Annotated in this window: 92 protein-coding genes and 14 pseudogenes (1 of these 106 cut by a window edge); 40 read left to right on the forward strand and 66 right to left on the reverse strand. The window is 61.2% G+C overall.

Annotated features, from left to right (window positions below):
* The first annotated feature begins 110 nt into the window (after positions 1 to 110).
* The 4 genes from KTC28_RS18920 (at position 111) to KTC28_RS18935 (ending at position 2,918) form a co-directional block, all read left to right on the forward strand.
* Positions 111 to 1,475 carry a GGDEF domain-containing protein gene (locus KTC28_RS18920; protein ID WP_216711067.1) on the forward strand — a complete coding sequence of 455 codons (1,365 nt, stop codon included), beginning with the start codon at positions 111 to 113 and terminating at the stop codon, positions 1,473 to 1,475.
* Positions 1,476 to 1,772: 297 nt separating this feature from the next.
* Positions 1,773 to 1,982 carry an OsmC family protein gene (locus KTC28_RS18925; protein WP_216711066.1) on the forward strand — a complete coding sequence of 70 codons (210 nt, stop codon included), beginning with the start codon at positions 1,773 to 1,775 and terminating at the stop codon, positions 1,980 to 1,982.
* A 190-nt stretch (positions 1,983 to 2,172) separates the two neighbouring features.
* Complete coding sequence (locus tag KTC28_RS18930; protein WP_216711065.1) at positions 2,173 to 2,436, forward strand: type II toxin-antitoxin system VapB family antitoxin; 264 nt, start codon at positions 2,173 to 2,175, stop codon at positions 2,434 to 2,436.
* On the forward strand, positions 2,436 to 2,918 hold the full coding sequence (locus KTC28_RS18935; RefSeq protein ID WP_216711064.1) for a type II toxin-antitoxin system VapC family toxin: 483 nt from the start codon (positions 2,436 to 2,438) through the stop codon (positions 2,916 to 2,918). Before KTC28_RS18930 ends, KTC28_RS18935 begins: the two co-directional genes overlap by 1 nt.
* On the opposite strand, the gene KTC28_RS18940 is transcribed toward KTC28_RS18935, so the two are convergent.
* Positions 2,913 to 3,425 carry a hypothetical protein gene (locus KTC28_RS18940; protein ID WP_216711063.1) on the reverse strand — a complete coding sequence of 171 codons (513 nt, stop codon included), beginning with the start codon at positions 3,423 to 3,425 and terminating at the stop codon, positions 2,913 to 2,915. The two genes, KTC28_RS18935 and KTC28_RS18940, sit on opposite strands and share 6 nt — an antisense overlap.
* 1,049 nt (positions 3,426 to 4,474) lie before the next feature.
* Between KTC28_RS18940 and KTC28_RS23500 the strand changes: the two are divergent.
* Positions 4,475 to 4,582 (forward strand): annotated as a pseudogene (locus tag KTC28_RS23500) (PEPxxWA-CTERM sorting domain-containing protein); the annotation flags it as partial.
* Positions 4,583 to 5,115: 533 nt separating this feature from the next.
* A pseudogene (locus KTC28_RS18950) lies at positions 5,116 to 6,063 on the forward strand (IS630 family transposase).
* A gap of 18 nt (positions 6,064 to 6,081) precedes the next feature.
* Here the strand turns inward: KTC28_RS18950 and KTC28_RS18955 are convergent.
* The 4 genes and pseudogenes from KTC28_RS18955 to KTC28_RS18970 all read right to left on the reverse strand — a co-directional run.
* Positions 6,082 to 6,570 (reverse strand): annotated as a pseudogene (locus tag KTC28_RS18955) (transposase); the annotation flags it as partial.
* Between the two features lie 254 nt (positions 6,571 to 6,824).
* Entirely contained in the window at positions 6,825 to 7,430 is a 606-nt protein-coding gene (locus KTC28_RS18960; protein WP_255602573.1) for an RNA polymerase sigma factor, read from the reverse strand.
* 200 nt (positions 7,431 to 7,630) lie between these two features.
* Entirely contained in the window at positions 7,631 to 8,008 is a 378-nt protein-coding gene (locus tag KTC28_RS18965) for a hypothetical protein (protein ID WP_216711061.1), read from the reverse strand.
* Between the two features lie 152 nt (positions 8,009 to 8,160).
* Complete coding sequence (locus KTC28_RS18970; protein ID WP_216711060.1) at positions 8,161 to 8,889, reverse strand: hypothetical protein; 729 nt, start codon at positions 8,887 to 8,889, stop codon at positions 8,161 to 8,163.
* Positions 8,890 to 9,090: 201 nt separating this feature from the next.
* Between KTC28_RS18970 and KTC28_RS18975 the strand changes: the two are divergent.
* A pseudogene (locus tag KTC28_RS18975) lies at positions 9,091 to 10,340 on the forward strand (IS256 family transposase).
* A gap of 80 nt (positions 10,341 to 10,420) precedes the next feature.
* Here KTC28_RS18975 and KTC28_RS18980 read toward each other — a convergent pair.
* Entirely contained in the window at positions 10,421 to 11,911 is a 1,491-nt protein-coding gene (locus KTC28_RS18980; protein ID WP_216711059.1) for a tetratricopeptide repeat protein, read from the reverse strand.
* Positions 11,912 to 12,194: 283 nt separating this feature from the next.
* On the opposite strand from KTC28_RS18980, the gene KTC28_RS18985 reads away from it, so the two are divergent.
* Positions 12,195 to 12,929: an alpha/beta hydrolase gene (locus KTC28_RS18985; protein WP_216711058.1), complete on the forward strand. Its 735-nt coding sequence runs from the start codon at positions 12,195 to 12,197 to the stop codon at positions 12,927 to 12,929.
* Between the two features lie 244 nt (positions 12,930 to 13,173).
* Positions 13,174 to 13,695: a TspO/MBR family protein gene (locus KTC28_RS18990; RefSeq protein WP_216711057.1), complete on the forward strand. Its 522-nt coding sequence runs from the start codon at positions 13,174 to 13,176 to the stop codon at positions 13,693 to 13,695.
* Between the two features lie 162 nt (positions 13,696 to 13,857).
* Here the strand turns inward: KTC28_RS18990 and KTC28_RS18995 are convergent, their stop codons facing one another.
* Positions 13,858 to 14,121, reverse strand: a complete 264-nt coding sequence (locus KTC28_RS18995) for a hypothetical protein (RefSeq protein WP_216711056.1) — start codon at positions 14,119 to 14,121, stop codon at positions 13,858 to 13,860.
* A 350-nt stretch (positions 14,122 to 14,471) separates the two neighbouring features.
* On the opposite strand from KTC28_RS18995, the gene KTC28_RS19000 reads away from it, so the two are divergent.
* Together KTC28_RS19000 and KTC28_RS19005 are read left to right on the forward strand one after the other, a co-directional pair.
* On the forward strand, positions 14,472 to 14,624 hold the full coding sequence (locus KTC28_RS19000; RefSeq protein WP_216711055.1) for a Tn3 family transposase: 153 nt from the start codon (positions 14,472 to 14,474) through the stop codon (positions 14,622 to 14,624).
* Between the two features lie 325 nt (positions 14,625 to 14,949).
* Positions 14,950 to 15,552 carry an Npun_F0296 family exosortase-dependent surface protein gene (locus KTC28_RS19005; protein WP_219774060.1) on the forward strand — a complete coding sequence of 201 codons (603 nt, stop codon included), beginning with the start codon at positions 14,950 to 14,952 and terminating at the stop codon, positions 15,550 to 15,552.
* A 173-nt stretch (positions 15,553 to 15,725) separates the two neighbouring features.
* Here the strand turns inward: KTC28_RS19005 and KTC28_RS19010 are convergent, their stop codons facing one another.
* The 5 genes from KTC28_RS19010 to KTC28_RS19030 form a co-directional block, all read right to left on the reverse strand.
* Complete coding sequence (locus KTC28_RS19010; RefSeq protein ID WP_223132350.1) at positions 15,726 to 17,060, reverse strand: hypothetical protein; 1,335 nt, start codon at positions 17,058 to 17,060, stop codon at positions 15,726 to 15,728.
* A gap of 1 nt (position 17,061) precedes the next feature.
* A complete protein-coding gene (locus KTC28_RS19015; RefSeq protein WP_216711054.1) occupies positions 17,062 to 17,745 on the reverse strand; it encodes a hypothetical protein in 684 nt (227 codons plus the stop codon).
* Positions 17,742 to 18,410, reverse strand: a complete 669-nt coding sequence (locus tag KTC28_RS19020; protein WP_226895869.1) for a C39 family peptidase — start codon at positions 18,408 to 18,410, stop codon at positions 17,742 to 17,744. Before KTC28_RS19020 ends, KTC28_RS19015 begins: the two co-directional genes overlap by 4 nt.
* 16 nt (positions 18,411 to 18,426) lie before the next feature.
* A complete protein-coding gene (locus KTC28_RS19025) occupies positions 18,427 to 18,666 on the reverse strand; it encodes a hypothetical protein (RefSeq protein WP_223132351.1) in 240 nt (79 codons plus the stop codon).
* 144 nt (positions 18,667 to 18,810) lie between these two features.
* Positions 18,811 to 20,097 (reverse strand): beta strand repeat-containing protein, encoded by a 1,287-nt coding sequence (locus KTC28_RS19030; protein ID WP_216711052.1) that lies wholly within the window; start codon positions 20,095 to 20,097, stop codon positions 18,811 to 18,813.
* Positions 20,098 to 20,455: 358 nt separating this feature from the next.
* On the opposite strand from KTC28_RS19030, the pseudogene KTC28_RS23340 reads away from it, so the two are divergent.
* The 3 genes and pseudogenes from KTC28_RS23340 to KTC28_RS19040 form a co-directional block, all read left to right on the forward strand.
* Positions 20,456 to 20,560, forward strand: a pseudogene (locus tag KTC28_RS23340) (IS5/IS1182 family transposase); the annotation flags it as partial.
* Between the two features lie 56 nt (positions 20,561 to 20,616).
* Positions 20,617 to 21,750 (forward strand): annotated as a pseudogene (locus KTC28_RS19035) (Tn3 family transposase); the annotation flags it as partial.
* Between the two features lie 584 nt (positions 21,751 to 22,334).
* Positions 22,335 to 23,099, forward strand: a complete 765-nt coding sequence (locus KTC28_RS19040) for a cobalamin B12-binding domain-containing protein (RefSeq protein ID WP_216711051.1) — start codon at positions 22,335 to 22,337, stop codon at positions 23,097 to 23,099.
* 335 nt (positions 23,100 to 23,434) lie between these two features.
* Here KTC28_RS19040 and KTC28_RS19045 read toward each other — a convergent pair whose 3' ends face one another.
* The 7 genes from KTC28_RS19045 to KTC28_RS19075 all read right to left on the reverse strand — a co-directional run bounded on the left by KTC28_RS19045 (position 23,435) and on the right by KTC28_RS19075 (position 37,456).
* Positions 23,435 to 24,451 carry a hypothetical protein gene (locus KTC28_RS19045; protein WP_216711050.1) on the reverse strand — a complete coding sequence of 339 codons (1,017 nt, stop codon included), beginning with the start codon at positions 24,449 to 24,451 and terminating at the stop codon, positions 23,435 to 23,437.
* A 95-nt stretch (positions 24,452 to 24,546) separates the two neighbouring features.
* The gene (locus KTC28_RS19050; protein ID WP_216711049.1) at positions 24,547 to 27,960 is read right to left on the reverse strand and encodes a UvrD-helicase domain-containing protein; all 3,414 of its coding nucleotides are present in this window, start codon (positions 27,958 to 27,960) and stop codon (positions 24,547 to 24,549) included.
* Entirely contained in the window at positions 27,960 to 30,608 is a 2,649-nt protein-coding gene (locus KTC28_RS19055; protein ID WP_216711048.1) for a PD-(D/E)XK nuclease family protein, read from the reverse strand. Before KTC28_RS19055 ends, KTC28_RS19050 begins: the two co-directional genes overlap by 1 nt.
* Positions 30,609 to 30,817: 209 nt before the next feature.
* Positions 30,818 to 31,219: a DUF4268 domain-containing protein gene (locus tag KTC28_RS19060; protein ID WP_216711047.1), complete on the reverse strand. Its 402-nt coding sequence runs from the start codon at positions 31,217 to 31,219 to the stop codon at positions 30,818 to 30,820.
* 390 nt (positions 31,220 to 31,609) lie between these two features.
* On the reverse strand, positions 31,610 to 33,817 hold the full coding sequence (locus KTC28_RS19065) for a DEAD/DEAH box helicase (protein WP_216711046.1): 2,208 nt from the start codon (positions 33,815 to 33,817) through the stop codon (positions 31,610 to 31,612).
* Positions 33,801 to 35,087, reverse strand: coding sequence for an ATP-binding protein (locus tag KTC28_RS19070; RefSeq protein ID WP_216711045.1), 1,287 nt, complete (start codon positions 35,085 to 35,087; stop codon positions 33,801 to 33,803). Before KTC28_RS19070 ends, KTC28_RS19065 begins: the two co-directional genes overlap by 17 nt.
* Complete coding sequence (locus tag KTC28_RS19075) at positions 35,084 to 37,456, reverse strand: tellurite resistance TerB family protein (RefSeq protein WP_216711044.1); 2,373 nt, start codon at positions 37,454 to 37,456, stop codon at positions 35,084 to 35,086. Before KTC28_RS19075 ends, KTC28_RS19070 begins: the two co-directional genes overlap by 4 nt.
* A 125-nt stretch (positions 37,457 to 37,581) precedes the next feature.
* Between KTC28_RS19075 and zorA the strand changes: the two genes are divergently transcribed.
* From zorA to KTC28_RS19095, 4 genes are read left to right on the forward strand one after another with little or no spacing between them, the layout of a single operon-like run.
* Positions 37,582 to 39,546, forward strand: coding sequence for an anti-phage ZorAB system protein ZorA (gene zorA / locus KTC28_RS19080; protein WP_216711043.1), 1,965 nt, complete (start codon positions 37,582 to 37,584; stop codon positions 39,544 to 39,546).
* Positions 39,547 to 39,560: 14 nt separating this feature from the next.
* Positions 39,561 to 40,277 carry an OmpA/MotB family protein gene (locus KTC28_RS19085; RefSeq protein WP_216711042.1) on the forward strand — a complete coding sequence of 239 codons (717 nt, stop codon included), beginning with the start codon at positions 39,561 to 39,563 and terminating at the stop codon, positions 40,275 to 40,277.
* Positions 40,265 to 41,956, forward strand: a complete 1,692-nt coding sequence (locus tag KTC28_RS19090) for an EH signature domain-containing protein (RefSeq protein WP_216711041.1) — start codon at positions 40,265 to 40,267, stop codon at positions 41,954 to 41,956. Before KTC28_RS19085 ends, KTC28_RS19090 begins: the two co-directional genes overlap by 13 nt.
* A complete protein-coding gene (locus KTC28_RS19095; RefSeq protein ID WP_216711040.1) occupies positions 41,917 to 45,174 on the forward strand; it encodes a DEAD/DEAH box helicase in 3,258 nt (1,085 codons plus the stop codon). The genes KTC28_RS19090 and KTC28_RS19095 overlap by 40 nt, the downstream gene beginning before the upstream one ends.
* 119 nt (positions 45,175 to 45,293) lie before the next feature.
* On the opposite strand, the pseudogene KTC28_RS19100 reads toward KTC28_RS19095, so the two are convergent.
* Together KTC28_RS19100 and KTC28_RS19105 are read right to left on the reverse strand one after the other, a co-directional pair.
* Positions 45,294 to 48,298: pseudogene (locus KTC28_RS19100) on the reverse strand (Tn3 family transposase).
* A 7-nt stretch (positions 48,299 to 48,305) separates the two neighbouring features.
* Positions 48,306 to 48,920 (reverse strand): recombinase family protein, encoded by a 615-nt coding sequence (locus KTC28_RS19105; RefSeq protein ID WP_216711039.1) that lies wholly within the window; start codon positions 48,918 to 48,920, stop codon positions 48,306 to 48,308.
* A 226-nt stretch (positions 48,921 to 49,146) separates the two neighbouring features.
* On the opposite strand from KTC28_RS19105, the gene KTC28_RS19110 reads away from it, so the two are divergent.
* Positions 49,147 to 49,695: a hypothetical protein gene (locus KTC28_RS19110; RefSeq protein WP_216711038.1), complete on the forward strand. Its 549-nt coding sequence runs from the start codon at positions 49,147 to 49,149 to the stop codon at positions 49,693 to 49,695.
* 154 nt (positions 49,696 to 49,849) lie between these two features.
* On the opposite strand, the pseudogene KTC28_RS19115 reads toward KTC28_RS19110, so the two are convergent.
* The 7 genes and pseudogenes from KTC28_RS19115 to KTC28_RS19140 form a co-directional block, all read right to left on the reverse strand.
* Positions 49,850 to 50,970, reverse strand: a pseudogene (locus tag KTC28_RS19115) (IS3 family transposase); the annotation flags it as partial.
* 75 nt (positions 50,971 to 51,045) lie between these two features.
* On the reverse strand, positions 51,046 to 51,906 hold the full coding sequence (gene istB / locus KTC28_RS19120; RefSeq protein WP_216711673.1) for an IS21-like element helper ATPase IstB: 861 nt from the start codon (positions 51,904 to 51,906) through the stop codon (positions 51,046 to 51,048).
* Positions 51,903 to 53,165 carry an IS21 family transposase gene (gene istA / locus KTC28_RS19125; protein WP_216711672.1) on the reverse strand — a complete coding sequence of 421 codons (1,263 nt, stop codon included), beginning with the start codon at positions 53,163 to 53,165 and terminating at the stop codon, positions 51,903 to 51,905. Before istA (KTC28_RS19125) ends, istB begins: the two co-directional genes overlap by 4 nt.
* Before the next feature lie 62 nt (positions 53,166 to 53,227).
* On the reverse strand, positions 53,228 to 53,365 hold the full coding sequence (locus tag KTC28_RS19130; RefSeq protein ID WP_223132353.1) for a hypothetical protein: 138 nt from the start codon (positions 53,363 to 53,365) through the stop codon (positions 53,228 to 53,230).
* A gap of 435 nt (positions 53,366 to 53,800) precedes the next feature.
* Positions 53,801 to 53,926 carry a hypothetical protein gene (locus KTC28_RS22970; RefSeq protein WP_255602660.1) on the reverse strand — a complete coding sequence of 42 codons (126 nt, stop codon included), beginning with the start codon at positions 53,924 to 53,926 and terminating at the stop codon, positions 53,801 to 53,803.
* Entirely contained in the window at positions 53,923 to 54,921 is a 999-nt protein-coding gene (gene cydB / locus KTC28_RS19135; RefSeq protein WP_223132354.1) for a cytochrome d ubiquinol oxidase subunit II, read from the reverse strand. The genes KTC28_RS22970 and cydB overlap by 4 nt, the downstream gene beginning before the upstream one ends.
* Before the next feature lie 3 nt (positions 54,922 to 54,924).
* Positions 54,925 to 56,355, reverse strand: coding sequence for a cytochrome ubiquinol oxidase subunit I (locus KTC28_RS19140; RefSeq protein ID WP_223132355.1), 1,431 nt, complete (start codon positions 56,353 to 56,355; stop codon positions 54,925 to 54,927).
* Positions 56,356 to 56,627: 272 nt separating this feature from the next.
* Between KTC28_RS19140 and KTC28_RS19145 the strand changes: the two genes are divergently transcribed.
* Positions 56,628 to 57,278, forward strand: coding sequence for a BON domain-containing protein (locus tag KTC28_RS19145; protein WP_216711680.1), 651 nt, complete (start codon positions 56,628 to 56,630; stop codon positions 57,276 to 57,278).
* 584 nt (positions 57,279 to 57,862) lie between these two features.
* Here the strand turns inward: KTC28_RS19145 and KTC28_RS19150 are convergent.
* The 4 genes from KTC28_RS19150 to KTC28_RS19165 form a co-directional block, all read right to left on the reverse strand.
* Complete coding sequence (locus KTC28_RS19150) at positions 57,863 to 59,674, reverse strand: retropepsin-like aspartic protease (protein WP_223132356.1); 1,812 nt, start codon at positions 59,672 to 59,674, stop codon at positions 57,863 to 57,865.
* Between the two features lie 132 nt (positions 59,675 to 59,806).
* Positions 59,807 to 60,331: a GNAT family N-acetyltransferase gene (locus tag KTC28_RS19155; protein WP_255602575.1), complete on the reverse strand. Its 525-nt coding sequence runs from the start codon at positions 60,329 to 60,331 to the stop codon at positions 59,807 to 59,809.
* Between the two features lie 142 nt (positions 60,332 to 60,473).
* A complete protein-coding gene (locus KTC28_RS19160) occupies positions 60,474 to 61,265 on the reverse strand; it encodes an AraC family transcriptional regulator (RefSeq protein ID WP_223132357.1) in 792 nt (263 codons plus the stop codon).
* A gap of 449 nt (positions 61,266 to 61,714) precedes the next feature.
* Entirely contained in the window at positions 61,715 to 62,257 is a 543-nt protein-coding gene (locus KTC28_RS19165; RefSeq protein WP_216711648.1) for a TetR/AcrR family transcriptional regulator, read from the reverse strand.
* A gap of 88 nt (positions 62,258 to 62,345) precedes the next feature.
* On the opposite strand from KTC28_RS19165, the gene KTC28_RS19170 reads away from it, so the two are divergent.
* Both KTC28_RS19170 and KTC28_RS19175 read left to right on the forward strand, forming a co-directional pair.
* Positions 62,346 to 62,633 carry a DUF1330 domain-containing protein gene (locus KTC28_RS19170; protein ID WP_216711649.1) on the forward strand — a complete coding sequence of 96 codons (288 nt, stop codon included), beginning with the start codon at positions 62,346 to 62,348 and terminating at the stop codon, positions 62,631 to 62,633.
* 30 nt (positions 62,634 to 62,663) lie between these two features.
* A complete protein-coding gene (locus KTC28_RS19175; RefSeq protein WP_216711650.1) occupies positions 62,664 to 63,158 on the forward strand; it encodes a DUF2867 domain-containing protein in 495 nt (164 codons plus the stop codon).
* A gap of 346 nt (positions 63,159 to 63,504) precedes the next feature.
* Here KTC28_RS19175 and KTC28_RS19180 read toward each other — a convergent pair whose 3' ends face one another.
* Positions 63,505 to 64,491, reverse strand: a complete 987-nt coding sequence (locus KTC28_RS19180; RefSeq protein WP_216711651.1) for a serine hydrolase domain-containing protein — start codon at positions 64,489 to 64,491, stop codon at positions 63,505 to 63,507.
* Between the two features lie 286 nt (positions 64,492 to 64,777).
* On the opposite strand from KTC28_RS19180, the gene KTC28_RS19185 reads away from it, so the two are divergent.
* Positions 64,778 to 65,086 (forward strand): DUF3601 domain-containing protein, encoded by a 309-nt coding sequence (locus tag KTC28_RS19185; RefSeq protein ID WP_216711652.1) that lies wholly within the window; start codon positions 64,778 to 64,780, stop codon positions 65,084 to 65,086.
* Positions 65,087 to 65,375: 289 nt separating this feature from the next.
* Here KTC28_RS19185 and KTC28_RS19190 read toward each other — a convergent pair whose 3' ends face one another.
* On the reverse strand, positions 65,376 to 66,032 hold the full coding sequence (locus tag KTC28_RS19190) for an alpha/beta hydrolase (protein ID WP_255602577.1): 657 nt from the start codon (positions 66,030 to 66,032) through the stop codon (positions 65,376 to 65,378).
* A 416-nt stretch (positions 66,033 to 66,448) separates the two neighbouring features.
* Here KTC28_RS19190 and KTC28_RS19195 point away from each other — a divergent pair, with 416 nt between their 5' ends.
* Positions 66,449 to 67,270 carry a transglutaminase-like domain-containing protein gene (locus KTC28_RS19195; RefSeq protein WP_216711653.1) on the forward strand — a complete coding sequence of 274 codons (822 nt, stop codon included), beginning with the start codon at positions 66,449 to 66,451 and terminating at the stop codon, positions 67,268 to 67,270.
* A gap of 372 nt (positions 67,271 to 67,642) precedes the next feature.
* Here KTC28_RS19195 and KTC28_RS22975 read toward each other — a convergent pair whose 3' ends face one another.
* The gene (locus KTC28_RS22975) at positions 67,643 to 67,891 is read right to left on the reverse strand and encodes an FxDxF family PEP-CTERM protein (protein ID WP_255602578.1); all 249 of its coding nucleotides are present in this window, start codon (positions 67,889 to 67,891) and stop codon (positions 67,643 to 67,645) included.
* Between the two features lie 7 nt (positions 67,892 to 67,898).
* Here KTC28_RS22975 and KTC28_RS19205 point away from each other — a divergent pair, with 7 nt between their 5' ends.
* Positions 67,899 to 68,723: an IS5 family transposase gene (locus KTC28_RS19205; RefSeq protein WP_223132315.1), complete on the forward strand. Its 825-nt coding sequence runs from the start codon at positions 67,899 to 67,901 to the stop codon at positions 68,721 to 68,723.
* Between the two features lie 17 nt (positions 68,724 to 68,740).
* On the opposite strand, the gene KTC28_RS19210 is transcribed toward KTC28_RS19205, so the two are convergent.
* Entirely contained in the window at positions 68,741 to 69,094 is a 354-nt protein-coding gene (locus KTC28_RS19210; RefSeq protein ID WP_216711702.1) for a hypothetical protein, read from the reverse strand.
* Positions 69,095 to 69,449: 355 nt separating this feature from the next.
* Positions 69,450 to 69,726, reverse strand: a pseudogene (locus KTC28_RS22980) (SDR family NAD(P)-dependent oxidoreductase); the annotation flags it as partial.
* 274 nt (positions 69,727 to 70,000) lie between these two features.
* On the opposite strand from KTC28_RS22980, the gene KTC28_RS19215 reads away from it, so the two are divergent.
* Both KTC28_RS19215 and KTC28_RS19220 read left to right on the forward strand, forming a co-directional pair.
* Positions 70,001 to 70,834 (forward strand): IS5 family transposase, encoded by an 834-nt coding sequence (locus KTC28_RS19215; RefSeq protein WP_216711713.1) that lies wholly within the window; start codon positions 70,001 to 70,003, stop codon positions 70,832 to 70,834.
* Between the two features lie 20 nt (positions 70,835 to 70,854).
* Positions 70,855 to 71,085 (forward strand): annotated as a pseudogene (locus tag KTC28_RS19220) (integrase core domain-containing protein); the annotation flags it as partial.
* A 49-nt stretch (positions 71,086 to 71,134) separates the two neighbouring features.
* On the opposite strand, the gene KTC28_RS19225 reads toward KTC28_RS19220, so the two are convergent.
* The 5 genes from KTC28_RS19225 to KTC28_RS19245 form a co-directional block, all read right to left on the reverse strand.
* The gene (locus tag KTC28_RS19225; protein WP_255602579.1) at positions 71,135 to 71,956 is read right to left on the reverse strand and encodes a glycosyltransferase family 2 protein; all 822 of its coding nucleotides are present in this window, start codon (positions 71,954 to 71,956) and stop codon (positions 71,135 to 71,137) included.
* Between the two features lie 92 nt (positions 71,957 to 72,048).
* Positions 72,049 to 73,392: an MATE family efflux transporter gene (locus tag KTC28_RS19230; RefSeq protein ID WP_216711471.1), complete on the reverse strand. Its 1,344-nt coding sequence runs from the start codon at positions 73,390 to 73,392 to the stop codon at positions 72,049 to 72,051.
* A 182-nt stretch (positions 73,393 to 73,574) separates the two neighbouring features.
* Entirely contained in the window at positions 73,575 to 74,876 is a 1,302-nt protein-coding gene (locus tag KTC28_RS19235) for a UDP-glucose dehydrogenase family protein (RefSeq protein ID WP_216711470.1), read from the reverse strand.
* Positions 74,877 to 75,583: 707 nt separating this feature from the next.
* Positions 75,584 to 76,006 carry a Ros/MucR family transcriptional regulator gene (locus KTC28_RS19240; protein WP_216711469.1) on the reverse strand — a complete coding sequence of 141 codons (423 nt, stop codon included), beginning with the start codon at positions 76,004 to 76,006 and terminating at the stop codon, positions 75,584 to 75,586.
* 163 nt (positions 76,007 to 76,169) lie between these two features.
* Complete coding sequence (locus KTC28_RS19245; RefSeq protein WP_216711468.1) at positions 76,170 to 76,439, reverse strand: IS66 family transposase; 270 nt, start codon at positions 76,437 to 76,439, stop codon at positions 76,170 to 76,172.
* 611 nt (positions 76,440 to 77,050) lie between these two features.
* On the opposite strand from KTC28_RS19245, the gene KTC28_RS19250 reads away from it, so the two are divergent.
* A complete protein-coding gene (locus tag KTC28_RS19250; RefSeq protein WP_216711467.1) occupies positions 77,051 to 78,529 on the forward strand; it encodes an O-antigen ligase family protein in 1,479 nt (492 codons plus the stop codon).
* Positions 78,530 to 78,959: 430 nt separating this feature from the next.
* The gene (locus KTC28_RS19255; protein ID WP_255602630.1) at positions 78,960 to 79,211 is read left to right on the forward strand and encodes an IS66 family transposase; all 252 of its coding nucleotides are present in this window, start codon (positions 78,960 to 78,962) and stop codon (positions 79,209 to 79,211) included.
* A 239-nt stretch (positions 79,212 to 79,450) separates the two neighbouring features.
* Here KTC28_RS19255 and KTC28_RS23505 read toward each other — a convergent pair whose 3' ends face one another.
* Complete coding sequence (locus KTC28_RS23505) at positions 79,451 to 79,660, reverse strand: transposase (RefSeq protein WP_216711466.1); 210 nt, start codon at positions 79,658 to 79,660, stop codon at positions 79,451 to 79,453.
* Positions 79,661 to 80,310: 650 nt separating this feature from the next.
* Between KTC28_RS23505 and KTC28_RS19265 the strand changes: the two genes are divergently transcribed.
* From KTC28_RS19265 to KTC28_RS19280, 4 genes are all read left to right on the forward strand, one after another.
* Positions 80,311 to 81,456, forward strand: coding sequence for a right-handed parallel beta-helix repeat-containing protein (locus KTC28_RS19265; RefSeq protein ID WP_216711465.1), 1,146 nt, complete (start codon positions 80,311 to 80,313; stop codon positions 81,454 to 81,456).
* Between the two features lie 50 nt (positions 81,457 to 81,506).
* Positions 81,507 to 82,130 (forward strand): CatB-related O-acetyltransferase, encoded by a 624-nt coding sequence (locus KTC28_RS19270; RefSeq protein ID WP_216711464.1) that lies wholly within the window; start codon positions 81,507 to 81,509, stop codon positions 82,128 to 82,130.
* A gap of 66 nt (positions 82,131 to 82,196) precedes the next feature.
* Positions 82,197 to 83,237: an acyltransferase family protein gene (locus KTC28_RS19275; protein ID WP_255602580.1), complete on the forward strand. Its 1,041-nt coding sequence runs from the start codon at positions 82,197 to 82,199 to the stop codon at positions 83,235 to 83,237.
* Between the two features lie 1,217 nt (positions 83,238 to 84,454).
* A complete protein-coding gene (locus KTC28_RS19280; RefSeq protein ID WP_216711462.1) occupies positions 84,455 to 85,591 on the forward strand; it encodes an acyltransferase family protein in 1,137 nt (378 codons plus the stop codon).
* Here the strand turns inward: KTC28_RS19280 and KTC28_RS19285 are convergent.
* The gene (locus tag KTC28_RS19285) at positions 85,569 to 86,894 is read right to left on the reverse strand and encodes a hypothetical protein (protein ID WP_216711461.1); all 1,326 of its coding nucleotides are present in this window, start codon (positions 86,892 to 86,894) and stop codon (positions 85,569 to 85,571) included. The two genes, KTC28_RS19280 and KTC28_RS19285, sit on opposite strands and share 23 nt — an antisense overlap.
* Before the next feature lie 542 nt (positions 86,895 to 87,436).
* On the opposite strand from KTC28_RS19285, the gene KTC28_RS19290 reads away from it, so the two are divergent.
* Entirely contained in the window at positions 87,437 to 88,270 is an 834-nt protein-coding gene (locus KTC28_RS19290; RefSeq protein WP_216711713.1) for an IS5 family transposase, read from the forward strand.
* A gap of 268 nt (positions 88,271 to 88,538) precedes the next feature.
* On the opposite strand, the gene KTC28_RS19295 is transcribed toward KTC28_RS19290, so the two are convergent.
* The 4 genes from KTC28_RS19295 to KTC28_RS19310 form a co-directional block, all read right to left on the reverse strand.
* Positions 88,539 to 88,715 carry a hypothetical protein gene (locus KTC28_RS19295; RefSeq protein WP_216710528.1) on the reverse strand — a complete coding sequence of 59 codons (177 nt, stop codon included), beginning with the start codon at positions 88,713 to 88,715 and terminating at the stop codon, positions 88,539 to 88,541.
* Between the two features lie 462 nt (positions 88,716 to 89,177).
* The gene (locus KTC28_RS19300; protein ID WP_216710527.1) at positions 89,178 to 89,357 is read right to left on the reverse strand and encodes a hypothetical protein; all 180 of its coding nucleotides are present in this window, start codon (positions 89,355 to 89,357) and stop codon (positions 89,178 to 89,180) included.
* Positions 89,358 to 90,269: 912 nt separating this feature from the next.
* A complete protein-coding gene (locus KTC28_RS19305; RefSeq protein ID WP_216710526.1) occupies positions 90,270 to 91,040 on the reverse strand; it encodes a PEP-CTERM sorting domain-containing protein in 771 nt (256 codons plus the stop codon).
* A gap of 582 nt (positions 91,041 to 91,622) precedes the next feature.
* The gene (locus KTC28_RS19310) at positions 91,623 to 92,138 is read right to left on the reverse strand and encodes a diguanylate cyclase (protein ID WP_255602581.1); all 516 of its coding nucleotides are present in this window, start codon (positions 92,136 to 92,138) and stop codon (positions 91,623 to 91,625) included.
* 43 nt (positions 92,139 to 92,181) lie between these two features.
* On the opposite strand from KTC28_RS19310, the pseudogene KTC28_RS19315 reads away from it, so the two are divergent.
* Positions 92,182 to 92,879: pseudogene (locus KTC28_RS19315) on the forward strand (Tn3 family transposase); the annotation flags it as partial.
* A gap of 33 nt (positions 92,880 to 92,912) precedes the next feature.
* Here KTC28_RS19315 and istA (KTC28_RS19320) read toward each other — a convergent pair.
* A pseudogene (gene istA, locus KTC28_RS19320) lies at positions 92,913 to 94,061 on the reverse strand (IS21 family transposase); the annotation flags it as partial.
* 389 nt (positions 94,062 to 94,450) lie between these two features.
* Here istA (KTC28_RS19320) and KTC28_RS19325 point away from each other — a divergent pair.
* Positions 94,451 to 94,834, forward strand: a complete 384-nt coding sequence (locus KTC28_RS19325) for a GtrA family protein (RefSeq protein ID WP_216710524.1) — start codon at positions 94,451 to 94,453, stop codon at positions 94,832 to 94,834.
* On the opposite strand, the gene KTC28_RS19330 is transcribed toward KTC28_RS19325, so the two are convergent.
* From KTC28_RS19330 to KTC28_RS19375, 10 genes and pseudogenes are all read right to left on the reverse strand, one after another.
* Positions 94,797 to 96,314: an ArnT family glycosyltransferase gene (locus tag KTC28_RS19330; RefSeq protein WP_216710523.1), complete on the reverse strand. Its 1,518-nt coding sequence runs from the start codon at positions 96,312 to 96,314 to the stop codon at positions 94,797 to 94,799. The two genes, KTC28_RS19325 and KTC28_RS19330, sit on opposite strands and share 38 nt — an antisense overlap.
* A gap of 51 nt (positions 96,315 to 96,365) precedes the next feature.
* Positions 96,366 to 97,010, reverse strand: coding sequence for a methyltransferase domain-containing protein (locus KTC28_RS19335; protein WP_216710522.1), 645 nt, complete (start codon positions 97,008 to 97,010; stop codon positions 96,366 to 96,368).
* Positions 97,007 to 97,930 carry a glycosyltransferase gene (locus KTC28_RS19340; protein ID WP_255602583.1) on the reverse strand — a complete coding sequence of 308 codons (924 nt, stop codon included), beginning with the start codon at positions 97,928 to 97,930 and terminating at the stop codon, positions 97,007 to 97,009. The genes KTC28_RS19335 and KTC28_RS19340 overlap by 4 nt, the downstream gene beginning before the upstream one ends.
* A 279-nt stretch (positions 97,931 to 98,209) precedes the next feature.
* A pseudogene (locus tag KTC28_RS22995) lies at positions 98,210 to 98,428 on the reverse strand (hypothetical protein); the annotation flags it as partial.
* Positions 98,429 to 98,553: 125 nt separating this feature from the next.
* Positions 98,554 to 99,379 (reverse strand): annotated as a pseudogene (locus KTC28_RS23000) (transposase); the annotation flags it as partial.
* Positions 99,380 to 100,453: 1,074 nt separating this feature from the next.
* Positions 100,454 to 100,720, reverse strand: a complete 267-nt coding sequence (locus KTC28_RS19355) for a hypothetical protein (protein WP_216710518.1) — start codon at positions 100,718 to 100,720, stop codon at positions 100,454 to 100,456.
* A gap of 259 nt (positions 100,721 to 100,979) precedes the next feature.
* Entirely contained in the window at positions 100,980 to 101,207 is a 228-nt protein-coding gene (locus KTC28_RS19360) for an IS66 family transposase (RefSeq protein WP_216710517.1), read from the reverse strand.
* 230 nt (positions 101,208 to 101,437) lie between these two features.
* The gene (locus tag KTC28_RS19365; protein ID WP_255602584.1) at positions 101,438 to 101,782 is read right to left on the reverse strand and encodes an IS66 family transposase; all 345 of its coding nucleotides are present in this window, start codon (positions 101,780 to 101,782) and stop codon (positions 101,438 to 101,440) included.
* Between the two features lie 503 nt (positions 101,783 to 102,285).
* Entirely contained in the window at positions 102,286 to 102,465 is a 180-nt protein-coding gene (locus tag KTC28_RS19370; RefSeq protein ID WP_216710515.1) for a hypothetical protein, read from the reverse strand.
* 174 nt (positions 102,466 to 102,639) lie between these two features.
* A complete protein-coding gene (locus KTC28_RS19375) occupies positions 102,640 to 102,864 on the reverse strand; it encodes a hypothetical protein (protein WP_216710514.1) in 225 nt (74 codons plus the stop codon).
* Between the two features lie 1,910 nt (positions 102,865 to 104,774).
* Here KTC28_RS19375 and KTC28_RS19380 point away from each other — a divergent pair.
* Together KTC28_RS19380 and KTC28_RS19385 are read left to right on the forward strand one after the other, a co-directional pair.
* Entirely contained in the window at positions 104,775 to 104,945 is a 171-nt protein-coding gene (locus tag KTC28_RS19380) for a hypothetical protein (RefSeq protein WP_216710513.1), read from the forward strand.
* Positions 104,946 to 105,569: 624 nt separating this feature from the next.
* The gene (locus KTC28_RS19385) at positions 105,570 to 105,857 is read left to right on the forward strand and encodes a hypothetical protein (RefSeq protein ID WP_216710512.1); all 288 of its coding nucleotides are present in this window, start codon (positions 105,570 to 105,572) and stop codon (positions 105,855 to 105,857) included.
* Between the two features lie 346 nt (positions 105,858 to 106,203).
* Here the strand turns inward: KTC28_RS19385 and KTC28_RS19390 are convergent, their stop codons facing one another.
* From KTC28_RS19390 to KTC28_RS19410, 5 genes are all read right to left on the reverse strand, one after another.
* The gene (locus KTC28_RS19390) at positions 106,204 to 106,839 is read right to left on the reverse strand and encodes a PEPxxWA-CTERM sorting domain-containing protein (protein ID WP_216710511.1); all 636 of its coding nucleotides are present in this window, start codon (positions 106,837 to 106,839) and stop codon (positions 106,204 to 106,206) included.
* 317 nt (positions 106,840 to 107,156) lie between these two features.
* On the reverse strand, positions 107,157 to 107,432 hold the full coding sequence (locus KTC28_RS19395) for a hypothetical protein (RefSeq protein WP_216710510.1): 276 nt from the start codon (positions 107,430 to 107,432) through the stop codon (positions 107,157 to 107,159).
* A 3-nt stretch (positions 107,433 to 107,435) separates the two neighbouring features.
* On the reverse strand, positions 107,436 to 110,726 hold the full coding sequence (locus tag KTC28_RS19400; protein ID WP_216710509.1) for an error-prone DNA polymerase: 3,291 nt from the start codon (positions 110,724 to 110,726) through the stop codon (positions 107,436 to 107,438).
* Positions 110,723 to 112,390: a Y-family DNA polymerase gene (locus KTC28_RS19405; protein WP_216710508.1), complete on the reverse strand. Its 1,668-nt coding sequence runs from the start codon at positions 112,388 to 112,390 to the stop codon at positions 110,723 to 110,725. The genes KTC28_RS19400 and KTC28_RS19405 overlap by 4 nt, the downstream gene beginning before the upstream one ends.
* Positions 112,311 to 113,072 (reverse strand): ImuA family protein, encoded by a 762-nt coding sequence (locus tag KTC28_RS19410; RefSeq protein WP_216710507.1) that lies wholly within the window; start codon positions 113,070 to 113,072, stop codon positions 112,311 to 112,313. Before KTC28_RS19410 ends, KTC28_RS19405 begins: the two co-directional genes overlap by 80 nt.
* 304 nt (positions 113,073 to 113,376) lie before the next feature.
* Here KTC28_RS19410 and KTC28_RS19415 point away from each other — a divergent pair, with 304 nt between their 5' ends.
* Positions 113,377 to 113,928: a hypothetical protein gene (locus KTC28_RS19415; RefSeq protein WP_216710506.1), complete on the forward strand. Its 552-nt coding sequence runs from the start codon at positions 113,377 to 113,379 to the stop codon at positions 113,926 to 113,928.
* Here KTC28_RS19415 and ku read toward each other — a convergent pair whose 3' ends face one another.
* Positions 113,929 to 114,801 (reverse strand): non-homologous end joining protein Ku, encoded by an 873-nt coding sequence (gene ku / locus KTC28_RS19420; protein WP_216710505.1) that lies wholly within the window; start codon positions 114,799 to 114,801, stop codon positions 113,929 to 113,931. It lies immediately after the preceding gene.
* 79 nt (positions 114,802 to 114,880) lie between these two features.
* Positions 114,881 to 115,117, reverse strand: a complete 237-nt coding sequence (locus KTC28_RS19425) for a DUF5961 family protein (protein WP_216710504.1) — start codon at positions 115,115 to 115,117, stop codon at positions 114,881 to 114,883.
* A 108-nt stretch (positions 115,118 to 115,225) separates the two neighbouring features.
* Here KTC28_RS19425 and ligD point away from each other — a divergent pair, with 108 nt between their 5' ends.
* On the forward strand, positions 115,226 to 115,343 hold the beginning of the coding sequence (ligD, locus tag KTC28_RS19430; protein WP_216710503.1) for a DNA ligase D. Its footprint extends 2,540 nt past the window's final position; the window shows 118 of its 2,658 coding nt (coding positions 1-118); it begins with the start codon at positions 115,226 to 115,228; its stop codon lies beyond the right edge, outside the window.

Here is a 115,343-nt window from a genome sequence, read left to right on the forward strand (position 1 = left end):
GCCGGTGCTCGCCTCTTGGGCCGAGCGGCGACGCGTCTGGGCAGCGGCGTATCACTTCCTTAAGGTGATTCAGCCTATCGCTCCTTTTGGGAGGCCTGGAGGCCACGCCTGTGCGCTCGATCGTCGGTTCTCTCGCTGCTTTACGGCCGATCGCGCCGTTTGCCGCGCTGTTCGTACTCCTCGTTATCTTTGCGGGCGGCGGCATGGTCGTCATTGCGCACGAGGCCGACGTCAGCGACGCATCGCGGGCGCGAGAGGCGGTAACCCGTGGCTTCTCGGCAGCGTTGGCGAACCTGGATGCCGGGGTCGAGATGAACGTCGCGACCGCGCCGGTTGCCGAGACCCTGTCAGACCCGCGGGGGACGCCGGCGTCGACCTACAGCTTCTTTCCCTTCACCAGCCCCGCCTCGCTCGGTTATCACGGCACGGTAGTTCTTAACCCCGACGGCACCGCCTTTGCCGGCACGCGGTTCGGCCGGCCGTGGACAGGTCCGTCGCTGGCGGCGGCGGCCCGGATGATCGCTCCGGTCGCCGCACGGCTGCCGACCCAGCGACCGGCGAGCCTCACCACACTCCGGCGCGACGAGCGCGGCGAAGTTCTGGCAATCGCCGTGGCGAATGCCGCGCCCACCGGCGGCGACGTTGCGCCCGCCTCCGTGCCGTTGCGCCGCCTCGCGATCCTCGCTCCCGTCGTGCGGCAGATCGTGCCCCGGATCCTGCCGAGCCTCGGCGTCGAAGAATTCCGCGTTTTGCGCCCCGGCATAGCTAAGGATGCCCGGGCAAGCGATGTCGCCAATGCCGTCACCATCGCGGTAGACAACGGGTCGCCGATCGTCTTCTTCTGGCGTCCGCGCGAGCCGGGGCGCGCCGCTATAGCGCGGTGGGGCCCTGTCCACGCGACGCTGCTCCTCGCCGCGCTGGTCATGCTGGCGGTCGCCGCGCGGGGGAGCCTCGCTGCCACCCGCGCGCTAAAACTGCTTGCGAACAGTGATTCGCTAACGGGCCTCGCCAATCGCTTCGCGTTCCGCACCGAACTCGACCGCCGGCTCGCGCGCGGCGAGCTGCCCGTCATCGGGATGATCGATCTCAACGGCTTCAAAGCGGTCAACGACGAGTACGGACATCTCGTCGGCGACGACTTGCTCGTTGCCGTGGGGGCCGAACTGACAGATGCCGCCGGCCCTGGTGACTTTGTCGCGCGGCTTGGCGGCGACGAATTCGCGCTAATCAGCCCATCGGGCACCGCTGCCAATCTCCTGGCAGCTGCATTTACCGAACGGCTCGCGCGGCCGCTTGTCGTGGGTCCGCGTCGGCTGCAGATCGGGGCAGCGATCGGTCTCTCCACGGCACAGCCGGGAATGGCGGCAAGCGCGCTGATGGGCCTTGCCGATGCGGAACTCTACGAGAATAAGCACGCCCTACGCCCTTGGCGGCGCAACAGCGACCACAACGGCTGCCGCCAAGCCGGGCCGTAGCCATACTTCAGTCTTTGAAGGCGCTCTTTCAAACCCAACTAGGACAGGCTTACAGTCGTCAGACGGGGTAATTTGGCACCGTAAAATGCCGACGGCGTCGTCATCTTTTTCGGCGAAGCGGCGCCTTCATGTAATGTAACATTCCGAGATTGATCCAGACTCGGACATTGAAAGCCCATTTGGCGCCCCTGAACCGGCCATTCACCTTGTTCCATCACTGGCTTCGGGCGATTTGTCGGCAGCTGAGGCGGAAGAGTTGAGCGGACGGTTGGTATTATGGGAATCGCGGCTCGTTCTATGAACACCGATATCAGCGGTGCAACTGCTTCGGTCACGAAGGAGATGGCAAATTCTCCGCGCCGAATTTCTCGCATCGCGGTGACTATAAGCGTCCCAGGAAAATTCGACGACCGGCAGCGCACCGAGTTGGAAGCTGCCGCTCACGCATGTCCTATCCATAACGCGCTTGGGATCGACGCGCCGATCGCGATCTTATGGACTGGCTGAACCTTGCGGAGGGCGTTTTTCGGTAGCCTTGGTTCGCATGGGTTAATTCTGGGTCAGCCGTCCGCCACCGTAACCAGGCGAAGACCTCATATCGAATCCCTAGCGCTTCACGGCCGCTTTCGTGGACCAAGCTAGCAATTGCGGAATCTTGCTAGCCCGTTTGCCGGTCGTCTGCTAGAACGTCGACATCATGTCTCGTCCAGATACTCCTCAGCTTAATATTCGATCGAGTTTCGCTCGCGAGCGTGCCGGCGAACTGGCCCGCAGCACGGGCCTGACGACGACGCAGATCGTCGAAGATGCGCTGCGGGCCTATCTGCCGCCGTCTTGGGGCCCGCCGCACATCAAGCTTATCCGCAAGGGGGCCCTTCTGGTGCGTCCGCGACGTGGTCGCGAAGTCAGTCTCGACGACGCGAACGCTGCACTGGACGAAACTCGAAGTGAACAGCGGTAGTGACGAGGGTCGCAGCGCTGCTCGACAGCAATGTGGTGATCGCGATGGTCGCCGAGGAACACGAACATCACGCCGCTTCGGCTGCGTTGCTCGCCGACGGACCCGACCGGCGCTTGGCGGTGGCGGCACATAGTTATGCGGAGGCGTATGCGACGCTGACGCGTCGGCATGCAAACGCGCTGTTTCGCTGGTCTGCAGAGGAGGCATGGGCGACCCTCGAGAGCGTTGCCGCGGCGACCACACTCGTCGGCCTTTCCCCAGCGCAGACATTTGACACGATCCGCAGTTATGCCGCTGCCGGTGGCATCGGTCCGCGGCTCTATGACCGCTTGATCGGCCAGGTTGCCGTGCAGAATGGATTGAGCAGCATCGTGACGTGGAATGTCGGTCACCTGCGCGACTTATTCCCGGGACTTCGTGTGGATAATCCAAAGGCCGCGGTGGCTTGGGAACATGCTCGTGACGCAGGTGACCGCTCATAGGAGCATCGAGCGCCGACGCAACGCTGCGAATGCGTCTGCCTCAACGGTGTAGACAGCCGAGCGCTGGCCGCCGCGATGCTGATGATTGGTTCGCCAGCCAGCATAATGGCGCCGCACGAGGCCTGCACGGAGGAGATCACCGACGGCGCGGCTGACGTTGGTCTTGCTCGACGCGCGGACCCGCTCATCGACGGCCGCCTTCACAATGGCTTCGGCGAGGTCCGGGTCGGCGGGCAGTTCGCCTGCGAGGCTGGCGGCGACGCGCTGCTTTAGCGACTCCCGTCGCTCGCCGAGCGCGAGCGGCGACAGCGCGTCGCTGATCCGATCTCGGAGCAAAAACGTCCGGTTTCCGTCAACGACCATCGGGCCAGCATGACCGGCCGAATCTGCGGCTTCGGAAATGAGGTTGAGCACCAGGAAAGCGTATCGCGGACGCGCCGACACGTGAGCGAGCCGGCGAAGGATGGTGCCGAGGTCGAGCGGTTGTGAAATGCCGATGTCATTCATGGTCGATGCTCGCCTTGCTACCGATCAGCAGCGAAGACGACACGGGCCAGGATGTGAATCCCGATTGAGTCGGAGCGAGTCGTATCTACGTCCAACCGAGTCCAATCTGTCGCCAGTGACACTTTACCCGAGCCCTTTGGTAAAGTGTCACTGGCGACACGCAGGTTCGCGACATACTTGTCGTGCAGTCTCCAAGATCCGTCAGATACGGAGCTTCTCGACGCCGATCAGTAAGTCGGGCTGACGACGATTGTTGAGTTCGGCATCACGACATTGAAAAACCGTTGGCGCAGCGACGGATAGAGCGGCGCGAACTTCATCGTGAAGTCGATGGCCATGATCACCGCCGCAGTGCCGAAAGCGACATCGCAGCGAAACCGCATCCATTGCCAGAGCCGTGTGGTGTAAGGCGGCGGGTCACTCAGACTTAAATTTCAATAACAAAAGTGACGGAATCCTTTACAATCCAATCACTCAATTATGAAGTCAGATCATAATTATCAAGCTGTTAGGCACTTGGCACGTTTCGTGCATAGTAAGTTACAGACATTGCTGGTTTTGGGGATTTATCCATGAAGATTTTGCTTTACCGAGCTGCTGCTGTCGTCGCGCTTGCCGTGTCGGCTGCCGCCGGTGCCGTGGTCGTCGACATCAACGCACTGACGAATACGACCCCGGCTACGAGCGGCGTACCAGAGATGTTCGCAGCTGGAACTTACCGAGTAAACCCGATTATTGGCACTTACACTGCGTTCTCGCGGTTCGCTTCGACATCGGGCTGCGATGAGGGTGGCTTCAATTGTTCGCAAGGCTATGAGCATAGCTACGTCATCACCATCGATGGCGTCTCAACCGGCTATGGCGACGGGAATGCCAACGGGGGCATTGGGCCGATCAGCCCGGGCAATGGGTATTACGATACCGCAGCCAAAGCCTTTGCTTACGGCGCAACAAAGTCGTCCTTCACTTTGTCGAAAGCATCGGCCGTGAATTTCTCAATTTTCGACGACTATCTTCCCGACAACCGCGGCGGAATATCGCTCGATGTTACCGCCGTTCCGGAGCCGGCGACGTGGGCGATGCTAATTTTCGGCTTTTCGCTGACCGGCTTTGCCGCGCGTCGCCGTCGCACTGCTGGGACGATCGTAGCAGCCTGAATCGTTTACAGCCGCGCTCGCGTGGCACCGCCGACCGAAGCCGCCTCAGTAATCTCGGGGCGGCTTCGCTGCATTTTGATCCGAATTGCTTCTTTTAGACTAGCGCGAAACACTTCAGATCCGCGCATTTCAAAAGCGGGTGACAATCGCCGTCTTGATCGACGCGTCTTTTTGACGAACTTACAAAAGAAGACAGTGTATGGCGGCTTCGCCAGTGTCAGCCTGAGCGTTGGCGAGCCGCCGTTGTAGAGCCATCGCGCCTAGCGGGCGATACTTGCACCTATCGGCGAACGGAGCAAACGACGTGACGGGGAGATTTGTCGTTAAAGCCAGTGGGTAGCGAGCACGGCCTAACCGTGTTGCTGTTCGCAGACCGACACGGCTTTGCGCTCGAGGTCGATGGCAGCGACCGCTGGCAAGTCATCGCCGACCGCGGCGGTTAGAGCGGTTTCCAGCCGACGTGAATCGGGAGGGATTTCCAAGGGCTCGGTTTTCTGATTCAGGCTTCATGCTGATGAAGGAGGTCGGCATGGATGGGTCGAGGACTTTCACAGGATCTTCGTGATCGGGTTGTTGCCGCCATTGACGGCGGGATGTCGTGCCGGGGTGCGGCGGTCCGGTTCGGCGTGAGCGCAGCGAGCGCGATCCGGTGGCGCCAGTTGTCGCGCTGCCATGGTACGCCGGCGGCCAAGGTGCAGGGTGGCGATCGGCGGTCGGCGAGGATCGAGGCGCATGCCGACTTCATCCTGGGCGCGATCGAGACGAAGGACGACATCACGCTGGTCGAGTTGCAGGCGCACCTGGCCGAGCGCGGCACGCCGGTTGGCATCGGCACGCTGTGGCGGTTCTTCGATCGTCACAGGATCACGCGTAAAAAAAGACCGCGCACGCCACCGAACAGGAACGTCCCGACGTCCTGAAGCGTCGCGAGGAGTGGTTCGAGGGGCAGCTCGACCTCGATCCTGAGCGACTGGTCTTTATCGACGAGAGTTGGGCGTCGACCAACATGGCGCGTCGCCATGGGCGCTGCCAACGGGGTCAGCGCCTGCGCTCGAGCGTGCCGCACGGGCATTGGAAAACCACGACGTTCATTGCTGGCCTGCGCCGCTCCGGCATGGTTGCGCCCATGGTGCTCGACGGCCCGATCAATCGCGATGCCTTCGTCGCCTATGTCCGCCAGGTACTCGTGCCCAACCTCTTGCCGGGCGACATCGTCATCATGGACAATCTATCGAGCCACAAAGTGCCGGCCGCCCGCGAGGCGATCGAAGCCGCCGGCGCGACAATGCTGTTCCTCCCGCCGTATAGCCCCGACTTCAACCCGATCGAGCAGGCGTTCTCGAAGCTCAAGGCCCACCTGCGCAAAGCCGCTGAACGAACCATCCACGGACTCTGGGACGCCATCGGTCGAATCCTCGACCTCTACCCGCCACAGGAATGCGCCAATTTACTTCACAAACGCCGGCTACGATGCAAACTGATCGGAAACCGCTCTAGCCGCCGTGGACGACATCGACCGTCTCGTCGATGTCGAGCGTCACCGTCGCCGGCGGAGCGGGATAGCTGGCACAGTAGATATCGACGACGTCCATCATCCGCACCAGCTCGCGGGTTGTCGGGGCGTTCTCCCAGCGGCTCATCGTCGGCTGGCTGGCCAGGCCGATGGCGCCGCGGGGCAACTTGCCCGCCGCCAGCTTGAAGCCGGGATCGTGGCGCAGATCATCGAGATCGTCGGCATCCTCATAGCCACAGGCGATCGCCAGTATCCGCGCCCGCAGGATGTCGACAGGGCTATGGACAACACGGCTTTGGTCGCGGGGGTCGGCGATGCAGCCGGCCAGGCGCCCGGCGATGCCCATCGCGCGCTCCGTCCGCGCCAGCAGCAGGACGCCGCCATCCGATGTCAGCCGCCCGCCATCGAACGCCACCGTCACTTTCTTGCGACAAATGGCTGGGAATCCAAAACCGGCAACGCTATCCTCAGCCATGGCGGGCGTGGCACTTTCTGTCCGGGGTCAGAGGGTCGTCTAGACAACCATTCTCTACACCAAATCAGCAGGTTAAACCACGCTCGCCAACCCAAAGCCGCTCGCCTGATGTTTAGTCCGGGCTAGTGACGACCGTCGTGGAGGCCTGCTTCCCGACTCAGCGGGATGGTGCCCTGATCTTGAAAGATCGGGGAAGGACACTGCTAAATGAAGCACCGGAATCAGCACATCGGGATCGATGGAGATTCTCGGTATCAGCCGATTATCACGCCCTTCCAGTTCCGTTGCTGGCGGGGTGGCTTCTCTCGCTTTCGTTCGGCAAGGGAGTGAGGCGTAACTTCTTCCTCAGTAAGCTGTCGCAACCGAAGCCGTCCGCGCCACACCCGGCTTTTGAACGTGCCTGAAGTAATAGCCAATTGCGCGGCTGCGTCTTCGATTTTCACGCCTTGGCTCGCCAGCAATACCGCCTCTCGCTGCCCGATGGTCAGCTTGTTCAAGGCCCACTCTGCATCGCGCAACGCCACCACATTACTTTGATTCTCCGCGACGCTCAGCAGGCGGTCAAATGCCTCCTCGGGAAGTTCGACCTGAAAGCGCGCGCGCCGCCGACCGGACAAAAAACTGTTGCGCATCACTGTCCGCGCCCATGCGCCAAGATTGCTGTCCGGGCGAAAACTGTGCCGCGCGGACCAGCAACGCAGCATCGTATCCTGTAACAGGTCATCGGCGTCCGCGCCGCCCCCCGTCAGCCGCCGGCCATAGTTGCTGAGCGACGACACCTGTTTCGCAAGCGCCACGCCGAAATCGTCATCGAACGATACTTGGCAAAGATCGTTCATCGAGGCGAGTATATGTCGCATTGGTTCCGCTCCTGAACGTCCCTGGCGTGTTGCACGGCGTACTCTCCTCTCGTTACGTTCTGGCACGGTCTGACCGTGCAAGGGCTCGCCTGAACCGCTACTCCGGGTCAGGGAATCGACCGAGCGATCTTCTTGATGTCGCCGAAGGGTTGTCGCAGGCTAGGAACACCGGACCTGTTGCTGCCCGGCGTCCCATCGCATCAATAATTCCAGTGGTGATGGTGATGGTAGACCGGGCGTGGCACCCAGCCGTATCCGTTCCAGACATAACCGTTGTCATAAAACCAACGCGCTGAGTGATGGTGATGATGGTGGTGGTGGTGGTGGTGGTGGTGATAGCGACCGGGATCGCCGTAGCCGTCCCAGTATTGCACCGGGATCAGGTACGCCTGCCGGCTCTGGACAGCGGCGTCGGCGGCATCGAGCCGGGCGACCGCATTCGGCACGGGTTCGAACAGATCGGCGTAGGTCAATGCCGGCGGGATCGGGTCGGCGGCAGCCGGGGACGCGATCAGCGCGCCGCCGACGATCAGGGCGACGAGCGCTGCGTCGGTGAGCAGGGCGGTCTTGCGAGACATGATTTCCTCCGCATCAGGAATGGGTCGACGTCGTGCCCGCCCGACGGAACTGGCCGTCGCACGGGCGTATGACAGTTACGATAGTCTGGATGCCTCCAAGCTGAACACGCCCGATAGCCCGCATTCAGCTTCATGCGGGCTTCGAGCGGTTGCTAGTCCGGGTCGGAGCTCCGCGCCCGTGCCGCGCGAGCCATGTTGCGGTAGGTTCCGTCGAAGACCGTATTGGTCGACGACAGCCATTTCGTCCCGTCGGCGAGGCGGTCGCGGCTGACCGCGAGGCGTCGTGCCCGCATCTCGCGCTGGGCGGCTTCGTCCGCGGTCATCGGTTGCAGGTCGAGTTCCGGATCGGCGGGAACAACGATCAGGCTCATGAACGGCTCGCCCTTGCGGAAGACGTGCGTCACGCCGACCGGCGGCGCCTTGAAGATACAAAAGAAGGTCATCGGCCACCAGTCGCTGCGGATCAACGCCGGGACCGCAAGCGGTGTGGTGTTGGTCGGATCGGTATAATAGCGCGGGTGTGGTTCGGTCCTGATCGCCCACCCGGTCGGTACCTCGAGGTCGAGCGACAACTGGTAGGAATACAAATCCTCGCCAAACGCCCGGAAGGGGGGCCAGGTCAATCCATCGCCGGGCGGGGACTTCCAGTCGGCGTCGAGCCGGACGTGGCCGTCGATGCTGCTGACCGTCAGGTCGTCGTCGAACGGGTAGACAAGCTCGAGCCCGTATCGTGCGCTTTCGGAGAAGGGGATGCAGTGCCATGGCTGTTCGTGGCTGCCGTCGACTCGCGGGTCCTTGCCGCCCGCCCAACCCGGGACCGTGATCCTGATTGCCTGTGGCGGCAGTCGATTGCCGTGACTGCGAAACTTGACGGTCGGCATTCCGTACCTTTCAGTAAAGATCCTCAGTCAACGGCACAATAATCCGGCCGACAACGTATCTTCCTGCGATGTCACGCCAACTCTGTGGCGAGTTTAAGTCCCAGCTGGGGTCGTGTCCCGGGTGGTGGTGTAGCTCGCGGTTGGCCATCGGCGATCTTCGGATAGGTTTGGGTTGCGACACTCAACCGACGGAGATTACCGATGACCGACGATACGATGAACCTGCAGGCGCTGGTGGGGAAGAGCGCCGACTCTGATTTTCTGCGTGAGATGATCGGCTTTGCCGCGCAGCGACTGATGGCCCTTGAGGTCGGCGGGCTCACGGGCGCGGCTTATGGCGAGAAGAGCGATGACCGGCTCACCCAGCGCAACGGCTATCGTGAGCGCGACTGGGAGACCCGGGCCGGCACGGTCGAGCTGCGCATCCCCAAGCTCAGGAAGGGCAGCTCCTTCCCCGGCTTCCTCGAGCCCCGACGCCTTGCCGAGAAGGCGCTGACCGCGGTCGTGCAGGAGGCCTACATCCAGGGCATCTCGACGCGATCGGTCGATGACCTCGTAAAAGCGATGGGCGAAGCCGCCCAAGGTTCCAGGCGCGAAGCGCAAGGAATGGCGGCGGAGGGATGAGCGGCATTTCCAAGAGCCAGGTCAGCCGGTTGTGCGAAGATATCGACGTTCGCGTGAAGGCGTTCCTCGAGCGTCCCATCGAAGGCGACTGGCCCTACGTCTGGATCGACGCCACCTATCTTAAAGTCCGCCAGAACGGCCGCATCGTCTCGGTCGCGGTCACCATCGCGGTCGGCGTTAACAGCGACGGTCGCCGCGAGGTGCTCGGCATGGCGATTGGCGCGTCGGAGGCCGAGACCTTCTGGACCGACTTCCTACGCGGCCTCGCGCGTCGTGGCCTGCGCGGCGTGAAGCTGGTTATCTCCGATGCCCATGAGGGCATCAAGGCTTCCGTCTCCCGCGTGTTCAGCGCCACGTGGCAACGCTGCCGGGTGCACTTCTCCCGCAACGCCCTGGCGCACGCCGGCAAGAGCGGCCGCCGCGTCGTCTCGGCCTTCATTGCCACCGCCTTCGCCCAGGAAACGCCTGACGCCGCCAAGGGCCAGTGGCGCAAGGTCGCCGACCAGCTCCGGCCGACCGTGCCCAAGCTGGCGACGTTGATGGATACCGCCGAGGAAGACGTCCTTGCCTACATGAGCTTTGCACCCCAGCACCGGCTCAAGCTGCATTCGACGAACCCGATCGAGCGCGTCAACGGCGAGATCAAGCGACGGACCAACGTCGTCGGCATCTTCCCCAACGAAGAAGCCATCACCCGCCTCGTCGGCGCGATCCTCCTCGAGCAGAACGACGAATGGGCGGTTCAGCGCTCGCGCTACATGACGCTGGAAAGTGTCGCCCAGTTAAGCGATGATCCGCTCGTCACGCTGCCCGCAATGGCCGCTTGATCAATCCGGCCTCGCCGGAGATCGCTGGATCAACCCCGGCGAAGCTACACCACTCTGTGGGACACGATCCGCATTCGGCGTTACAGGCTCTTGATTCGACGCTCCGCTGTGGCCTTGCCTTGCAGCGCGCCGAGCCTGCCCGGCGCCAGCACCAACGCGGCATCATAGGCGGACAGCGCTTCCCGCGGCTTCCCGGCGACGAGATAAAGATCGCCGAGTTGCTCGCGCGCCGGGACGATCGGCCCCGGAGTGAGCGGGAGTTTCTCGAGCCCATCCTCCTCGTCGGCGGCGGCCGTCATCGTCGCCACCGCGGCGGCGTCGTCGCCTGTCGCCGCGAAGCGCCAAGCTTGCGCCGACATGAGCAGCGCATCGGTCTGCGTCATCCAATAAATGTCGTTCGCCGCCCGCAGCGCTTCGCGGCACGCCGCGAGGCTGGCGATGTCGGCGTCGGCCGAACTTGGCGTGGCGGCGCGGAGCCTACCCAGCGCGCGCGCCCACCACACGACCGCGGCGACCTGCGGGCCGGAACCGGCAATCGGGGTCAGCTGCGACGCGGTCGCCCAGTCTCGCGTCTCGACCGCCAGCCGCACTGGCATAGCATTCCCGGCGTAGCCGATCTTGAAGCCGGTGCCGGGCGGCAGCGTCATGGCCTTGAGCGCGGCGACCTCGCGCGCGGCATCGGCGGTTCGGCCGCGCTGGAGATAGGCATAGGTCAGATAGTCCATCGCGTGCAGCGCCTCGCCGATGTCGCCCTGCGCAAGGCCGGCATCGCGTGCCGCGATGTTGGAGGCAATCGAGTCATCCCACAGGCCGAGCCGCGTGAAGATGTGCGACGGCATGTGCAGCGCGTGGGGCGCGGACGGCGCGATCCTGGCGTAGAGCCGCGCCGCGGGCAGGCCGCGTTGCGCTAGTTCGGCACTGTCATACGCGTGGATCAGATAGTGCGGCACACCGGGGTGTGCGGGCTGGCGCTTCCAGATCGGCTCGAGGATGTCGGCGGCCTGCTTCTGGCGCGCATGCGTGTGATCGGTCGGTGCTGCCGTGGCGATCAGCGACAGCGCGTAGAACGTCGCGATCTCGTCGTCGGCGGGATAGTCGCGCGCCAGCGTTGCCATGGCGTCGGAGTATCGCATCGCGCGGGCAGCCGCCGGGACTTCGCCAGCGTTGGCATAATAGACGCCCAGCGCGGCGATGATCGCGCGCTCACGCGGCGTGTCCGTCGTCATCGCCGCCGCCTGCCCGATCTCGGCGACGCCGGCGGCGAGGCCGGGACCGACCGGCACGTCCCACAGCTGGTGATAATGGGTCATCGCCCGTCCCCAATGCGCCATCGCGCAACTCGGGTCGCGGGCGGCGACATCGGCGAAGCCTGCGTCCGCCTCATCATAGGTGAACGAATGCAGCAGCGCGACGGCGCGGTCGAAGGCCGGCTTTACCGGCCGCGAGCAGCTCGTTTCGAGGTGCGTCGTACCGAGATGCTCGGGCACCGGATGGTGATGATGCTCCTCCTGCGCGCGGGCCGACGTCATGAGGGCTAAAGCGATCGGAACAAGGACTATGTAGCTTTTCATCGAGTCCCCGGCCCTGGCCTATTCCAAAGACTGACCCAACAAGCTCTTTTCGGCAAGGTGAACTCTGCTGAGACAGGTGGTACTCAGGTCGGCTCCCTCTTGGCAGTTTGCGGCGACGGTGACAAAGGAGGCGACGCTCAGGCAAGCTTGCTCACTTCCCGAACCGATCGTTCATTCAGATTCAACCAGCGATGTCGCTTGATAGCCGACCAGCGTGTAAAGACGCCGCAACAGCTTAGTGCCGATGACGTTCGGATCGTCGGCGTCCTTGATCGAGAAGTGTATGTCTGAAATTGTAAACGACTCGAGCCTGCAGCCGTTGTCTGCCCGGTCTCCGAAGCAAATCGTCCTGCTGCTTCATGGCTATGGCTCGAATGGTGCCGATCTGATCACCCTCGCACCCCAATGGCAGCAAGCGTTACCTGACGCTCTGTTTCTGGCTCCCAATGCGCCTCAGCGGTGCGCCGGGATGGCAACGGGATATCAATGGTGGCCGCTTGAGGCATTCACGCCCCAGGCGTTAGCCTCGGGTAGTGCGAGCGCTGCGCCGGCGATAAATGCTTTTGTCGAGCGGAAGCTCGTTCAATACCGCTTGTCAGATGCTGACCTGGCAATTGTTGGGTTCAGCCAAGGCACCATGATGGCGCTTTATGTCGGGCTAAGGCGCGAAAACCAGATCGCAGGCATATTGGGATATTCAGGGATGCTGACCGATGCCGCCGGGCTCGCCCATCAGAAGATCACCAAGCCGCCAGTCCTGCTCGTTCACGGTTTAGCCGATACCGTCATCCCCGTGTCATCTCTGCACGCCGCGGAACACTCCCTGCGCAGCTTGGGGATCGATGTCACGTCGCATGTGTCGGCCGGGCTTGGTCACAGCGTTGACCCGGTCGGTCTGCGTCTGGGGGCCGAGTTCATCGGACGGGTTTTTGATCGGCGGATTGCATGCACCGGCATAGGTAGCGTGCCTTGCCGCCCCTTGCCGACAGACGGCCTGGTAGATTTCCTTCGTCTCTGAGGTGCTCCGGAAAATCTGACCCAATGTCGTCATTGCGCCACGCCAACTTATTTCGACAAGCGGGCGGTCGTTCATCCTGATCCTGCCTCGCTCGGGACATTTGCCTTGGTAGGGTGTCGACGCGCCGCCGCCTGCAGCACGCTTCTGCTCGGCCAGACAGACAATCGGCGGTTAAAGTCGCAGTCATCGCCCATGTGGAACATTAAGGCGTTGCAAACTGTCATCGTTGCCTAGGAGACAAGTCATGGCATCGGACGCACAGGGCGGACTTTCACCGGGATGGGCAGCAGGCATTGCCGTGGGCGCAGTTTTCGCGGCACTGCTGGCTGGTAAGCGCGCAAGCCCGGGACCTGACCATCCGCGGACACAACGATGGTACAAACGTCTCGAAAAGCCCGACTTCACCCCGCCGACGACGATCTACCCGATCGCCTGGACCGCGATCCAAGCAGCGCTGGCCTACGGCGGCTATCGTCTCCTCCGCTCCGAACCGACGCCCGACCGCACAAAAGCTTTGGCGCTTTGGACAATCAATCAGGTCGGTATCGGAGGGTGGAGCGAGGTATTCTTCGGTCACCGGGCTCCAGGATGGGGAACGATCGCCTCCGCCGGTCTCGGCGCCAGCGCCATCGGTTACGTCGCTACGGCTCGGCCAACTGATAAGGTCGCAAGCGATCTCGGTGTTCCTCTCGTGGCTTGGGTCGCGTTCGCGACAGTGCTTTCAGAGGAGATCTGGAGGAAAAACGAGACTGTGACTGCGAGCTGACCCGAAACTGACCGCCGATCCAGATACTTTTCGGCGGATGCGATGGGCCCGTTCGCTGACTGACTGCTTTCCGGCAGTGAACCATAGATAGCTGTCCGGCGAATAAACGCTAAGCATTTCGCCATTGCCGCGCGTCGGTTACCCGACGCGCGGCGAAACGTCTTACTTTGGCGTCGGTTTTACATCGGTCTTGGTCATGGTCCCTGTCCCGGCGGCATCGGTCTTGGTCATCGTCGACTTATGCATCATCCGGTGGTGATAGTGATGATGGTGATGGTGATGATGAACGACCATGGGTTTTGGCTCGCTGGTTTCTTTCGTCGACATGGTGGTCGTAGTCGAGGTTGTTTTGTCCGCCATCTGCGCCATAGCAATGGCCGGCAGCCCGAGGGCAACGAAAGCAATCGTTAACAATGTCCGCTTCATCAAAGTCTCCCCAAGTCGAAACGCCGGCCGATTATCAACCGCGGCGTGCGCAGACTACGCTCAAAAATTATACGCGCAATCAGTCATCATGCCAGCACCGGAAGGCTACCAGATAGCTAATGGAGACTCGAAGCGACCAAATTAGGTCTGCTACCCGTCAAGCCACTTCGACGGGTCCTTGGCTGCGATGGGGTACCCTGTTGCTCTAAAGGGGCCGAAAACAGACCGGCTGCTTCTGGTGTCTGAGTCTGAAAAGCGGACGTTCGTTCGCGCACCCGCGTTGCGCACTTGAATGGTCGGTTGGTATCACGTCTTGAGTTGCCCACCTCAGATTAAGAAAAACCCGACCGTTGCCGCGCCCACAGGCCATCGACGAAACGCTGATCCCGCAGCTCTCGCCGCTGGGATGGGACCACATCAATCTCACCGGCGACTATGTCTGGTCGGACGCCACGATGCTGGATCGGGACGGGTTTATGCCGCTTCGGTTACCCGCAGCGTGACCTTCGACGGCGCTAGCGTATATCTGTGTCCCAATAATGCACAGGCGCGAAGACTGCTAACCTACTGATATAATCGGCAAATCCCTACCGCTACTCTGAGGGATTTCGGTACGGAAACCCTTAATAGTGTCGATCATCTTGGTGGCTGGCGCCAGCTGCTCCAGCCCCCAGCGACGTCGCTCTACGATTGGCGGGACGGACGAGATGAGCCTCAACGAGGTCGAGCGAGCGCTGATTTTAATTGGTTAACGTATGTTAGCGTTATTTCATGTGACGTTAAGATATGCTATTCTCGATAGACAAACATAAAGGGGATAGAATCGCCATGAACCGTCTTATTTATGCCGCGTGTGTTGCTTCAATCACACTCACAGCCGCGCAAGCAGGCGCGTCGACGACGTTAATCGACTTCAATAACGGATCGGCCCCCGGGTTTTCCGGTAATTACAAGGTCACGTCGGGAACGGACGCGACGGCAGCCGCGCCAGTCATCAATGGCGTGCGCGACGAAACCAAGTATCTGGCTGTGCCTGGAACCGGTTCTTCGGGCAGCGCCTTCCTCAACGTCGGCGCACTTGGCGGTGGCAGCGTATTGACCCGTTTGAACGCCGACTGGGGCTCGATCGACAGCTACAACACTTTGACGTTTTACGCCGGAAACACTCTCGTTCAGACGATCACCGGGAGCATGTTCCCGCCCGCAAACGGCGATCAGAGTGCAGCAGATACTAATCGTAACGTCACCCTCGATTTTAACCGCAATCTCGGGATTACTCGCGTAGGCTTCAGCTCGGGCCAGTTGGCTCTTGAACTCGACAACCTTTCAGTCGGAGCCGTTCCTGAGCCGGCAACCTGGGCCATGATGCTGCTAGGCTTCGGCATGGTCGGCGCTGCCACACGGCGTCGCTCCACAGCGGTTACTGCCTGATTCAAGACTGGCAGGTTGGAGCATTTCCGATCGCTCCAACCTGCCAGCTATCTTACTCACTGGGCGTCTGCAGAACCAAGTTTGGCCACAAGCCGGTCCAACGTTGACGTTGTCCTTGCTAGAGCAAAATGCCAGCTCGAGCTGCTTTTGGGTGCATGATCGACACCAGCGCGTCAGTTTCCGAAGGTAATTGGCAGCCGTAGCGTCGTTCTTACGTCGGCTGCGTCGCGTGTGGCACCCACTTCGACGTTCCAGTTGATCGTTGTCGCCGCTGCCGTTCGGTAGCTGACGCCGAATAAGAACCGCCCGATTTGAAGATCGCGCGTCGTCTGGTTGTAGGGTGTCGAGCCAGTCACAGCTCCGGTGCTGAAGCTCGTCTGGAGAATGCGGCCCTGGGTGCGCGTGCCAAACGACCAACTTTGGGCATAGCCAAATGACACCGCCACCCGCGGATTTAACGAGATGCCAATACCGGCGCTGCCTTGAACCGCATCGCCCGGCTTAACATAGTCGACCAACACGTCGTTCGCCAGCTGGACGCCATCAAAGCCGCGCCCAAAGTTGTGGGTGTATCCAAGCGATCCAAACAGCACCGCGGGATCCGACGGCAATAGCGCTGTGATCGTTGGAGTTACGCCCCAAAAACCGCCACCGGTTGCCGAGGCGAGCGCGACGCCAGTGCCGGGGTCGCGCGGTGTCGTGAACGGATTCGTTCCAGTTGGCGAAACGACCTGCAGGCCACCGATCAAGATCGGGAAACCACGTGTCCCGCTTGTAATCTGATAACGTGCCCCAAACTCGATATCGCCGATATCGTGGCCCCGGGCCGCAACATTCGGGGTCGTTACGGCATTGGTTCCACCACCTCCGGTGGTAACAGGAGCCAAGACCGACGAGTCGGCCCGGTAAACGAACGGGGCGCGGACGTTCAGCTCAAGGCGCGAGGACAACCCGTAACGCGCTGCGATCGACGCAGTGACGATATCGGAGCGCGTCTCATTGATGTCGAACACACCGACAAGAACTGAGGTCGGTACTTCGATCCCCCGAAATATGACCGTATTGCGATCTGAGCGAGCGTATTCCAACGCGGGCTCAACGGTGAATCGCCCGCGCCGGGTGATGATGCCGCCCTGCTCGGAAAGCACCGCCACCTCGGCTTGGCGCTCACGCGGTGCCGGGGCCTGGCCAACCGGCTGCGACTGATCGGGCGCAGGCGCGGTCTGCGCGGTTTGCTGCGGCGAAGCCGTGCCTTGCGTCGGTGCCCCAGGGATAGGTTTGGGCGGATCAAGCTGCGCCTCTGCACCGCGTGCACGCTGGGTGCCGAGGACCTGGTCCTCGAGTGCATGGAGCCTTGCTTTTGTTGAGGCTAGATCGGCCTCCTGACGGTCGACTTGAGCTTCGAGTGCCTGGATCTCAACAAGCGACGGCGCCGCTAAGCTAGAGGAAACGGTCTGGGCTCCCGCAGCACTGCCAGCGAGCAGGGCGGGGATAAGAATGCGATACATGTTAATGAACCACAATGGCGCGAGCGGCACTGGTCAGCGTCGATGCCAAGTTTGACGGCACCGGGATGCCGCGCAAATCGACACTGATCCAGGTCGTGGTGCTGATTGCTTGATTATTGCCGGTGTTTTGAATGACAGCGCCCGTCGCCTGCCCGATCATTTGCTGCACATCGAAGTTATTGCCCATAAGTTCTGAGGTAAACCCACCACTGGTCTGGCGCAACGCGACGCTGCCAAGCGCCGTGGCCACCGGCGTACCATTGGGCTGGACCGAGAGCGCAGTGCCCACGGTCGGCGGCAACGAGCCGCCAGTGCCGACGTTGAGCACGGCTGACGTCGGCGCTGGAGCCACCGTGATCAGCGTACCCGCGGCATTGCGGCTGTAGTCGACGACGGGCGCGGTGCTCCTGCTATCGGCTGCGACGGCACCGGTGGACGTCGCTGGGAGCCCGCCAGCGTAAACTTGCACCCCGGGCTGGCTTGTCGAGAACTGAGTACGGAGCGCGACCACGCCATTGACCTGTGTTTCGATCGCCACCCCGATCGCAACATCGGTGCCGTCGGGAAGTCGGATGCCGCCGCGCATCGTCGCCAACTCGTAATCGGTGATAGTCGCGCCAAGCGGATGCGCTTCCGCGCTCGTGCCGCCAAAGAGGGTCGCAATAAGTAAGACAGCGCACTTCATATGGCACCGGGTCCCGGTCTTGTCAGCGCGAGTGCTGCCTGGCTGATTGGCTCCATCGACAGAGTATTCCGTCCACCAGGAGATAAGGCAAGTTCAGACGCGCGACTGAACGAGGCGTGGGCTAGGTCGTCGCGACCATTAATCACAAACAGCACTCCGTTCCAGTGCTTGGCGAATTCGGCCACGGACATTCGCCGCAAACCCACGGCGGGGTCGCCGAGCAGCACTGCGGCCCCATCGATCCCCTTGAGCACGACGAAATGTTTGTAACCAAAGACATCTATCAACGCGATGCCGGGCAACCGCGCGTGTGCCACCTGCGCCAGCGTCACCTTGTAGCCGTCGGCGCTCATGTGGACACTGGCGAGAAACCGCTTCATGTCGAGCAACGAGAAGCCGAGCTTGCGGATCTGGTCTTTGTCGCCGTCGCGCCACATCCCGGCGAACGCGATTTTCTCGTCGACGGATTCGTCATAATGGTAGCGCAACAGAGTTGCCAACGCCGCCGACCCACAGCTAAAATCATATTGCTGCCGAACGACGGTCGTGAATTTCTGCTCGAGCATTGAATGGACGGGATACCCCGCCTCGATTTGGCCACCATAGGTCATCGCCGTACCGCCCGAATTGACCTCGGCGGCGCAGCCCGGGAGCAGCGCCGCCACGGCAATAAGGGTTGTCCTACGGATGAACCGAAACATTGACGTTAAGCGATGAGCTGATCGCGACGTTGTTGCCCGTGTTGGCGCTGATGATCGCCAAGCCATTAAAGTTCGACAGCGCGTTATCGCTAATCGAGATAACGCCGGTAATCGAGTTGCCGTTGACCTGGTTGTCGGTCAGTGTCGTAGCATTGGTCGCGCGGATTGCCTGCGCGATATCGGTCTTGCCTGCGACCTCGCCGAGTTCGGCGTCTGACACAGGCGGTCCCAATTGCGCCATCGCGGGCGCGCTCAGACCAAGGCCCGCCAACAGAATCAGTCTCAACGTGACCATCTTAACGATCCTCGCGGTAGCGACGGGCGGAGTGGACCACGGCCCACTCCGCCCGCCGAGGCGTTGCGCTTAGCGAATGGTCAGCGTGCCGATCGACGGCGATACGTTGACCGCCGCGCTCTGCGAGGCGTTGGCGCCAGTGTTCACGTTCAGGCCCTGGATGCCGGCGAAACCGGAGAAGGACGATCCCGAGAAATTGACACTGTTGTTGACGTAGGCCCCACTGCCGCCTGCGGCCGTGCTGCTGCCAGGCGTACCCGTGCTGCTGAAGCCGGTCGTCCCCGGTGTGGCTGTGCCACCTTCACCGCCGCCGAGCCCGTACGTGACGGTGTTTCCCGTCACATAGCTCGCCAAGGTCGAAGAAGCGACCACCGAGCCGCCGCCGAACTGGTTCGACGTTGCCGCTGAACCGGCGGCGTTGGTCGTCGCCTGGCCGCCCGTCATCGACGAGTCGACATAACTCGCCGAACCGCCATTGGCGGTCGACCCACGGCCACTGTTCGAAAGACTGGTTGTGGTCGAATGGTCTGAGTTGTCAGTGGTATTGTAACCGCTGGCTCGGTTCGAGTTGTCAGTCGTGGTATTGAACCCCGTCTGGCGATTAGAGTTGTCAGTATTGTAACCACTGGCACGGTTTGAAGCATCAGTCGTGGTATTGAAGCCGCTCTGATGGTTCGAATTGTCGGTCGCCGTGTTGTAACCGCTCGCACGGTTCGAAGCGTCCGTGCTCGTCTTCGTCGTGCTGACCGAGCGGTTACTGTTATCGGTGTTATAGCCGCTGGCGTTGTTCGAGTTGTCAGTGTTATAACCGCTGGCCCGGTTCGAGTTGTCGGTCGCAGTGTTGTAGCCGCTCGCCCTGTTTGACGCATCGGTGTTGTTCGTCGTCCGATTAGTCGTCGTGTTCACCGAACGATTCGAATTGTCGGTGTTATAGCCGCTGGCATTGTTGTTATAGCCGCTGGCGCGGTTCGAAGCATCGGTCGTTGTGTTGAACCCGTTCTTCGAGCTATTCGACGCGTCGGTGTTGGTCGACGTCGTGTTGTAGCCGCTGGCACGGTTAGATGCATCCGTGTCGGTCGTTGTGTTGTAGCCGCTTGCACGGTTCGACTGATCGGTAGCAGTCGTCGTGTTCGCGGTATTATAGCCGCTGGCGCTGTTCGCGTTGTCGTTATAGCCGCTCGCGCTATTCGAGTTGTCGGTCGCTGTCCGGTTGGTGACAGGGTTGTACGACCCATTGGTCGAGTCATTGACCGGCTTGCTCGTGTTGTACGAGCCCGAAGTGTTGCTCGGCACCGTCTGCGCCGATGCCGCCGTAGCCAACAACGCCGCCATGGTTGTGAGAACGAATCTTGTCATGAGGACCTCCTGATTGCGTCTGCGGGCTATAAAAGTCCAACACGAAGAAATCAAGGTTTTTGTTAACGAATATTACCAATGAATTCAACGACAAGTAAAATGAGACTCGTAAACTGAGTGCGACTGGAGGCGTTTCCACCTAATTTATGGTTCATCGCCGTTGCGAGTCGACCTCTACCTATCGGTCGTGTCGACTATATCAAGAGATGGTAGGCCGTTATTGTTTGGCCGGTAGGTTGCTATTTATTTTGATCTGGTACGTCATTTGACTTGCTCAGAAACAGTTTGAGTATGGGTTGAAGCGGTGGCGCGGTCGTGATTCAAGCTTGGGATGTGGACCCGAGCGAGCCGTGGCCGGATGGCTGGATTTGAGCAGCGAGCGAAGCGCTGCCCGACCGACCTGACGGACGAGGAGTGGCGGTTTATCGAGCCGTTTCTGCCGCCCGCGCCAAAGCGAAGGCGCAAGCCGACGACGGATATTCGCGCGGTGCTCGACGCCTTGCGCTATCTTGCTCGGACGTGTGGTGCGATGGCTCCAATCTCGGGCTCGCGCGCATGGCTGAGGCGAGCCAGGGCGTCACACCCGACCAGCTCACCTGGACGCAATCGGCCTATATCCGCCCCGAGACCTACAAGTCAGCGCTCGCCCGGATCATCGACGCCCATCACGTACTGCCGATTGCGGCGGTGTGGGGCCAGGGCACCACCTCGTCGTCCGACGGCCAGTTCGTCCGCTCGGGCAAACGCGGCCAGGGAGCGGGCGAGGTCAACGCGCGCTACGGCGTCGATCCGGGCTTCTCGTTCTACACGCACGTCTCCGACCAGCACGGTCCCTACCACGTGAAGGTGATCTCGGCGGCGACGCACGAAGCGCGTTACGTCCTCGACGGTCTACTCCATCACGGGACGGGCCTCGCGATCGACACGCATTACACCGACACCGGCGGCGCGACCGATCACCTGTTCGCGCTCTGCCGGATGCTCGGCTATCGGTTCTGCCCCCGCCTGCGCGACTTTCCCGATCGGCGTCTCGCGAGCTTCGAACCGGTGTCTCACTACCCGTCGCTCAAATCGATCATGGGGAAGCGGGTAAAGGTCGACGTGATCCGCGACCATTGGGACGAGGTCGTCCGGCTCGTCGCGTCGCTGAAGGCCGGCACCGTCTTGCCCTCGGCCATGCTGCGCAAGCTCGCCGCCTACGAACGGCAGAATCAGCTCGACCTCGCGCTCCAGGAAATCGGCCGCATCGAGCGGACCCTGTTCATGCTCGACTGGCTCGAAAGTCCGGCCCTCCGCCAACGGTGTCAGGCAGGGCTGAACAAGAGCGAGCAACGTCACGCCTTCACCGGCGCGATCTGCACGTTCAAGCAGGGCCGCATTGCAGATCGGACCCACGAAGCGCAGCAGTTCCGCGCGTCGGGACTGAACCTCGTTATCGCCGCGATCGTCTACTGGAACTCGACATATATCGCCGATGCGGTCGCCCACCTCCGCGCAATCGTCGAACCGGTGCCCGATGACTTGCTGGCCCATTTCTCCCCCGTAGGATGGAGTCACATCGCGTTCTCGGGCGATTTCCTGTGGGATCGCGCTGCTCGGTCCGGTGGCGGACGTCGACCGCTCAACATGTCTCGCCAACAACTTGCGGCGTGACCTTGGCTGCGTTTGTGGAATGTTCTCGGCTAGCGTTGTTTACGGGGCATTCAATGCGATGGCCTCAGGCTGCTCGACAGGGGGCCACCGTGTTCAAAATGCGTGAAGTCAGTCGCCATAAGTCGATGGAGGTTCTGTCGGACTATGTCCGCAACCAAGAGCTGTTTCGCGATCATGCAGGGTCGGGGTTTTTATAGCCTGCAGAGATCCTTGGCTGCCCGATCGGGGCGGCGCCGAGAGAATCGTTGGCCACCGGACGGCGAGAATTGGGCGGAAGCGGCCAAGCGACGGCGCCGAGCCCCCTGCCAGCGCATGTGTGCGCATGTTGGCAAGTGTCTGTAGTTTCGGTTCGCCCCTGATGGCATTCGCAGGGTAGCCGAGGTCGATATACGCCCTCCGATGTCATACGCGTTGCGCAATGGCTGCGATGCTCATAGCCTCTTACTGGCTTGGAGAAGATCGCCAGCAGAGGCGCACTCGGGCCGGGCAACAGGGGACGATCGCACATGGCGTCAGTGCACGAAACGTCGGGAGTCACACCTTCTGGCTTCCAGTCGTATCCGCGAGAAGCCTCGCCGATACGCATGGCGCGGCTTATTGAAGGGGAGATCATTCCACGCCTCCTGCTTGCGCACCGAAACGACGCAGCGACGCCACTGCGGCCATTGACCGTGCCCGCCACGATCAGTCGCGCCGATGCCGAAACGATTGCCGGCATGACCCTGAAGGTGGAAGTCTTCGAACTGGTTGCTTATGCCGAGCGCTTTCTCGAACGTGGCGTTTCGATCGACTCAATCTACCTCGATCTGCTCGCGCCAGCGGCGCGCACGCTTGGGTCGTGGTGGGACAACGATATGTGCGACTTCGTCGACGTGACGATGGGACTATGGCGCTTGCAGCAGGTCGTCCACGAGATGGGGGTGCGCGCATCGTGTACGAGTGTGCGCACCCGCGCCGACCGAAGCGTGCTGTTCACCGTGCCGCCGGGCGACCAGCACAGTTTCGGCTTGGTGATGATCGAGGAGTTCTTCCGGCGTGCTGGATGGCGTACATGGAGTGCGCCCGACGCGGGACTGGCCGCTCTAAAGGCGATCGTCGGTCGGCAGTGGTTCGAACTTATCGGCCTAACGGTCAGCAACGTGGAACATGTCGCGAATATGCCGGATTTGATCCGCGCGCTGCGTGGAGCGTCGCAGAATCCCGCTGTCGGAGTGATGGTCGGCGGGCAAATCTTCAGCGAGAATCCCGCGCTAGCGGACGAAACGGGTGCGGACGCCACGGCGGCGGACGGCGCGTCCGCGCTGGTCGCGGCGGAGCGCCTCGTTGAACAGCTCAGTCGTCGTATCTAGTCGACCCGCCGAAACCTTGGGTACCCTCGACAGCGACGTCGTTGGGTGGCTGACGGCGACCGCAGGCGAACGCGCGCTAGTGGTCTAATGCCGACGGAATCATCCGCGACTGTGCGGATAACGATGCGGCGCTGCCTCCGGGAAAGGTCGCAACGCGGCATCGCCTAGCGCGGAAGCGATGAACGTAGTTTCAGTCCTAGTCTAACTTATTGATATAATTTAGCATAATCTAGATTATCGGACTTTGGCATGACACAACCATGCCGGAACGATCCGGCCTGCCTTAGGTCCACCACTACATATTGTACCCGCTGGCCTGCTTGAGCCAACGATCCTCAATTGAGGCCGCACAGACGAAGGAAAGCCTTCTCGAACTCGACCCTCCCACCTGCGGTGGTAGGTAGCCGGTAGGTATGCAGGCGAACCTCGCATTCCCCGATCGCTTTCACCAGCGCAGGCTGAGGCAGCGCCGGGAGGAGTAGGACGAGATCGTGGTCGCCGAGCTTCGGTAGCAGTTTGGGATACAGCTGAAGCTGCCCCATACCGCCGTAGACGTCGGCTGCCGAGTTTCCAGTCTTTATTTCGACCAGAAGTGCACCGCCGGGCGCGGCGACGACCGCGTCGACCTCGTAGCCGGCCGCGTGCCTCGGTTTGTCGATCGCGATACCGGTCGGGCGGAGAAGCGAAGTGAGCGCCTGCCAGACTTCCCCTTGTAGCCGTCTTACCTCTAGTGGCTCTAGCGCCTCCCGAGCTCCGACGGTGTAGCTCCCCGCATCCTCGTCACGACCGAGCCCACCTATGGGTGCCGTGTCCGGCAGATCACCATCGGCCTCAGCGTAGCGAAGGCGCGCCAGCGAGCAGCGGTCGACGAAGCGGCCGGTGGCATCCAGGATCTCGTCCGGGCCGACGTCGAGCCGGGTCACGATGTGCCACTCCCGCTTCTTTCCGCTGGTATCGCCCTTGAGCACGGTAGTAGGTTTGAGGCCGGTCAAACGACTGAACTCCTCCTCGAGGATGGGACTGTTCCCGGCGACTGGCGAGTTCAGCCGCCCCTGCCTTATCAGAAAGACGACCCCGCCTTCGTCGACCGCGATGCCAGACGTCACGTTCGCGTCGCCCGGCGTATCCGCCTCGTTGATCTGGACGGCCCAGTAGCTACCGGTTGAGTCCGTCCCGAGCGAAGTTCGCGAGCCCAAGCGCTCGCTCCGACTGTCAGGCTGGTTGCGGAAGACAATGCGCTGCTCCGGCAAACGCCAGAGGGCGCCGTCCCTCACGCCCTTCTCAAGTAGCGCGGCCCGCCATACCTCGAAGGCGCGACCGACGACCCGAGGATCCGAACTCATGGTCAGCATCACGTCTCCTCTATCGTTGACACGGTGACCGCGAAGCTGTGCGAAAGACCAGGAGAAAGTGTCAAGGATTAGATCGGAAACGCGGTTTACATCGGCTATACGGAGTCGGCAATCTTGGAATGGCCAACGGCGGTTGCTGACACGCGCAGCACATCACCGGTGGTCACGAACACAACTAGACCTTCCGGGATGCCGGTGACCTCCAGATACTGACGGACCTGCGATCGGTAATGATCCGAAGCCGCTGCATTTGGAACGACGTCGCTTTTCCAGTCGATTATCAGTTCGGGCTTTCCATTCTCCCCGATGCACAATGCGTCGACGATGCCAAAGGTGGCGAGTTTGAAGCCGTTATCGTCGGTGAGGCCGTACACCGGAAATTCGGCCATAATTCTGGGACTAAGCGCCGCGATCTCCGGCAGCTGCAGGGTCTTGGCGACCGTCCCCGCCATCTCCTCCGGAGAAAGGCCCGACATCGCGTCCGCTCCCGGCTCGCGGCCGATCGACTGCACCAGCTCCGCCGCCCGGGCGGTGAGCGCGGTTGAATCGCCAGCTGTCTCCCCGGTCAGCACCTCTTCGAACAGCTTATGGATGACCAACCCGCGCTCGCGGCCGCCTTGCACCGCAATCGTCACGTCGGGTTCTAGCGCCTCCTCGGCTGCCACGATGATCTGCGGCTCGGTGGGCACCTTGAGCGGCCCCTGCGAATCCTCGTCGCGGCTCGGCGCGACCCAACGCAGCCGCGTCGTCGCCGCGACCACGCGAGCCGCTTCGGCCGCAAACGTCTCGCGCGTCTGGCTGTTCTCCGGATCGCCGTCGATCGTCTCGAAACCTTCCGGATGGTGATCGATCGCAATCACCGGCAATCCATCTAGATCGAAGTCCATCAGCGCGTTCCAGCTGCTTCCTGCTGGCGCCACGTCGAGCTTGGGCAGGACGAGAAGTTCGCGCGCGCGGGTCGCGGCGACGTACCAGAGACGCACACGTTCGCGCTCGCGCTCGGCGACTTCCGCCGCCTTGGCATCGTCATATCCGGTTGGCGGCACGCCGAAGATGGGCAGGAAGATCGTCTTCGTATCGCCCGCAATGATCGGGTCACGAACGTCGATGCCTGACGTCATCGTGTTGATCGGCACGACAATTGGCCACTCCAGACCCTTGGAGGCGTGCATCGTCACCAGCGACACTGCCTCCTCCTGTGCATCCGGCCGACCTTCCGCCGAGCGTGTTTTTCCCTCCCAGGCCGCCGTCATCGCATCGGCGAAAGCCCTGAGACCTCGCACGCCGTATGGGTGTGCAAGGCTTAGAAAGAGGTCGACATTGGCAAGCGGGCGCTCGGCCTGGCCACCGTGGCGCTGGAGTAAAATGGGCCGCACCCGCAGAAGGTCGACCGCCTCGGCGAGCAGTTGGTGTGGCGTTGTGCCGTTGATCCCGCGCCGGAGCGCCTGCAACTTTTCCAAGATGTCGCGGGCATGAGGATCGGCGATCGCTTCGGCATTGAGGTGTATGCTGAGCCGCGGCCGGGCGTCGGACCGCTCAGGATCACGCGGCTGGCTCCAGACGAGATCGAGCAGCTGTTCCTCGGTCAAGCCGACCAGCGGACCGCGCAGAAGAGCAACCAGCGCCAGGCTGTCACGACTATCAGCGAGCACTCGAGTGATCGCGATTAGGTCCTGAACCTCCTGGCGGCGGTAAAAGCCCTTGCCGGCCTGGGTTGCTACGGGAACGCCGCGCTTTTCAAGCGCTTCTTCGTAGCGCCACAGTTCGGTGCCGCCCGGCGCCAGCAACGCGATGTCGCCTGGTCGGCATGGCCGCTTGGAGTTGGTCTTGCGATCGACGATGATCTGGCTGCCGATCAGCCGGCTGCACATCTCCGCCACCGCTTCGGCCTCGCAGTCGCGCTGCATGCCCGCCTTAGCCTTGCCGTTCTCGTCGGCGCAGGCGACCGGAAGAGTTGCGACGCACAGGCCCTCACCGTGATCTGGATGGAAGCTGTCCAGAGCGGTGAAGCCGGGCTGGCCTTTTTCTTCTGCTAGGTGTGGCGCGAAGCGATCGTTCACATAAGCCAGGATCGCCGCACAGGATCGAAAATTGGTTGAGATCGAAAGTAGGTCGTCGGGGTTGAGCGCTCGGATCGCTTCGCGCGCCCGCACATAGGCAGCGACGTCGGCGCCCCGGAATCGATAGATCGCCTGTTTGGGATCCCCAACCAGAAACAGAGCGCCGGGCCGGATCCGGTAGGCGGCCCAGTCGCGCGGATCGGCATCAGGCGCAGGCTCGCCGCACAGACGCCAGAAGATCTCGGTCTGTACCGGGTCGGTGTCCTGGAATTCGTCCACCAACACATGAGCGTAGCGGCGCGATAGCGCGCGCCGGACGGCCTTATGGTCCCGCAGGAGATCGCGCGCGGAAAAGATCAAGTCGTCAAAGTCGAGTAGTGCCGCTGCGCGCTTATAGGCGCGAAAGCGGTCCGCGATCGGTTGGATGACGACGAGCAAGTCGGCCAGCACTCGCCCGGCTGCATTCTGCCGGAAGGTCGTCCAGCCATGACAGCAGGCGAGATGCAGCGCCTCGGCGCGCGCGTTCAGCACCCCGCCTTTGGCCTTGGCTAGGCCTGCGACCCTTGCTGCCGTCTCCCATTTGCCCTTCTTCTTATAGCCGCTGAACGCTCCCTTGGCGGTGCACAGCGACGGATGCGGGAGGGTCACCAGAAGCCGTACAAGCGAGGCTGGCGACTGGTCGGTCTCGGCGGCCGCCACCGCCGCCGCCATGTCGACGAAGGCCAGAGCCCCGGCAATGCTCTCTTCCTCCTGTGCCGCGGCCCCGACCACAAAGGCGCGATATGCCTCGGCGGCGATACGGAACGCCGTCACCAGCGGCGGAATCGCACCGACCGGCGGCGGCAGCAGGACACGGTTGTCGCGCAGCGCGGCAGCTGCGGTTGCGATAAGCTCGGTTGCTTTGGTCGGGTTCTGGAAGACGAGCTCCGCGACGAGACTCTCGTCGCCCGCGTCAAGCGCATCGCGCAGCCAACGGTCGACGATATCACCGAATACCAGTTCGGCTTGGGCCGGGTCCATCAACGCTGCGCCCGGGTCGATATTCGCTTCGACCGGATAGGGCTTGATCAGCCGCTGGCAAAAGCCGTGAATCGTCGAGCATGTGACTTCGTCGATAGCGGCCGCCGCCTGTTCAAGATGCGCCTTCTGCTCGTCCGAAAGGCCTTTCGGCAAGGCGATCCTAAGCTCGCGTGGGACTTGGCCGTCGAGAAGCTCATCGACAAAGTCCCGGACGCGTGCGAGCAGTTCGCTGGCCGCAAGCTCAGTGAAGGTCACCGCCGCGATCGTCTTGGGCGCTGTGCCTCCGGCGAGCAGCAGCGCTAATCGACCTGCCATCACTGCGGTCTTGCCAGACCCGGCACCGGCTTCGACCAGCACTGAACGATCATGCGCCGTCATCGCAGCAAGCCGGGCGGCTTCGTCCCGCAGGAGGCGCGTCGCGTCGGTCATCAGATCGCCTCCCAGACGAGGGCCGCATCGCCAAGAGCCGCGCGGGCGGGTTCGATTTTGCGCGGGCAATAGCCGTTGGGGGCGTTCGCCGGGAGCGCGAAGCTAAGATCGTCATAATCGCCGCCATTGTCCGGGCCGATCAGCGCGCGACCCGCGAGCAGGCTCGCACGCGCCGCGCGGAGATGTTCGGCAAGCTCCTCGAGAACTTCGGCCGGGGCATCGAGATGGCGAGCCTCTGTATCGCGCGGATAAAGCAGGGCCGCGTCGATCTCGACACCCTCCCCGAGCAGCGCCTTGACCGCATAGGCATAGAGGCAGCGTTGCAGTTCCTTGCCGCCTTGTAGGATGACTGGCCTCGGCGGCATCCTGCCGCCTTTATAATCGATGACGCGCGCCTTGGCGGCGTCGCCCGTTAGGTCGAGGCGGTCGATGTACCCAGAGATTTTAAACCCGGTGTCGGCGATTTCAACAATCATGGCCGGGTCCCAGGGGATCGCGCCGTCGGACTTGGCCGCCTGTCCTCCGAAGGGCACCTCGGTATAGCTTTTCTGATCGGACAACGACGGCTCGGGATGTTGCAGCGCGTTCAACGCGGTCTGCTTGGCCTCCTCGATCGTGCGGCGCCACACGACAAGCGGAGGCACTGCCTGCTCGCCCTGCCACCGGCTTGTCACCGCCGTTGCAGCGGCCTCGATCGCCGCGATAACCTGATCCGGTCGCGCGACGGCCAGACCCCCCTCCGTTTCGAGCAACCGCACGGCGTGATCCAGGGTATCATGAAGCAGGATGCCGCTCTGCCGGGCATCGAGCACCAGCGCCTCCTCCGCGCTTTCCGGAGCCCGGATACCAAGCGCGTACGTCCAGGCGAATCCAAGCGGGTTGCGGAGCAGCTTGGCGAGCGAACTTGCCGACTGAACCCGTTCGAGCGCCGCCAGCACCGCAGGGTGGTCGGCGCGAACCAAGCCGTCATGGGCGGTGACGGTGGGACGTTGCCAGTCCTGCCAGCACGCCGCCGCCGAGGCCGCCTGCAGATAGGCGCCGAAGTCGATCGGGCGTGCCAGCAGACGATCGGTTTCGCTCATCGCGTGCGCCGGTCGCCGATTACGACGAACATAGCGCGCCTCGGGCTGGCCCCGCAGAAGCGGGCTCTTGCCGAGCAGGCGCCCTTCCCCATCGCGACGCGGTCGCGACAGGACGACCTGCGCGCTCGTCGTACGCAGGATCGTCTCGAAGTCGCGACGATCGGCGGCGGTTACCGGCAACGGGTCCAATTCTGCTGTTGGGATGATGTGATCCGACAGCAGCCGGTCTTCCGAGATGCGCCGCGGCCACCCGGTTGAAGTCAGGCCTAGCAGGCGGACGAACTTGCGTGGCGAGGCCGCCAGCGCCGATGCTGGCATCCACGCGACCGACACGCAGGCCTCGCAGGCATCCTCCTGACGCAGGCCATCGATCGTGACGTCGATCGCCGCCGGGCTTCCAGCGAGCAGCGCCTTTTGCCAGATGCGCCACGCTCCGCTCGACAAAAAGGCGCGTCCGATCGCTTCAGCGTGGGCGACGCCACCCGCGAGCGTGTCGATGATCGTCCGCAACTCAGAGGCATGGTCGGTGCCGTCCGGCCACCGGTCGACTGTCAGACCGCCGAGAAGCCTTGCCCAGGCATCGGGGGAGGATAGAGGCGCCTCGGGCGGCATGATTCGCTGCCACTCATCCGGGAGCGCCTTGAAAAGGCCTGTACCAGCGAGAAGCGTTGCGAGACGCCGCAGACGCGTCTGCGAAATGCCGCGCACGAGAATGTCCGCGAGCGCGGCAGCGGTCTGACCGTCGCGCGTCATCACAACGCGGATGCTGTGGACGAAATGAAGATCGATGTTGGCGTCGGCCCGGAGCGCCATGAATTCGTCGTCATACGCGGCGGGCGCCGCCGCCGCGATCGCGATTTCGGACGGTTTAGCCGCTCCGCTCGCAATTAGCTCGCGCGCCCAACGCAGCGCCTCGATCGCCTCGTGATAGCCGTTAGCGGCGCTGGCCGCCTCGATCAAAGGCGTAGTCGGGCCAGAGCGAACGATCTCGACCGCCGAGCCGTCGAGCCAGGCGGGTACCGATCGCGGGCCGGCATTCCATCGTACCGGCAGGGTGTCGGCCAGGGCGGACAGCAGCTCGCGCCAGCACGGCGACAGCTCACTGATACCCTGGATGTGGATTTCGCCGAATAGGGCGGGCGCGTGCTGGAGCCGCTTCATCGCGCGATCCGCCAGATCGACCGGCCGGAGCATGGCGCGCGGCAGAACCGCCAGCACGGCCTCCTCGAGAGTCGCCATGGCGGCGATCCTGGGATGTTCGCCCGCGCGCGCCGATAGATCGATGCCGGTGCGCCAGACCTTGTAGAGGGTGTCGGCGCCCGCGCCGACCATGCCTGGAAGGAGCTTGATCGCGTCGAGTTCGCCAAGATTCGTGTCGGGAAGCACGCGCTGGATCGCATCGCGCAGCGCCTCCGCGTCGATCGGCTGGGCAAAGCCGCCGGCTAGTCGTGCTGCCAGTTGCTCGAAAGCCATGACCTGAGTGCCGTGATGCTGGTGGCGAGCGGCGTCGAGGCGGATCTCACGGGATGCGAGACGGCCGTGCACGATATAGGTCTGCCGCTGCATGCAATGCTTTCGACTGTTGCCACCGGTCGAGCGTAGATGGCGGAGGAGTCTGGATCAACGACAGGCTTCCAACCTGCTGACCACCGACGATCCGAGACGCGACCTGATCGCGGTGCAAAGAGCGGGATAGCTGGATCTATCTGGGCTGAGGTCGCCACCGTCGCTCGCGCCTCACATCATCGAGGCTTGGCAATCTCCAACTGTAGCTTTTAATCGAGGCGCACACCGAAGCTCCGCTGGAATTGCCTCATCATTCCGATAGCCCATGCGTGCTGCCGGTCCCAGTCCTCATCAGCGTAGCCGACATTAATCGTCGCGCGGACGGTGGTTTTTCTACGGCCGTCCTTTTTCTCCCATAGGAGCGTCTCTCCAACCTCCTCCTCGATGGTCACTCGGTCGGCGTGCAGCCTAGCGAGTTTCGTCCCTTCGTCGTCGTTCTCATTGTTGAGATTCACTTGGATGCGGTGCCGGGTGACGCTGAGACTGACGTGGGACCTCTGGTCCAGCGGCTCTAAGGGTGACCAGTTTTTGCCTGGGTGACGGACGGGTAGGCCGGCATTCTGCGCTTTTTCCGTAAAGGCAGCGAGGTAGCAGGTGAGATTATCGCTCATGCTATCCGATGTCCTTTACGGACTCGCGCTCGTCAACCTGTTGGTAGTCACAGTCTATCAGACATCTGGGCCGCTCTAGGCTTTGGATCGGCGGCCTTCTTCGCGTGTCGGCGTATCGCCTGGGCGGACCCGCCAAGACACCTTCGGCCGCTTAGGCGTCGACCGCGCGACGGCCGTCGAACCTCGGGCGGGCGACGTTCATCAGTATGGGCGCAACAAGCCCGGGCGGGCGTCGCAGCGTAGAGGCAGTGGCACCCCATCCATCAACCCGAGATGGTCGTCGTAGATGCGCGGAGCACCGCATTCTCCGCTCCACGATTAAGCGAGGCCATTACGTGCCCGCGAGCTTCGGTGGCGGCCCTTTTTTTGAACGTTTACACGACACCGCGCTTAAATACGGTCGAGTGCCGCAGCGAGAACTGTGATCGCCTCCTCCCGTACCGGCACGTTGCGGGCTGCCCAGAGGCGCCGAAGAAGGTTCTCATCGATGAACTCGTCCAGCTTCGCTAAACGGAGGTTTTCGACAAACCCGGAGAGGCTCTCGATCGACGGGAACTCGGTGATTGACGCAAGCAGGCGGGCCAGCTCATCGGCGCAGCACTCGACCGCGACAATGCCGACGTCGTTCGCCTCGCATTCTAAACCGGCGGCCTGCACAACGATTGCTAGCAGGTCGTTCACGGCGGTCCCGGCCCACGTCATGAGGTAGGCGTCGTCGCCGGCCTCGAAGACGCTTCGCGCGTCTAGACCGAGGCTCCGGTATGCGGAACGCGCCTCCGCGAGGAAGGTCCGCACCTGTGGATCGGCGTAGCTGGGCTCCTCGCGGTCCTCGAGGATCGTTCGCATCATCGCCGAGAGCCGGCCATGGACGGCCTCGCCGGTGACCGGATCGAATTTCGGTAGCCGCCCCGAGCGGTGCGGCAGCACCTCCAGCACCTTGCCGCGGTCATCGACCGCCTCGACGCGCCAGCGCCTCCCCGCGAAGCCCACCAGCGATCCTATCCCGAGCACGTTGGCGATCGGCACCGTGCCGAGGGTGCGCCCGCTGGACACCAGTCGCCACTCGTCGTCCGTCTGGAAGACGGCGTAGAAGTCTCGTCCATCGGTCATTCGCTCCCCGGCGGCGCCGAGCATCAGGAGCCCATCAGAGGACTGTTCCAGGAGGTCCACTCCCTGCCGTCCCGCCCCGCGCAGCAGGTCGGCGTAGTCGGCCGGCTTCATCTCGAGGTAGCTGTCGCGCCCACAGATCGCGCGGTGCGCCGCGGCCGGGCGGATACTGCCCGCGGACGCGATCGTCGAGAGCGTCTGGTGCAGCGCCACCGTCGCTAGCGACGGGTCCAGCGTGGCGGGCTCCACGAACCCCTCGAGCAGCAGCCGCACGGAGGCGATCGCGCGGACCGTCCCGAGGCGGAGCTGGTCGAGCGGATCGGAGTCGGCGGCCAGGTGCTTCTCGCGGACGTAAATGCGCAGCACGGCTGGCTCGCCGCGCCTGCCACTCCGGCCGAGCCGCTGTTTCAGGCTCGCGAGCGACTTCGGCGCCCCGATCTGCGCGACCGAGGCGACGCTTCCGAGGTCGATCCCGAGCTCGAGCGTCGTCGTCGCAACGGCGGTGGTGGGCAAGTCGCCGGCCTTGAGCCTCAGCTCTAGCGTCTCGCGCAGCTCCTTGGACAGACTGCCGTGGTGCGGGAAGAACTCTTCGGGCACGTTGTTCTGGACGCAGCGCTGGCGGAGGCGGTCGGCGAGCGCCTCGACGGTCCTTCGAGAACCTCCAAAGACGAGGTTGTTCGAGCCCCGTAGGTGGCCGTAGAGATGGTCGGCGATCCGGCTCAGCGCGTCCTGAGCGCCGTCCTCCGCCAGATCGTCTACGCCGTCTGCGTTCGGCGGCTCCTCGTACCCGCGTATCTGGAGCTGGAGGCCAGGTCCCTTCGCCTCCGACCGTAGCACTACGGCAGCGTCAGGCCGGGCGGGATTGAGCCAGCGTTTCCCCGAAGTCTCGTCGCCGAGCGTCGCCGACAGGCCGACCCGGCGCGGCCGCGCGTCGCACAGCTTGTCCACCCTGCGCAGCAGCGAAGCGAGATGCAGGCCGCGCGGACCCTTCAGGAACGCGTGCAGCTCGTCGATGACGATCGAATCCAGGCCCCGGAAGAGATGTGCCGCCTCAGCCGGACGTCGCAGCAGCAGCGCCTCGATCGACTCCGGCGTAATCAGGGCGACGCCCTCGGGTCTGCCCAGCAGGCGCGTCTTGGCGCCGGCCGGCGCGTCACCGTGCCAACGCGTGAGCGGCATCTCCATCCGCTCGCACAGCAGCTCGAGGCGCCTGTATTGGTCGTTGATCAGGGCTTTGAGTGGACTCACATAGAGTACCCGCAGGCCGCCGGGCCCGGACGCAGCCGCCTGCGTGAGGAGTGGCAGGAATGCCGCCTCGGTCTTTCCCGAGGCGGTCGCCGCCATGATCACCACGTCCGATCCCGACCCGAGGATCGTCCGGATGGCAACGTCTTGGATGTCGCGCAGCCCGGTCCAACCCTGCTCGCGGATCCACCGCTGAACCTGCGGATGCAGCCGATCGAAAGAGGTGGACTCAGATCCGGAGGTCAACAAGCTCGTCGTCCGCTTCTTCGCCGCCTTCGTCCTCCTCGGCCTCGGGGGCTACCCCACCAATCAGCGCGCGCCAGTCGGTGCCCGGGTTTTGCTCGAGCACGGACAGGAACTGGACGAAGGCTTTGATCGTGTTGCGCGGCGTCCGGAAGTAGGCTTCCCCAATCCGCCGATTACAATGCTCCATGAAGGCCGTGAGGGCCTGATCCGGTACAAGATACGCCTCCGGGTCCTCGAGCGCGAAGACTGCGCGGATGTTTGACAGCAGGATCAACAGGTCCTCTGGCGACAGGCTTTGCAGCCTGAGAACCGGCCCGCTCATGTCCACCCGTCCCTCCGTCGCGAAACTGTTTTCGGCGAGGCGCGACTGCAGCGCTTGGTAGCTGTAGAGGCCGCGCCGGCTGTCGAGCAGGAAGTCGGGTGTGCCTCCGAGCACGAAGCCAAGCCCCTCGACGTTGCCCTGAAGCACGTCGTTAAGCATGCGGAGGATCTGCTCGTAGTTCTGATTGCGCGCCTGCGCGCTCTGTAGCTTGTAGAGGTTCACCATCTCGTCGAACACCACGAGCATACCCGCGTAGCCGGCTATACGGACGAAGCCGGAGAGTAGCTTGAAGGTGTCGTAGACGTCGGCGTCGTCGATGATGCTGCGTACCGGTAACGCCTGTCGCGCCTCGGTCTTGGTCGCGTATTCGGCGCGAAGCCAGCGAAGCGCGGACGACTTGAGCGCCTCATCGCCCTCCTCGTGCCCCCGCCAGTAGGCCTTCAGCACGGCAGCGAAGTCGTGACCGCCGAGCATGTCGAGCAATGGGGCGAGTCGGCGGTCAATGGTTCGCTCAACCGGGCTGCCGGTCGCCTCGGCCTCGCGCACGCACTCCGTGACAAACCGCTCGACGACGCTGGGCAGCGCGCCTCCCTCCGGCCGCGTCCGGGTCGCCATGTTGCGCACGGCTTCCGCGTAGAGGCCCCTCGCCTGTCCGCCGGTGGCGTGCACGCGCCGGTCGGGAGCCAGATCGGCGTGGATGGTGACGCACTTCCTCTCGAGCGCGATGAGGCGCACTAGGTTGAGGAAGAAGGTCTTGCCGGCTCCGTACTCGCCGATGAGAAAGCGCATCGAGGACCCGCCGTCGGCGATCCGGTCAATATCGCGCACGAGCGCCTCGACCTCGCGGGAGCGTCCGACCTGGATGTAACGTAGGCCTGCGCGCGGGACGACGCCGGCCGATAGGGCCTGCAGAATCAGGTCGCGGTCCTTGCGGCGAATTGCGCTCAAGCTGACGCTCCCACGGGTTCAAGCTGCTCGATGACGTCGGGCGAAACCCGGACCTCGTCGTCATCGTCGAGAACCGGTTCGCCAAAGTGGTCGAAGCCCCACTCGTTTATCGTCTCAATCGCCCCGTCGGGCATCAGTCGAAGGGCAGCAGCCGCCGCGTCAAAGTCTTCGCGGCGAAGCGGGCCGGCGAGGAGCGCTAGCAGCAGCTGAGAATGAGGCCCGTCGAGGCCCTTGAAGGCACCGGCCTCGGGAACACGCGTGGCAGGTTGAAGCACCTCGGGCTCGTCCTCCACAAAAATCGTGGCGAGGAGCGCCGACACCCGGTTCGTCTCGCCCCGGATGCGCTCAAGCCTGGCGGCGTCGATCGGCACGGAGCTACCGGACCTCTCCGGCGGGATCGGCACTATGTTTTCGGCGCCGCCGCTCGACACCGTCACAGGGCCGACGTCCTCGGCGCCGCGATGGAGCGAGGCGTAGAGCGCCGCGGCGGGAAGCCCGAGCGCCGCGTGAAGCGCCTCGAGGAACTTGACCTCGTCCGGTTGGACCGTCCCGTCCGCGAGCACGGCCTCTACGGCGGACGCCGCCAGGAACGCGCGCTGTCCGGCCGGGACCTCTCCGACGCGCTTGAACGCCGAACGGACCTTCGGCGGGTCCGCGGCGAGGGCGCGTCCGCACGCCATGAGGCGCGCGACCTCGTGCGCCGCGAGGTCGGGATTGGATCGCAGCCGCCGTTCTACGGTGTCCAGCTCTGCATCGACAACCTCGCCGTCGGAGGCTGCCGCGAGAATACTGATCTCGACCATCGTGCGCGCGGCGGCGTAGGCGGGGCGCTCATGGTCGACGGACCCGCCGCCATTCGTCGCGAACAGCGCCACCGGCGCGTCCGCGCGTAGGGCGGAGCCCGGCCCGTACCGGCGGTCGGGCTCGCATCCGTGGTGCAGCGCATCGAGAGCGGTGACGATCTGCCTCACCATGGCGGCGGAGAGTTTGTCGGAACCCGGTTCCGGCTCGAAGTCGAGCGTCCGGGCCAGCTCCGCGGCGGTTAGGACGCCTCGGCCAGTCCCCGACACGATCATGGCCAGCTTCTCACGGCACGATGTAAGGCGAGCACTGGTTTCGCGCAGCTCGGGCGGCAGCAGCAAATCGGCGCGGAGCATGCCCCGCGCCTCGGGCTCCCGCCCGAGCAGGCGGCTGAGCTGGGAGAGGTCATCTATGCAGAGGTCCAGCAGCGCGCGAAGCGGCCCGAGCACGGCCGTCGTCCCCGAGACGTCCGGTAGCTCGCCAACGTTGAGACTCGTGGTGAACTTCCCGCTCGCGGCTCGATACTCATGCTTGATAGTGGCCTTGGGCCGCCTGATCGTGAGACCATCTGGATGGCGCGCCGCGAACCGCACCGACCATAGCGCCCGCAGTTCCTCGAAACATCGCTGGCCCGGCGTCCGGAGGTAGACGTCGGGCAGCGATAGCACCCAGCGCAACGCGTCGTCCGCATTAAAGGCATTCCCATCGCGAAGCCTGCGCCCGAGGCGCACGCGCACGTCGAGCGGAATCTCTAGGTCATAATTCTCAGCGGCGGCGGCCGTGGGCGGACCGTCATCCTGGTCCTCGTAAAGGGCCGACAGCGCCAGCAGCTTGGCCGCGTACGTTCGAAACGAGTGGTTATTGCCGTGGATGGCAAGGAGACGGCGCGTCTCGGCAAAGATCGCCCAGGCCTCGTCCCTAGAGTCGTCGAGCAGCAGGCGCTGCTCTAGGCCGTAGAAGAACACGAAGACGTAGCCGATCGGGATTTCGCGGTCGGTGCGGCCGCCCTCCAGCCACGCGATGTAAGTCGCGCGCGCTCGCGGGTCGAGGCCCTGGTAAGATGGCCAGTAGTCGAGTGTGCTGCCGTAGGGGTCGCCCCGTGGGTCGACGCGCAGCGTTGGGTCGATCCGCGACTGGTCGTGCCGGGGATCGTAGCGCAACGGCGTGCCGTGGTAGACCATGTCCGCGACGACCGACTGACCTCCCGCGGAGATCGTCTCGGGAGTCGGGATCCACCGGGGCGTCGCCCTGCCATGGGTGACCGGCGCGGCGGCCTGCATCGCCGGTGCGGGCGCTTGGGGTGTGTGCCGCCTGTCCTCGTAGTTGATCGCCTGATCCAGGGTGGAGAATGAGTACCCGCCGGAGACGTAGCGGCCGCTGGCATCGACGTGGACGCTCGGGTGACCGGCGACCGCGGTGAGCGGCTGTTGCTCAACTCCCGGCAACGGCATGTTGGGCGCCGCGGCGCGGGCGGCGCCGGGCTGGTCGGCGACGACGTCTTCTTGCCCACCCAGCATCGCGCCAAAGCGTCTCGCAACTCGCGCGAGCCAGCCTCCTGATCCTTCCATGACAGCCCCCTATTTGACGATGCTGTACTATCTGTGAACGAAATTCCATAGTGTTCGGGCTTGGAGGAATTGCATCTTCTCCAGACGGAGCGTCGCGAGGGGGCGTCGCGGGGGATCGACACTTGATGACGTTCTCGGAATTTCCGATCGTACCGGTTGTGGTCGCGATCACGCTGATCGGCTTCGCCTACGCATTCGTGCGCTACTTCCTGCTGCCGGCGAATGCCCTCGATGCTACCCTCGCTGACGTCGCCGGGAAGGTTGAGGCCGCCCGAGCGGCGGGCGGGCGCAACCTAACCCCCTGCTTCGCCGGAGACGAACGGCTCGGAGCGATCTGGCAGGAGTATCGCGAAACCCTCCATGCACAGAAGGCGCTCGATCCTACGACCGGCGAGCTGGTCGAGGTGGCCGTGCGCTCGACGGTGCCCGCGGAGATGTACCTGTCGCCGCACGCTGTCATCGACGGCCGGGTGCATGCCGAGTTCTTCAGGCATCTGCCGGGCATCTTCACCGGCATCGGGATTATCGGCACGTTCTTCGGCCTGCTGAAAGGCCTCTGGGTCTTCCGGATCTCGGAGGACGCCGGGGTCGTCCGCAACAGTCTTACTTTCCTGCTCCACGGCGTCAGCGAAGCGTTCGCGGTATCGGCGTTCGCGATCCTGCTCGCTATGGTGGCGACAGTAATCGAGAAGTACCGCTTGAACGGTCTCTACGAGAAGCTCGCGCGACTGAATCACGGCGTGGACGCGACCTACGAGGCCGGCGCCGGGGAGGAGTACCTGGCGCGCCTCGTATCCTCGTCAGAGGAGTCCGCCAGCCAAACACGGATCCTGAAAGACGCGCTTGTCGCTGACCTCAAGGACATCCTCACCGACTTGGCGGAGCGGCAGATGGCCGCCACCAACGAGCGGTCTGGGGAGCTGGGCAGCTCGATTGCCACCGCCCTCACGACCGCATTGAAGGAGCCGCTCGACCAGATCGCGGGGGCGGTCGGGCGGGTCAGCCAGGACCAGTCGTCCGCGGTCACGCATCTCCTAACCGACGTCCTCGCGAGCTTCAGCGACCGGCTCGAGGGCATGTTCGGTGGGCAGCTCTCCGGCATCGGTGAAATGCAGCAGCGGACTGTGGAGGCGATGCAGACTGCAGTCGACCGCCTTCAGGAACTTACCTCGAGCATGGAGACCGCTGGCACCCGCGCCACCGACGCCATGGCGGCCAAGCTGCTCGAGGCGGTACAGTCGGCCGAGACCCGTCAAGCCTCCATCACGGAGGAACTGCGGACGGCGCTGGGCGAGATGCGCACGGGGCAGAGCGCGGCGCAGGATGTAACCCGAGCCCGGCTGGAGGAGATGCTCAGCGAGTTAGGCCGGAGGCTGGCCGAGGCAGTCGCCGGTGTCGAGCGTCAGGCCGACGAGCGTTCGCGCCGCCAGACCGAGCAGGACGACCGCCGGTCGGCCGACACTGCGCGTCACGTCGGCGGCATGGGGGATAGTGTGGGTGCACTTACGACCAACGTCGACGGCATGCTGGACGCGGTCCGTGAGATGGTCTCCCGGATCGAGGCGACGACCGCGAGCGCCTTCGCGCGGCTTAACGGCGGAGCGGACACGCTCCTGGCTGCCGCCGGTAGGTTCGAAACCTCGGGCCGCGAGGCTGCCGATGGCTTCTCACGTATGGCGGCCGTGACCACGGGGCTGGCCGATGCGGCCGGCAGCGTTGCCGGCGCCGCCCGTAGCCTGGATTCGGTGGTCACGGACTACCGCAGCGCGCGAGACGCGGTCGGCACGATGCTGGATGGCCTACGAAAGACGGTGGAGCTCGCGTCGCGCGAGGCATCGCTGACGGCCGACGTGCTTGCGCGAATTGAGGGCGCTGCACAGAAGCTCGCGTCCGCCCAGCAAGAGGCGGACGGCTTCTTGGACGAGGTAGCCCTGGTCATCGCGACCTCTCACGAGAAGTTCTCCGAGGGCATGCGGGGGACCGTGGTCGAGGCCAACCGCCAGTTCCACCAGGAGTTGTCTCAGGCGACCGGCTTGCTGAAGGAGGCGATACAGGAGCTCGAGTTCGCGCTCCCCGCAGGAACGCGTTAGGCGGCGTGATCTGAATGTTCGGACAGCGCATCAGTGTCGGCCGCAGGAGCCGCGACGAGGGCGAGAAGCCATTTTGGATCTCGTTCGCCGATCTCATGACGGCTTTGATGGTTCTGTTCCTCCTCGTGATGAGCGTCGCGCTTCTCTCGGTCACCAAGACGATCACTGAGCAGGAGCGGCTCGAGAGCCAGCGGCAACAGGCTATCGAGAAGCTTCTCGGGCGAATACAGAAGGCGGCGGAGCGGCAGCCAGGAGTCCGCGTCGATCTCAACCGAGCGGTCATAGATTTTGGCGATCGCGCCAGGTTCGACACGTCGAGCCACACGCTGAGCCTTGATCAGGAGCGCCTGTTACGCGCCTTCGTCCCCGAGGTTCTCGCGATCGCTCGCGACGCCGCGGGCCGCCGCTGGCTCAAGCGCATCGTCGTGGAGGGCTTCACTGACCGGAGGGGCAGCTACCTCTACAACCTCAACCTGAGCCTTCAACGGAGCCAGCGGGTGCTCTGCGCGCTTATGACGGCGCCGGGCGCGGGCGAGCGCGTTATGACTCGCTCCGAGCTGGAAGAGATCAGGCGGCTGTTTCTTGTCGGGGGCTACTCCTCGAATTCGGCCAAGGAATCGCTGGACGCCAGCCGCCGCATCGAACTCCGCCTCGAGTTCTTCGGTATCGAAGAGCCGACCGCCCGGGCCGCGGTCGCCTATGACGGGGAGTTCGGCGCATGCGCGCTTTGAGCCCCCGCGCGGCCCGGCTCGGCGACAGCATGCGGTCGTTCGGCGAGGCGGCGCTGCGTAACGTCCCGGAGCCCGATCTCACGGCGTTGAGGGCGGCGGCCCATCAACTGCGGGCCTTGCTCGGCGGCGCTGGCGCCGCCTCGGGGGCCGCGACGGATCGCCTGCGTGAGCAGGTCTCCCAGTTCAGGCAAACGGGCAGGCTTCCGGACGCGCGGGCTGCTCGGCTCGTTTGCTGGGGCACCACGCTGCGCGATCCGCAGGCGTCGGCGCTGATCGAGGATTCTGACCGGTTCCCAAACCTTATCCACGAGGTCGACGGCTTCCGGGCCTCTAGGCGTCCCTATCGCAGGTGCTGGCGCGGCCTTCTCGATGGCTATGTGCGCTACGATCCGACCGAGGCTGTCGAGGCCGGACGCCGCAACTGGACGATGCTGCGCGAGTACCTGAACGATAACCTACCAACACTCGAGCGCTCGGGCAGTCCGCCGGACTGGCTTGTCACGATCGACGAGCACCCGAACCTCCTCGGCGAAAATCCCTGCGACCGATATGGGTCGGCCCTCCTTGAGGGGGACGCGGAGGTTCTCGAGCCGTTGAGGCGCGATCTGGGCGTTGGCGACTCGTCGTGGATGATGCGGCGGATTTTCGATGCGCAGATCGATGCCGCCGTCGCCTACGACGACGCGCGCTTTAGACGGGTGATGCCGAGGGTCGTCGGTTTGATCGCTGATCACGACCTGCTGGCAGACGGCGCGCTGGCACGGGTGCTCGATCGGTATGCGAGGTGTGCTGCCGTCGAGGTAGAGCCCGCCCTTCGCGATCTCTCCGTCGCCCGCTGGGGCAATCCCTGGCTCGAGAGGAACGACACGCTTTGGACCGCAGTGGACGACGCAACGCGCCAGATGGTCTCGTCGTGGCTGAAACTGTCGCTGATCGAGAAGTTCTTCTCGCTCCTTTCCGAGGACCGGCTGAACGACCAGCGCCGGGTCGCGTTCTGGAAGGGGTACGTCGATCGTATAGACGACATGCACTTCGCGCTAGGCGAGACGGGGTACCGGAACCCGGCTGCCGACTTCCGGGCGCTCCGCAGCGCGATGGCCGGGCGGCTTCTGCGTCTCGACGATGCGGGCACCGCGCGCAACAATGCCTTCATCATGCGAATGGGTGGCCGCGTTTTCGTGGAGTTCGGCGAGAAGGGGAACGCCATGTTCGCCTTCGACGCGGCCGATGCCCCGTTCGACCTGAAGCAACCATCCATTTCTGGGAACAAGACGGCGTTGAAGCATCCCTCGCACCTCGCGCGCATGATCCACACGGACGTCGGCGGCGAGCGCTGGGAGCACAAGATCGAGCGCCGCATCGCGGAGCTGCTCGGACACTCTCCGTCGCGCGCGGCCCGCACGGCGGAGATCGCGGTCCCGCGCCCCCTGCACGCCGCGCCGCCGTGGGGCGCTGCGCCCTCCTGGGTACGTCCCGCGCTCCCCGTCGACCGACCGGTCCCCAGGACGTCGGACCCGCTCGCCGTGTTCGCGGCGCACTCCATCAAGTCGGTCGACCTGCGCGATAAGGGCGGTTCGCTCTGGGCCTACGCCCCCGAGCGCGGTCCCGCCTCCGCCGTTCTGCGGGCCCGTGGGTTCGTATGGTCGGAACGGCGCGGCGCCTGGTACCTGAAGTCGTGATCTGGGGGCGTAAGTCGGTTGCCGCGAAGCCAGCCGTTCCGGCGGCGCGGTACCGGGTTGAGGATACCGGCCTCGTGCTGTTGGCCGGCGCTGACGAAACTCCGCGGTCGGCCGCTGCGTCGGCGCTCGTCGAGGAGTTCTGCGACGAAGGCTTCGCCTCTGGCGTGGAGGGCGGACAGCTCCTCGCTTGGGATCATCTTTACGGCCTGCTGGAGGACCCCGAGCGCCGGGACGAGATGGAGGTGCTCGGCCTGCCGGAGCAAATAGAGGCGGCTCCTCGCCTCGTCAGCCGCGGATCGCTGACCGATGCCGCGTTCTCGGTCGCCATTGACGGATGGCTTGACGGTGACCGGCGCACGATCCACGCCGCACAGCTTCGCGGCGGCGTGCTCGAACTGGACGGCGTCGCGCACCTTCTTCCTCTGGACGTCTGGCGGCTGGTCGACCGCGTAAGGGCCTTCGGGCGCCGTCCGCCGGAGGAGCGGGGCGAGACGGCGCAGCGGGGTGCTTGGGGAGGCATCCGCCGTGATGCTCTCGCCGCGGGCGCGATGCTCGACGATTTCCTCTACCGAACGGTGGTCCTCACTCCCGACAAGCTCCAGCTGTCGCTGCGGCGCGAAAAGGACCTCGGCCTCGTGGAGGTCCAGCCCTGGTTCGAGGGGGCGCCGAGCCACTGGCTCGGCGCGTTCGACGCTTCGGCCAAGGTCCGCGACCGGTACGACCTCGTCACCCCGGAGGGCGTAGTGCAGGTCATCGTGTCGCCCGAGGTTGCGACTGTGCTCCGCGAAATCAAGCGGATGCCAGGGCGCCGCATTGCCGGGGAGCGGGCGCAGGCGTTTTTGGTCAATCCGGTCGCGGCGCTCGGTCCGGACGCGGCCGACGCTCTGGACACTGCGCAGTTTGAGCAGGCGAAGGAAGAGGCGGGCATCTCGTTCGACCGTTTCGCGGCGATCGTTCCGGAGACTCACGGCGAGGGCGCACTGGGGCTGATGATCGTCTCTGGCTCCGGCGAGCGGGTTGAGACCCGGCAGGTGATGCTCGACGATGTCGACGTCCGCGAATTCGTGGACCGGGTCGAGGGACACATGGCGCGAGGGCTGCAACTGTGCGCTTGGGACGACTACGAATTCGAGCTGGACGGCGACAGCGCCCTTCACTGCGCTGCCTTGCGCCGTGCGGTCGACCGCTACGCCGCGTCGCTGATCAGCCACGGTCAAGTCTACGACCTCACCGGCTATTCCGACCGCGTCGGGGGTATTGGCCAGGAGACCTCGTTCTACTCGCCGCAGGTCTCGCGGAAGAAAGATGGCGAGGGCTGGTTTCCCGAGAACCTCGTGCCGTTAATCGGCTGGACCGATCCCGAGACGGGCCAGCCTGTATCCATCCCTCTGACACCCGAGGTCGCGGGCCAGCTCCGCGCGGACCTCGACGAGGCCCGCCGCACCGGAAGCGACACGGTGTCCGTCACTGGCTGCCCGTCACCCATGCCCGTGGGAGAAGCGCAGGCAATACTGTCCACCTTTGCGCAGGTCGGGGCGGAGGCGCGGTCCGGCACGTTCGATCCTTCGCGGCCGCCCTCGACCCGGAAGCGTCCAACCCTCATCCTCAAGGGGAACATTGAACAGGTCGACTACAGGGAGGAACGGTTGGCAGCGCTCGCGGCGCCTCGGGCAGCGCCGCTGCTGCCGGCCGCTCTGCGTCCGGAGATGGAGCTGAAGGAGCACCAGCTCGCCGGCTTGGCGTGGATGCAACATCTCCTAGCGCTGGCGCCTGACCGCTGTCGCGGGGCGCTGCTCGCCGACGACATGGGGCTCGGTAAGACCGTGCAGATCCTGTCGCTCATTGCGCGCGCACGGGAAGACGATCCCGGCACTCCGCCGGCGCTCGTCGTGGCGCCGCTGACGCTTCTGGAGAACTGGCGGGAGGAAGCCGAGAAGTTCCTGCTGCCCGGATCGCTGAAGCTGCTGACAGCGTATGGCGACGGCCTCGCCGACCTCAGGGTAAACCGTTCGGCGGTCGACGAGCAGTTGCGCCGTGAAGGCCTGGTGAGGTTCCTCAAGCCAGACTGGCGCGGCGACGCCGACGTGGTGCTTACGACCTACGAGACGTTGCGCGACCTCGAGTTCTCCTTTGCCCGGGAACTGTGGTCGATCATGGTCTGCGACGAGGCGCAGAAGATTAAGAATCCAAACGCGGCGATGACCCGCGCCGCGAAGAAGCAGCAGGCAGCCTTCAGGATCGCATGCACCGGCACCCCGGTCGAAAACAGCCTCGTCGATCTCTGGTGCCTCTTCGATTTCGTCCAGCCAGGGCTCCTGGGGGCACTGAACGAGTTCGGCACCGACTACCGCAGGCCAATCGAGGCGAACGGCGACGCGGAACGAGCAAAGGTAGAGGAGCTTCGCGCCATTATCGAGCCACAGCTGCTTCGACGCATGAAGTCCGAGGTGGCCGCCGACCTGAAGGCAAAGGTCGTGGATCCCGCTAGCCGCCGCCTGTCGATGAGCGTGTCCCAGCGAAGCCTCTACGTCAGTGCCATCGAGGGGTTCCGGGCACGAGCTGACAAGGCAGGAGCGCATCTGGGCTTGCTCCACCGGCTACGCTTGATCTGTTCGGAACCCGGCGGCGGGGACGGCGCTGAGGCGTACGACACAGTCGAGGCCTACCGATCGCGGTCGCCTAAGCTGGACTGGCTGATCGCGACCCTCGCCGCAGTGCGCGACCGCGACGAGAAGGTCATCATCTTCTGCGAATTCAAGGCGATCCAGCGCCTCCTGCGGCATTACATCAGAGAGGCCTTCGGCATCGCGGTGGATGTCATAAACGGCGACACGACGGCGGCCGGCGGCGCGGCAGACAGCCGCCAGAAGCGAATCCAGGCGTTCCAGGAGCGGCCGGGGTTCGGGGTGATCATCCTCTCACCGGTCGCCGTCGGGTTCGGGGTTAACATGCAGGCCGCAAACCACGTGGTGCACTTCACGCGGACCTGGAATCCCGCCAAGGAGGATCAGGCGACCGACCGCGCCTACCGGATCGGGCAGACCCGGGACGTATTCGACTACTATCCGACGGTGGCAGCCGACGACTTCAAGACCTTCGACGTCAAGCTTGACGAGCTGCTTGAGCGTAAGCGTGCGCTAGCCGGAGACATGCTGAACGGGACGGGTGAGATCGGCGGCCGCGAGTTCGACATTGAGGAGTTGCGGCCGTCCACGTGACGTTGCGCGGGACTCAGCTTTGGTTGGAAACGCGATCCGTTTCGACCGTCGGTGCGCGCAGCCGCAGGTCGTACCTGGGGTCTGAGTAGCAGTGGAACAGAAAACCTACACAAGGTCGGTCACGCGTCGTCGATGCCCACGGCGTTTGGATCGCGGAGCGGCCTGAGTTCGCCGCGCGCGACGGTTTCCGGCAACGTGAAGGCGTACCGGCCGAGCATATTAATATGCTTAAAGCCGAGCGGGGACAGCCGGGCGACATCTTCGGGCCGGACGTCGAAGCCTTCGGCGCGGAGGCGCTCCAGCGCCGCGTCCATGTAGATCGTGTTCCACAAGACGACGAGATTGACGACGAGGCCGAGCGCACCAAGCTGATCTTCCTGACCTCGCGATAGCGCTGCCGCAATTCACCACGCTTGCCGTGGAAGATAATCCGCGCCAGCTGGTGGCGACCTTCGCCGCGATTAAGTTGAATCAGGATGCGGCGGCGGTAACTCTCGTCGTCGATGAAGCGCAACATATAAAGCGTCTTGGCGAGGCGGCCCAGTTCCTGAAGCGCCCGAGCCAACTTGGTCGGACGATCGTTGGTCTGCAGCGTGCGGGTAATCCCAGCGGCGCGGACGACGCCCAGCTTCAGCGAGCCGGCAAGGCGCAACAGGTCGTCCCAGTGTTCGGCAATAAGCTTGATGTTGATCCGGTGCGCGGCGAGTTCGTCGAGCGCGCCGTAATCGGCTTTGCCATCGATGCGCCAGAACCTGGCACCGCCGATGTCGGCAAGGCGAGGGCTGAACTGGTAGCCGAGGAGATGGAAGATGCCGAAGACCGTGTCGGTATAGCCGGCGGTATCGGTCATGATCTCGGTCGGCGTGAGTTCGGTTTCCTGCTCGAGCACGACGGCGAGCAAATGGAGGCTGTCGCGCAACGTGCCTGGCACCGTTACCGCATTGAGCCCGGTGAACTGATCGGAGGCGAGATTGTACCAGGTCACGCCCCGCTTCTGGCCAAAATAATGCGGGTTCGGCCCCGAATGGATCGTGCGCACGGGCACAGTGAAGCGCAGCCCATCGGCGGACGCCACTTCGCCCCCGCCCCATGCATGGGCCAGTGGGATCGCATTCTGGGCGGCGACGAGCATGGCGTTTGCGGCGGTCAGGGTGTCGGCGCGCAGGAAGTTCTGCTTGACCCAGCTCAGTCGCGACCGGCGCAGTTCGGGCGCGTCCAATCGGACGAGAGGCTCGAAGCCGGTATTGGTCGCTTCGGCGACGAGCACCGCGCAGATCGTGGTGGCGACGTCCTCGGCCCGAGCGGCCCCTTCGCTCGCATGCGTGAAGGCTGCTGCAAAGTCCGTGCGCGCATGAACCTCCAGGATGAGTTCCGGCAAATCGAGCCGTGGCAGTAGTGCATCTACCGCGGCACGCAGAGCGATCAGGCTTGGCGGATCGTCGATCTTGTCCAGGGATTCGAGGGAGAGGTCCGCGCCTTGCTCGGACCGCACGATCGTCACCGCTGCGTTGGCTGGCAGGCGTGCTTCGGTCTCGCGGTAGGCAAGATCGAGCCGCCGCGAAAGGGCGTCGAGCTCATCATCGGATGATGCCGACACCCCGACGGTCCGGCAGACAACCGGTCTTGCGGCTTCCCATGCGGCGCCTGAAAGCAGGCCTTTGCGCGGATCGGCATAGCGCAGCGATCGCAACGGAAAGATGTCGCGCCGCCGGATTGCGTGACGCAACCGGTCGAGAATGCAGAGCCGATAGCCGATCAGATCGAGTGTGCCGTCCTCCTTCCGCAGCTGTCTCGCCCAGCTCTTCGGAGCAAAGGCAGTCGGTGGCGGCCCTGGACGCTTGCCGCCGGCGTGAACGACCCTCAAGAACTCGATGGCATCGAGCAAAGGCTTGCCCGCCGGCGCCGCGTCTAGTTCGAGGCCAGCCAGCAATTTAGGAAGGTAGCTAATCCTGCGCTGATGTTGGCGAAGCTCGACGAAGTAGATGTCGTCGACAGGCTGCGCGAGAGCGCCGATGCGTTCGATCGCGGCAGCGAGCGCCTCAGGGTCGACCACTGCGAAGACGACAGAACGTACATTGGCGTCGACGGTGGTTTCGTCCAGCAGCACCTTGCCGACAGCGCGAAGTTTGAGCGCGGCGGCATCGAGATCCCTGAGCGACCGCATGCGCGCTTCTCGTGACACGGCCTGGGCGCGAGCAAACATCGTCGTCGATACTGCATCAAACAGGTCGATGACGTCGTCGCCGGCGCTCGCTTCCAGCGTGCGGGTGAACGCGACCAGCGTCGAAGCGCGGCGATCATCTGGCAGGCGCGATACCGCTTGGGCACGCGCCGCCGATGCGAACCGCGCGAGCGCCGCTGCCTTAGCCGGCGGCACGCGGTCGAGTTCTGGAAGGCCATCTGCAAGAGCGCGGATTTCAGCAAGGCGGGCAATAGCGCGGCTGATTTCCGGACCGCTTTGTACGTAAGGCCCGTCACGCAGCCGATCGAGCGGGCTCTGGCGTTCGTTCGCCGGCACGGTAACCAGGCCGTCGAGCCGCTCGCGTTGCTCGACCGTGAGCGTTTCGGTCAGGCGTCGATGCAGATTATTGTGCATCCGGGCTCTCACCCTGGCAACAGCACGTTCGAGCACCGAGATGCCCGGCAGAATGACCTTGGCAGCCTGCAACCAGGCGACCGCCCGCTCGAACAAAGTCGAAGGTCGGTCGGTGCCGGTCCAGCACAGCGCGTACAAAAAGCGATGAAGCCGGAAGGTGACGCCGAAATCGGTCAGGAGGCGATAGCCATAGCGTTCGCGAATGCGCGGGCCATGGCGCCAGCGTCCGGCACTCGCGACATAGGTCGCCATCAACTCGGCCGAACCCGTGATAGCCAACTGGTCGCCGGAGAAGCGGACGACCGATGCCGGCGTTAGCCCCGGGTCTTCGAGGAAGGTGCCGAGCAAGCGGATCGAGCCGAGCTGGACTGCAACTCCAAGACGGTTGTGGTCGCCGCGATGTTCGCCGACGAAGGCGCGGTCGGCGTCGTCGAGGTGAAAATGCCGCGCCAATTGTTCTGCCGTCGGATCGCCCAGGAAGCGCCCATATCGGCTTGCCTGCTCGTCGGAGAGAAAGCCGACCGGCATCGATCGGCTAAATTGCGCGCGTGGACTTGGTGCGCTTGCCCAACAGCGGACCGGCGAGGTCGCGCGGCTGCCCTTTGGCATCGACATAGGCGTAGAGCGTCGACACCGAGACACCGAGTTGCTTGGCGACATCGCGCGCGGCGTTGTCGCGATCGGCCATCATTGCCATCGCGGCCTTTAGCTTCTGCTTTGTCATGACACGCGGGCGCCCTCCAGCGCGACCGCGGGCGCGAGCAGCCGCAAGACCCGCCATCGTCCGCTCGTGAATGAGATCGCGCTCGAACTCGGCCAAGGTCGCAAAGATGCCAAACACCAGGCGGCCGGTCGCGGTGGTGGTGTCGACGTCGCCGGTCAGCACTTTCAGCCCGACGCCGCGCTTCTGCAGATCGCCGACCAGTCCTACGACGTGCGGCAACGAACGGCCGATGCGGTCTAGCTTCCACACGGCCAGGGCATCGCCGTCACGAGCGACCTCAACTGCCTGGGCCAGGCCCGGACGATCGGTGGCGCGGCCTGAGCAGACGTCTTCGTACACCCGTTCGCATCCCGCGCGCTTCAGCGCGTCGCGTTGAAGGTCGAGGCTCTGCTCCCCCGTCGACACCCGCATGTACCCGATCAGCATCGCCAGTTTTTGCCTCCCCACAGAATCTACAGTGAGAGGGGTTTACCGGCTACAGGTTTCTGGACGGGTTGATATAAAAAATAACACCCGTTTGGCCGCTCCGACCGACGATCGCGGACGTCACAACAAACGGCGGTTTGTTGGAGGGGAAGATCGGCAGCTTCCACCCTAGTGACGCCTGTGCCAACTTAGTACCAGGGGCCGACATGGAGCATTGGAGCCGATGATGACCGAGCGGGAACAGGGACCGGGCTACTCCGAGGCAGAACTAACTCTTGCTCAAGAGCGATTTGGTCTCCGTTTCCCTCCCGACTTATCTGACCTATTTAGAAGTCGCCGTCCGTCAAAGTGGTACGACTGGCTTTTGGACGGGCACAAAATTGACGAAATGCTTGCAAAGCCAATCCAAGGCATGGTTAACGATGCCCGTTATAATTCCACTTGGTGGCCCGAATGGGGCGAACGACCACGGAGTAAGGCGGAGCAGAGCAGGATTGTTCAGAGGATGGCTAACGAAGCTCCTAAGCTAATCCCATTGTGCGGGAACCGATTTATTCCCGAAGAACCTCATGATCGCGGCAACCCCATATTCTCTGTCATGGGAGGGGACATCATCTACTACGGGTATGACCTAGAGAATTTCCTAGAGAATGATGGACTGGACCTTCACCGAGCCAGCGATTTTCGCTTAGTAGGAAAACTCCGCCGCATTTCATTTTGGTCCGACGCCGTCGAACGCGCCTGCGACCCGGCATTCAAAATGACTGACGGCTGAGCCTTGGAGCCTTGTAGTATCGCCATCTGAAGGCCGCCAGATCGTTCGCGCACAACCCTGGCCGTTGAGTGACATCGGACCCTTGCCTGAAAGCGGTTATCCGTTCAGCTCGCTTCGTCATCTGGCATGTAGGATCTGACGTGACCCCCGGCTTTCATCCAGCGGCAACCAGAGACCGGTTGGTGTTGTCGCGCACGAGCGCGGGCGAAGCAACGGGCGGGGTTAACCCCGCCCGTTGCTTTTCGAGGCCGGCGGCGAACGCCGCCGGGGTGGCGTAACCGAGCGAGGAGTGCGGCCGCTCGGTGTTGTAATCGTCGACCCAGCGGGCAAGGATCGCTCGGGCCTGGCCGATCGTGAAGAACAGCGTCTCGTTGAGCAACTCGTCGCGCATGCGACCATTGAAGCTCTCGACGAACCCGTTCTGCGTCGGCTTGCCCGGCGCGATGTAGTGCCAGTCGATGCCGACGTCGCCACACCAGGCCAGCACCGCGTTCGACGTCAGCTCAGTGCCATTATCGCTGACGATCATCTTGGGTGCGCCGCGCCTTGCAATCAGATCGGTCAGCTCGCGGACCACCCGTCGGCCCGAAATCGATGTATCGACCACCGCGGCCAGACACTCCCGCGTCACGTCGTCGACGATGTTGAGCACCCTGAACCGGCGCCCGGTGGCAAGCTGGTCATGCACGAAGTCGAGGCTCCAGCGCTGGTTGGGCAGCGCTATCACGGGCGCAGGTGCCCGCGCGCCAACGGCGCGCCTACGTCCTTTGCGGCGACGCACGGTCAGGCCCTCCTCGCGGTATAGGCGCTGGGTCTTCTTGCGGTTGATGGTGATGCCGTCGCGGCGGAGCAGAATGTGCAGCCGCCGGTAGCCGAACCGCCGACGCTGCTGCGCCAGCTCATGCAGCCGCGACCGCAGGTCGCTATCATCGGCCCGGCACGAGCGATACCGCATGCTCTTGCGATCCGCCCCGACGACCATGCACGCCCGCCGCTCGCTCATCCCCAACGTCGTCTGGAGGTGCGCGACCGCCTCCCGCTTCGCGGCGGGCGCTACCATTTTTTTGACAGCAGATCCTTCAACCCCGCGTTGTCGAGCATCGTGTCTGCCAGCAGCCGCTTCAGCTTGCCGTTCTCCTCCTCGAGCGCCCGCAGCCGCTTCGCGTCGGACACCTCGAGGCCACCGAGCTTCGCCTTCCACGCATAATAGGTCGCGCTCGACATCGCGTGCCTGCGGCAAAGCTCCGTCACCACCGCGCCTGCCTCAGCCTCCTGTCAACGGGCACCGAAGTTTCCCTAATTGTGGGCGTTTAAAATTCCCTAGGTCGGCGGCGGGTTAGGTTTCGGTGATCAACCGGGTTGGTGATCGTCACGATCCTTTTTTGGCGGGCGTCCGCGTCGCCTGGGCTCGGCGGGCAGGTTGGCGAGATGGCTGGCGCGCAGGTTCTCGGGGATGAGAGCGGCATGCTCGCGCATGCGGTAGCTCGAGCCCTCGATCTGGATGACGACGGCGTGATGCAGGAGCCGGTCGAGGAGTGCTGTGGCGACGACCGGGCTGCCGAAGATGTCGCCCCATTCGGCGAAGCCTCGGTTCGAGGTGAGGATCATCGCGCCCTTTTCGTAGCGCGCGTTGACCAGCTGGAAGAACAGGTTGCCGCCGCCGGGCGTCACCGGCAGGTAGCCGATCTCGTCGACGACGAGCAGCGACGCCCGGCACAGGAAGCGGATGCGCTCGCGCAGGGTGCCTTCGCGCTCGGCCTTGGCGAGCTGAGCGACGAGGTCGGCGAGCGGGATGAAGTAGACGAGTCTGCCGGCGCGTACTGCCTCGACGGCAAGCGCGGTGGCGAGATGGCTTTTGCCGGTGCCCGGTGGCCCGAGCAGGTGGACGACCTCAGCACGCGGGATGAAGTCGAGCCCGGCGAGCGCCATGATGCGGTTGCGGTCGAGCGATGGCTGGAACGAGAAGTCGAAGCCGGCGAGCGTCTTGACCACCGGCAGCCGCGCCATCCGCAGCGCCGCCTTGATCCGGCGGTTCTCCCGCAGCGACAGCTCCTCGAGCAGAAGCTCGTCGAGCGCTTCGATGCCGTCGATCTGGCCCTGCTCGATCCGGCGCAGCGTCGCGTCTAGCATCTCGAGCGCGCGGGGCATCTTCAGACCGACGAGGCTGCGGCGGATGTTGTCGACGCGTCCCGAGGCGGCGAGCAGGGTCATGGCCGACCTCCCGCGGCGAGCTGGCTGCCGATCGCCTGGTAGACGGCGAGCGAGCGCAGGGGCACATGATCACCGAGCCGGCCGAGCGTGATACCCGCAGCAACACCGGTACGGCGGGCGGCGCCGCTGCCGCCGGTGCGATGACTGCGGTCGATGCGATACTGCTTGCGGCCTTCAAGAACCGGGTGCTCGGCGATGACACGGCCGAGCTCGAGGATGCGGACCAGATCGGGCAGTTGCTGGACCTCGACCACCCGCCGGGTGCGATCGGGGACGCTATAGAAGTTGCCGCCGACGGCGACGAAGCCGTCGTGGCTGACGCGGCGCTCGAGCTTGAGCACGGCATCGAAGCGGTGAACGGGCAACGTCTGCAGCTCGGGCTGCTCGGCAGCGAACGCCTCGGCCACGACACGCTGGGTCGTGCCGTGGACGCGGACGTTGGCGACGGTGGCGAGCCAGTCGGCCAGCTGGAGGTTGAGATCGTCGAGGTCGCGGAAGCGGCGGCCAAGGAAGAAGTCCTGCCGGATGTAGCTGAACGGCCGCTCGACCTTACCCTTGGTCTTCGCCCGATACGGCCGGCAGGCGCGGGGCTGGAAGCGATAATGCCCGGCGAGCGCCAGCAGAGAGCGGTTGTAGACGATGTGGCCGGCATCATCCTCGCCGGTGACCGCAGTCTTCATGCGGTCGTAAAGGATCTCGATCGGCGTCCCGCCGAGCGCAGCAAACGCCTGCATGTGACAGCGCAGCAGCGTCTGCAGATCCTGGTGCATGACGTACCGCGCGAAGATGAAGCGCGAGTGGCCGAGCACCAGGCTGAACAGCCAGACGATGCGGCTGGTGCCGGGATCGTCGGTGAAGTCGACGACGAAGCGGGCAAAGTCGACCTGCGCCTGTACCCCCGCCGGGGTCTCGAAGCGCACCTCGTACGGCTTGGGTCCGTTCGCCGGCCGGATCGCAGCGAGATAGCGCTTCACCGCGGTGTAGGCGCCGGCGTAGCCGAGCTCCCGGATCTCGCGCGTCAGCCGGGCGGCGCTGAGATCGGGAAAGGCCATCACCCGCTCGCGCAGGAAGTCCATGAACGAGCCCAGCTTGCTCGGGCGCCCGACCGAGCGCGGCCCGTAAGCCGGCGCCTCGATCCCGCGCTCGATATACTTGCGCACGGTCTTGGGGTCGCGCCCGGTCCGCCGGGCAATCGCGGTAATCGACACGCCCTGTCGATGCAGCTCAAGGATCATCATCAGCTCTCCAAGTCGAACCATCGCCGCCTCCCGTCTCCACGGAGGAACTGGCATCGATGGCGGCTCGGTTCATTCCGGCGGGGCTAGCCCCGCCGGAATGAACCGAAAGGAATGCCAATCAGGGAATTTTCAAAGCCCACTTTTGCGGAGAATTGCAGGACCGATGACACCTCCTTCAGGATGCCGATGATCTGCTCTTCCGAAAACTGCTTCCGCTTCATCTGTCCGTCCCTCCAATGGGTCGGACTCTAGCTCCAGATGGAGGAAAAAACGGGGGTCACGTCAACACCGCAGCAGTGAATTGTTAGATCACCGATATACGGTAGACTTCCAAAAATTCCTCACCTTTCACAGTTTTGATTAAATAGGGTTGTGAAAACGCTTCCGCGCGAGCGCGGCGACCTCGATCAGCCGGGTTTTAGACTTAGTTGTTTGTTAAACCTACCGTATATCAACGACTTGGCGCTACCGTATACTGATGTCCCAAAAATGTACGGAAGCCCTCCAGGGAGAAGCGGCTAAAGCGACTGCCAGCCCTCGCAAATCACGTGCGTCCTGACCGCCGTCTTACTCGAAGGACTCCATGATGAGAGGTCTGAAGGGTAGACAGGCGTCCGTTGGATATTGGCCGGCGAGAGGCTGCTTTTCGTTATCGCTCACCCGTGCCCGATCCAGGCGCGCAGGATCAGCGAGACGACACCGACCGTCGCGACGCCCGCCGCCCACAAGCCGACGAACCACAGCCAGCACTTCAGTCCCGGTGGCAAAACCAGCGTCCTCAATGGTACCCTTCGTCGCCGACCTTGCCGCGAAACACCCAGTAGGCATAGCCGGTGTACGCAAGGATGACCGGAACCATGATACCGACGCCCACCAGCATGAAGATCTGGCTCGCCGGTGGTGCGGCGGCGTCCCAGATGGTGATCGACGGCGGTACCAGATACGGGAACATGCTGATGCCGAGCCCGACGAAACTGAGCAGGAAGACGCCGAGCGCGAGCAGGAACGGGACGAGCTCGGCCCGCCGCGACAGGCTGCGGACGAACAGCAGCGCGGCAACGCCGACGAGGATCGGGACGGGCGCGGTCAGGTAGATGCCCGGTGCGCGCAGCCAGCGATCGTAATAGTTGTAGCTGAGGAACGGCGTCGCCGCGCTGACGGCGACGACCGCTGCCAGCGTCGCTCCGCCGAGCCACGGCGCGAGCCGGTAGCACCGCTCCTGCAACGCTCCTTCCGTCCGATAGATCAACCAGCACGTGCCAAGCAGACCGTAGCCGATGACGACCGCGATACCCGTCAGCAGGCTGAACGGCGTCAGCCAGTCCCACCAGCCGCCGCCGTAACTGCGGCCGTGAACGGTGATTCCCTGCAGGATCGCGCCCAGCGTGATACCCTGTGCCAGCGCCGCCACCGTCGAGCCGAAGGCAAACGCCGCGTCCCAGATCCACAGTCGGCCGGTGCGCGCACGGAACTCGAACGCGACACCGCGGAACACCAGCCCGAGCAGCATCGCGATAATTGGCACATAGACGGCCGGCATGATTACCGCATAGGCGAGCGGGAACGCTGCGAGCAGTCCGCCGCCGCCGAGCACCAGCCACGTCTCGTTGCCGTCCCAAACCGGGGCGACCGAGTTGATCGCTGCGTTGCGCGCCTCGCCCCTGGCGATCCACGGGAACAGAATGCCGATGCCAAGGTCGAAGCCGTCCATGATGACGTAGGCGAACACCGCGAACGCGATGATGCCGGCCCAGACGATGGTGAGGTCGATGTTCATGACCTATTCTGCCGGGCTCAGGATCGAGGGATCGAGCTGAGGGGCCGGCGTGATGCCGGCAGTACGGGTAACGTCGCCGCGAGACGGTCCGCTCTCGCCCGGATGCGGTGAGTGCCCCATCAGCTTGAGAATGAACCATGTGCCGGTGCCGAACACTGCGAAATAGACGAGAACGAAGGCGATCAACGACGACGCCACCGCCGGCGCTTGCAGCGGCGACACCGACTGCGCCGTCCGCAGCAGGTGGAAGACGGTGAACGGCTGCCGCCCGCTTTCGGTCGTCGCCCAGCCGGCGATCACCGCGACGAAGCCGGTCGGCCCCATCAGCACGGCGAAGCGGTGCATCCACGGCCAGCCGTAGAGATTGCCCGTCGCCCGCGCGACGAGGCTCCACAGCCCGAGCGCGGCCATGCCGACGCCGATGGCGACCATGATGCGAAACGTCCAGAAAACGATGTTGACCGGGGCCCAATCGCGGCGCGGAAAGGCGTCGAGACCGGCGATCGGGGCATGCAGGTCGTTCTTCAGGACCAGTGAGCCGAGCAGGGGAATCTCGACCGCGTGGCGCATGACGCCGTTTGCCTGATCCGGAATGCCGAACAGCGTCAGCGGCGCGCCGTGCGGATAACTGCGGTAGTCGCCTTCCATCGCGGCGATCTTTGCCGGCTGGTAGGCGAGCGTGTTCTCGCCCTGGGTGTGGCCGGCGACGATCTGCAGCGGCGCGACGATCGCCGCCATCCACATCGCCATCGAGAACATGACGCGGGTGCTTTCGCTCGGACCTTCGCGGTGATGGCGCTCGCGCAGCAGGTGCCATGCGCCGACCCCGCCGACGACGAAGGCGACAGTCAGATAGGCCCCGAGGACGGTGTGCACCAATCGGTACGGCATCGACGGGTTGAAGATCACCACCCACCAGTCGAGCGGGATGAATTGGCCATGTGCGTTGACTCCATAGCCCTGCGGCGTCTGCATCCACGAATTGACGACGATGATCCAGAACGCCGAGATGAAGGTGCCGGCCGCGACCGCGAGCGTCGCGGTGAAGTGCAATTTGCGTCCGACTCGCTCCATGCCGAACAGCATGACGCCGAGGAAGCCGGCCTCGAGGAAGAAGGCGGTCAGCACTTCGTAGGCCATCAGCGGCCCGATCACCGGCCCCGCCTTATCGGAGAACACCGCCCAGTTGGTGCCGAACTGGTACGCCATGACGATGCCCGAAACGACGCCCATTCCGAAGGCGATGGCGAAGATCTTCAGCCAATATTTGAACAGCGTCAGATAGACTTCGGTGCCGGTCCGCAGCCACAGGCCCTCGAGCACCGCGAGATAACTCGCCAGCCCGATCGACAGCGCCGGAAAGATGAAGTGGAACGACACGGTGAAGGCGAACTGCGCCCGCGCGAGGTCGATCGCCGAGACGTTATCAAACATTGCTGACGTCTGCCCTCAAAGTGCTCTCCCAAGCGGCTAACGGCCGATCTGAAAGACTTACAAGCGCCGCTTCGCGGTGCGACGTCAGCCATCGGAAACTACTCATGCGCAGCCAACTGATCGCGCAGGGGGCGCTAACCTGCGTCAGCGTTTTGTATCGCGCTGTAAATCTGGACCATCTGGGTAGAATCCGAGCCTGTCGCTCCCGCGCTTGAAGCGCAATCTCGCGTCGCAGCCCGCCGCTTCACGGCGAGCGATGCATGAGATACGCGATGATGAGCGACACGCTTTTGCGCGACACAGTCCAGACCGAGCTCGGTTGGGAGCCGCGGCTCGATGCTGGCAACATCGGCGTCACGGCCAAATCCGGTGTCGTCACCCTCACTGGCAATGTCCACTCATTTGCCGAGAAATATGCCGCGGAAACCGCGACGCGACGTGTGAGGGGCGTCAAGGCTGTCGCCGAGGAGCTCGAGGTGCACTTGCCGTTTTCGGTCAAACGCGACGACCGGGATATTGCGGCAGCCATCGTCAACCGCTTCGCGTGGGACACCCAGGTCCCACACGACCACGTTAGGGCAACGGTCGAGAAGGGCCGCGTCACGCTGACCGGCGAGGTCGAATGGCAGTTCCAGAAAGAGGCGGCCGAAGAGCATGTCCGCTATCTGTTGGGCGTCGTCGGCGTATCCAATCAGCTTACGTTGAAAGCCCGGATCAATACGGAAAACATCCGTGATGACATTGACCATGCACTCGGCCGGTCGTGGTTCTTCGATCCGGAAACAATTCAGGTAACCGCCGACGGCGGCAAGGTGAAGCTGACCGGCACCGCACAAAGCCCATACGACCGAATGCTTGCTGGCTCCACCGCGTGGGCAGCGCCGGGCGCGACCTCGGTCGAAAACGACATACGCGTCGTTTGATCGCCTCGGCCCCGAGTTGGAAACCGGCGCGAGGCCATGACTTCAGGACAGCAATGGGCCGCATCGTTCTCGCAATGATCGTGATGTTGTTGGTGGGCGGCTTTGCGGCCGCCCATGCCGCTCGGCCATATCTGTCGCAGCTGTTCGATGGGATATCACATTGAGAATCAACGGGAGGCTGACCGTCGCGATTTCACGATTGCGATGCTCGCGGCAGCGCTCGTAGAGCTCCTCACGATCGCCCCGGCCGCTGAAGTCCCCAGCTTCGCGGTGCAGACAGGCCAGCCGTGTCAGGCATGCCACGATAGCGGCCGGGCTGGATGCGCCCATTCTTAAAGTTCAGCGCCGCCCGGCAGCCTCCCAAAACTGGACATTCGTTCAGCCGCGGCCCTTCGGCTTGGACCGGGCCGTAAGCGGTCAGGCGGTTTGGGCACGTGCCCCGGAAAAACAGCCGTTAATTCAGCGGCCCGGTGAGCAGAACGATCAAGAGTCCGCTCCTTACTGAAACCGTACCGGCTAATGCCCGACTTCGGGGCGGATACTCTTACGCGCCGGGTTACAGCGAAATTTCTGTTTTAGGCCGACTAATAAAAGGCTTTCGGTATAACCCGTCGGGTACTGCCATCCATCATCAAGAATGTGATCGGGGCGGTGCCTGAATTATCGCGGAGCAATGCAACTCGCTCGTCCGTCCAGAGCGCCGATGCTTCGCCGTTCAATGCCGCGATTTGATCGCCAGCCTTGAACCCTGCCGCCTGCGCCGGACTACCGGGCGAGACGAACTGCACCATGAGCACGCCGTTCTCTCCCGACATGCTCAAGCCAAGGCGGTCCTTGTGGAAGGCTGACGAACCGGCATCAGCCAGCGGCACCGCGTAAAGCCGGTCCTGTGGATAATCGATCAGCAACCGGAACCTTGCCAGGACCGGAAGGCCAAGGTTGCCCACGACGCGATTTGAGTTCGATGCTGAAACGACGTCACGGGTAAAACTCGCCGGGACATCATTAAAGGTGACGCCCGCAAACTCGATGCGGCGGAGGGTGGCTATAATTTCCGGGTGGAAGCCACCGACCGCCCCACCAAGCACTTCGGAGCTCTTCCGGCCCGCGAGCAATTGGCGTGGTTGATAATAAGCTGGATAGACCTCCATTGGCGAGCCGTTGCCAAGGTCGAACTCAAACTCGACGGGCGGCGCGTCTTCGACGCTGACCGGAACCGATCGGTTGCCGATGAGCCGTCTCAGCGGGACCGTGGCGGCACCTGGTGGCGGCGCCACGCCTGTCGGGTCGCGAAACGCAATCAGACGGTGCGGGAAATCGATATCGACAACCAGCTCGTTGAACAGTTCATCGCCGAGAACGAAAGGCATTGGGTGGCCGATTCGCCGGGCGATTGGCTTCAGGTCGAGCGAGGCGACGGTCAATCCGGCGATCTTGAGGTTGCCGACTTCGACATCGACGTCACCTGCGAACCCCGCAGTATCAAGCCCGCCTGTACCCCCGGCGGTAACTCGCCCTGCGGCACTGATCCCGATTTGCTTCGCATAGTCGTTGTCGATCGTAGACACTGTCGCACCACTATCGAGAAGCGCTAGTGTGTCATGACCATTGATCCTCGCCGGGATGAAAATGCGGTTGCCGTCGTAAAACTCGAAGTGCAGCCATCCAGTCGATGATGCTCCGCCGGTGAACGCCGTCTTCCTGATAAAGGATGGTCTGGTGAAGCTGCCCGGACCCGCAGGCTCGTTGATGTTCATGGTAATAACGCGATGCGTTTCGTTGTCGCTCGGCACAGCCCCCTCGATTGTTTTCAGAAATGGCATCCGAACCCCGTCGACGGGCCGCCAGTCGCTGAACCGCTCAATCTGCAGCTGCCGCTCTGCCGTCACTCGAATGCCGCCAAGTTCGCCGGATACCGGATCGACCAGAACATCGTAGATATCATCGTCGCCGAACGTAACCCGCACGGTGGCCCAGGTGCGGCCGCTGTCGGTAGTGGGTGCAGCAAGTTCGACTTTAGCCCCACCTCGACCACGCAACGCATCGGCAAATTGGAGGGCTGCACTGCGCCGCAACGACAGCGTGTCAATCAGGGCCATCGACTGCACTTGCGCGGCCGGGGTGACCTCCCACGCGCCATCGGGTGTCACCGCCTGGATCTGCTGCAACGGCCCCAGATCGAGGTCGACGCGACTGCGCCCGTCGCGAGCAGTGAGGATCTTCTCGGTTCCGTGAAGCCCACCGCTGTCGAGAGTATTCGACTCGCGGATTGACGACAGATGTTCGAAAGCAATCCCACCGCGCCACACGGTGTAACGATCAATGATCGTCCTAAGATCGACCGACGCATCGACGTTTACAGGCGAAAGGAGCAAGGCGACAAATGCTATCAACATGGGACCACCTCTAACTTCTCATTCGCCGACGACGCGCCGTATTAGGATAGCAATACAAGGCAATTGCTGTTTGATGACGGCTGCCGAAGAATTGTTACGATCTTTGTCGAAACGGCAATTTGATCGGGCGATTTATCGAGCTGCGAAGACATAACGTAGGTCTAGCGAGGCCGCGATCAACTGGCTTGCAGCGCTTGCACTAAGCGCCGGCAGCGCCAGTACGACCGACGTGTCGATTTGCCGACCAGGAACGTTCCAATACGCTCGCAGGAGGGGTCCGATCGCTTCGTGCGGTACGAGGTTGAAACCGTGTCGTTTATAGAATTCAATTGCCCAGATCGCCGCTGCCCATGTTCCGATCAGACAGGGGTGATCACCAGCGCTTTGAAGATCAGCGATCAGCTTCGAGCCAACTCCGCGCCCCTGCACGTCTGGTCGAACATAGGCGTGACGAATCAGGGAGACGTTGCGTACCTGCTGGATACCCATGACACCCACAAGTGATCCGTCTTGGACATACCCTGAGAAGACAACGCCGCCTGCCATCTCGATCCGAAGTTCCTCAACCGGCATGTACGGCTCGCGCCATCGGTCGGCTGGGATAACGCCGCGATACGCATCGGCGGCGGCATTGATCACCGCCAGAATGACAGACACGTCATTCTCGTCGCATCGTCGAATAAACGGAGGGACCACAGTCCCAGAAGCGTGATCATCGTGAGGTCGCATCGATCGTCTCCTATGGCGGACGATTGATGCCGGTGCACAAAGCGGCGGTCTTGAACGAAATTGCAGCAGCTTAACGCATTGCCGCCGCGAATTTACCGGGCGTAAGGCCGTATCGCCGCGTAAATGCCCGGTGAAAGTGGCTCTGGTCTGCGAACCCGGCGCCGATTGCCGCGTCAGCCAGTCCGACACCTTGCCGGAGCATCAATCTTGCGAGGTCGAGTCGGCGCTGTACGACATAGGCGTGCGGCGTTAGTCCCGTGAGGCGAGCGAAACCACGCAACATCTGAAAGCGGCCGGTTCCGACCTCTCGGGCCAGAGCGTCCAATGGATGATCTCCGGTCGGATCGTCATCGATCCTGGCCTTGGCACGCGCAGTTGATGAACACACGCCCGATATCGGGCGCGGCGAATAGTCGATCATTCCCGCGATAAGCAACGTCAGGCGCTCATCAGCGGCATCTATCTCCTCCCTGTCGGTTATCGAAGCGTACGCCGCAGCAAAGCGCCCGGCGGCGCGACTATCACGCACCACAGGATTGGAAAATACGACGTCTCCGCGATCGCCGTTGTAAATATCCAAAGCAATGGTCTTCATCAGACCGGGTGCCACGTAGAGCATCGCCCAACGACGGCTTTCCCCGATCGGCGAGCCGTCGTGGACCTCGCCTGGATTGACAGTGATAACATCGCCGGCGATGGCTTCGACGGTTCCACGTCCACTCCACGACCGCTGCGCACCGGCGAGCATGACGCCAATCCCGTACTCATCATGAGTGTGGCGGTCGAAGCTCTGTCCAGAATGCGCCTCGACTGCCGTGGGACCGCCGCTGCCTCGCTGGATCGCGAATGATCCTCTTTTCATTTGGAGGATGATGCGCAGCTTGCAGGGAGACGCAAGTACGAAAATTTGATAGTCTGCTAACGCGGCGATCGTCGGCCCGCCGCGAACGCTTGCGACGGCTATGATCCGTGCTACGTGAACACTTTCAGCACTTCGGGGCCGGTTCCGGACTGGCGGCTTTCGGCAACAAGCTTAGGAAAAGCTGACATTCGCCGACGGGCGATTTTGCTGGCAGCTGCCGCCCTCAAACCCGATCGCTCAGTCTGTTTTTGCGCAATCCCGAAACCTGTCGTTCGAGCCATTCATCAGAGTCCCGTTTTTCCATGTCCGGCAGGCCATTTCGGGGAAACTCAATCGAGAATAGATTTTGAGAAAGCGGCTCGTTGGGCGATGCTGAAACTACCGTCACTTCGCGGCTTTCCTGCTGTACGTTCAATTTTGGGAAGGCTGTTCTAGCCAGCACCCGGTGGTTAGGCGCACTCCTTTGCAAGCGCAGTCATGGCGTCGGATGCTATGTCAGGCCGGCCAATGGCGTCGAGAAGGTACAACCCTTGCAGCGCGGCTAGGAACAGAGGTGCTGTTTGAGTAAGGCTATGAGCGTCTTGAGCCAATCGACCTTCGATCCATGCAAGATAGCCATCGGCTATCACCCCTGAGACTTTGCGGTGCGGTTCTAAGCCTCGTGCGGCCCCTGCCGCCAAGTCGTACCAGATACTCATGTATGGCCGGTGCTGGGGCGAAGCGAGCGCCGCCCAGACAGCGTGCAGCAACGTCCCGAACGGAAGCCGGGGTGCGATCATGTCGTTCAGATCGGCAAGGATGCGGGCTGCGATCTTCTCCAATACGGCGGCGACGAGTTCGTCCTTGTCCGCGAAATAATAGAGCAGCATCCGGTCGCTGGTTTCGGCTGCGGCCGCAAGCGGTCTGAGCGTCGCTCCCGCTAGCCCTTCCAACAAGACATGGTCTGCCATGCGATCGAGGAGGGCGTCACGACGGTCTTCCCGGCTGCTCATGTTCCCGGTGTAGCACACGCTACATACTTATGCTATGTAGCGTGTGCTACATACTGATACCGGCAGGCCCTCCGGGGGAGCACCATCAATGGCCGCATATCTGTTCGTCACGATCAAGGCGCACGACCTTGCATGGGCCGACGCCTACCAAGCCAATGTGCCCGGCATCATGCGAACGCATGGCGGCGCATTCGTCGCCGTTTCGGATCGCGTCACACGCTACGAAGGCACCGGTCCCGATCCGGATCGTGCCGCGCTGATGACTTTTCCCTCAATGGAGGCGGTCGAGGCATTCGTCACCGATCCGGACTATGCGCCTTACAGGGCAGCGCGGCTTGCAGCATCGGCTGGCGATGCGTTCGCCTTCAACTCTTGAGCATGGCCCATTGGCGGAAGGCCCGTGCCGATGCCGGCCGATGGCGTGCTATTGCCGTTCTACCATGGGGCGGACCTACTGGACGCCTTCGCGATTACCGTGCCGATGACAAGCTGCGACCTCGACACCATAGCTCGTATAGCCTTCGAGCGGCCGGCTGGGTGGATACGCGCTTTAACGCGGGTGAGTGATACGGTGGTGAAGTGTGTGGGCGTCAAATCCTCAAGCACGATCGGGGCCGAGGCGGCAGCTCGTGGACCGGTCATTGGCTATTTTCCCGTGCTGTCCACTACCCCAATCGAATTGGTGATCGGCGTAGACGACCGGCATCTGGATTTGCGGGCTGGAATTCGACTGCGCGTAACTGACACGGGTGATCGCGAGTTGGTAGCGGCGACCGTGGTTCATTGCCACAACCGGCTCGGGCGGGCTTACCTCACGATCATCGCGCCGTTTCACCGTATAATTGTTCGAGCCAACCTTGAACGTGCGGTGAGAGAGCTTGAGACTCGATCGGGCCAATAGATGCTACCCGTCACGTAGACGGGCACTGCCACTTTCCCTTTTCACCACCCTTTCCGGGAATGGCAGCTATCGCTACCTACCCTCTAAAAGCTGCTTGTCCATTCACCACCCCCACCCGGCCCTGGCAGCGACAGCGCCTGGCGCCGACACGAGGGGGGGCCGGAAGCCGTCTGGCCGCTTTGAGGTGGTGACTGCGGCAAAGCTGCCGTTCGCCGACAGACGACGCTGCCGGCAGCTTCCGCTCCTCAAGGTAGGTCGTTCAGTCTGCCTGCGCACGATCCTGAAACCTACCGTTCAAGTCATCATCAGATTCCCGTATTTCCATGTCTGGCAGGCACGGGGAAACTTAATCGGGAACAGATTTTGGGAAAGCGGCTCGTTTGGCGACGATGAGACCACTGCCGCGCAGGGCTTTCCCGCTGTACGTTCGTTTGCGGAAACGGGCTAACTGGACTTGGTCGGTCAGGCGAGCAGGCGAGCAGGCGAGCAGGCGAGCAGCCATCTTCTCCGCATCATTGCCGGCAGGCAAGCCCGTCCAAACCGCCGCGATCCGATCAGCGAGCGCATAGACGGCGATCCGACTACCGGGGCCTTCTCCCGTGTGACCTATGGGATGAAGTCGCGGGTTGGTAGCCGAGAGCATCACGCCAAGCCCATAGGCCGGATCAGGATGCGCCTCGCTACGATGTTGCGGCAACGGATGCCCTTCGAGCATGGCCGATAGCGTCGATGGTTGCAGCAGCTTGCCCGACATCAAGGCATGAAGGAGGCGAGCTGCATCGGCCGCCGTTCCAGTTACCAGCCCATGATACACCCATCCCGGATCATAGCCGGCCGCCCCGCCCATCTCCACGTCGACCAAATCGTTGGCCGACATGGCGAGCCGGGCAGTTTGGAGGCGGGAAGGATCGAACACCAACGAGGAGAGTGCCGCTGCGAGCGGCAGACCCGAGCCCGTTTCAATCGCCTTCGCCACCATCAGGTAGCCGATGTTTGAGTAGGCCCAACCGGTGCCAGGAACGAACCGCAGACGATCCGCCTGCACGGCGACGAGCATCCTTGAAGCCGGCCATGGAGCCTTCCCGGCCGCTACATCCTCATGGTAGCGATTGACCGAACCATAGTCGGGTAGGCCGGCCTCATGCCGAAGGAGCTGCCGCAGCGTGAAGGGGCGCTCCTCCATCGGGGCGTCGAGGTCCAGCGCGCCACGATCGACAAGGCTGAGCGCCGCAACAGATAGCACCGTCTTGGTGAAGCTCCACCAAGGTACGGGCGCGTCCGTTCCTCCGATCGTCGGGGCGTTCTCTCCATCGATTGTCGCGGTTGCCAGCATGATTCCTGCTATTCCATGACAATGTCACCACGATAAAGAGATTCTCGATCATCCATCGTTTTGGGAATGACAGCGATCGCCTCCGACATTCTGAAAGCTGCCTGTCCGTTCCCCAGCCCTCAGTCGCCGCTGCCGCGGCTAAGGTTCTTGGGCGGCCTCGGGGCCGGTAGGAGCCTGTCCGCTTTCTGGCATCAGACGCGGCATAGCTGCCGTTCGACAAGCGCGGATCCGATAGCGGCTTCCGCCCCAACTTTCGGAAATTACGGTTCGTCCATATAGGTTGGCGATGATTGGACCATTTGAGCACGGCCACTGTTCTGCCAACGGCGCTAAGCACTCGTTCGGGTCGATGATCGTCGGTGGACGGTATGTTGTCGCCGCGCCATTCGCTGATTTTGATGGCGACGTTCATCCCATTGGGGAGGCTTGGACTTTTTTGGGAGCAGCGTTCTTGCCTTATGAAGATGGGCAATCATTGTTCGTATCGCTCGATGGCGAGCGGGAATGGCATATCCGTCTCCAATGGCGAACCGAAGCACAAGGCGAGACACTCGACCATTTCGACGCTTATGTTCAACCGGTGAACGGCAGATAACCACCCCAACCCTGCCCTGCCCTGCCCTGCCGTCAGCGACGGCGCCTTGCGCGGCGACTGGTCGATTGCTGCCTAGCAGCTTTGGGGCGATCGTATGAGGATAGCGGACGTTCGTTCAGCTAACTCCGCGCTCCCCGACGACCCAAAAGTGGACGTTCAGGGCAGCGCGGGGCCTTCCCAAAAGCAGACATCTAGTCATCTTGCTACAGCGTCCGTCGGGGCAGCGCGCTCGCGCGGCTGAACCGCATTCGTTGTCGTAAAGCAATACGTCGCCTGGCCGAGGTTGAGGCTACGGCTCCGCCCGCTGGTCGGCGAAGGCTTTCGCCACAAACGCACCGCCAAGCCTCAGCCCTTGCGGATCGACGCTGTGGCCGAGCGCAGGCGAGACATGCTCCGAGACGGCGATGCCAACCCGCTCGAGATCGGCTTTGGCGGCGTGGAGCGCGGCGACCGGAACGATCGGATCGGCCGATCCATGGATCAGCAGCACGGGCGGCTTGGTTATCGGCAGATGCGCGAGGTCGGCCGCACCAGTAAGCATGCCGGAATAGCCGACTATGGCGGCGACCTGCCGGGCGCGCCTGAGCCCGACGTGGAGCGCCATCATCGTCCCCTGGCTGAAGCCGACGATCGCTAGATCGGCTTCAGTAAGGCCATATTGGTCGAGCTTCCGGTCGATGAACGTGTCGATCGCGGGCGCGGCCGAGGTCGCGCCTGCCGCCAGTGCTTGCGGGCTGAATGCGGAGAGCGGCCACCATTGGTAACCGCCCGCCATTGGGCCGCAGCGCTGGGGCGCATTCGGCGCGAGGAACAAAGCGTCTGGGCAGTGCCGTTGCCAGTGCGGCGCCACCGAGATCAGGTCGGCACCGTTCGAGCCGAAGCCGTGCAGCAGCAGTACGATACTGCGCGTGGCGCCGGACAAGGGCTGGAGGCTCGAGCCGTTCACGATCTTGATCAGGAGAACCTCCGCTTGTAGCAAAGCACTACAGCGCAGTTGATGGCGTCGGTATCGGTGCTACACAAGGTATTCAACGGAAACGCTGACGCTGAATTCGCCATTCGGACCCCTTGTCCGCTCCCCGAACCGGACATTCACTCACAACCTGACTTTAAGTCGAATGGCAACGATTCCGGACTGGCCGTTTCGGGGCAGCCGGTAGCGGAAAGCGAGACGACGTTCCCGAGTAGTTTCCGCCTCCCTAACATCGGCCATTCGTTTACTCCGAAGCGATCAACTGGCCTAGTCTGTCCCGCTCAAGACCCGGCGCCTCGCGATCGCGCATTTTCATGCCCTCGGCGGCGCGGAGCTGACGTACACGTTCGATTACAACGCGCGTCATCGTCGCAACCAAGGGAATCTGCATGCTAATCCGGGCGGGCTTTACGATCGCCTTTCAAGCCGTACAGCCAGTGCCGATGCTGGCCAACCTCAGCGTCCACGCCTCGCGCAATCGCGACCTGCGGACGGCGCAGCGGATCATGTCGACCCCAGATGTGCCGGTGTACGACTACGTCGACCGCTTCGGAAACGTTTGCACGCGGCTGACGATGCCGGCGGGAGGGATCACGATTAATTGCGGCTTTGTTATCGAGGACCCGTTCGAGCCCGACCGCGTCGAACGCGATGCCGGGCAATCGGCAATCGAGGAACTGCCCGATGACGTTCTCGTCTATCTGCTCGCGAGCCGCTACTGCGAAACCGACCGGCTGTTGGACACGGCATGGTTGCTGTTCGGCAGCGTCGCACCGGGATGGGCGCGGGTGCAGGCAATCCTCGATTACGTGCACAACCAGATTCGCTTCGACTATGCGACCGCGCACCCTGGCAAGTCGGCGTGGGACGCGCATCAGCAGCGCGAGGGTGTCTGTCGCGACTTTGCCCATCTTGCAATCACCCTGTGCCGCTGCATGAACATCCCCGCGCGCTATTGCACAGGGTACATGGGCGACATGGACCTGCCGGCAATCGTCGGCGACATGGACTTCTCGGCGTGGTTTGAGGCCTATCTCGACGGCGAGTGGTACACGTTCGACGCCCGCCATAATCGCCCGCGCAAGGGCCGCATCCTGATGGCGCGGGGCCGCGACGCGACCGACGTCGCGCTGACCACGACCTTTGGCTTGGCAACGCTCACGCGGTTCGAGGTCTACACCGACGAGGACCGGCTAGGGCTGCTGACGTGAGCGAAAGCCGCAACGCCTCTCCGCACGTGAAGCGGCAAGTTTTCCTACTTTTTTAGCGCCTGACCAGATTGAGTAAGGGCAAGAACGGCTATTCTCTACCAACTTGTTTCGCGGCGGCGACGACCCAAGGACGGCCATAGTGTCACTCGCAAAACGAGCGTGGCCCTAATGCGTCCGATATTCCATTCGTGGCAGCTTGGCGCTATCGCGGAACCGCGAAGGGCGGATGCGTGATCGCCAAGCGGTGAGATCGCGGCTCTCGCCCGCGAGGGCCCACATCTCGTCGAGCCACGATTTCACCGAGACCCACTAAGCAATGAAAAAAAGGGGCGCGCCTTGCGACGCACCTCTTCATCCTACGAGTTTCGCTAACTAGGCTGCGACGGTGACAGTGCGGCGACGGGCCGCAAATCCGACCATACCGAAACCAGCAAGCATTAGCGCCCAAGATGCGGGCTCGGGCACGGCGGCGGTGGCGAGGGCGAATGTGACGCTGCTGCCAACCGAGGCGGGCGCACCCGACGTGGTTCCGCTGTACGCGATCGTGTAGCTCTGGCCCGGAGCGAAGGTGTAAGAGACCGTTTGAGAATGGCTTGAAGGGGTGGCGCGGTTGTGATTCAAGCTTGGGATGTGGACCCGAGCGAGCCGTGGCCGGATGGCTGGATTTGAGCAGCGAGCGAAGCGCTACCCGACCGATCTGACGGACGAGGAGTGGCGGTTTATCAAGCCGTTTCTGCCACCCGCGCCAAAACGAGGGCGTAAGCCGACGACGGATCTTCGCGCGGTGCTTGACGCCTTGCGTTATCTTGCTCGGACGGGTGGCGGCTGGCGGATGCTGCCGAACGACTTTCCGCCATGGCAGACGGTCTATTGGTGGTTTCGGCGGCTTGTGCGGCGGCTGTTGTTTCGCACGCTCCACGACGTCACGCTGATGCTGGACCGGGCACGCGAGGGTCGTGAGCAAAGCCCGAGTGCAGCAGTGATCGACAGTCAGTCGATCAAGGCTCCGGCAGCGCAAAGCCGTGGGTTCGACGCCGGCAAGAAGGTCCTCGGCCGCAAGCGTCACATTGCCGTGGACACCGACGGGCGGCTATTGATGATCAACCTGACGACGGCGGACATCTCCGACAGCGCCGGCGCGCAGGCGATCGTTGCCGCGATCCGCAAGCGGTGGCCCTGGCTCAAGCACCTGTTCGCCGATGGCGCCTATGACCGCACCAAGTTGATGGACGCGGCCATCTACCAGGACTTCGTCCTCGAGATCATCCGCCGCACCGACAAGGAGCCCGGCTTCAAAGTGCTGCCGCGGCGATGGGTGGTCGAGCGCACCTTTGGCTGGATGACACGATGGAAGCGCCTCGTCCGCGATTACGAACAGCGGATCGATGTCTCCGAAGCCATGATCCACGTCGCCCTCGGCAGCCTGATGCTAAGACGGATCGTCCACCCGTGAGCATTCTCAAACGGACTCTAAGCACCCAGATACGCCTGCATCGTGCCGCCGGCGCGCGGCACGATCGTCCCAGTTTCGAGCATGGTGCCACCGGTGCCCAAGCCCGAATACAGACCGATCGACGTGAAGTTGAAAAGGCCGGTGCCGCCCACCGCGCTGTTGGTGAAGCTACTGACACCTGATGTGTTCGGCTGAGAAATCGTGAACTCGTAATAGGCGCTGTTCATACCGTTGCTAAGGAACGAGACGCCGACCGACGACGTCTGCGTCGGCGGCACAACGATCACGCCGAGTGGCACGATGGTCGTAACGGCCGAAGCCTTCACCGCCATGAGCGCGGCCGCTGTGGCAAGTGATAAAACTTTGATCATATGACATTGCTCCAACTGAGATGCATTGAGGTCCGCCGATCCCCCATACCAGCGTGGTTAACGCTGCAAGCGGCGTGCCAATATCTCGCGACCGGATAAGCCATTGTTCTGGCTTAGGCTGGTAAATTGGGTAAATAGTGGCTTGTAAAGATCACCAACACTTTTCCTGCATTGCAGTTGTTCCAGCCTAATAGAAAGTTTATCTCAAGTTCGTTTCGTAACAGCAATAGAACTTTGCGCCCGGGTTTGAGTCATTGCATGGACCAACCAAACTTTCGATACAATTCCGTAACTATCGGCAATATGCTCATTTCGACCGGCAGTACTGGAACATGCCCTTTTTTTGGTCGGGGATTTCGCCCGACCTCACGCTTATGGCCTCGAGCATCTTCTCGACGCCGTCCGACAGGGTGGTAACCGGGCAGCACCGAGATCACCGTCACGCGGTGCCGGCTATGCGTTTGGACAGCCGTCTGCGAGCGCGACGTCAGCAGTTTTGCTTATACCCTGATGGATCATGTTGACCGGGATGTTAAACGCCGATTCCGATCCCAGCATCAGGAAGCGGCCCCAGCCGTTCGCCTCCATCCCGGCAGATACGCGCGGGCAAGCCGCACGCCCGCCATGACGTTGCGCTCGATGAGAAGCGGGTGACTCTTAGTTCCTGCAAGGATGGATCAGCCCGGTGCCGGCTTGGACACGAAGACGGTGTCGCTCGGACCGGTGCCGGTGATGCGGACCCCTGCGCCGGTCGGTCAATTTTTCGGTTTCGAAGCACCTCGGCCGAGCTTGACAATCGCGGCCTCTGCGATCTTGACCGCGTCACTTAGAGCCTGAACGAAAAGTAGTTGAGCGATACCAGTAGGTTGTGATTCACCGTCGTTGTCGAGACGATAGGAGAAGAACTTGCCTTGGACTGATACCGCTCGCCGTCAGCATATGCGCAAGGGGGGGCGCTATCCAAGCGATTTACGGGATGCGGAATGGGCGTTGATCGAGCCGCTGTTTCCGGCAGCCCGCAGCGGCGGGCGTCGTCGCACGACCTGCCTTCGGGCGGTGATGGATGCGATCATGTATATTGCGTCGAGCGGTTGCGCCTGGCGGATGCTGCCCAAATGCTTTCCGGCGACGTCGACAGTGCGCGGCTATTTCTACAGCTGGCGGGATAGTGGGCTGCTGACGACAATCAACCACTTGCTGGTAATGGCAGCACGCGAACAGGCCGGCCGCGAGGCCTCACCCAGTGCTGGCGTTATCGACAGCCAATCGGTCAAAACAACGGAAAGCGGCGGAATTTGCGGCTATGACGCCGGCAAGAAGGTGAAGGGCCGCAAACGCCATATCATCACCGATACCTGCGGCTTTCTGGTGTTTATCCTGGTCCATGCCGCCGACATTCAGGACCGCGACGGCGCTGTCGATGTCCTCAAAGCCATCCGTTTCCGTTTCCCGTTCCTGCGCCATGTGTTTGCCGATGGTGGCTATGCCGGTGACAAACTCAAGGCCGCGCTTGAAGGCCATGGCAGCTGGACCCTCGAAATCATCAAGCGCTCCGATACCGCCAAGGGCTTTGTGCTTTTGCCCCGCCGTTGGGTTGTCGAGCGGACCTTCGCGTGGCTGGGCCGCTGCCGACGTCTCGCCAAAGACTGGGAGCGATCCATCGAAAGCGCCACGGCATGGGCAACCATCGCCAGCATCCGAATGCTCACACGCAGAATCGCAAGGCTCTCAACTCATTGATGTACTTTTGAATCGGGCTCTTAGACTTTTCCCGGCCTGGCAAGGCGACCGACAAAGCCTTTGTGGAATCGTTCAACGGTCGCTTGCGCGACGAATGCCTGAACGCGCACTAATTCCTGTCGCTGGCCTACGTCCGGGCCAAGATCGAAGCGTGGCGCAGCTTCTACAACGAGAGTCGGCCTCACCCGTCGCTTGGCTGGCTGACGCCGAACGAATATGCTGCTGCGGCGACTCTTCGGGCCGCCAAATGAAGTCCGGATGCTCACCTTCAGACTGGAGGAATCCGGGGGACCCTAATTCCTATTTGTGATTTCGGCTAACCTTGACAACAAAAAGGATGATGGATGCCAAAAATATGATCCAATTTTTTGGACGATGCGGCCTACTGCGGATCGCTCGGAGTGAATAGCGCATCGCCAAGGCCGGCTCATCGTGATGCAAGCATATCGAGGCCATAATCGAGTAGTGTCGCTCGATCACACTCGGCCGCGCCACCATTGATGATTGATATCGTAAAATAATCGCCTCCCGCGCTCTTACGCCGTTAAGCGGTGAGCTCGTAAGGCTGCCTGGCGTCTCGTATGCTATAGCAAGGGCTTCATCCACAAAAGCAAACTGGGTCAATCGAGACAGTCGTATAACGAGATCCCAATCCTGGAGGCGCTTCATATGGACATCAAAGCCACCGCACCGTCGGAATAGGTCCCTCGTCATCAACAGCGTTTGAGTACTGACAAAGCTGTCCCTCAACACAGCAATTGAAATATCTCCCGACACGGAGGCCGCATCCGCAGATGGAACAACGCGCACGTTTGTAGGATAATATTGAATAAGCCGGCAATAGCAGGCCTCAGTTGCATGACTCTTTATAATGGCATCGAGCTGCTTAGAAAGCTTGTCCGGGAGCCAATAATCGTCGCTATCTTGGAATGCAACAAGCTGCGATCTGGCATGTTCTACGCCTACATTGCGTGCATTCGGGGCTCCGCCGTTTTCGTTTAGTTTGACCAGACGAAGTCTATGATCTTTTATCTGCCGTAGAAGATGTATTGTATCGTCAGTCGAGCAATCATCCACCACGATTACCTCGATATTTGAAAGATCCTGAAGTAGAACACTCATTACCGAGCGGACTACTACAAGCGAGCGATTGTAGCTTGGGATTATTACACTGACTGTCGGAACGGTGTGATCAGTTTCATGCACTAGGCTTATCATTTAGATACCACTTCCCTAATCGTAAGCGCTCGACGCAATATATGCCAGTCAAACACTGGAACACCTAAGCGCAGCCTAACAACGATAGCGGTGAACAAACCACGAACGCAGATGGTGATGACCGTCGCTGCCGACGCTCCAACGAGGCCATATCCGCCGATCAGCCAATGACTTACTATCAAGAATGTGGCTATGTTGACCATTGAGTAGAGGTATACCCACAGTCGACTACCACTCATTACCAATATGCTCCCCAAGGGTCCGGAAGCTAGACGAATAATCTGACCAACGACCAAGACCTGTAGAGCGGAAGATCCGATGACAAACTTATGACCAAACAAGCCTAGGATGTCTTGCGGAAATATCATGATTGCAAAAACAACAGGAGACGCAAGTCCCATAGCCAGGAGCGACATTCTGGTAGAAACAATCGCAATAGACGATAAGTCACCAACCTTCCAGAGTGCCGCAAGTCTCGGCCCGATGATACTGTCAAATGCGACTTGAACAAGTCCCAACAATGCCACGATTTGCCAAGCAGTTCGAAAAACACCGACATCAACCGTCGATAAGTTTTCCGCTATTAAGACGTTCGATAGCCATTCAACTGCGCTGTTGCTGATAGCCGCCACAAGAATAGGTATCCCTGCGGCGACGGTGGCAAACGTCGAAATCCGGTCTTTCGGCCCGCGCGACACAGATGAGTTGGCGTACAAATACCAGCCGAATAGCATTGTCAGGGTAACCCCGATCAGCGATGCCAACGCGATATCTACGAGGTTTAGTCTTCCCCCGATCACGATCATTATGGCGACGAATATCACGACAAAACCAGTCTGCGCAGGGCCATCAATGAATTGCGAGATCGCGACTTTTTGATGCGCACGCAGGGTAGCGGAGGCTAGACGCGCTAGTGAAACGGGGATCACAGACCAAAACATGATCTGCATCAACGGTATCACGTCAGAAGAGTGAAGAATGCCCCGGCATACAATATCGATATACTTATGTAGTAAAGTCGAAAGGCTCACGGATATTACAAGCACGATAATGAAACACGATACGACAGATCCGCGAGCTTCGGAATCTTTTCCAACACGCATGTTTCCGGCTATCGCCCTGACCACCACAACATCGAGGCCGCCAATGGCCACATAACCAAGGAACTGTATGGTAGACGCCGCCAGTCCAAATAGCCCAGAACCCTGAGGACCGAAGCGGCGTGCTATCATCCAGCTCAGTGCGAAGCTTACAGCCGCTCCGAGAAGGCGAAACCCAAACGCAACTAAAGACTGCCCCGCCAGTCGACCAGATCCAAATAAACTGATTATGTTTTTCATATGTTACGTTTGGCTATCATCGAGACATAGACTGAAGTAAAAAGATAGGGTGAGGCCGCTTGGCATCGCTAGATGTAAGTCGTAGGCGGTTCGCGATTGATAAAATATAAAATTCGATGCGCTTTTCCTTGGCGGGCGTCTGTAAGGTGTCGAATCCACTGTTCAGTCCTAACGGCATTGATTTACCGGCCGACACTGGTATAGGCGATCCCACGGCGTGCCATCTCGTCGGGGCGGTAGACGTTGCGCAGGTCGATGAGCACCGGGTGCGCCATCGCCTTGCCCAGCCGGTCGATGTCGAGCCCGCGGAATGCGTCCCATTCGGTCATCAGCACGGTCGCATCCGCCCCGGCGACGCAGTCGTACGGGTCGGTCGCATAATCGACTTCGGTCAGCACGAGCTTCGCCTGCTCGACGCCCTCGGGGTCGAACGCGCGGATCTTTGCGCCGGCGTCCTGAAGCGCCTGGACCACCGCGATCGCGGGTGAATCGCGCATGTCGTCGGTGTTCGGCTTGAACGTCAGGCCGAGGATCGCGATCGTCTTGCCGCGGACGCTGCCGTCGCACGCGGCGACGACCTTGCGCGCCATCGCCCGCTTGCGCTGGTCGTTCACCGCCGCAACGGTCTCGACGATCCGCACCGGCGTGCCGAAGTCCTGCGCGGTCTTGATCAGCGCGAGCGTATCCTTCGGAAAGCACGATCCGCCATAGCCCGGGCCGGCGTGGAGGAATTTCGAGCCGATCCGGTTGTCGAGGCCGATGCCGCGCGCGACGTCCTGGACGTTCGCGCCGACCGCCTCGCACAGGTCCGCGATCTCGTTGATGAAGGTGATCTTGGTCGCGAGAAAGGCGTTCGCGGCGTATTTGATCAGCTCGGCGGTGCGCCGCGCGGTGAACAGCAGCGGCGACGAGTTGATGAACAGTGGGCGATAGATCTCGGTCATCACCGCGCGCGCCGCCGCGTCTTCGGTGCCGACGACGACGCGATCGGGGAATTTGAAGTCTCGGATCGCCGCGCCCTCGCGAAGGAATTCGGGGTTCGACACGACGGCGAAACGCGCGTCGGGATTGGCCTCGTGGAGAATGCGCTCGACCTCGTCGCCGGTGCCGACAGGGACGGTCGACTTGGTCACGATGACGGTGTCGCCGGTGCACGCCCGCGCGATTTCCTTCGCGGCGGCAAAGACATAGCTGAGGTCGGCATGGCCGTCGCCGCGGCGCGACGGGGTGCCGACGGCGATGAACACCGCCTCGGCGTTGGCGACCCCGGCGGCGAGGTCGGTGGTGAAGGTCAGGCGGCCGGCGCGGGCGTTGCCGGTGACAAGCTCGGCGAGGCCGGGCTCGAAGATCGGCATGACCCCGGCGCGAAGCCGCTCGATCTTCGACGGATCATTGTCGACGCAGACGACATCGTGGCCGAAATCGGCAAAGCACGCTCCTGAGACGAGCCCGACATAGCCCGCGCCGATCATCGTTATCCGCATGCGCGAATGCCCTCCGCCTATGTGCTGCATCGCGGTAGCAGCGGCGGCAGACGAAGGGAAGCTCACGCCACGATAGACTTTCGGACGGCATGCCGGCGCGGATTATCCTGGGGCGTGGACATTGAGCGGAGATTAAAATGCGGTTGTTGATCACGCCGGCCACGGTCGTGGCGACGCTCGCCGTGGCGCAGCAAGCAGCCGCACGCAGCCGATCCCCGCTACGGCCGACGAGCCCGACGTTCCGCCAGCCTGCGGCTTCAAAGTCCGTCGGCTAGATCATGCGGCTTGGCCACCTCCTTGCACGGCAGCGCTATCTAATGTAATTAAAGAAAGCGTATATATTGATCTTCTGAAATTATGATGGCGACTTACTCATGTTGAATCATACCAGACTTCGCGACACTACGTCCAAAATCTCGAAGTTGGCACCTGTAATGATGCTCTCGGCGACGGTATGCGCTTGGCTCTTTTCTGGACTAAGAGCTAGAAGCCGATTTGGTGGCAAGCGACTTTATTTTGTCGATGACGGACATGGATTTACTGCAGATATGCCATTAAGCGCAGCGAAAACACACGCGAAACGGTGGGGTGGCATCGTAGTTAAATCCACGCAAGTCAACAAAGGCGACTGAATGGTCTCTCCCGGTATTTAAGACCGGTGGCCGGAGGGCGACTTGCGGCTGCCACGTGGACAGCTCCTCGGACGATCAGTTTCGCACTTTAATTCTTGATCCAAGGCCCCGCCTTTTTGCTATATTGCTTCGCTCAAGAGAGTATGTAGGCGCTGTCATTGGATAGTTTGACGGCAAACGGTATCGCTCCCTGTATTCCTGTGGGGTAATTCCCAGACTAGCTAAATGGCGGCCGAGTGATTTATACGGCTTGCCATTGACCATTGAGAGAATGTAATCTGGCGATGCAAGGCTTTTTCGAACCGATGTGGCCGCGTCATAAACTTCACTGTCAACGTCGGCAGCTTTGTCAGGGAATGACGTTGTCGCTGCCCTGAGCGCTGCATGGGTTGACGTAATCAAGCTGGGCAGTTCTTCGGGTTTAACGTGATTATGCTCAACATAGACACTCAATAACGCTAGGGTGTGTCGAATGGTGTCGTTATTATCGTCTTTCATCCGTAGCTGCCTCTTGATGATGCCTTGACTAAGACCACGTGAGTCTTCCTTAGGGATAGCTTATGGTCCTGGCAGGCTGCCTATGTCGAGGCATCATTACCTTTATCCGCCCGCGACCGGTGTTGCCACTCCAGACATATGCGCTTTTGATAGGCACTGCAGCTCACCGCGCTCCTCGCCTCATAGCCCCAATAACCAGAGTTATTATATTGCCGCTGCAAGAAGCATCGGCCACCGACATCCCGCTGAACTCAGCGAGATGCGCCATTGACCGCTCCGACTTTCGGTCGAGCGCTTCGATGAGTGCCAACGCCGCCGGATCGGTGCCTCCCCATGTTCGATGATCGCGTGCATAGGCCCAAATCGGCCCGGTTTCGATGCGTCGTCGTCCCTGATCGACCACCGGTACAGTCGTCTGTTCGGCGAACAGCACCGGCCGTGTCTCGGTATGGCTAGCAGGCGGTCGCGCGACGCGATCAGCCCGCAAACGGCCCGGCTGGTCTAGCCTGCCAAGGTCGAGCGCTCGAGGGCGACGCTTTGGCGAAAGCGGATCTGGTCTGCCGCTAGAGCGGCATATGATAAGCGTCCGTGGAAACTTACACTTGGGCGACCACTGCATCAGTCGGCAGACCGCCTTCGACGATCGGGGGGGGCGGTGCCCCCGCCTTCACCAACTAGCCTTCATATGACCGGCAGAAATAGCGCGGCGGCGGGTCACCACCACCCGGAGGCTTGATCGCGTATTCGTTAGCGGCAACCGCGATAGGCTCGACCCGCTTTGCACTCTCGTCACCGATCGACGCGGCGCTGTCAACTGTATTACCATCGAGGCGGCCGAAATCCGAACGGCGCCAACGTCGCTCGACCGTCGTGACGAACCTTGCTACTGGCATATCATCGTGCCCGGACCTTTGCGGGTGTGATCCTCGCGGCTGATTTGTCCACTTAAGGCTTATGATGCAACATAGGGTCGTTCTACCCGGGTACTCGAAGGATCCACCCCATTCTAGGAGGTCGGTCAGGGCTCTGCGCCTCCTAGGGCAGATGGGAATCGCTGCTATATGTGGCGCGGCAGCCGTATTACTACCTCAACAGTACTATCTCACCCTTGTTATCCCGATTATTGTTCTTGCCTTATTATCCCTTTGGATGTTGCCCGATATTGGTAGGTATCCGGCAGCGATGCTCAGGACACTTTTTAAGACGCATTTATATAGCTTTCTGCTATGGCCCTCGTACGTGGCATTAAGTCTTCCAGGGCTCCCTTGGATCACCCCAACCCGACTTATTTTGTATACCTTTAGCGCCGTCTTGGTGTTCAGCCTTTCCGTGTCGGGAGACTTGCGCCAATACCTGCAACATCGACTTCGTTCTTCCGGATGGATCTGGATCAGCTTTCTCACGTGGGAAGCTATCCAGGTGGTGACAATACCCATATCGGACGATAAATCTTCGTCTTTAACTGCATTCATCAACACACAAGTTTATCTGCTATTTCCACTTATTGGTGCCCTGACGGTTTTCCGTGACAAAGTCGAGGCTGCGCGTGCCATTAATATTTTAATGGTTTCGGTAGTAATACTGTGTTTCATCGGCCTCTTGGAATACAAGATGCAGATGCCACCGTGGGCTGAGCACATCCCCCATTTTCTTCGGATAGATCCCGTCCTACTCAGCACCATCCTAAGCTCCCAAGCGCGATCCGGAAATGGGCTTTATCGAGTTCGTGCGACTTATGCAGTAAGCCTGTTATTCGCCGAAGTATTAGCAGTCATGATCCCTTTCTTTCTTATGAAGATAATTTTCCCGTCTCGGCCGTTCGTGCGAACGCTTTCTCTAATCAGTCTTCCATTAATAATGTTTACTATCGTTCGCACGCAGTCACGGCTGGGTATTGTAGGAGGATTGGTATCGACTGCGGTCTATTTAATGTTTGTTGCCTTTAAGCGTCTAAAATCCCATCCCACTAGTTTAGTGGCTGCGTCGGTTTTTTATGCTGCCCCCATCGGCCTCGTGTTGTTCCTTGGTGTCATTGCCAGTAGTCATACACTTTCTCAGTCAGTACTCGGGGGTGGCAGTCAGGCTGCCAGTGACGCCTCGCGGAAAGAGCAACGAGATCTAGCGTTGACCAGAGTCCTTCACAACCCAATCGGGTATGGGCCGGGCCGCAGCGGCGAGGTACTGGGATATGTCGGTGTCAATGGCTTAAACACTGTGGATAGCTATGTAATTACCTTGTTAATGGATACAGGAGTGATTGGCCTGCTTAGTTTTGGCGCGATCTTTGTCCTTACTGCCTTCAGTTGCGCAAGGGCATATATTCAGCTTGAGGTTGCCGAGAATGACTTGCGTGCCCCTATTGCGGCGATGCTAAGTTCTTTTCTTGTTATAAAACTCGTCCTGTCTGAAACTAATAATCACACCTTAATGTTTATCATGGTTGGTCTAGCGCTATCGCTAAATAAATACGGAGAACTTCAGTCGAGTTTGCAACATGGTAAATACATTGCGAAGACAACATAATGGAAAGTCCGATTGCCCGCCCTCGTCAGTGGATGTCTATGTTCACTCGAAAGGAGAAGCTAAAATGGTAATGAGACCGAGGCCCACCTCCTTGTCGAGCAGATCCAAGCCCAGTTCGCCGTCCTTCGCTGGATGAGCGTCAGACGGTCGTCGGACAAGCTGACCGCCGAGATCACCCAGCTCGAGCTGCTGTTCGAGGACGTTGAGGAGGGCTAAGCCGAGCGGATCGCTCCAGGGCGGTATCGGGGTCGGTGAAGCCTATCCATCGTCATCCGTGGCGTCGCCCATTGCCGCCGCACTTCCCGCGTGGGCAGAACCTGCATCGTCCCGGCGACGCAGTCCCGATCGCGTCTGAAGGGCTGCGCCGGATCGGCGTGCTCAAAACATCGAGCGCGACATCAATGAACTCCTTCCCGAGAGTCGCCGCGCCATCCGCGCCGAACGCACAGTGCCGCTGCTCGCCGATCTGCGGGTCTGGATGGAGAGCGAACGCCGGCGCCTATCCGGCAAGAACGACCTGGCGAAGGTGCTGCATCGCGCCCTCGGACGCTGGGGTGCGCTTGCCCGGCTCACCACCGACGGCCGCCTTGCGATCAACAAGAAAATCGCTGAACTTATTCGTTGCGGCATCGTTGTCCCCCGCAGGAACTTCCTGTTCCTCGGTTCCGACAAAGACAGGTAGCGCGGAGCCATCATCTACGCCGCGCTCGGGACCGCCCGCCTTGGCGGCATCGATCCGAAGTCTGGCTTATGGACGTCCTCGATCAACTCGCCCGTGATCTCGGTCGCAGCCAGCTCGACCTCTAGGAACTAGCACAGCTCGTCATTGACCGCTGTTCCGCCGTCCACGCGCCGCTCCGAGGCGACCGCTCATGCTCTGGAACTGGCGGAAACCCGCGACTCTCGCCATCGCCGCGTAGATCAGCTTACGATTACGGATCGGGCGGCGGCTTTGTGGAGCAGTGCTTTAAGCTTTGAGAAGGCGTTCTCGATCGGGTTGAGGTCGGGCGCGTACGGTGGGAGGAAGATCAGCCTGGCACCGCTCGCCCCCATGGCTTTGCGGATTGCGGCACCCTTGTCGGCTGGCAGGTAGTCCATGATGACCTCGTCGTCGGGGCTGAGCGTCGACAACAGGATTTACTCGGCAAAGGCGCGGTCATGCCCGTCAGCCACAGCGCGCCGGTTACTGTCGGGGTCGTCCAACGTCCATGGCACGCTCATTCACAGTCGTGCCCCTCGCGGTTCCGGCCCGTGAAGCCGCGCCATCTTGGGACTTGCTCGGGTCTCGTTGATGAACACAAGGCGGTGCGGGTCGAGGCCGAGCTGGCCTTCGAACCACACACAGCGCTTTAGGACGTCGGAACGATCCTGCTCCGCTGCATAGCCGGACTTTTTTTGAGCGTGATCCTCCTGCGCACGAAGAACCGCCACGAGGTGGGTGCGAAACCAGGAAAACATCGATTGACATGTGGGACATCCCATCCACTAGGCACTCGAGTCTAGGGTTTTATTATAAAGCGTGAGCGGCGGTCGAGCGGCCTCGCGCCGGGTGAACTCCCCGAGATTCGCACTTCGTCGCTCAAAACGAAGATGCGCACCGAGACAACGCTACGCCAGATATATCCAGTCTTGCTGACCAAACCGAGGCTCGACGTGGGTCGGCCTAAACTGCTATAAGAATCCATGTCCTCTAAAACTTGTGCCTCGCGCTTTGCTCTCCTACCGCATTCGGCCTCCATGGAAAACTGCGAAGGTCAGGTATCGGCGCTTTTGGAGGTTATATGAGATTTCAGGCCGGAACACTACTGGGCCAATCGATTGAGCCTCACCGCGGTGCCTGCCCGATCGCGAGTACAGGAACCTTGAACCCAAATTTACTAAAGTCGGCGAAGGTCTGCTTATTAATAGCCGCGTTAGCGCTTTCAACTACAACACGTGCTGCGATACTATCCGTAACGAAGTCAACCATTGGGCAAGTCTTTGATCGTGCCGAGAGTGGCGACACTCTAAGGCTGATTGGCGACTTTGATCGAATAGAACTCAAAGGCCGGAACTTCGCTCCCGCGTTGGTGATCGACGGCGATAAGGCCACTTTCCAAGACACTCTATTAATTCGGGACGTGCAGGGATTAATTCTGCATGGGGGCTTATTTCGATCCAATTCAGGGAGCACCGCCCTTGGTCGATGGATCTCCGTATATGGGGGCTCACGGATTTTAATAGACCAAGTTCGAATTGAGGGTGCAGGAACTGGTCGCGGTATTTTATTCACATCGACCAAGAATGCCTCGGTTATAAATAGCTTGTTCGTCCACCTCTCGGCTGGTGTCGGCTTTATTGACGTCGATGAGGGATATATTTATAATAATATATCAAGTCGATCGACAAGTGACGGTTTTAATGTAGTAGCAAGTCACCACGTAAAAGTAAGCTCAAACACATGCGCCGATACAAACCGTTCGGAGGGAGCGCACCCGGATTGTGTTCAGATGTGGAGCCTCACTGGTCATGTTCCTCTTTCGGATATTGAGATAAGCAATAATCTAGCGTCCGGTGGAACACAAGGGTTTACATTGTTTAATCCTAAAGACGGCGGTGCAGATCGAGTTAGTATTATTGGTAATAGAATAGACACAACCTTTCCACAGGGCATTGCTTGTTATAACTGTAGAGATAGTGAGATCAGTGGAAATCATCTTTCAACGATGTCGGGAGCAAAAAACTCCACGACAATACACGTGTTTGGTGGTGAAAATAACCGAGTAGCACATAATATTATGAATGAGCCTAGTGGAAAGAACTATGAGGGGGTCGGAGCTAATCCCGTTTGGAGCCTGGGATTACTTGTGGATGGGACCTTCGGCTTTAATAAGGACGAGGTCGCACGAGTGCGTGAATTGATCTCAAAAAAGCTGACTTCGTTTTAATCCGAAAGATAGGACTGAAGCGTGGACTCAAACGTAGTAAAGGGCGCCGAATGGGAATAGTCGGTTCTATCATTGAAAAGGCTCGCTTACGCATTCTTCTTCGTAACGAGTATGAGAGTCTGAGCTTGAGGCGGTGGTTTTCCAATAGCTTCGATGTTGATGTCGGCCTCTATAGCTATGGATGCTTCGATAGGTGGCGCGTACCACCGAGGACGCGTATTGGTCGCTATTCCTCGTTTGCTAAGTCGGCGCGAGTACTGGATGCCAATCATCCAGTTGAAGCGCTTTCCACTCATCCGTTTCTTTACGAAAAGCGCTTTGGCTTGGTTTCGTCAGAACTTCCAGCACCACAGCTAATGATAATTCAAGATGATGTCTGGCTTAGTCACAACGTTACCGTCACTCCATCATGTAAATTTATAGGCCGTGGTGCAATAATTGGTGCCGGAGCCGTGGTGACTAGTCGTGTCGAGCCGTACACTATTGTTGCAGGAACACCAGCAAAGATAATTCGTTACCGATTTGACCAAAAGACTATTGATGCGATTGAGGAAACAAAATGGTGGGAGCTTACGAAGGAGGAGCTTAGTGATCTGGTAAAAACTTCACCCTTAGCGGTCTTCCATCCAACTGTTTCTTCCCTTGCAAGATTATTAAGTTCCGGAATGGGATAGTTAAGGAGTGTGAACGGACGACCTTGAGAATAAAGAGACATACTGTATGATTTATAAGATAGAAAAATGAGGATACAGTCACTATCAGGAAGATATCTTGTTAATAATGATCTACGTTTAGACGGTAACTTGTTTACCATTCTTCGATTTGTCTTGGCCTCTGCTGTGATATTCTCGCATGGATTTGTCTTAACGGGTCAGGCTAACAACGACCCAACAAGGACTATCTTTTCGTATCCATTTAGTACATTTGCGGTGATACTCTTTTTTGCGTTAAGCGGCCTACTTGTTACTGGAGGACTAGTCCGAAAGGGAATTACGGTATTCATCAAAGCAAGAGCATTTAGGCTATTGCCGGGACTACTTGTTATGCTTTTGACGACAGTTGCTCTCGGTTTTGGATTCAGCTCCGATGATCTCGGACATTACCTACGCGAACCATCGATCTATAAGTATTTATTTCGGAATGCCTTATTAATTGGCAAGTATTACTCAGTGGAATCGGTTTTTAACGATGTTACACTCAAGAATGTTGTGAATGGGTCCTTGTGGACAATTCGTAGAGAAGTCTTATGTTACGGGCTGCTCGCTGTTCTTCGAGCCACAGGGCTTTTGCAAAATAGGACGGCACTGTTGATTGTGTTGGTTGTAGGCATTATCGTCGATTGCTCAATCCCTATAGAGGTCGCTGAATCCTATGGGCCATTACGTCACCTTATCCTCGCTTTTTTTACGGGCGTTATAGCTTATTTATATAGAGAGAAAATATATCTCTCCTGGCCTCTTGCGGCCCTGTTTGTCGTAGTTGCACTAGCTACTAAACGAGGAGAACTCGGGACGCAGCTTGTAGCCTTTTCATTTATATATCTTATGCTCGTTACCTCGATCCTTGTTCCAGATGCAATAAAGAAAGTAAGTTCGCGTTTGCCCGATTACAGCTATGGTTTGTATATCTATGGATTCCCGGCTCAGCAGGCTATTATTCAATCTGGCTTAGGGGTGTCCCCATATCCGAATATGTTTTTCTCGATTGCTATTTCGCTGATGTTCGCTGCTATCTCTTGGCACTTGGTTGAACATCCTGCTCTTAGATGGGCTCGACGTTGATCAGAATGATAAAAAACGCCGACCGCGACAAAATTGTACATCTCATGAAGCGTTGACTGAGTGGCTTGGTGATTGCGGACACTGGGTGGTTGCCAGTCTTGATGAGTGGCAGCTCGAAGCAGAGCTGCCTGAGGCCGTCTGCGTGCGCATTGATTTTGTTAGCGAGGGCTAGCGGTCCGCGTATCGTCGTATGATACCTGTGTGACTAAGGCATAACGCCCTATCTTTGAGACGACTGGCGCCACCTACCAGGCGAAGGCCTAGCCCAGCCATACGCAATCGGTAACGAGGGTAGCGGAAGGTGACATTGGCTTAGCAGAAGATCGATAGATCCTACCGTATTTCGTGGCAAATATAGTAATGGTCAACGGGGGGCGAGCTAAACCCCCGTTGGCAGCCCGCCGGATGCCGTTTTATAGGGCACCGCCTCGCATGGATGGCGACCTAGGCGCGGGCAAATTGTAGATAACCCTCGGATTGGCCTAAGCGCGTTCGAAGATGGGCCAACCTACCGAGCGCACGATTATGATTTTCGACCTTTGAACACGAGCAATGCAATTGTCGCGGCAATCACTAGATCGAGCATACCAGACTTAACCAAAGACCCCGCCAGACGGATTGGCCAGGGGGACGCCTCGTGAAAATTCAAATCTCCCCCATAGTAATTTGCAGCGAACAACACCGCGACTAGGATGAAGACGACGCTCAGGCGCATAAATAGCGACAAGCGCACTTCTAAAATAGACCGTCTATGAAATGATACATTCTCACCGACCGGAGATTGAACAGAACGCAGATGCCTATTCTGCATAAATGTTTTCGTCAATGACGTTCGGCGAGACCGCCTACTCAAAAGGCCATAGTCGGGGATTTCTCACATCAGCTGCGAGCAGCGAGAATTCGTCACTAACGCCCGTCCTCGCAGTCGATCTAGAATTATCAGACAGCCGTCGGCAAAATATGCCAGCGCCGACTGATCTGGCCCCCGTCCATTTTGATCAGTTCAGGCGGACGCAGGCGAGTAGAGACTACCACCGATCGCCTGGCATAAAATTCAGCTCTCATGATTACCCGTCAGCGGTAAGCATCGAAAACCGATCACATCCTGCGCCATGCTCGATATGCCGAAAAGCAATGATCCTCGTCGATCCACTCTTCCTGAGGCTGACAAGACCGGTAATTTGCTGCGGTGCAACGGGAGGGGTAGAAACTAATGAATGCCGGGTCTATCGGTACGTATGATAGGATTAAATCCATCGGCCGGATATCGGCTTTTCACCGGCAAATCGGTGGCGGAAGTCATGGATCGTCATCGTGGCTCCGGCCCGGGGTTCGACCTGTGGCGTATCTCGCTATCGCTTTTGGTAATCCTGCTGCACTCGTTCCACGTGAGCTATGAGCATCCGCCTCATATCGCTACAGGTCCGTTCGGACCAGTCTTTGCTGCCGTGCTGCCCATATTCTTCTCTCTGAGCGGCTTTTTAGTGACTGGCAGCGCCCTTCGCACCCGGTCGATACGCGTATTCCTTAGCTTCAGAGCGCTTCGGATCATTCCAGCGCTCGTGACCGAAGTGACGCTAGCGGCGCTCATTATAGGTCCGTTGCTCACCACACTGCCGCTCATAGCCTACTTCAATGATCCCCGGACACACGTATATTTCGGCAATATCATCGGCTGGATTCACTTCGCGCTTCCTGGCGTGTTCGAGCACAATCCACGACCTGGAGTGGTCAATCAGAACCTTTGGACGCTTCACCCTGAATTGATTTGCTACGCCGCGATGGCGCTCTTGATGGCGACCAGCCTCGCATATAGGCGCACTTTCTTGACGATCCTCTGGGCTATCGGCACTGTCGCGGCGGCAGCGATCAACATCCGTACCGATGCATGGGAGCTTCACGGAACCTACCCTGGACCCGTGCTTGTCTACTACTTTCTCACCGGCATCGTCGCCTATCACTGGCGCCACCTAATTCCGGTCAACCGCTGGCTGTTCGTCGTCGCGGTAGCGGTGGCTTACCTGCTGCTTAAGCTGCCCAACACTACCTTCTTTGCTGAGCCGTTCCTCGTCTATATCATGATATTCGTCGGTATGCAGAAAATGCCGAGCATCGGCTTCCTGCAGCGCGGGGACTATAGCTACGGCATGTACCTTTATGCCTATCCAATCCAGCAGACCCTCGTTCTGCTGTTTCCCGCGACACGCGAGTGGTACTACAACTTCGTTCTTGCAACCGTAGCCTCGCTCGGAGTCGCGATGATCTCGTGGCACCTCATCGAAAAGCCGGCGCTCAGCCTCAAGCGGTTCGTTAGGGGGCGGCCGAAGCCGATTATTTCGACCACCGAGCCGTGACCGCAACGCCGAGCCTGCTACCGTAACGGACTAGGACGTCGGTCGAGAAGAACACCAGCAGGGCAAATACGAGATAGCGGTAGCGTAGTGTCGGCTGAACCAGCATGAACGGCAGAAGCGTTACCCCGACTAGACTGGCAGCATAGCAGTAACGGAAGTCGAGCCGGACGATCGCGTTGACGATCCCAATCACGCCGAGGCCGGAGATGAGCCAGTTAAGAGCCTGCTTCGTGCTATTGCCGCTGCCCGTATTGGAGAACATCGTCCAATACCAGCGCGGCGGAAACAGCGTTTGAACAAAGTGGCGGACCGCAAGCCGGAACGTCTCGGCGGGGTGAGCAGCCATCCACGAGGACGTCGCCGCGCCAAGTTGCTTGGCATAGAGGACTTCCCCGCCAGCGCGCTCCATTGCTTCATAGCCTCCGCCATCCTCATAGGGATGAATCGCCTGGTGCCGGGCAAAATACGCCTGCCGTTGGTCGCTGGTCGTGACAGCCTCGGGATAGAAGGCCAATGCCATCTCAAGCCCAAAGTTACTTCGCAGTATGATTGGGCTGCCCATCTGGCAGAAGTTGCGGATTGTCCAAGGGGCGAACACGGCGATGGCGGCAATTAGGGCAGCTGCCACGGTTCCCACCCATCGCCGTGGTGAGATGTTGCGAAACATGAACATAGCTGCGCAGACGATCCCAGCTAAGCCAAAGTTGGGCTGGATGAAGAACAAGAGGGCGAGTGCGATGGCCAGTCCGACAATCCTGGGCCAGTCCGCCGGCCTGCCATCCGCCGTGACGAGTAGAAAAAGAAAGATCGACGCTGCTGCGACCGCAAGACCTCCATCCCAAACCCGGAACCAGCTGACCTCGAGCGCAAAGTTTAGTGGCACGACGCAGATGAAGGCGATCGCAACGACCCTTGCTAGCGGTGGCGAACCCATGGCCCTGAAGCTTAGGTCGAAGAACCAAATCGATATTCCGATTAGCAGCAAAGACCATAAGGTGAGCACGTCATCCGCGATCCTCGTCTGGAAACCGAGAATTCTGTAGACTCCACCGGCTATCAGGGGCGGAATCGGCATAACGTGGGCAGTTGGCCCCTGCCCTTGACGGAAGGCATCGCCGATCACTCCATGCTCGGCGACGTCTCGCGCGACATTCAGCGCCTCGCCTATACTCAGTGTGGGCGATATGCTGTAGCGCAGCCATGCCAACCGTAGGACCAATCCCAGTATGAGGAGGGCTCCAACTATCCAGCGCGACTCCAAAAAGCGGTTGACGCTACCTTCAACACGCGACTGCACTATCATCGTCGCCCTCCGAAATACCTTGGCATGGGTGGTATCAAATCGCAGATTGAATGGCTATGGGCCACGAGGCGGCTTATCGGGAGGGTGACAGAGCAATGGCTCGGTCGTCCGCCGGTTTTCGCCGACATCGGCACCGACCTCTACGTCATAGTCGACGGCGACGCTACCTACCAGGCAGGGTTCCGCCGCGTCTCGTCGACATGCTCGCCTGCGATCAGCTCGACATCATCGTTGAAACCCGTGCCAGCGACATCGCCCCGCCTACCAGTTGGGCTACGGGCTGCTGATGCGGATTTCGGCTGCCGACCGCAAATTACGATAGAGAGGCGGTCTCGTTCTCGAGGCAGCAGTCCTCTTGATTGCACCTTGCCCTGTGCGTCTCGGCAGAGCTCTTTCGGGCCGAGACATCGTGGTCAGCTTCAAATGTGCAGATTTAGAATCATGCTTATCCTGCAGCGCCCCTGAGAGCCTGAACGAAAAGTAGTTGAGCGATACCAGTAGGTTGTGATTCACCGTCGTTGTCGAGACGATAGGAGAAGAACTTGCCTTGGACTGATACCGCTCGCCGTCAGCATATGCGCAAGGGGGGGCGCTATCCAAGCGATTTACGGGATGCGGAATGGGCGTTGATCGAGCCGCTGTTTCCGGCAGCCCGCAGCGGCGGGCGTCGTCGCACGACCTGCCTTCGGGCGGTGATGGATGCGATCATGTATATTGCGTCGAGCGGTTGCGCCTGGCGGATGCTGCCCAAATGCTTTCCGGCGACGTCGACAGTGCGCGGCTATTTCTACAGCTGGCGGGATAGTGGGCTGCTGACGACAATCAACCACTTGCTGGTAATGGCAGCACGCGAACAGGCCGGCCGCGAGGCCTCACCCAGTGCTGGCGTTATCGACAGCCAATCGGTCAAAACAACGGAAAGCGGCGGAATTTGCGGCTATGACGCCGGCAAGAAGGTGAAGGGCCGCAAACGCCATATCATCACCGATACCTGCGGCTTTCTGGTGTTTATCCTGGTCCATGCCGCCGACATTCAGGACCGCGACGGCGCTGTCGATGTCCTCAAAGCCATCCGTTTCCGTTTCCCGTTCCTGCGCCATGTGTTTGCCGATGGTGGCTATGCCGGTGACAAACTCAAGGCCGCGCTTGAAGGCCATGGCAGCTGGACCCTCGAAATCATCAAGCGCTCCGATACCGCCAAGGGCTTTGTGCTTTTGCCCCGCCGTTGGGTTGTCGAGCGGACCTTCGCGTGGCTGGGCCGCTGCCGACGTCTCGCCAAAGACTGGGAGCGATCCATCGAAAGCGCCACGGCATGGGCAACCATCGCCAGCATCCGAATGCTCACACGCAGAATCGCAAGGCTCTCAACTCATTGATGTACTTTTGAATCGGGCTCTGAGGCAACAGGACCCGAGCGTCTATCGTGGAGGGCTAAATTGATGAAGAAGGGTCTGCTGTTTCTTTCTAAGCGACCGACAGACGTCATTTCGATTACCTGAGAAGGTCGGATGCCGTTAGGCGTACGAAAGTCCGAGATGCGTGAAGCCCCGAGACTGCGCTACGAGATTTCTCGTCTAGTCGGAATCGTGGCCGTGACGAACGATTGGACCTGGCGCTGACATCGCTGCGACGAGGTCCCGCGCCTCAGTGCCTCGATCGGGTCTGGCTGGTGTCGGTGTAGGTGTCCTGGTTGGTGTAGCCGATGCTGTTCGTCGTCGCATCGGAAGCAGCGAAGATCGTCAGCGCGGCCGAGGCCGGCGTCGTGATCGCGAGCGCTGCAGCGAGCGCGGCAAGTGAGGCGGCGGTGGTGCGGTTCGTCAAAATTCTCCGGGAACTGATCTTTGGTGCTCTCCCGGAGAATATGAGCAAGGACCGTGCCAATACGTTACGATAACGTAACGTGTTGATTTAGGACATCGACGGCACGCATCCGCAGGACCATTTCGCCTTCGATCACGAGGACAATCGGCGTGACTTCGGTTATTCGGGTCATATCACGTAATGAGAGTCCAGCATTCTTGCACGCAAATCTCATCGCTCTGTGTCGCATAACACCAAACTCTAGTAATGTATTCCCGCGACCCTTTGGGCGACACGCGCTGCTGGACTTGTACCTCCTTGTCGCCAATGCCGATTTTGGGTCCCGTAAAGGCTGCGCGGTAATCCGCTCGGCCGGTGGCTGTCCGTCAGCTTCAAAGAGACATAACCCAATTCCCGACACTCACGCCATTGCTGGGTCATCCCAAATCGGATGCTCGTTCACCGACTACTGCGGGGCGCTGCTCAAAGCAGTCTGGCGAGCGTGACGGGTAATTCGTGGATACGCTCGACGGTTGCGATATAGCCCCTATCGGCGATCGCCGCGGAGCCGCCGGTGATGCCTATCTCGCCGACGCCGCGGTTATACATTGGCGTGTGCGGATTGGCCATATCGGTGCCGGGACCGCGCGGCGCAGGCGACATCCGTCAGTCTCCGGTAGAATGGCACGCCCACGCTATCGATCCCGTCGGACCCGAGGGTGTGTGCCGAACTACGTCAGGCTATGTTAGTGTTCACATTCTATTAGCCACCAATAGTCGGTTATTCCGATGTTCCTGGTGGGCCATAATAGTCAGGTCATACGTATAGCTCTTATGACTAATCAAATGTGGCATACTGGCCTTGGCGTCCTCGCCGTACTCTGGATTGGTGAATTACTGATTCAGTCTTCGTTAACCTAACTACCGGGCCTATTCTCTGGTGTTGCGAGATGTATTATGACCCTTTGCCGCGCATACCTCCCTATCTTAGCGATTCTCTCCACTTTTATCATGTCTGAGCCAAGTCTGGCCAGTATTATGAGACCTCATGCAAGGGGATTAATTTCGTCGAAGAATGAGTTAGCATTTGAAATCAACAAGCCGATGTCTCCCATGCGTGGCACCGCGTCAACAATAACCGTAGTTCAGCAAAGCAATGTTGGACCCTTAGTCGAGGTTTTTATAATTGGATCGACATTGCTGACCTTCAGTCTATTAGCCCGGCGAGGATCGCGGTCACGCTGGCCACGTTGAAGCTGATTGTCCTCGCGAAAGGTGGATAGATTTCCGAGCCGGAGGCAGGAATGCGCTTTTCCAGACCCCGCAACTGCGCGACTGATTCTGTCTGTTTTACAGCAACGTCGAGAGGTTTTAGTTCCTCTGACAGTCCTGCCAGGGACCGCCAGAGATGAACTTGCTGACGATATCCGAACCATCCGATTTTTGTCCGTCCAATCGAGCGGCCGCCCGCCAGGCGACCGCTCGACAGAATCGGATTGACCAGTCGGAGTACTCTTTATGCTCCAGCAGCCTCACCGACTGTTGACAATCAATCAGTGCGGCCGGGGAAACGGCTCAGCAGGCATAGACCTTCGCGCTCTGCCGGCGAAGGCGAAAGCCGATCAGGCCGAAGCCCGCGACGAGCAAGCCCCAAATCTGCGGCTCAGGAACAACCGACAGCTCGGTCGAGAAGCCCCCAGTGGAGACTGCGCGGAAGGTGTTGATCGACGAGTCCGAATTGACGCGCGTCAGAAACGGAGTGATCGCGGTCAACGCCAGTGCGAAGTCCTTGTCCAGCGACTCATCGAACGTGCGAAGATCAGATGTATACGTGACCGCGGGCTTGGGCGGGGTTGATGCGGTCACCGAACCGGCGCTGCCTGCGGCAGTTCCAAAGATCTGGCCGCCGAGGAACTTACCCGACAACAGATTCGCGCCCGTCAGATAGACGTTGGTGCCGACAATGAGTGGCGTAAGACCCGTATATTTGAACGAGAACGTGCCGCTGTCCAGGCTTTGAATGAGCAGCCCGCCGAGGCTCAACGCGGGATTGTCGATCGCAATACCATCAAAGGTGAAAGCCGAGTTGAGGATGCCAAGCGAGGCTAACGGTCCGCCGACGAAGCTAAACTTCACCGCGGTCGCGCCTTTAAGGGTCGCAGTCGAGTTTGCCACGGTAAAAATTCTGCCGTCGTTACTGCCCGTCTTAAAATACAGCATGTTCGACCCGCGCCGGGTCGGAGTGTACGAGGCGAAGATTTCGGTCACAGCGGCAGCTGGCGTCGAAATCGAAAATTGCCCTGCGGCAACCAAGGTGATCATTGCAAGTTTCGCTGAGATATTCATGTTTTGCCCCTTTTAGTTTACCGACAAATTCGGCGAGGCTTTATAGGAGAGGCCTCGTCACCCACACACTGGCAATGTACAATTACGCACAATCCATGCCAAGTGGCCGGGACTGCATAAGTGTCTGATATCGTACAATCGTCTCAGCTCGTCAAACTGGGACTGTAAAGCATACCGACGCATTATGATTAAGTGGCACTAATAAGCGTTAAAATTATTTTAACTTGGGCATTGGCCAGCGGTGAAGGTGTGATAGCGGCCGTTGCATTCGGGCCGAACCCATTCCTCTTGTTCGTTTTGACAATTTGAACTGCGGCACGAATGCAGCAAGCGAGCCGGTCACTTCGACGTCGAGTGGTGGGCTGATGCCGGAGCCGCAACGAGACGTGGATCAGATTACCGCACGCGAGTGCTGGCGATCACTATTATCCGGATTCTGTCTAATAATTCGTCGGCTGGCTGTGGCGGAGGTCGCGTCGTGCGTGCTCGAGCGGGGGTGATGTCGCTCAGCCGTGTACCGGCTGTATCGACATCGGGATGATCAATCAGCCCAAGGTCGGGCGCTCGGCCCGATTTTAGCGCTCAGAAATTTACATCCGTGTTCAATGGCCGACCGCAAATCCTTGAGATTGGATTGTGATTAAATGACTGACGATGCGACGCCATCATGAGCGGCAATAACGATCGCCATCCTGACGCAATTGCGTCCCTCGGCTTTTGCACGATAAGGCGCTGGTCCGCCGCAGTCAGCAGGACGTGAGGCATTTCGGCCGACCCGCCAGATCGGGCCACCGCAGTGGCAACGTCGACACTGACAGTGACAACTTTGCTGGCGTGCGATGCGTCGGGATGTGGAATGGCCAGCGCTTCGATCGTTTGGCGGACGCGCTCGGCGCATAGTATCTCGGTGGTTGACGACGACCGTTGCAGGACGATTGCAAGCTCTTCGCCGCCGTATCGCGCCACCAGGTGCGCGGGGTCGTCGACGCCGGCTTCGGTTGCTCGTCCGACCGCCCGCAGGCAGTCGTCGCCTACCTGATGACCGAAAGCGTCGTTGAATTCTTTGAAGTTGTCGATATCGAGCATGATCAGCGACATCTCGGAGCTTGACCGGACCGTCTCCGACCATTCTTGCGCAAGCGCGATGTTCCACCTGTTCGGCTACCGGCTGATCCCGCGCATCCGCAACCTCAAGTTGCGCCGGTGTTCGTGATTAATCCCGACCCGGCCTACGCGCCTTTGGCCCCGCTGGTCGGTGGTAAGATCGACACGCGCCGTATCGAGCCTCACCGGGACGAGGTCCTGCGTCTCGGTGCCTCAATCGGCTCCGGTCTGGTGCCCCCTTCGGTAATCCTGAAGAAGATCGCCGCCACCCCGCGGCAGAACGGCCTGTCGCTCGCGCTGCGCGAGATCGGCCGGATCGAACGCTCGATCTTTATCTGCGACTGGCTGCTCGATCCCAAGCTGCGCCGGCGCTCGCACGCCATACTTAACAAGGGCGAAAGCCGCCACGCTCTCGCTCGTGCCGTCTTCCTCCATCAGCTCGGTGAACTCAGCAACCGGATCACCGAAACGATGGCCCACCGCGCCTCCGGGCTAAACTTCGTGGTCAACGCCATCATTCTGTGGGACACCGTCTACCTCAGCCGCGCCGTCCACTTCGTCGCCGACTAGGGCGTGACTATTCCGGATGCCCTTCTTACTTAAATCACGCCGCTCCCCTGGAGTTATATAGCGCTTACCGGCGACTATATCTGGAACGAAATTGACCAACCACTCGAACGCTACCGCCCGCTGCAAGCCAATCGGTTCAATCCAAAGACCTTCCTGTCGCTTTAGCGTCCATGGCTGAAGGAATTTCCACGGAGCCCCATAGTCGACGACATGGCCGCGCTTGCCGCTGGCATCAGCACGACCGCGATCGAGGGTCATCAGTTGCGTGCCACCCATGAACAGGTCGAGCCGGTTGTCACGCAGTCGGACCCGCAACCGGTGCCCGATCAGCCGCGACGGGACGGTGTAGAACACCATCCGCAGCGTGAACCCGCTCGACGAGGTGACGGTGACGATCGTCTCCTCCCAGTCGCAGGTTCGTCGCCCCGGCAAGGGTTCCAGCACCGCGCGCTCGGCCTCGATGCGCCTGACGATCCGGGCGTTCTGGCGCCCGACGATCTCGTCGATGAAGCCTCGATAGGCAGCGAGATCGGTGAAGTCGCTGCTGCCGCGCATCAGCAGCGTGTCGGCAACCGCCTTCTTCAGGTGGCCGTGCGGCTTCTCGAACGATCCGTTTTCGTGCGCGACGCCGCGGTTGTCGCGGCTCGGCACCATGCCGTAATGCGCGCAGAGCGCGTCGTACCGCGTGGTCGGGTCCGCGCGGGCATCGGCGTCGAAGTTACGGACCACCGCCGACAGGCTGTCGCTGCGGTGTTCGAGCGGTGCGCCGCCGAACGCCCACAGCGCGTTCAGCAGGCCTTCGGCCAGCTCCACGTAGCTCTCGCCGCCGAGCACCACGTGCGCACGCCCGAAGCCGCTGCACGCCAGCCGGAAGTGATAGAGGCGATGATCGAGGATCACACCGGCGATGGTGACGCCCAACGTGCCCAAATCGGTGAAGTCCAACAGCGCCATCCGTCCCGGGTCGTGGATCTAGCGGAAGATCACCTCGCGATCGGTGCCGTGTTGCGCTCTCCATGCTCGGATCCGACGCTCAAGCATCCGCCGCACGCCCGAAGCGAGGCCGCTATGCCGTCGCTGCAACTCTTCGAACACCGCCACCGCGCGCAACCCCGGTGCCGCCGTCAGCATCGGCACGACCACAGTGTCGAAGATATCCGCCAGCGGATTGGGCCGCCGCCGCATGCGAACCGGCACCTTGTGCGACGGCAGCCTGCCGTCCTGTTCGAAGCGATATCCGGACGCCGTGCTAAATGACGCCTTAGCTGCCGCGAAACGCAGCGCGTCTGTCTCTCGGAACTTCAGGTAGAGCCTCATCTGGTGATCGGTGACGTGTCGACCGGGCACGAACAGATCCCTCGACGAGAAAATCCATCCTAATATCCGGTCGGTCACGATCAGCGGACGACCTACCCCTTGCGGGGAAAGACGCTTTTGCCGGGGTCCGGCCTCCGCTCGGGCTACGCCCTCCCTTCAGCCGCACCCCGGCAAGCCGTTCTCATCCTGATTGACGCGCGTTCTCACCTGATTGTCGCGCAGCCGACGACGGAGGCGAGAACTGGGCCGTCATCTCCAGCATGATCGAAACCTGCAGCAATCTACGGCTGAACGAGCTTATGCCTTGGAGCTACCCCCCCCCAGCGGGGTGAGACCATCGCTTACCATCAGCATGCTGGTCGAGAGGACAAAATGTCGTCTATGCAGTCTCAGCGTAGTCAGTAAATTTGGAAAAGTGGATGTATACCCAGCTAACGCGCTACGCCGTAGCGGGCGCAAGCGCCTCCGCGGTTTACTCGCTGGTTTATCTTCTCTTCGCAAACCGCCTGTTACCGCCGGGGCAAGCTGTCATTGCGGTGGTCCCGGCATTCTTGGTTTCGCTGCTGATCAGCTTCCAGCTCCACAGCCGCTGGAGCTTCGCTGGGCACGGCAGCCGAGATGAAAAAGTCAGCCAGCCGCTGCGCTTTTTCTTCGTCCAGTCGGCCGGAATGCTTGCAAACTTTTTCATCACCTATCTAGTGACCAAAATTTTGATGCAGCCGAACTGGGTGGCGCTTGTACCGAGCCTGACGCTGACGCCAATCCTTACTTTCTTGCTGCAGCGGCGCTGGGTGTTTCGCTAAGCGCAGTGGCTGTCAGTGAAGAATGCGTTACAGCGGGCAGGTGGACGACGCGCAGGCCGACTCTAATCTTGCGGGGCAACGCCTCGTCCATCGCCGCAGCCACGGCCGGGTTGTAGCGCTCGTCAAACCAAATGAAACCGCGATCTCCATCGCTCACGACAGCACCGATGCGGTGGTCGCGAATGCGCTCGATCACCAGCTGCTCGTCCCATCTGCCTGCTCGGGTGAGCTCGGCGAAGATCGCCGGCTCCCAGACGACGTTTCGGTGCATCCGCATCAGGATCACCATCTCGTCGGAGATGATGTCGCCCCTCACGGGGTCGAGAAGACGCACGATTTCGGCGTCTTGAAGCCGCAGCACCTCGAGCGATCTCGCGTGCCTCAAGTCGCGATGGCCGAGCGTCCAGAGTGTCAGTATGAGCGGGACCGCGGCCCAACCGGCAGCGCGCACAGTCGAACCGTTCGCAAGCTGCTTCGAAGCCGCTTCCACCAGCAACGCGAACGCGAACGCCGCGAAGACCGCCAGCCCCGCCTCCCACTGAATATAGTAAGAGCTACTCGAGCCGAACTTACCGGTGGTCACCAACGACAACGTCGCAATCGGAACGAAGAGCAACATCGCGGCAGTCGTGAGGTCAAGTTCAGACCAGCGACGTCGATTATGCCTTGAATTGGTTAAAATCAAAAAAAACCCCACAGCCGCGAGCATTAACAAAGGGATGTCCGATTTTGTGGCATGATACAAATTAGGAAGTAACCGAGCGACTTCGAAGCGGTTGATATTATACAGGAACAAGTGGCGAAGCACCCCGCCATTGGTTTGCCATGTCAGCGCAGCAATTACGACGAGCCCGAGCAGCACCGTTGCTGTGATTGCGGGAACAGCGCGTCGCGGCCTGAGCAGCAGCAATGCTCCGAAGCTAGCTGCCGCGGTAACGACCGAAACCTGCTTGCTGAAAACGGAGAGGACGAAGCAAATCGCGGCAAGGTAGATCAAGGCCGGCCGCTGATCGCTTCGCGTAATGCACCACAACCCGGCGAGAGCAAAAAAGCAGGCGATGGCATCGACCCGCATTTGCGGTGCCCACGTGTGGACCGCCTGGAAGAGAAGAAAGACGATCATCGCCGCCGCCATCGCTACCCCGGCGATCAACGGACGTCGCGGCTGCGTCAGGCGTCGCGCAAGGTCGCCGATAATCAGCGCTGATCCGGCCGTAGATATCAGTGAAACGACGCGGCCCGAGACCAGCGGATCAAGGCCCGTCTCCGCCAGCGCGGCAGCGGTTAGATGAAAGACGGGGGGATAATGAAAAACGATCGCAGGGAAGCCATCGATGGGGGCATATCCCCGGCCGGCCGCGATCTCGACCATCTGTTTCCAGACAATCCCCTCATTGTAGTCGAGCGCGTAGGGAAAAGGCACCGCCCGGTAGAACCACCATAGTACGGTAGCGACCGGCACGGAGATGAGCATCGCCAAGAGAACGAGATACGTACCTTCGACTCTTTTACGCGTTAAAGGGGACATCGTTCAGGCGGCCGCGCGCGGGCGTGCGACGACCAGCATCTGCTTACCCATTGGCTTGAGGGGGCTTCTGAGGTAGGCACCGATTAGAAACTCCGACGTCGGCAGCCGAGATTTGAGTGTCAACGGCAGAAACTGCGGATGGACTTCAAGCACCTCCCACCCGTTCGCCCCGAGAAAGTCGACGAGGCTGATGTCCGAATAGACCGCAACGTGGGTATAATCGTCAAAATATTCGCGATAAGCGAACCGGTAGTTTGGCTGCAAGATCGTGAGCTTGCCGCGCCTTGACAGGATCTCGCGCAGTCGCACTAGTACGGCGGCAAACTGATCCTGTCGGAGATGCTCGAACAGGTTCGAGGCGAAGGCGTAATCGATTGATCCGTCCTCGATGCCAACGAGCTCAGCGACCGAACCGATAATGACCTCCACGCCGGGGACGACGTGGTCACGCAAGCCTGGCCATTGGTCGGTCGCGATCCGCCGCTTGGCCCGCACGGTATTTATGAAGTCGCCATACCCGGAACCGAGATCGAGCACGGTATCGTCGACGCCTATTCGCTTGCTAAACCAGAAGCGCCACAGCGCGCGCCAGACCTTTGCCCGCTTGGGGTCCAACGCCAGACGGGTCTCGTGATAGGTGTTGTTCATGCCATCCATCGCCAGTCGAACACTATCCCGACGATCATACGAAGCCCGACCTTCAACCCGCGCAAATTGTTGATGTTACCACCCTTGCTCACGCCGACGCGCGGGTGAAAGGTGATAGGGCACTCGACGACGACAAGGTCTAAACCTAGCGCGCGATCGAGCAGGTGCGCATTGAATTCAAGATTGATGGCGGGGTTCAGCGCCGGAAGAAGGCGCAGCAGCGCGCTTCTGCGGCAGAGCTTATAAGTCGTGCCGACGTCAGTCATCGTACCACGACCGAGATGCTTGGCCTCAAGTAATTTACCGACGAACAGATTGCCGTAGTACATGAATGTGCTGAGTTGTGTCTGGTGCTGGCGCAGAGGCTCCACCGTCCGAGTGCCGTTTACGATATCGGCGTGTGGGGCGTAAGCGAGCAGTTTCTCGATGTCGTAGGAGCGGAATGTGAGGTCGCCCTCACACAGCACGACAAATTCGGTATCGTCATACGCTGCGCCTTCGCTCAGGCAGCGATACACGCAGCGACCGTAGCCGGGCTGCAATTCATTATGTGTAATCGCGCCCGCTTCCACGGCGCGCTCGAACGTGCGGTCGACGCTGTTGTTGCTTACCAGGATCACGCGTTCGACCAAGGAATTGTCGGCAAAGTCGCGGATCGCCGGGCCGACGCTTTCCTCGTCGTTATAGGCGGTCAGCGCGACCGTGACTCGGCGTCGATCAATCGCGTCATACCGAACAGGCAAATTAGGCTTTCGGTGCTGCAACAAATAAAGCAAATCGAACAACATAAGCGCCATGCCGATCGTCAGTGGAATGCCGCTATACCAGACAAGCCACTCAGCTACCGGGTCGAGATAGTGCCCGTAAGGCATAAGATACCGCGGAATCACGAGCGAAACCCCAAGCAAGTAACTGGTCATGCCCAGGCACGCGATCAATAGTCCATAGAGGAGATACGGCGGGTGACGCCGACGCCCGACCGCAAACTGTGCACCCTTATTAGCTGCCTCTAGCATTCCTGCTCGCCTCGGCCGTAATTCCCCGCCCGAAGGCTCATACCGTGTGGCACGATTGCTGCGCCGCGGCAATGTAAACAATGTGGTAACGACAGCTGCATTCCATGAAATATTACGCTGACAAGTTAGCGTCGACCCAGGTCGAATCGCCAATCAGAGGCCATCTGAACAATTTTATCTTAATTACCTTAAGCTGAACGGATCATAAACGATCCATTCACGCGGCGCGGCGCGCCCTGGGAGGGCCATCTCTCGGTAGACGGTCGCCCGGCCAAGGCCGAGCTGGCGTGCGGCCTCGGTCGGCGACATGCCCGATGCAACGAATTTAAGCTCGGCTTTTGCTTTCTCGGGATCGACCGGGCGACGCCCTGGCAGTTTGCCCTTCGCGCGCTCGGCGGCGATCGGGCCGATGGCCGCTCAACCTCAGCGGCACAAGAATGGCCGCATGAACTAACGTTCGCAATATGTTCGGCTTAAGGTAATTAAGATAACAATGCTTCCGGTGGCCTCTATTAGCCAGATCACCGACTGGTCAGCTCGGTGCCGTTGTCGCTGACCACGGTGCAGGGCAGCCCGCGACGTTCGGCAATGGCGCTCAGCTCGCGCACGACGCGCCGGCCGGACAACGAGGTATCGACAATGCACGCCAGGTACTCCCGGCTGTAGTCGTCGATGACCTTCAGAAGCCGGAACCGCCAGCTGTAGGCCGACGAGTCCGATACGAAGTCCAGGCTCCAACGCTGGTTAGGTCCCCGCGGGATCGCCATTGGCGCCCGCGTGCCCAGCGCGCGCTTGCCACCGCCACGCTTGCGCACGGTGAGCCGCTCCTCGCGATATAGCCGATAGACCCTCTTCAAGTTCATGCCATTACCCTCGCGCTTGAGAAGGATCGCCAGTCGGCGATAGCCGAACCGACGACGCTCGTTGGCGAGCTCGCGCATCCGCACACGCACAGCATCGTCCTTCCCGCGAAGCGGCTCATATTGCCATGCCGACCGGTTGACCGCGATCAGCCTGCAGGCGCGACGCTCGGAGAAGCCATGGTCGGCCATCAGCTTCTCCACCGCAGCGTAGCGCTCCACAGAGCGGGTCAGTTTTTTCCCAGCAGATCCTTCAACGCCGACACATCCAGCATCGACTCCGCCAGCAACTTCTTCAGCCGACGTTCTCATCCTCGAGTGCCCGCAGCCTCGCCACGTCGGACACCGTCAACTCACCGTATTTCGACCTCCAGTTGTAGAAGGTCGCGTCGATAATCCCATGCTTGCGACAAAGGTCGGCAGCCTTCACGCCAACCTCATGCTCGCGCAGCACGCCAATCATCTGCTCTTCGGTAAATCGGCTTCGCCGCATCGTTCGTCTCCATTAAACGAGCAAAATTACCAATGGCATGAATTCAGAAGAGCGGTTTACTGGAAATAACGGCGATGATAAGACCAGGTTTAGAGCAATTGCTCCTCTTGCAATGCGCACCATCGACCTTTTATTATCGACTCTCTCCGCGGCTGCAATTTTAGGGCCGAGAACGGAGTCCATCGCAACCTGAATAAGACCAATAAGCGCCACGATCTGCCATGCCGCGCAATATTGACCTAATACTGCTGTGACGAAATAGATTCATAATTATAATGTTTTGTAACAATCGGAAAAAGGATCACTTAGGTTCGACGCGAGTATCGGCAAAGACGAAACGATGAGAGGCCTTGCCCGTGACAGAATTGCTGAGCCCTAGCTCGGGGCTACCCTGCGTGCCATGATCCACCCGACAAAACATGCTACCAAGCTGTCGCTGAGGTACATTAAGGCCGGTTTAACAACCGCGATTCTAGACCCCGATAATTGCCAGACTAACAATCCAAACGCCGCAAGGGTAGCACCCAAGGGTCCATCTATCATCTGGGAATGGAAAATATGTCCCGACGCGCGCAGTAATACCGACGCTACTCGCTGCAGCCAAAGTGGAACAGTCGTCCAAATGATTACTGCGAGAATGGCGCACATGTGAGCATTATGCCTAGGTCTTAACTAGGGATTATTCTGTATAGAAAGAGGCTGCAAGAAGTGGCAATTCCGCTAATTGCCACGATGCGTGTCACTAGTACAAACACGCCATTGGTATTTGCTTCATTCTTAAAATGTGATTCTCCGACAATCGACCTTACGAGAACATTATCCAGCCCAATAAGTGATACGAACGAAAAGATCGTTACGGTCGTGATCCCTAACCCGACGCTTCCACCTCTCGAAGGGCCTACTATACGAGCAATCTGCCATGTAAGCCCAAAGCTTGTTACAGCGCGCCACGCTTTTTTCCAGCAAAAGCGATAACGGTTTTCCCACCGAGACGATGATCCGCGAATATTGATAAAGGATTATTTGTTGCCACTAACGCGAGATCTTATTTTAGACTTAACCAGGAGGTATCAACTATGTTATGATAAAGTACTTTGCCGATGGAAGCAGCGGCGTTGGGTCGATTGAGAAATATGTAAGATCAAATAGCTCCAGGCGCTCGACTATTGCGAACGCCGTAATTTCCTCAAGCGCAACACCGACAAGCTCCCCCCTAAACATCTCATAATGATCGGCAATCTCAGTACTATCTGAAATAAGTTTTATCACACGAGTCTGCTGTAGGGTTGTGCTCGCGGCCATCGGCCAATCGTCGTTTGCGGGATTAATCAAATTTGACATTTATATTATCCTGCACATTATTGCTCAATTACCGAGTCGGTAGCACTAATGTCAACGCTCAAGCCCAGCGCCCTTCCTCTCGGTAACCGGACGGTCTGAAGCGTTCCGGTGTCCCGAAGGCGGTCCAGTTTAAGAAACACTTCCGTATCGAGGTTTTCTTTGGCGGCTTTGCAATCGGCTTCGGGATCTGCCGGCAGGGAGTGCTCGATAGAGCTAAAGAGCCTATAGCTGTTGAACTAGTCGACAAAACCAATCGTTTTCATGTTACATCGGCGAGCGAGGCTTGCGGGTCGATATCGTTGAACTTGGCGGTACCGATGAGCGAGCAAATCAACGCAGCGCGCTGTCCACCGCGTTCGGAGCCGGCGAACAGCCACGACTTACTGTCGAGGGCGATCCCGTGCAGAGGCCGCTTGGCGGCGTTGATGGTTAGGAAGATGCAGCCATTGGCAAGGGAGCGAGTGAACGCGGGCCAATCCTTGAGCATTCAGTTGATCGCCACCGCAACCGGGTTATGCCGGGCAAGCGTCGCACGCTGCTGGCGCAACCAGTGTTCGAGCTTTGCGACGAGCCGGGTGGCGAATCCTGAAGCACGGTAAGCCGCTCGTTGACGGTCTTGCCGCAGATTCCGTGCTCAATGTCGAAGATGCAGTCGATCCGCGCCACCGCCTAGAGCGGAGATGGCGAGATCACAGGGGGCAATGTCGAGCTTGTGCTTCACCAGGGTGGCGACGTCGGCGAGAACGGAGAACTTGCGCCGTGGTGTGTCCAGCACAGCGCGCGGGCGACGAGCCCGGCGGAGCGTTCCGACTTGAGCAGCTCGTCGTACCTGGCATAGGAGCAGGCCTTCATGATGCCGTTGTAGTAGGCCAAATAATCATGCAAATGCTCGCCGCTCCGGTCGCGCGAATAGTGGAACAGCGCTGCTGGAGGGGATGGGCCACCGAATGGCCGGTCATTGCGGACATTTGGTCCATATGACGCCGATATTGGTGCTGACCTTGTCAAGCAGAGGCAAGGTGGTATCGTGGACTTGCCGACGTTCGGCGGCAAGGTCGACACCTACCGAGCGAGAACACGATCGCCGCGGTCGATGAACCATCAGCGTATTCACCCGGCGCTGATCGAAACTGGACGGTGAAACTGAATGTCCAAGTGTCACGGGCGGCAATCTTGCAGGCTTTTGAGAGAGGCCTCGAATATCTTGAGCTCGAGAATTGACATTCGGCGACTGGTTAGCAGCTTGAGCACCACGGTAGCGGCATATCCGTTCGGGCTCATCCAACTAAGTACGTTGAGGTAGGTTCTCGTGGTAATCTAATGGCCTTCCTACGCCACGATCTGGGACCAACATCGGCCAGCGACAAGCCCGCGTGAATAAAGGCTTCGGCAAGAAACCATTAGATCTCGCGACGAAGGCGCGTTGATCTGTTGCAGGGGTGGGAAGTTAGGCGCAGCGCCGTTTTGATAAGCCTAAGAATGACCGCATATGAAGAGAAATCGGGCGGCTCCCATGCCGAATGCTCGCAGTCAATCCGAGCGGTGGCTCGGCAACTGCTCGATCTTCATCCGTTGGTCACATCGATCACCGGCGGCGTCTCCAGACAACTGAGGTTTTCGTAAGCGCGAGAGCGCATGCTGCTCTCGCGCAGGCCCTGTCGGATATGCTCGAGCCATGCTGCGTCAGGACCTTCAGCATCAATACCAAGCCAATAGGTTGGGTTTTTCCAATCTCCAATCGACATACCGAATTCTCCCCGATGCCACCTCTCGCAGCTTACGGCGGGAATACATCAACGTTCCTCGTTACCATAGCGTAAATGGGCGACGTGCTTTACTCTCTAGACGAAATTATGCCCGCGAGGAAGATTAAGCCGGTAAGTATGGAGCCGCCGGGTATCTACTGTACGTCAAGCCTGCTACTCCACCTTATCTTCATCATCCTTGGCGATTCCCCACCGTCGTAGATTCTTTCTTACGCGGGCAGCTGCAGATGCCTCGAAGATAAAGTCGATCGCAAACGACGCCAACAGCATAAATGCAAAGCAAAGAAGAATTCTCTCGGGCGTGAAAGCTGTCCGGGAGGTGCGTAGGTTTAAACCAATCGCAGAGGAAAGGATCATTACAACGAGATAGCTAATCACTCTTATCATCATAATTGCCCAAGTCCGTGAAAGCAGTCTTAAACAGCCCTGTTTAAATGCCTGTTACCTGACTTAAGCAAGAAGAGGCTACCGGGCGTCCTCCGCTCACCTAAACACCGCTACATTCGAAAAGATGCATCTGGCGGCTTAGAAACGGCTACATTCGGCGCTTCGCGCAAATAGAGCGCTTCTTGATCAGGCTACGACAGGTGTCGAGTTTGCTGACGACGTGACGCCTGGGAGCGCCACATCCTCAGATGGATCCGCAGCAGGCCGTCGCGTCAAGGCTTTGCCGTGGCTCACGCGCTCGCGAGCAACGAGACCCATTACTCACAGCGCTCCAAAAACAGTCTCGATAAAACTCGTACGAAAGTTGAGCGTCACCGAACCAGACGACCTTATGTCTTATACAACGATAGTATAGATGACTTCTCCGCAATCGTTAAATCTGAGGTCGCCACTTCGCCGGTCGCATACGCGAAGCCCGCAAAGCAGATATAAACCAAGATGATTGATACTATAATTAGGCGCGATAGAGTTGATGCGAAGAGCGACGATTCTTGTGCGCGACCGTCTAGACTGCTGGTACGGTCGCGTGAGCCAGACTCTGATCGGTCAACCTTGCTCAAAATCAACGCTCCAGAGCGCCCTGCAGCCGACGTTGCTGAAGCCGAAAACCAGCAGGATTGCCGCCGCACGCGATATAGCACATACAAGGCTTGTATTGAGTCAGTCAACACATTCGGCTAGCTGCAGCGACATCGGGCAGACGCAAATTCCCTAAAATCTGTCCTCCCGTTGACGGCTCGCTTCGTCGTCCGACTTTCCGTCGGGGTCGAGGTCATAGCCTAACTGCAAATGAGCAAAATGGGGGGGTTAGGTCAAATTCGATGTCCAATCGTGACGAAGTCTCGATGTTGGGGCAAACCATCCGCAGCAGAATGTTGAAACCCGCAGGAGGAGTAAGGCCTTTGACAGGTTGAGCGACAGATTACGATCTAGTCTGCTTGGCGCGAAAAACCCCGAGGACGCTGCCGCCGGGTCCCTCCCGGACACCACAAAGCTCTCTAGCCGACTGCCCGTGTTTCATCTCGATTATGCGGCGCCAAGTTTGAATGTCGGACCTATTGGGCATGCCCAATAGGTTTAAGGGTAGCTCCTCATAGTGCTCGCCGTCGTCCATTCTTTCATCCTTTGAGCAATATTTCTGTCGGGTGATTTGATTCTCAGCTTCAACCCGATAACAACACGCACTCGAACACTCAACTGGTAGCTCGACACTTTTTGAAAGCTCGACAGGCACGTTGTCCGGCACGGACGCTATTCGCTTTAAGGGAAAATCGATAAGAAAGCACATGCCGGATTGGGGTATCGCTTATCCAGCAACGGGAGTCTGGCACTGAAGACGGGTCAGGCGCTCGCTCTCGCGGCGGTCGTTGATGGTGGTATCGAAAATGAGCCCGCTGAATGTACAGAGGACGGAGGAGAGGAAGCGCGGCGCCAGCCCGGTCTGCATGCAGATGACGACCAGTGAGCGATGGCGACGAGTCTAATAAGTAATACAGCATGACCATCGTCCATAGGATGTTCGGTGCCGGTGTAGATTGACAGCTTCGACGTCGAACCCGTCGAAAGGATCGGGAAGTTCTTGAGGCAGAGCAGCGAGTAGACCGGTAGCCGGCTAGGATGTCGCCGACGATACGCCACATCCGCGTAAACAGTCCAGCTAGGCTAGAAAGCAGTTGCCGCGCTCGTGTCCGAGCCTGTAAGCCGTGGTCAAGCACCTTCAAACATTAGGACTTTACGGGGGGGGAGTGCGCTCGATCCGGCAATGCTTGCCGAGGTCGTTACCATCCTCCTGCCGCACAGCGCCGGTCAGGCGCTGGTCGGCCAACAGATCGGGGGGCGGCATGACCGCCAATATTGATGGCGCGGAGCCGACCCTACTGCTCAACCACCTCTTTCTGCAGTCGATCAAGCAGAACTGGTATGCCTTCGCCAAACCCTCTTATCGGCCGCGCCTACGGCAGCAAGGCCAAGCAAAGACCTTGGTGCCGTTCAAGATGATCAACGCCCGCTAACGCAGCTCGATGGGCATCATCGCCGAATTGGAGCAGGTCGTCTCCGATCCGTCAGGCGCAGATTAGTATCGAGAGATCACAAAGATTTCAGAAATATAGAGTTATAACTCGTAAGGATAAATCAGCGGCATTTCCCTCCTAATTTTTTCCACAACAACAAAAAGCTCGGACGCACCAGCCCAATTATGGAAGTAACAAGCAACAAACCAATTTGATTGCTCAGACCTCCGCGTCGAAATTGGTCCTATACGATAATCATACCCATACCTCGATCTATACAAGACTAAAGCAGTCTCCAATCGAGTCTCAACAACGTTACGGCGGACATACCCTATCATTAGACACCTTCGTTTTGGTTTGGGATAGCAACCGATATTTATCTACAATTGATGTTAAAAGGAAGAGAGCGCCGGGGCCGTTGGCCGAAGGATCGGCGATCGATATTTATTATTAGCCCCTCATTGCCATGGCTTCTGCGCAAAGCCTGCGCCGACGCTACCGCTGGGTCCCACCACCCCCGGGTGTCGGTCAACGTATTACCGACGCGATTCGCGAGCGATAACGTAGTCGGTCTCACCAAATCTGCGCTCGACGCCAGCGGGTTCGATCCTAGCCGGCTTAATCTTGAAGTCACCCAATAGCCTCAGCAGGCTTGCGCTGACGGCCCGGATTTGCCCCGATCCGCAGCAGGACGATCAACTGCGCCGGGTGCTCGGGGCGACCAATGGGGTCCAGGGCCGCGAGCATTCGGCATTGCGAGGTAACTCGCCGATCAAACCGACCATCGACAACAAAATTGCCGCTGACATAGCTTGGGCCGCAAAAAGGTCGATACACATAGGCGTCGATGACCGCCTGACGTCAGGTGTGGTGTTGTCCGGCAACATGTCGGACGCAATTTGCCTTAAGTGAGGAGCATCTGCAATTGAGGGCGGCAGCTGCCAGCAAAATCGCCCGGCGGCGAATGTCAGCTTTTCCTAAGCTCTTTGCCGAGAGTCGCCAGTCCGGAACCGGCCCAAGACCCCCGGAATACGGAAGCCGCCAGCGGCAATTGAGAGCGCGAATTCGGACCGGCGATAACAGGGTGGATTTACGGCCGGGCAGCTTTGGGGCGCTGAGGCTGGAGTAGGCGGCCGTTCGTTCAAACGTCGCCGGCCGGCAACTACGCGCCTAAATTCTGGCCAATCAAAGCCGCTGTGACACCGAAAAACTGCTATGCCAGACGATCTTGGCCCCTAGGCTTGCTCGTAAGTGTCCCCTACGCGACCAACGACTTCGAGCGTCGACGGGCGGCGGAGCCGACCATCGCGAAGCCGGCGATCATCATCGTCCATGTCGCGGCTTCGGGCACGCTGCCTACCGTGACGCCGTCGATGAAGGCTGTCTCATCCGACGTCGACAGCCCACGGAATGATACCGTGTAGATCTGCCCTGCCGTGACTACGGCGGTGCCGCTCAGCTGCTCAAACGCCTGCCCACTGTGAGTTGTGAAGGTGCCAAGCGAGCCGAGCTCGATACCCGAGCCGGTTACTGAAACGTCATAAGTTTGATCGCCGCCGTAAGATCCCGAGCTCGGCCGGCCCGCGGACAGCCATGACACCATAAGCGTGCCAGACTTGGTGGCAGTGAAATTCTGGTAGATTGAAGTGCTCGTTTGAAGGGCGTAAAACTGGTCACCATCCTGACCCGCTGGGGGTGTCGCGCCGTACCAGGCGCTGCTGCCTTGGGCATTTACCAGCGCGCCCGTCCCGGTCCAGCCAACCGGCTGTGTCGAATAGCTATAGCCGCCGGCGCCAAGGTTAGGCGTCTCGAAGCTGCCGTCTATGAGCGTCGTCGCGCCAGCGTGGCCGGTGATGGCGAGCGAGGCGGCGGCAAGAGCGATTAGAGTACGCATAGTATAACCCCAGAAGTGTCGATAAGTTAGATGCACGTTAAGTTAGATGCACGTTTCGTGCCAGGCGCCTGTGCCCTACGGTAAACACCTCATTTCATTAACGTAATGTAAACTCTACCTTACAATATGGAGGGTGAACTGGGACCGGCTGCGCTCGGCCAACCGCTTGCGCTCGCGCTCGTCAACGGTATTCCATGCGGCGATCGACACTGCGATGCAGTGCACATTGTCCGAGCGTCTTCAATCGACATCCGACATGATCGACCGCATTGTCAGGCGACGGCGACATGGTGCCCGCGTCGTTGCCGCCATCGGGATCAGTCCTCATGGCGACCGGCGATCCTCAGCTGGCGGACGATGCCATTGAATGCCGCCGTCGTCCCCTGCGCCCGTCCGATCTCGTTGGGCTGTCCTGCAGCGTCCCAGAACAGTTCGAGCGGCCAGCGCTCGGGGCAATGCGGCAGCAGGCAGCGCAGTGCGAGCCGCACCTCGACCCCGGCGACCGGCGAGGTGCCCGAACGGACCATCGCCGCTCTCAGGATGTGAAGCGACAACGAGACGATGACGCGCTGATGCCGGGGGAGATCGGTCACGGCTCAGCGGAAATCGCGGGTCTTGACCCGGATGGCGTCCTCGGGGTCCATGCCACCGTCGTGCGGCGGCCAGTAGCTGTCGCGCGGTGCGGGCTTCCAGCCGGCATCGCCGCGATCGGGCGAGCCGGCATGGCGGGCGCCGTCGCCTCGGCCCGTCATGTGCGGGAAGTCCATCCGGCCGACTTGCGCGAGCAGGTCGCTGTGATCGACGATGCGGTCGCAGATGATGTGGATGATCTCGCCCTCCTTCTGCACGCGGCCCTTGAGCCCGATCATCGCCGCACTCATCACCGTCCGCCGCTGCGCTTCGAACCGGTCTGGGTAGAGGATGCCGTTGGCGATGCCGGTCTCGTCCTCGACGGTGACGAAGAGGATGCCCTTGGCCGACCCCGGCTTCTGGCGGATGAGGACGATGCCGGCGACCTCGACCCGGCGGCCGTCCTTGATGGAAACGAGATCGGCGCAGCGTACGATGCCCCGGCTGGCGAGCTCGTTGCGCAGAAACGTCAGCGGGTGGGCGCGTAGCGACAGCTGGAGCGACCGGTAATCCTCGACGACCTCGCGCCCGTCGGACATCGGCCTCAGCGCGACGACCGGCTCGATCCCCTCAGGGCTGAACGCCGCCTCGCGCGCGTCGGCGGCTGCGAACAACGGCAGCGGGGCCTCGCCGAGCCCCCTGACCTTCCACAGTCCCTGCCGCCGGTCCTCGCCGAGCGCATGGAACGCGTCCGCCTCGGCGAGGCGCTCGATCGCCGCGCGGGGAACCGTCGCCCGGCGCCACACCTCCTCGACCGAGCCGAATGATCGCTCACCACGCGCGGCGATGATCGCGGCCCCGTGGACATTGGCGAGGCCGCGGACCTGGCGCAGCCCAAGGCGGACAGCGAGGCGGCCGTCACCGGCGCCGTCGGTGCGTTTCTCCAGCGTGCAGTCCCAGCGACTGGCGTTGACGCACACCGGTCGCACCTCGATGCCGTGGTCGCGAGCGTCGCGGACCACCTGTGCCGGGGCATAGAACCCCATCGGCTGGGCGTTGAGCAGTGCCGCGCAGAACACGTCGGGGTGATGATGCTTCATCCAGCACGAGGCGTAGGCGATCTTGGCGAAGCTGGCGGCGTGGCTCTCGGGGAACCCGTAGCTGCCGAAGCCCTCGATCTGCTTGAATGTCCGCTCGGCGAACTCGCGCGGATAGCCGCGCTCGACCATGCCGTTGACGAGCTTGTCGAAGAAATGGCTGACCCCGCCGGTGACCTTGAATGTCGCCATCGCCCGGCGCAGCTGGTCGGCCTCGGCAGGCGTGAATCCGGCGCCGACGATCGCGACCTTCATCGCCTGCTCCTGGAACAGCGGCACGCCGAGCGTCTTCTCGAGGACGGCGCGGAGCTCGGGGCGGGGATATTCCGGCTTTTCCTTGCCCTCGCGTCGACGGAGGTAGGGATGGACCATGTCGCCCTGGATCGGTCCCGGGCGGACGATCGCGACCTCGATGACGAGATCGTAGAACCGCGTCGGCTTCATCCGCGGCAGCATCGACATCTGCGCCCGGCTCTCGATCTGGAACACGCCGAGCGTGTCGGCTTTCTGGATCATCGCGTAGACGTCGGGATCGTCGTCCTGCAGGTCGGCCATGCCGACGCGAACGCCCTTCGTTTCGTCGAGCAGGTTGAACGCCCGGTTCATGCAACCGAGCATGCCGAGGCCGAGCACATCGACCTTCATGAACTTGAGCGCGTCGATGTCGTCCTTGTCCCATTCGATCACCTGCCGGTCGGCCATTGCAGCCGGTTCGATCGGCACAAGGTCGTCCAATCGGTCGTGGGTCAGGACGAACCCGCCCGGGTGCTGCGACAGGTGGCGCGGGGTGCCCATCAGCTGGCGCGCCAGGTTGAGTGCCAACCCGAGTCGGCGGTCCGCCATGTTCAGTCCGAGCATGGCGACCTGCTTCTCGCCGACCCCCTCCTGACTCCATCCCCAGATCAACCCGGTCAGCGCCTTGGTCAGGTCCTCGGGCAGACCGAGCGCCTTGCCGACCTCGCGCACTGCGCCGCGGGCCCGGTATCGGGTGACGACGGCGGTTAGCGCAGCATGATTGCGGCCGTAGTTCTCATAGATCCACTGGATGATCTCCTCGCGGCGCTCGTGCTCGAAGTCGACGTCGATGTCGGGCGGCTCCTTCCGCTCGCCCGAGACGAAGCGTTCGAACAGCAGCTCGTGTTTGATCGGATCGATGCTGGTGATGCCGAGGACGAAGCAGACGCAGCTGTTCGCCGCCGATCCCCGGCCCTGGCAGAGGATGCCGCGCCGCCGGCTCTCGGCGACGATCGCGTTGACGGTGAGGAAATAGGGTGCGTAGCCAAGGTCGTTGATCAGCCGCAGTTCGTGCGCAATCTGTTTCCGATACGGCAGCGGCACGTCGCCCGAGAACATGGCGGCCGTCGCTTCCCGGGTCAGCTGCTCAAGCGACTCCTGCGCGGTCAGTCCGTCGACGACCTTCTCGTGGGGATACTGATAACTCAATTGGCCGAGATCGAACGTGCAGATGCGAGCGATGTCCGCCGTCGCCGCGATCGCGTCCGGGAAGGCGGCGAACCGGCGCGCCATCTCGTCCGGGGTCTTGAGATGACGATCCGCGTGGCGCTCGCGACGGAACCCGAGCGCGTCGACGGTGCATTTCTCACGGATTGCGGTGACGACGTCCTGCAGCAGCCGTGCGTCGGGAGCATGATACAGGACGTCCCCAGTCGCGACCGCGCGAACACCGGCGGAAGCCGCCTGGGCGGCGAGGTCGTGCAGCCGCACCATGTCGTCGGGACGGCGACGGAACGTGAGCGCGCAGTAAGCCCGTCGGTCGAACACCGCCCTCAGCTCGGCCAGACGTCGCCCCGTCGCGTCCCCAGGAAGGTCGGGCAGGAGGATCGCGATCAGCCCGTCGGACCACGTCGCGACATCGCTCCACCCCAGCGTGCAGCCACCCTTGCCCGCCCTCGATTTGCCGAGGGTCAGAAGACGGCTGAGCCTTGACCATGCCGGTCGGTCGGTCGGGTAGAGCAGAAGGCCGCGGCCATCGTCGAGGACGACGCGACTGCCAGCGATGAGGCGGACGCCGGTCGTCTTCGCCGCCTCCCATGCACGGACAATGCCGGCGACCGAGCCGAGGTCGGCGACGCCGAGCGCGGAATGGCCGAGCCCCGCGGCGGCGGCGAAGAGCTCGTCGGGCGACGACGCGCCGCGCAGGAACGAGAAATGGCTCGTGACCTGAAGTTCGACGTAGCCGGATCGCTGCGACGTCGTCACCCGAACAGTCCGTGCATGAACCAGCTGAGGTCGCCGGTCGCGGGATCGATCCCGTCGCCGCGGCGGAACAGCCAGAACCGGGCGCCGCGGTCGTCCTCGACCCGATAATAGTCGCGGACCGCTTCGATCTCGGCATCGCGCCGCCACCACTCGCCGTGGATGCGCTCGGGACCATCGCCGGCGACGACCGCGTGCATGTCTCCCCGCCATGCGAAGCGGCGAGGCGGATGATCGGGCAAAAGCGCGACGACGTTGGTGAGCATCTCGGGCCGACGCAGAAGCCGGACCGGCCGCTTCCACAGGGGCCACCCGGAGGGTGCATCGAGCGGTCCGGTCCGGCAGGTGGCGCGCTCGGGCACGTCGCTCTCGACCGCGCCGACGGTGAACACGGCGTCGGCACCGGCGCGGCCAGCGAGCTGGTCGACCAGGGTCGCAACGTCCCCTGCCCTGTCGCCGCGGCCGAGGCCGGAGGCCAACGCGGTGGCGCCGAGCGGCTCGACGTGAGACGCGGCGATCACCATCGTCTCGATGCCATCGCCGGGATCGATGCGCTCGACGCGGAGATGGAACAGGCGGGCGAGATGGACCGGATCGCGCGTCGCACTGACGGTCCCGACGGAGATACGCTGTTCGCTTCCATCGATGCGGTCCAGCCGCAGGACGAGGGCGCGGGCGCCGACGCCGCGCTTCCGCAATTCGCCGACCAGATCGCGCAGCAAGTCGGCGACGACCTGTTCGATCGCCTCGGCGGTGACGATCGGCTCGAGCAGCCGTCGGATGGCGACGCATGCCTGCTCGGGCACAAGCGGGACGATGGGCTCGGCGATCCGCCCCAATGCCTGATCGAGGCGGCGAATGCTCGCCAACCCAAGCCGCCGGGCAAGCGGGCCGCGCGGCAGCGGCAGCAGATCGCCGACCGTCTCCAGGCCGAACCGCGCGGCGGCGGCGAGCGCCTCGGGAACGAGCCGCAGACACGCCAGCGGCAGACCCGCCAGCGCCTGGGCATCTCCGCCGCACGCTATCCGGACGATGGGCTGCCCTCCAAACCGCGCCAGCGCATGCGCGGCGCCGGGCGAACCCGCGACTGCGATGCGCGCGGTCAAACCGAGACGGCGGCATAGACCGATCGCGCGGCGGCAGAAGCGCTCCTCGCCGCCGTGGAGATGCGTCACCCCGGTCAGGTCGAGCCATAGCCCATCCAGGCCACTCACGGCCGCCGTAGGCGTCCAATGTCGGACCGCGTGAAGCGCCAGCCTGCCGAGCATCTCCATGTCGGCGGTGGTGTCAGATGGACGGACGTCGAGATCGGGCACGAGGATACGCGCCTGCGCGACGGTCATCCCGCGGACGAGCCCCATCTCGACGGCCGCCGGGCACGAGGACGCGACGGACTGTTTGTTGCCGACCTGCTCGGCCAGAATCAGCGGCCTGATCGAGGGCGCGGTCCTTTCGGCGGCCCCCCGCCACCGCTGAGGCGAACCGGCCGGTGCATCGTCGCCATGCGACCAGCGGGCCCCCGGACGCCACCCCCCGACCGCCGACGTCGGGCATCCGTGCGTCGTCTGAAGAGATCGAGCGCGAGCCTCAAGCTGCGCGCGAGGCTCTGTCCGCCGGATCAGCTCGATCGAGAGCATCGGCAGGTAGAGCGAGGCGACCCGTGTCATCGCAAGCCTCGACAATGAGGGTGAAGGGATCGCCGTTGCGCTGGCGGACGAGTTCGGCGAGCCACCGAGCGCGGCCGACGCCCGGAACCGGCAGCCGCCCCGACGGTGCGCAGGCGATCCGCCACCGCGTCGTCGCAGCGGACAGCTCGGATAACGGACTGACGCCACGCCGCCGCCAGCGCCGCAGCAACAGCGCGGGTGTCCTGCCACCCTCGGCGGCGAGCTGGAGGCGCCGCGTCGCGATCATGTCGGCCCGCTTGACCTCACCGACCACCGCGGCGAGCCCGCCGTGCCGGAGCGCGTCCTCCATGAGCGCCAGGACCTCCTTGTCGTCGCGTCCTTCGGCGAACAGCACCTTGGCCGGCGTCAGTCCCGCCTGCTCGAGCCCCGGCGCATATAGATCGAAGCGACCGACGACCCACAGCACGCGTGCGTCGGCGTCGGCGGCAAACCGCGCGGCGGCGCCGGCGATGAAGAGGGTCGCCGCCGCATCGTCGCCCAGCGACGCCGCGGCCGGAGCGAACTCGTGCACCGCGGCAGCGTGGAGCCCGCCATCCGCCAGCCTCTGGTCGAGCGCGGCAACGGAAAAGCCGAGCGCGGAATGCCGGGTCGCGCCCTCGACGACAGCGAGATGCTCCCGGAGACGCGACAGCGATTCTGATCTGGATGCGATGGCGGACATGAAAAGCGCGACTCGTTTGTTCGCTCTATGTTCTTATCAACGACCGCCGACGTCAAGCCGGGTTGTGTCTTCGGCCCTTCAGCGCGTTGGGTCGGCGACTGAATTCAGCATCATGGAGTGGTCGTCGGCGCCTAGATGATCGACGCTCTCGGGGGTGGGAACCACTCGATCGTCATCTACAGCGCGGCGCGTCCCCGGCGACGATGACACGGTCGGCGGATAGCGGATCCATCGACGGTGATTTCGGAGTAGCGCGATGCGAGGGGACAACCCACAACATCGAGAGGTAATTCGGAGTGGCTTGATGAAAAAGGCGGTCGATCCCAAGCTCAAGGTATTCTCAGCCCAGATGGGCTTCTACGATTCCGTCGTCGCGGCGCGCAGCCAGACGGCAGCGCTCGAGGCGTGGGGCACCCGGCAAAACCTGTTCGCCAGCGGCCAGGCGAGGCAGACGGACGACGCGCAGGCCGTCGAGGCGGCGCGGGCGCAGCCCGGCGTGCCGCTTCGGCGGCTGATCGGGACCACAAACCCCTTCGAACTGAAGCCCCGTGGCCTTCCCGAGATCCCCGACGCGCCGCGAAAGTGGGCCGAGGACGTCCATCCCCAAAAACCGCCCGCTAAGCCGCCTAGAAAGACGAAGCCTGCGGATCGCAGGCCGCTCGACAAGGCCGAGGCCGCGCTCCGCCACGTCGACGAGGACCGCAAGCGCGAGGAGGCCGAACTCCGCCGACGGCAGGACGAGCTCGATGCGGAACGGGAGGCGTCGCAGGCACGGTATGTCGAGCAGCGCAAACAGGCGACCAGTGCTGTCGTCGAGGCGCGGACCGCCTACCGGAAGGCCGGTGGCACCGGCTGATCAGCCGGCCTTGCGCGCCCGCGGCTTTGCCGCCGGCGCCTTCTTGGCCGTGGCCTTGTCGTCCTTCGCCGCATCCTTGGCCCCCGACTTGGCGGCACCTTTCTTACCCTCGAGGCTGGCGCGGAGCGCCGCCATGAGGTCGATGACGTTGGTATTGTCGGGCTCGGCAACGGCGGCGGGCTTGTGACCCTTCTTCTTCTCCTCGATCAGGTCCTTCAACGCCTTCTCGTAACGGTCGACAAATTGGCTCGGGTCGAACGGCCCCTCGCGCTGCTCGATGATCTTTTCGGCGATCGCGATCATCCCGGCGTCGGCCTTGTCGTCGCTGATGCCGGCGAAGATCTCGTCGGACTTGCGGACTTCGGCGTCGGACCGGATCGTGTAGGCAAGGATACCCTTGCCGCGCGGCTCGAGCGCCAGAATCCGCTCGCGCGTCGCCATGACGATGCGCCCGAGCGCGATCTGCCCCGACTTCTCCATCGCGGTGCGGATGACGCCGAATGCCTCCTGCGCCATCTTGCCGTCGGGCGCGAGATAATAGGGGTTGTCCCAATAGAGCCGATCGATCTCGTCGCCGGCGACGAAGCGTTCGATGTCGATCGTCTTGGTGCTCTCGAGCTTGACCGATTTGATCTCGTCGTCGGTCAGCAGAATGTATTCGCCCTTCGATACCTCATAGCCCTTGACCAGCTTCGACCGCTCGATCGGCCCCGTGTCGGGGTCGGTCGTGATCATCTTGATCCGGTTGTTGGTCTCGGGGTTGATCAGGTTGAAGTGGACGTCGCCTGCGGCGTTGGTCGCGGTATACATCGCGACCGGACAGGTCACGAGTGAGAGCTTGAGATGACCCTGCCAGCTTGGACGATACGCCATGTCGCTTCCTCGCGGCGCGGACGAGGGCGCCAGGATCGATCAACGACCCTCGCGCGAAATCGTTTCCCGCCCGGTATCGTCACCCGCAGGGGGTCGTCGCGCCGGTCTCGAGATCGATGGTGAAGCAATGCTCGTGGCTGGTGCCGACTTCGCGCACGATCACCCGCATCTCGTTGTCGTCGGCGATGGGTGGATGGAAATCCTCGACGTAGGCGACCGCCGCCGCCTCGAACGATGCCTCGTCGAGCAATCGGGCGTGATGCTGGTCGATGTGCCGGGCGTGGACGCTGAACCGGCGGGTCGCGGCTTGAGGCATGGTCTGTTCTCCTTCACCCTCAACGCCGCGACGAGAAAATCGACTCATCGATCAAGTGCGATCATTGTGATTGTCGGACGTTTATCGACCAGTCCTACCGAGGCGCCGATGGCCACGACCAAGCTCGACAAATACCAAGGCATGCGGGACTTCGCGCAGACCGCCGAGCCGTCGGGCGACGACGCCAAGGTCGTGCCGTCGCAGGCGCTGCGCTTCGTCATTCAGA

The organism is Polymorphobacter megasporae (assembly GCF_018982885.2).
Classification (GTDB): Bacteria; Pseudomonadota; Alphaproteobacteria; order Sphingomonadales; family Sphingomonadaceae; genus Polymorphobacter_B; species Polymorphobacter_B megasporae.

What these genes read in the sequence shown, in the direction of transcription:
- KTC28_RS18925 (WP_216711066.1), top strand. Translation starts at nt 1,773, where the DNA reads ATGAACACCGATATCAGCGGTGCAACTGCTTCGGTCACGAAGGAGATG.
- KTC28_RS18930 (WP_216711065.1), top strand. Translation starts at nt 2,173, where the DNA reads ATGTCTCGTCCAGATACTCCTCAGCTTAATATTCGATCGAGTTTCGCT.
- KTC28_RS18940 (WP_216711063.1), bottom strand. Translation starts at nt 3,425, where the DNA reads ATGAATGACATCGGCATTTCACAACCGCTCGACCTCGGCACCATCCTT.
- KTC28_RS18960 (WP_255602573.1), bottom strand. Translation starts at nt 7,430, where the DNA reads ATGCGACATATACTCGCCTCGATGAACGATCTTTGCCAAGTATCGTTC.
- KTC28_RS18965 (WP_216711061.1), bottom strand. Translation starts at nt 8,008, where the DNA reads ATGTCTCGCAAGACCGCCCTGCTCACCGACGCAGCGCTCGTCGCCCTG.
- KTC28_RS18970 (WP_216711060.1), bottom strand. Translation starts at nt 8,889, where the DNA reads ATGCCGACCGTCAAGTTTCGCAGTCACGGCAATCGACTGCCGCCACAG.
- KTC28_RS18980 (WP_216711059.1), bottom strand. Translation starts at nt 11,911, where the DNA reads ATGAAAAGCTACATAGTCCTTGTTCCGATCGCTTTAGCCCTCATGACG.
- KTC28_RS18985 (WP_216711058.1), top strand. Translation starts at nt 12,195, where the DNA reads ATGTCTGAAATTGTAAACGACTCGAGCCTGCAGCCGTTGTCTGCCCGG.
- KTC28_RS18990 (WP_216711057.1), top strand. Translation starts at nt 13,174, where the DNA reads ATGGCATCGGACGCACAGGGCGGACTTTCACCGGGATGGGCAGCAGGC.
- KTC28_RS18995 (WP_216711056.1), bottom strand. Translation starts at nt 14,121, where the DNA reads ATGAAGCGGACATTGTTAACGATTGCTTTCGTTGCCCTCGGGCTGCCG.
- KTC28_RS19005 (WP_219774060.1), top strand. Translation starts at nt 14,950, where the DNA reads ATGAACCGTCTTATTTATGCCGCGTGTGTTGCTTCAATCACACTCACA.
- KTC28_RS19010 (WP_223132350.1), bottom strand. Translation starts at nt 17,060, where the DNA reads ATGTATCGCATTCTTATCCCCGCCCTGCTCGCTGGCAGTGCTGCGGGA.
- KTC28_RS19015 (WP_216711054.1), bottom strand. Translation starts at nt 17,745, where the DNA reads ATGAAGTGCGCTGTCTTACTTATTGCGACCCTCTTTGGCGGCACGAGC.
- KTC28_RS19030 (WP_216711052.1), bottom strand. Translation starts at nt 20,097, where the DNA reads ATGACAAGATTCGTTCTCACAACCATGGCGGCGTTGTTGGCTACGGCG.
- KTC28_RS19040 (WP_216711051.1), top strand. Translation starts at nt 22,335, where the DNA reads ATGGCGCGGCTTATTGAAGGGGAGATCATTCCACGCCTCCTGCTTGCG.
- KTC28_RS19045 (WP_216711050.1), bottom strand. Translation starts at nt 24,451, where the DNA reads ATGCTGACCATGAGTTCGGATCCTCGGGTCGTCGGTCGCGCCTTCGAG.
- KTC28_RS19050 (WP_216711049.1), bottom strand. Translation starts at nt 27,960, where the DNA reads ATGACCGACGCGACGCGCCTCCTGCGGGACGAAGCCGCCCGGCTTGCT.
- KTC28_RS19055 (WP_216711048.1), bottom strand. Translation starts at nt 30,608, where the DNA reads ATGCAGCGGCAGACCTATATCGTGCACGGCCGTCTCGCATCCCGTGAG.
- KTC28_RS19060 (WP_216711047.1), bottom strand. Translation starts at nt 31,219, where the DNA reads ATGAGCGATAATCTCACCTGCTACCTCGCTGCCTTTACGGAAAAAGCG.
- KTC28_RS19075 (WP_216711044.1), bottom strand. Translation starts at nt 37,456, where the DNA reads ATGGAAGGATCAGGAGGCTGGCTCGCGCGAGTTGCGAGACGCTTTGGC.
- zorA (WP_216711043.1), top strand. Translation starts at nt 37,582, where the DNA reads ATGACGTTCTCGGAATTTCCGATCGTACCGGTTGTGGTCGCGATCACG.
- KTC28_RS19085 (WP_216711042.1), top strand. Translation starts at nt 39,561, where the DNA reads ATGTTCGGACAGCGCATCAGTGTCGGCCGCAGGAGCCGCGACGAGGGC.
- KTC28_RS19090 (WP_216711041.1), top strand. Translation starts at nt 40,265, where the DNA reads ATGCGCGCTTTGAGCCCCCGCGCGGCCCGGCTCGGCGACAGCATGCGG.
- KTC28_RS19095 (WP_216711040.1), top strand. Translation starts at nt 41,917, where the DNA reads ATGGTCGGAACGGCGCGGCGCCTGGTACCTGAAGTCGTGATCTGGGGG.
- KTC28_RS19105 (WP_216711039.1), bottom strand. Translation starts at nt 48,920, where the DNA reads ATGCTGATCGGGTACATGCGGGTGTCGACGGGGGAGCAGAGCCTCGAC.
- KTC28_RS19110 (WP_216711038.1), top strand. Translation starts at nt 49,147, where the DNA reads ATGACCGAGCGGGAACAGGGACCGGGCTACTCCGAGGCAGAACTAACT.
- istB (WP_216711673.1), bottom strand. Translation starts at nt 51,906, where the DNA reads ATGACCCTGCTCGCCGCCTCGGGACGCGTCGACAACATCCGCCGCAGC.
- istA (WP_216711672.1), bottom strand. Translation starts at nt 53,165, where the DNA reads ATGGTTCGACTTGGAGAGCTGATGATGATCCTTGAGCTGCATCGACAG.
- KTC28_RS19130 (WP_223132353.1), bottom strand. Translation starts at nt 53,365, where the DNA reads ATGAAGCGGAAGCAGTTTTCGGAAGAGCAGATCATCGGCATCCTGAAG.
- cydB (WP_223132354.1), bottom strand. Translation starts at nt 54,921, where the DNA reads ATGAACATCGACCTCACCATCGTCTGGGCCGGCATCATCGCGTTCGCG.
- KTC28_RS19140 (WP_223132355.1), bottom strand. Translation starts at nt 56,355, where the DNA reads ATGTTTGATAACGTCTCGGCGATCGACCTCGCGCGGGCGCAGTTCGCC.
- KTC28_RS19145 (WP_216711680.1), top strand. Translation starts at nt 56,628, where the DNA reads ATGATGAGCGACACGCTTTTGCGCGACACAGTCCAGACCGAGCTCGGT.
- KTC28_RS19150 (WP_223132356.1), bottom strand. Translation starts at nt 59,674, where the DNA reads ATGTTGATAGCATTTGTCGCCTTGCTCCTTTCGCCTGTAAACGTCGAT.
- KTC28_RS19160 (WP_223132357.1), bottom strand. Translation starts at nt 61,265, where the DNA reads ATGAAAAGAGGATCATTCGCGATCCAGCGAGGCAGCGGCGGTCCCACG.
- KTC28_RS19165 (WP_216711648.1), bottom strand. Translation starts at nt 62,257, where the DNA reads ATGAGCAGCCGGGAAGACCGTCGTGACGCCCTCCTCGATCGCATGGCA.
- KTC28_RS19170 (WP_216711649.1), top strand. Translation starts at nt 62,346, where the DNA reads ATGGCCGCATATCTGTTCGTCACGATCAAGGCGCACGACCTTGCATGG.
- KTC28_RS19175 (WP_216711650.1), top strand. Translation starts at nt 62,664, where the DNA reads ATGCCGGCCGATGGCGTGCTATTGCCGTTCTACCATGGGGCGGACCTA.
- KTC28_RS19180 (WP_216711651.1), bottom strand. Translation starts at nt 64,491, where the DNA reads ATGCTGGCAACCGCGACAATCGATGGAGAGAACGCCCCGACGATCGGA.
- KTC28_RS19185 (WP_216711652.1), top strand. Translation starts at nt 64,778, where the DNA reads ATGATTGGACCATTTGAGCACGGCCACTGTTCTGCCAACGGCGCTAAG.
- KTC28_RS19195 (WP_216711653.1), top strand. Translation starts at nt 66,449, where the DNA reads ATGCTAATCCGGGCGGGCTTTACGATCGCCTTTCAAGCCGTACAGCCA.
- KTC28_RS19205 (WP_223132315.1), top strand. Translation starts at nt 67,899, where the DNA reads ATGTGGACCCGAGCGAGCCGTGGCCGGATGGCTGGATTTGAGCAGCGA.
- KTC28_RS19210 (WP_216711702.1), bottom strand. Translation starts at nt 69,094, where the DNA reads ATGATCAAAGTTTTATCACTTGCCACAGCGGCCGCGCTCATGGCGGTG.
- KTC28_RS19225 (WP_255602579.1), bottom strand. Translation starts at nt 71,956, where the DNA reads ATGAGTGTTCTACTTCAGGATCTTTCAAATATCGAGGTAATCGTGGTG.
- KTC28_RS19230 (WP_216711471.1), bottom strand. Translation starts at nt 73,392, where the DNA reads ATGAAAAACATAATCAGTTTATTTGGATCTGGTCGACTGGCGGGGCAG.
- KTC28_RS19235 (WP_216711470.1), bottom strand. Translation starts at nt 74,876, where the DNA reads ATGCGGATAACGATGATCGGCGCGGGCTATGTCGGGCTCGTCTCAGGA.
- KTC28_RS19240 (WP_216711469.1), bottom strand. Translation starts at nt 76,006, where the DNA reads ATGAAAGACGATAATAACGACACCATTCGACACACCCTAGCGTTATTG.
- KTC28_RS19250 (WP_216711467.1), top strand. Translation starts at nt 77,051, where the DNA reads ATGGGAATCGCTGCTATATGTGGCGCGGCAGCCGTATTACTACCTCAA.
- KTC28_RS19265 (WP_216711465.1), top strand. Translation starts at nt 80,311, where the DNA reads ATGAGATTTCAGGCCGGAACACTACTGGGCCAATCGATTGAGCCTCAC.
- KTC28_RS19270 (WP_216711464.1), top strand. Translation starts at nt 81,507, where the DNA reads ATGGGAATAGTCGGTTCTATCATTGAAAAGGCTCGCTTACGCATTCTT.
- KTC28_RS19275 (WP_255602580.1), top strand. Translation starts at nt 82,197, where the DNA reads ATGAGGATACAGTCACTATCAGGAAGATATCTTGTTAATAATGATCTA.
- KTC28_RS19280 (WP_216711462.1), top strand. Translation starts at nt 84,455, where the DNA reads ATGCCGGGTCTATCGGTACGTATGATAGGATTAAATCCATCGGCCGGA.
- KTC28_RS19285 (WP_216711461.1), bottom strand. Translation starts at nt 86,894, where the DNA reads ATGATAGTGCAGTCGCGTGTTGAAGGTAGCGTCAACCGCTTTTTGGAG.
- KTC28_RS19300 (WP_216710527.1), bottom strand. Translation starts at nt 89,357, where the DNA reads ATGTCGCCTGCGCCGCGCGGTCCCGGCACCGATATGGCCAATCCGCAC.
- KTC28_RS19305 (WP_216710526.1), bottom strand. Translation starts at nt 91,040, where the DNA reads ATGAATATCTCAGCGAAACTTGCAATGATCACCTTGGTTGCCGCAGGG.
- KTC28_RS19310 (WP_255602581.1), bottom strand. Translation starts at nt 92,138, where the DNA reads ATGTCGCTGATCATGCTCGATATCGACAACTTCAAAGAATTCAACGAC.
- KTC28_RS19325 (WP_216710524.1), top strand. Translation starts at nt 94,451, where the DNA reads ATGTATACCCAGCTAACGCGCTACGCCGTAGCGGGCGCAAGCGCCTCC.
- KTC28_RS19335 (WP_216710522.1), bottom strand. Translation starts at nt 97,010, where the DNA reads ATGAACAACACCTATCACGAGACCCGTCTGGCGTTGGACCCCAAGCGG.
- KTC28_RS19340 (WP_255602583.1), bottom strand. Translation starts at nt 97,930, where the DNA reads ATGACCAGTTACTTGCTTGGGGTTTCGCTCGTGATTCCGCGGTATCTT.
- KTC28_RS19355 (WP_216710518.1), bottom strand. Translation starts at nt 100,720, where the DNA reads ATGTCAAATTTGATTAATCCCGCAAACGACGATTGGCCGATGGCCGCG.
- KTC28_RS19360 (WP_216710517.1), bottom strand. Translation starts at nt 101,207, where the DNA reads ATGCTCAAGGATTGGCCCGCGTTCACTCGCTCCCTTGCCAATGGCTGC.
- KTC28_RS19370 (WP_216710515.1), bottom strand. Translation starts at nt 102,465, where the DNA reads ATGTCGATTGGAGATTGGAAAAACCCAACCTATTGGCTTGGTATTGAT.
- KTC28_RS19380 (WP_216710513.1), top strand. Translation starts at nt 104,775, where the DNA reads ATGACCGCCAATATTGATGGCGCGGAGCCGACCCTACTGCTCAACCAC.
- KTC28_RS19390 (WP_216710511.1), bottom strand. Translation starts at nt 106,839, where the DNA reads ATGCGTACTCTAATCGCTCTTGCCGCCGCCTCGCTCGCCATCACCGGC.
- KTC28_RS19405 (WP_216710508.1), bottom strand. Translation starts at nt 112,390, where the DNA reads ATGACACGGGTCGCCTCGCTCTACCTGCCGATGCTCTCGATCGAGCTG.
- KTC28_RS19410 (WP_216710507.1), bottom strand. Translation starts at nt 113,072, where the DNA reads ATGTCCGCCATCGCATCCAGATCAGAATCGCTGTCGCGTCTCCGGGAG.
- KTC28_RS19415 (WP_216710506.1), top strand. Translation starts at nt 113,377, where the DNA reads ATGAAAAAGGCGGTCGATCCCAAGCTCAAGGTATTCTCAGCCCAGATG.
- ku (WP_216710505.1), bottom strand. Translation starts at nt 114,801, where the DNA reads ATGGCGTATCGTCCAAGCTGGCAGGGTCATCTCAAGCTCTCACTCGTG.
- KTC28_RS19425 (WP_216710504.1), bottom strand. Translation starts at nt 115,117, where the DNA reads ATGCCTCAAGCCGCGACCCGCCGGTTCAGCGTCCACGCCCGGCACATC.